The following is a 100,895-nucleotide window of genomic DNA, read 5'->3' on the forward strand; positions in this document are numbered from 1 at the left end:
CCCCCCCCCCCCCCCCCCAACCCCCCCCCCCCCCCCCCCCCCGCGGGGGGGCCCCCCCCCCCCCCCCCCACCCCCCACAACTGCCAGCTACTCGGGGGAGTCCAGGTTGCCTGTGAGGTAGTGCTGGATGTTCGGGGCAACCAAGCGGACCACTTCCTCGCGTGGGGCGGACGCCAGCGGCTGTAGCCGGATCACGTATCGCGCCAGCATGAGGCCCACCACTTGGGTAGCCACCAGGTTTCCGCGCAGCCGCACTTCGGCGGCGGAGCCCGGCAAGCCCCCCATGATCCGTGGCAGGACCGCCCTGCTGACCACTTCCTTCATGAGCGCCGTCTTGGCCTTGGAGCCGATGGTTCCACGGGCGAAGGCCACCATGGCGTGCTGTGCCGGGCCTTCCCAGAGCTCCAGGACGGTGCGGACAATGACTTCAGCCCTCACCTGGGGGTCAGCGTTTTCGACGTCGGACAGGACCGCCGCGGGGTCTGCCGGCAATTCGACACTTGCTGCGAACAGCTCGTCTTTGCCCTTGAAGAAGTGGTGCACCATGGCCGGATCCACGCCGGATTCGCGGGCTACCTGGCGCAGGCTTGTTCCATCGAACCCCTGCTCCGCGAAAAGCCCCCGGGCGGCAGCCAGTATGGCTTCCCTGGAGTGATCTTCCTGACTGCGTCGGCCGCGTCGTAGCTGCGGGAGGCTCATCGCGTTTGTCGCCGCAGGGTCAGCGACGCCAGGACCAATACGCCTACCACGATCGCAGCCATCACCGAGGCGTCCTGCCACATCGCCGACGTCGCCTCGGAATTGCCTGCGATCTCCTTCAGGGCGTCCACCGAGAAAGTCAGCGGCAGGACGCCCGAGATGCCGTCCAGGACCTCATTCATGTGCTCCCGCGCAACAAAGAGTCCGCACAGCAGGATCTGCGGAACAACCACTACCGGCATAAACTGCACGGCTTGGAACTCCGTCCGCGCGAACGCCGAACACAACAGGCCCAGGGCGACACCCAATACCGCGTTGATGACGGCGATCAGCACCACCAGGCCAGGGCTTCCCTTGATATCCAAGTCAAAGATCCAGTACGCCACCGCTGTGGCCACCAGGGACTGCAGGGCCGCCATGATGGAGAAGGCCAAGGCGTATCCGAACAACAGATCGGCTTTGTGGATAGGAGTGGTGAGTAACCGCTCCAAGGTCCCGGACGTGCGTTCCCGCAGCATGGTGATGGACGTCACCAGGAACATCACAACGAAGGGAAAGATCGCCAGCATCATCAGGCCCACACGGTCGAACGTGCGCGGTACCCCGGGCGGCAGGGTTTCGTTCTCATAGAGGAAGTAGACGGCCGTCAGCAGGAGGGCGGGAACAACGAGGATCATTGCCACGCTTCGGTGGTCGTGACGCAGCTGGCCCAGGACCCGGGCGGTCGTAGCCAGCGTCATCCGGAGGTTCATGATGCCACCTGGTTTTCGTGCCGGCCACGGTCCGCAGCCCGGATGATGGTCAGGAACGCCCGCTCGAGGTCCACGCTCTGGCCGCGTTCGGCAAGTTCGGCCGGCGTGAGCTGGGCGAGCAGAAGTCCTTGCCTGAGCAACAGCAAGGTGGAGCAATGGGACGCTTCCTCCATGACGTGGCTGGAGACCAGCAGGGTTGTTCCGGCTGCGGCCATGGCGGCGAACCGCTCCCACAGTTCGGCCCGAAGGACGGGATCCAGCCCCACCGTGGGCTCGTCCAGGACGAGGACTCTCGGGTGGGCCACCAGTGCGCAGGCCAACGACACCCGGCTGAACTGTCCACCTGAAAGATCGGCCGCCTTTTGCCGGGCAAGATCCCGAAGCCCGACGGCGGCAATCGCCTCGGCGGCGTCTGCCGCCGTCGCGCTGTGCATGGCGCCAAAATAGCGGACGTTCGCTTCGACGCTGAGGTCTCCATAGACGCTGGCGCCCTGGGTGACATATCCGACGTCGTGCCTGAGGGGGGCGCTGCCTGCGGCCTGTCCCAGCACGGTGATGGATCCGCGGGTGATCCGCTGGACTCCGACGATGGCGCGCATGAGCGTGGTCTTGCCGCTTCCCGAGGGGCCAAGCAGTCCTGCTACCTGCCCCGGCGCTACTGTGAAATCGAGGCCGCGGAGGACTCTGTTGCGGCCCAAGGAAACATGGAGATCCGTTGCTGCGATGGCAACGGCAGCAGCGGAGGGAGCGGCAGGTTGGGGAGTGCGCGACATGATGGCCTCACGAGCATCCGAAAATTCATCAAGTGATGAAATAACGGTAGAACTGCCGCCGATGAGTGGTCAAGGACTTTCTTCTCCATCGAAAGTACAAAAATCCTTGAAAACGTGTCGTCAATCACATAGGTTCATCCCTAACCGTGTCGTTGGGGCGCGGGTGATTATTGAGGGGAATCGTGACAATGGCAGTTGGCGTTGATCTTTCCAAGGCACTTGACAAGGCGTACGAGGACAAGACCCTGAAGGAAATTCTGGATGCATCTCCGGCCGCGTTGGCAGGTGTTACGGATGCCACGGCAAAGGCCTTGAAGGATTCCCTGGGTATCGACACCATCCGCGAGCTCGGCAGCAATAAGTTCTTCGCAGTCGCAGGCGTACTCGTCGCCCTGGAGGGCAAGACCAAGTAGTCCACGGCTAAGCCCGCGGCCGGCCGGCCGTTGAGCCACGCCATCGCAGGATGACCAGCCCACAGCGGCCAGGGGCTTCCGCTCGCGACGGCGTGGCTCTTCCGTGTGCGGGGCAATGAGGCTCCTAAGGCCGTCCGTTCAAGGCGCGAGGCCGTCAGCCGGTAGATTAGTACGCAGTTGTTTTGCCACATCTGCCAAAGAAACGGATACGTACCCGTGGTCCTTCGCCTTTCCCAGTTATTCCTGCGCACCCTGCGTGAAGATCCCGTCGACGCCGAGGTCGCCAGTCACAAGCTTCTGGTCCGCGCCGGCTATATCCGCCGTGCGGCTCCCGGGATCTACACTTGGCTCCCGCTGGGCCTGAGCGTCCTGCGCAAGGTTGAGGAAATCATCCGCCAGGAAATGTCCGCCATCGGAGCCCAGGAAGTCCACTTCCCGGCGTTGCTCCCGCGCGAACCCTACGAGGCCACCAACCGCTGGACCGAGTACGGCGAAGGCCTGTTCCGTCTCCAGGACCGTAAGGGCGCCGACTACCTCCTTGCCCCCACGCACGAAGAAATGTTCACACTGCTGGTGAAGGACCTGTACTCCTCGTACAAGGACCTGCCGCTGAGCCTGTACCAGATCCAGAACAAGTACCGTGATGAAGCACGTCCCCGCGCCGGGCTCCTCCGCGGCCGGGAATTCATCATGAAGGATTCCTACTCCTTTGACGTTGACGACGCCGGTTTGGACGCCAGTTACGCCGCCCACCGTGCCGCGTACCTGAAGATCTTCGAGCGCCTGGGCCTGGAAGTCATTCCGGTTGCCGCCACCGCCGGTGCCATGGGTGGTTCCAAGAGCGAGGAATTCCTGTTCCCCACCGAGATCGGCGAGGACACCTTCGTTCGCTCGGCCGGTGGTTACTACGCCAACGTGGAAGCCGTCACCACGGTTGTTCCGGCGGACATCGACTTCACGAACGCTCCGGCAGCCGAAGTCCTTGATACGCCGAACACGCCGACCATCGATACCCTGGTCGCGGCAGCCAACCAGCTGGCTCCGCGCAGCGAGGCCGACGGCGGCGCATGGACTGCCGCCGATACCCTCAAGAACGTGGTCCTTGCCGTGACGCTGCCCACCGGTGAGCGCCAGATCGTCGTCATCGGCGTACCGGGCGACCGGGCCGTGGACCTCAAGCGCGTGGAAGCCAACATCGGTTCCCACCTGCCGATCGCCGGTGAGATCGGCCTCGAGGCCGCCAACGAAGAGGACCTCAAGAAACTCCCATGGCTGGTCAAGGGCTACATCGGCCCTGGCCTGTCGCTGGACCAGCCTGTGCTGGGTCTTGAGGGGTCCTCCAAGGTGCTGTTCCTCGTGGATCCCCGCGTGGTTTCCGGCACCCGCTGGGTCACCGGCGCCAACGCTGAAGGCAAGCACGTCTTCGGCCTGGTGGCCGGCCGCGACTTCACCTGGGACGGCGTCATCGAAAGCACCGAAGTGCGCGCGGGCGATCCTGCGCCGGATGGCTCGGGACCCTTGGAAACCGCTCGTGGCATCGAGATGGGCCACATCTTCCAGCTTGGCCGCAAATATGCCGAAGCCCTCGACCTGAAGGTCCTGGACCAGAACGGCAAGCAGGTGGTGGTCACGATGGGTTCCTATGGCGTTGGTGTTACCCGTGCCGTGGCGGCCCTGGCTGAAGCCAACCATGACGAGCGCGGTATCGTGTGGCCGCGCTCGGTTGCTCCGGCAGACGTCCACGTGGTGGCCGTTGGCCGCGGCGACGACATCTTTGATGCTGCCGAGAAGCTCTCCATTGAACTCGAGGCCGCAGGCCTGGAGGTCATCTTCGACGACCGTCCCAAGGTTTCGCCAGGCGTGAAGTTCGGCGATGCCGAGCTCGTAGGCGTTCCCACCATCCTGGCTGTTGGCCGTGGACTCGTGGACGGCGTCGTGGAAATCAAGGACCGCCGCAGCGGTGACGCCGAGAACATCCCGGTGGACAAGGCCGTGGATTACGTGGTCAACGCCGTACGCTCCCGGTGATTTCCGGCTTCGAATCGATCCAGCTCACCACCATCATCCTGATCGTGGTGGCTGGATTCGCAGCCGGTTGGATCGATGCAGTCGTTGGTGGCGGGGGACTGATCCAGCTCCCCGCCCTTCTGCTGGTACCGGGCATCAGCCCTGTCCAAGCGCTGGCGACCAACAAAATGGGGTCCATCTTCGGGACCACCACCAGCGCGGTGACGTACTACCGCCGTGTTGGTCCGGACCTCAAGACCGCGATTCCCATGGCTGTGATTGCTTTGGCCGGAAGCTTCGGCGGCGCCATCCTGGCCGCGTCCTTGCCGGCAAGCGTCTTCAAGCCGATCATCGTGCTGGCGCTGGTCGCCGTCGCAATTTTCACCGCGATGCGTCCCAGTGCAGGTGAGCTGACGGCATTGCGCCACGATGGCCACAAACACTATGTCGTGGCCTGCCTGATCGGCGGCGTCATCGGTTTTTATGACGGCCTGATCGGCCCGGGAACGGGCTCGTTCCTGGTCATTGCCCTGGTTTCGGCCATGGGCTACGCCTTCCTTGAAGCGAGCGCCAAGGCGAAGATCGTGAATATGGCAACCAACGCAGGGGCGCTGATCTTCTTCCTGCCGCACGGCTCGCTCCTCTGGGGCGTAGGCCTGGTCCTGGGCCTCGCCAACATGGCCGGAGGCTATCTGGGTGCCAGGACAGCCGTGGCCAGGGGGAGCAAGTTCGTACGCCTCGTCTTCCTGGTGGTGGTCGCCGCGTTGATCGTCAAACTGGGCGCGGACGTCTGGAACGAGAACTTCGCCTAAGGAACCGCGGCGCAGTCCGGCCCCACACTCCGGGCTGTTCTCCTCAGCTTTCGAGTTCTCCCGGATCCGGAAGATCGTGTGCCCGGGGAAGGTTGTCCAGGGTCCGGCCCGCCATGGTGCTTGCCACCCAGAGGGACCGTGCCAGGTCACCGCCGTGTCCGGGTTTGGCTGCGTACGACAAAGCGTTTTCCACTTCGCGGGCGATGCTCCACTGCTCCGCAATCCCGGGGTCGAGACCGGCTGCGAGGCTGAAGTCATGGCATCGCTCGCGAAGGGCTGCCTCAGGATCTGCCCACGAAAGGTCCGAAAGGCGGTTCCAGAGGATCGGTGCTACGGCAAATTCGGCCTCGCCGATCTGAGGTTGGGGATCAATGGCGAGGTAGCTTCCACGCGCCTGCTGGTCTGTGGTGGTGGCGAGGATGTTCATGAAGTGCAGATCCGTGTGGACCAGCACGTCTTTACCTGAACGGCGGCCTACGGCTCCGCGGGTTTGGCACACCTCGAGGGCCGCCTCCAGCAGCCACCGGGGGAAGGGGCGGTCGAGGCGTTCCCACTCTGCGGGGAGCTCGTCGCTCCAACGCTCCGCAGTCGCGGCGATATGGTCGAAGGCCTGCCATTCACGTCCCTCGCCCGGCTGTATGGAGAGTTCCCGCACGATGCGGCCCCACGAGTCCACGGCCTGGTCCATCGGCACGTCCTGAAGCCCATGGATCGCGTCCAGCCGCTCCAACAGCATGGAGCAGCTGGCGGCGTCGGAAGCCAGGAGCCGGACGGCCCCACGCCCTTCCCAGAGTGCCAGCGCGTGCCGTTCTGCCCGTGCTTCGTCGTGCGGGAAGGCAATCTTCAGGGCGGCCGGCGCGGCACCATGCCGGCGGACGGGCACCACCAACGCGCCGTGGCCGTTCCATGGCTCGGCGCCGGGCGCCAGGTCCACAGAGAGTTCCCAGCGATCCAGGGCACCGGAGATGAGACCCGGCAGGCTGGCCAGCCAGTCCCGGCCCGCTGAGTCACGGTTATACCGGGCGTGCAGGGCGCCCGGAATAGGAATCATCGCGTGAAGGGTCACGCGAACAGCCTAACTCTGCGGGAATGGACGGCCCCTAGAAAACGCCGCTGGCGCCCAAGAGCGTTCCGATGGAGAACGTAGCGGCCAGCGCGAGCGCTCCACCCAGCACCACGCGGACCGCAGCCCGGACACGGGAAGCCCCGCCGATCCAGGCCCCAATTGCTCCTGTGATGGCCAAGGCCACAAGCACCGCAACGAACGTCAGCGGTACGCGCATCTCCGCGGGCGGAAGAAGGATTGCCAGCATCGGGAGCACTGCCCCCAAGGTGAACGCCACAGCGGAGGCCAAAGCGGCATTCCAGGGGCTCACGATGTCGTTTTCGTGAATGTTCAGCTCGGCGGACAGGTGGGCAGCCAAAGCATCGTGCTCGGTCAGTTCTTCGGCGACAGTCCTGGCCGTCTTGGCGCTCAGCCCCTTGGACTCGTAGATCGCGGCGAGCTCGTTAAGTTCGTCTTCGGGTTGCTCGGCGAGTTCCCGGCGTTCCTTCTCGATCAGGGCCTTCTGGGTGTCGCTCTGGCTGCTGACGGAAACGTACTCGCCCAGGGCCATGGAGATTGCACCACCCACCAAACCCGCTGTTCCGGCAGCCAGGATGCTGCCCGTGTTGGTAGTGGCACCCGCCACGCCCACCACGATCGCGGCGACCGACACGATTCCGTCATTGGCGCCCAGCACCCCGGCCCGCAACCAGTTCAGCCGGTGTGCCAAATCGTCCCGGTGCGGTTCATTCTCATGAGTGGTGGCAGTTTCCGTTGAAGCCATGTTCCTAGCCAAGCACCCGGCGACGACGTTGGCCAGCATGGCTAGGCTCGCCTATCCACCCCGCGCCCGTGCGGTCGCTTATCCGCCGGTGGATGCCTGGGCGCGGGAGGAAACAGCGCCTGGAGTGGGCAGGGAAGGCAAGGTATCGGCGTCGAGCTTGAGTCCAGGCAGTGCGGGAAGGGAGGCACCCCAGGCGACGCTCCTGCGGGCCGCCGCCAGAAGGCCGTCCACGGCCCACCCGCGGGTCTCACCGGTGGACAAGGCCACCAAGTCCCCGAAGCCCGGCAAGGACGACGTTTCCAAGGCGGCGAGGGCCGTGGCGGGATCCTGCGCAAACAGCTCCGGAAGCTGATAGCCGGCCGTTGTGGCTGGGACGTCCCCGCAATTGGCACGGGTCAGCGCTTCTGCCTGCCGAAGCAAAAGGACGTGCACTTCCAAACCCCTTGTCGCAGCGGTGCCGGCACTGTTCTCCAGCCTTTTCAGGGCGACCTGGTAGGCGTACACCGCTTCTTGTTGTGAACGGACTGCCGCAGCAAGCGCAGCATCGGTAGTTGCCGACGAGGGCTCCGGTGTGGGGCTGACTGAGGGACAGGATGCCGCGGTTGGCGTCGCCGCCGGAACCGTCGAAGCAAGCGGTGTCTTGCTGTCCGCCGGCGGCTCCACGGGCAACGGTAATTGCCACTGGGCAGCAAGTGTCTCAGCGTGGAGCAGTTGGGCGGTGCCGACGGAGGCCAGCAGGCGGGCAATCCCGCCGTCGGCTTCCCGTGCAGCCGCAAGGCGTTTCCGGCCGCTCAGAGCGAGCTCTTCAACCAGGGAAGCGCGTGTTGCCGGTGCGACTGATGCGGTTTTCGTAGCTGGTGTGGCCTGGAGAGTGGGATGGGTGGCAGCTGCGCCGGTAGCATCTTCCGGAACCATCAGTGCCCGCGCGTGGGTTGTCAGCAATGTCACAAGACCGCCAAGGCCCGGGTTTTTGGCGTCCTTCCCCTCGGCTTCCGCGAGGGCTTGGGCTGCTTCGAGCAAAGCCGCGGCCTCTTTCGCGGCATCAGTGCGGGCAGCTTCGGAGAACGAAACGGGCGGAGGAGTCCCGGAATCGCGCGGAATCAGCACCATCCCGGTGCCAGCCACCAGCAAAGCCACCACGGCAACCAGCAGAACCCTGCCCCATGCTGGTGTTCGTCGTTTTTCGCTTGTTTGCCCGTTCACAACACACCATGGTGTCACGCGGGCAGGCAACTCCGTGCACCATGTTCCCGGGATAATCGTTAGGCTAGTAGTCACAACAACATCTATCGGGAGGCGGCGGGCAACGTGAGTGACTCGGAAGCCACGACTTCAACAGACCGTTCTGAATCGAACTCAACGGCCACCATCCACAACCCGGAAGAGAGCAGGCTCAAGGCGCTGCTCGAACCGGCTGTCCTCGCCAGCAGGCTCTACCTCGAGGATGTTTCCATCCACGTTGCCGGAAAACACCGCACCGTCCACGTCGTCGTGGACCTTCCCCAGGAAGAAACCGGCGGTGTCAGCCTTGACGCCATTGCGGAGGTTTCCCGGGGCCTGTCGGATATTCTGGACAACGATCCCCATGATGACGGACGTCCCTACGACCTCGAGGTTTCCTCGCCGGGAGTGGGACGCCCCCTGACCGAACCCCGTCACTGGCACCGCGCCCGTGGCCGAATGGTGCGGGTCAACGTCATCCAGGGAGACAACCTGCTGGGACGAATCACCTCCGTCGGTGACAACGACGTGACGATCATTCCCGAGCACGAAGTCAAGAAGGGCATGAAGCCCAAGCAGGGCGACCCCATCACTATTCCTTTCGACAGGATCCGCCATGGAAAAGTCGAGATTGAATTCAGCCACCTCCACGAGGCTGCGCTGGAAGACGAGCACAACGGACCTTCCGAGGAGGCCTAATGGATATTGACATGAGCGCACTGAGACTCCTGGAGCGTGAGCGTGAAATCCCGCTGGATCTCCTGATTCCGACCATCGAGCAGGCCTTGTTGGTGGCGTACCACAAGACCCCCGGCGCCTTTGAGAAGGCCCGCGCCGAGCTGGACCGCAAGAGCGGACACGTGACCATCTGGGCCACCGAGATTGACGACGACGGCGAGCCCATCGGCGAGTTCGAAGACACCCCGGCCGGCTTTGGACGCATCGCAGCAAGCACTGCGCGCCAGATCATCCTGCAGCGCCTCCGTGACGTTGAGGACGACAACGTGCTGGGCGAATTCAAGGGCCGTGAGGGTGAGCTCGTTGCCGGAATGATCCAGCAGGGCAACAACCCCCACATGATCCAGGTCAACCTCGGAACCGTGGAAGCCCTGCTTCCCCCGCCCGAACAGGTTCCCGGTGAAAAGTACCTGCACGGAAGCCGCCTGCGTGCCTTCGTCGTGGACGTCCACCGCGGCGCCAAGGGTCCCTCCATCACCCTTTCCCGGTCGCATCCCGGCCTGGTCCGCAAGCTCTTCGAAATGGAAGTTCCGGAGATCGCGGACCACTCCGTTGAGATCGTGGCGCTGGCCCGTGAAGCCGGCCACCGCACCAAGATCGCAGTGAAAGCGAACATCCCGGGCGTCAACGCCAAGGGGGCCTGCATCGGTGAAATGGGCTCCCGCGTCCGCGCGGTCATGACTGAGCTGAACGACGAGAAGATCGACATCGTGGACTTCAGCGAGGACCCGGCAACGTTCATCGCGAACTCGCTGTCGCCGTCGCGGGTGAATTCGGTCACAATCACCGACGAGGCGACCCGGTCGGCCCGCGTGGTCGTGCCGGACTACCAGCTTTCGCTGGCGATCGGCAAAGAAGGCCAGAACGCCCGGCTCGCAGCCAAGCTGACTGGATGGCGGATCGATATCGTTTCGGACGCAGCCCCGGCGAAATCCGAATAGCGGCAGAACCGACGGCTTCGGCCGCCGGTTTCGCGCCGCCCTCCCGGCGCTCCTGGTTTCAGGAGTCAGGGGCCGGGGGGCTAGACTAGATGGAACCGGGCTTACGTCCGGTATCCGCGCGCTTTGGCGTGCCTCAGCTGCATCTGCAGGACCGGGGCCGCCGGCGCCAGTAACGTAAGGCAGGTTGGACACGTCGTGGCTGAACTGCTTGAACACGGCCAGGGGCCTGTTCGCACGTGCATCGGATGCCGGAAGCAAGGCTCCCGGTCCGAGCTTGTCCGGCTGGTCGCCCAAGGCAGCGGTTCATCCGCTGTCCTCGTCGATGTTCGACGCCGGATGGCCGGCAGGGGTGCGTGGCTGCACCCCAACGAAAAGTGCCTGGCATTGGCGATCAAGCGTCGCGCTTTCGGAAGGGCCCTTGCGGGCGCTACCGAAACGGACGCCGTCGAACGCTACCTGATGCCGGGTACGCCACTTGTGGAGGCCCCGGCAGCCGCAGGAAAACCGTCCAAACCTGAAAGCGGGTCAGAAAACTGATGGAAACCCGATGAGTTCCCAGCGATGAGTGCGTAACGATGACAACTTTGTTGCGCTCTGCAATGGGCCTTTCAATCGCGCAAGCGGCGAAGGCCCGCAGTAAGAAGTAGACGGTTCGTGCCTGGCTCGGTGCGGACCGAGACAGGAGAAATGTGGCCAAGGTCCGCGTACATGAGCTCGCCAAAGAGCTCGGTATTACTTCCAAAGATGCAGTAACCAAACTGCAGGAATTGGGCGAATTCGTTCGCTCCGCCTCTTCCACCATTGAGGCCCCCGTCGTGAAGAAGCTTCGCGACGCCTACCCGGGTGCCGGTGCTGCAAAGTCCGCCGCTCCCGCTGCCGCTCCGGCGGCAACCCGTCCAGCAGCAGCATCCCGTCCGGCTGCCCCGGCTCCGGGCCCTGCAGCGCCGAAGGCTCCGGCCCCGGCACCCGCAGCTCCCGCTCCGGCAGCTCCGGCTCCCGCGGCTCCGGCAGCCCCCGCTGCTCCCGCCGCATCCACCCCGGTTTCGGCAAAGCCCGGTGCCCGTCCTGCTCCCAAGGCAGAAACTCCGGCTCCGGCACGCCAAGGCGGCCAGGCTCCCCGTCCGGGCGGTCCCCGTCCCGGCAACAACCCGTTTGCCACGTCGCAGGGCATGCCCCGCGGCCGTGGTGGCGATGGCGATCGTCCGCCGCGTCCGGGCAACAACCCGTTCGCACCGTCGCAGGGCATGCCCCGCGGTGAACGCCGCAATGACGGCGAACGCCCCGGTGGCCCGCGTCCCGCAGCCGGTGCAGGCGGTCCCCGTCCCGCAGCAGGTACCGGTGGACCCCGTCCGGGTGCTCCGCGTCCCGGCGCACCCCGTCCGGGCGCTCCGCGTCCTGCCGGCGGCCCCGGTGGCGGAAACCGTCCGACTCCGGGCATGATGCCCAACCGCACTGAGCGTCCGGCTCCGGGTGGCGCAGGCCGTCCCGGTGGCGCTGGTCGTCCGGGTGGCGGACCGGGTCGTCCCGGTGGCGCTCCAGGTTCGGGCACTGGCGGCGGAGCTCCCGCCGGCGGTGGCTTCGGCAAGGGTGGCCGCGGTCGCGGTGGCACCCAGGGTGCCTTCGGCAAGGGCGGCGCCGGTCGTGGCAAGCAGCGCAAGTCGAAGCGTGCAAAGCGCCAGGAACTGGAGCAGATGAGTGCTCCGTCGCTGGGCGGCGTATCAGTACCCCGCGGTGACGGTGAGACCATCATCCGCCTGCGTCGTGGTTCGTCCATCACGGACTTCGCCGAGAAGATCGACGCGAACCCCGCATCGCTGGTAACCGTGCTGTTCCACCTTGGTGAGATGGCTACGGCTACGCAGTCCCTCGACGAGGACACCTTTGGCTTGCTTGGCGCCGAACTTGGCTACAAGCTCCAGGTTGTTTCGCCGGAAGACGAAGAGCGTGAGCTTCTGGACCAGTTCGACATCAACATCCAGGACGAACTCGACGCCGAAGGCGACGACGTCCTTGAGCCCCGCGCACCGGTTGTCACGGTCATGGGTCACGTTGACCACGGTAAGACCCGTCTGTTGGACGCCATCCGCAACTCCAACGTTGTGGCCGGCGAGCACGGTGGCATCACCCAGCACATCGGTGCCTACCAGATCAGCCACGTCCACGAGGGCACTGCCCGCGACATCACCTTCATTGACACCCCCGGTCACGAGGCCTTCACGGCCATGCGTGCCCGTGGTGCCAAGGTCACCGACATCGCGATCCTGGTTGTTGCAGCCGACGACGGCGTTATGCCGCAGACGGTGGAAGCGCTCAACCACGCACAGGCAGCAAACGTGCCGATCGTCGTCGCGGTGAACAAGATCGACAAGGAAGGCGCCAACCCTGACAAGGTCAAGGGCCAGCTGACCGAGTACGGCTTGGTTCCCGAAGAATACGGTGGCGACACCATGTTCGTTGAGGTCTCCGCACGCCAGAACCTCAACATCGACGAACTGATCGACGCAGTCCTGCTGACGGCCGATGCCGCCCTGGACCTGCGTGCCAACCCGGACAAGGACGCTCGAGGCATTGCCATCGAAGCGAACCTGGACAAGGGCCGCGGTGCTGTTGCTACCGTCCTGGTCCAGTCCGGCACCTTGGCTGTCGGAGACACGATCGTTGCCGGTACGGCCCACGGCCGTGTCCGTGCCATGTTCGACGAGAACGGTGAGGCACTCGATGTCGCACTGCCGTCCCGCCCCGTCCAGGTCCTGGGTCTGTCCAACGTGCCGCGTGCAGGTGACACCTTCCTGGTGACCCCTGACGAGCGTACGGCCCGCCAGATCGCTGAGAAGCGTGAAGCTGCCGACCGCAACGCGGCCCTGGCCAAGCGTCGCAAGCGCATCAGCCTGGAAGACTTCGACCAGGCCGTTGCCGAAGGCAAGATCGACACCCTCAACCTCATCCTCAAGGGTGACGTATCCGGTGCCGTGGAAGCCCTCGAAGACGCCTTGCTCAAGATCGACGTTGGAGACGACGACGTTCAGCTCCGTGTCATCCACCGCGGTGTGGGTGCCATCACGCAGAACGACGTCAACCTGGCAACAGTGGACAACGCCATCATCATCGGCTTCAACGTCAAGCCCGCCGAGCGTGTGGCTGAACTGGCTGACCGTGAAGGCGTGGACATGCGCTTCTACTCCGTCATCTACGCAGCAATCGATGACATTGAGATGGCTCTCAAGGGCATGCTCAAGCCGGAGTACGAAGAAGTCCAGCTCGGTACTGCCGAGGTCCGCGAAGTCTTCCGTTCTTCCAAGTTCGGCAACATCGCAGGTTCGATCGTCCGCTCGGGCATCATCCGCCGTAACTCGAAGGCCCGTGTCACCCGCGACGGCAAGATCATCGGTGACAACCTCACCGTTGAGACGCTCAAGCGCTTCAAGGATGACGCCACTGAAGTCCGTACGGACTTCGAGTGTGGTATCGGTCTTGGTTCCTTCAATGACATCAGCGAAGGCGACATCATCGAGACCTTCGAAATGCGCGAGAAGCCGCGCGTCTAGGTTCCGCATGGAACGGGTCCGTCGGGTAGCCCCGGCGGACCCGTTCCGTTCCCCGTTTCTACTTTCCAGGAGGAAGTCATGGCTGATCCCGCACGCGCTGCCAAGCTGGCACAGCGGATCAAGGTGGTCGTCGCCGAGGCCCTCGGGCGCCGGGTCAAGGATCCGCGCGTCGAGTCCATCACGGTCACCGACGCCCGCGTCACCAACGACCTTCAGCACGCCACCATCTACTACACCGTCTTTGGCGATGAAGTCGCGCACGCTGATGCCGCGCGGGCTTTGGAGAAGGCAAAGGGTGTGCTGCGCCAGGAGGTTGGCCGCAATATCACAGTGAGGCTCACTCCGACCCTCGAATTCGTGGCGGACCAGATCCCGGTCAACGCCTCGAACCTCGAGGAACTGCTGCGTGAAGCCAAGCGTCGCGACGCCGAGGTAGCCGCACTGGCTGCCAGCGCCAAGCACGCCGGCGAAGCAGACCCGTACAAGGGCGACGCCCCGGAGGATATCGACGAGGACGATTTCGACGAAGAGAACACCGACCTCTCCGGCGACAACGAGCTCGACGAAGACGCCAACCGCTAGTACCTCAAGTTTTTGTACATCTCATGCCCCTAAGACTGCGTTTTAGGGGCATGAGCTGTACTCAAACTCGTTAGGATCAGAGCATGTCGGCGCACAGTGCTCACCAGCGTGATGAATACCTGAATCGGGCCATACAGTTGGCCGTACAGAACGTTGCCGACGGCGGCGGACCGTTCGGCGCCGTCGTGGTCACCCCGGACGGGGAGGCCCATGAAGGAGTCAACCGTGTCACGAGGGACCACGATCCCACGGCCCATGCGGAAGTAGTGGCGATCCGCCGGGCCGCAGCAGCGATCGGGAAGTTCGATCTTTCAGGGTCGGTTCTCTACGCCAGCTGCGAGCCTTGTCCGCTCTGCCTGTCGGCTACGCTCTGGGCCAGGATAGGGCGGGTCTACTTCGCCGCTGACAGGCATGGAGCCGCGCGTGCCGGTTTTGACGATGCTGTGTTCTATGAATATTTCAGCGGCTCACGGCCCGAACTTCTCCCCGTCGAACAAACCGTCCTCCTTGCGGCCGAGCAACCCTTCGACGCGTGGCGGAACCACGTGCGGCGCACCTCGTACTAGTACGCGCCGGTACTAGGCCCGGGCTGGAAGGCGATTGACGCCGTCGAGCAGTGCTTCCTGGCCGCCGCAGAGCGCAATCCGGATCCATCCCTCGCCGATGGATCCAAACGCCGTCCCGGGGGCGAACGACACTCCGGAGTCCGCAAGGAATTTGCGCACCCAGGTTCGGACATCCCCGTCGCTGACGTGCGAAACGTCAGCCCATAAGTAGAAGGCGCCCTGCGCGCCAAGGAACGGAATGTTCTTCGACCCGAGCACGGCCGAGGCCGCGTCGCGGTTGCTCCGGTAGTGATCGCGGGCGGTGGCAACGTAGTCCTGCGGGCCCGTCAAGGCAGCCAGGGCTGCGTACTGCGACGGCGACGCAACGCACGACACGATCGATTCCATGACGTTGTTCATCTTCTGCTCCAGACCCGGCGGGCAGACCAACGCCCCGATCCGGAGCCCGGTCAAGCCGTACGTCTTCGAAAGCGTCAGGGACGTGAAGACCCGGGCTTCCCCGGGAACGGCGCTGTCGAAGCGGGCCGGACTGACGTGCGGGACGTCGAAGGTGAAGGCTTCGTAGCATTCATCGGAGATGATCCAGAGATCGTGCTTGACTGCCAACGCCACCAGTTCGCGGGTTGTTTCCTCACTGATGACGGCGCCAAGCGGATTGGATGGCGAGTTCAGCATCAGCACCCTGGTCCGCGGGGTAACCAGCGCTTCGATGTCCTCGATGTGCGGCTGGAAGTCGTTGTGCGGATACAGGGGATACTGCACCGGGACGGCATGCAGGAGGCGGCTTGTCATGGCAAACGTGGGGTACCCGGGGTTGGGGATGAGGATTTCGTCGCCGGGGGAGAGGAGGAGGCTCATGGCGAAATGCAGTCCCTGCTGGGCGCCATCCACAACATAAACCCGTTCCGCGCCGATGTTCACGCCTTGCTGGGCTCGGAACCGGGCAGCGAAGGCTTCACGGAGGGCCGGGAAGCCGGCATTGGGTGTGTAGTTGGTCTCATCCCTGTCCAGGCACGCAATGCCGGCATCCAAGACGTGGCGCGGCAGGGCAAAGCCCGGCTCGCCGATGCTGAGGACGATCGCTCCGGGGGTGGCCCAGGCGGCTTCTGTGATTTCACGGATCTGGTTCACGGGGACGTCGCGGACGTGCGCGGCAAGCTCAGGCATGGGAGCCATCCTAGCCACCCATATACTGGTAAGCGTGCTTTCTGGACTGGTAATCGTTGACAAACCGCAGGGATGGACCAGCCATGATGTGGTTGGCCGGATGCGGCGGCTGGCCGGCACCCGGAAAGTGGGGCATGCCGGGACGCTCGATCCCATGGCCACGGGGGTGCTGGTGCTTGGCATCAACAAAGCCACCCGGCTCCTGACCTACATCGTGGGCACGTCCAAAACCTACACAGCCACCATCAGGCTCGGTGAAACCACCATTACCGATGACGCCGAGGGTGACGTCACCGAGGCCCGCAGCGCTGCCGCCGTCACCGACGACGCCATTGCAGCCGGAGTAGCGGCCCTGACGGGCCCCATCCAGCAGGTGCCCAGCAGCGTCAGCGCCATCAAAGTGAACGGTGAGCGCTCTTACGCCCGGGTCCGCTCGGGGGAAGAGGTCAAACTCGCTGCCCGCCCTGTTACCATCCACCGCTTCGACATCCACGCGGTCACCAGGGTCGACGGCGGCAGGGTAGTCGACGTCGACGTCACCGTGGAATGTTCTTCCGGTACGTACATCAGGGCCTTGGCCCGCGACCTCGGCAACGCCCTGGGAGTCGGCGGACACCTCACGGCCCTGCGTCGTACCCAGGTGGGACCGTACTCGATCGAGCAGGCCAGGACGCTGGAGGAGCTGGCGGAAGAACTCGAGGTCCTCGACATGTCACTGGCCGCACGTGCCCTCATGCCCAACCGGGAACTGAGCGACGACGAAACCACGGAGATCTCATTCGGCCGCCGCATTGCTGCCGGCCCGGGTGCAGGCACCCCGGATGCTGCCACGGCCGAGAAGCCCGCCGCAGCGTTCGCGCCGTCGGGAGAGTTGGTCGCTTTGCTGGCCGATACCGGAACTTTCGCCAAACCGGTCCTGGTCTTTGCCCCGGGAACAGGCGCGGGAACAGGTTCGGGAGCGGGGCAGGCGCAGTAGGCATGGACGGATATTTTTACGCACTCCTGATCGTCGGCCTGGTCTCCACCATCATGTGCCTGGTGGCCGGCTTGATGAAGAAAGCCCCGAACGATCCCACGATCTACTCCGTGCTGGCCGTCGAAGTGGTACTGCTGGTGTACCTGGTGGGCTCGATCGTCCGCGTCGCCATGGGTGAACAGATTGCCGGGGAGCCCTGGGAGTTCTGGGGTTACCTCATCACCGCGCTGATCATCCCGCTGGGCGCCGTTTACTGGGCAATCCTTGAACGAACCCGCTGGAGCAATTTCGTCCTCGCAGCCGTAGGTGTGACGGTACTTGTCATGGGTGCCCGCATGAACCAGATCTGGTACTGACCTTGAAGGAAGAACACAAAGTGACTGGAACCGAGACCAACTCCACCGGCCAGCAGCCGAAGCAAAAAGACACCCGGAACACAGGTCCGGGGCGACTGCTGATCGCGGTGTACGCGGTGTTCGCCCTGTCTGCCACAGCCCGCGCCGGCTACCAGATCGCCACCAAGTTCGCAGAAGCTCCGTTGGCGCACATCCTTTCGGCGTTCGCCGCCGTCGTCTATATCGTGGCGACGGTTTCCCTGGCCAAGCCAGGCCGCACCTGGTTCAAGGTGTCACTGGCGGCCGTGCTCACGGAACTCGTTGGCGTGCTGGTGGTTGGGGCGATCAGCCTCTTCGATCCTGTGGCTTTCCCGCATGACACCGTATGGTCACTGTTTGGCCGGGGATATGGCTTCGTGCCCCTGCTGCTGCCGATCCTTGGGCTCCTTTGGCTCAACAAGCGCCGTCCGTCCTGAGCCGCCGGCCCATGCGGGTAACCTTAGAATGTTCCGGCGCCGGGAGGTTGTCGGGCGGAACGAACATCTGCAGTAAAAGGCGAGGTTGATGGTCCACATCTGGAACGATCCCACCGAGGTCCCCAAGGACTTCGGACCTACCGTTGTCACCATCGGAAATTTTGACGGGGTACATCGGGGCCACCAGCATGTCCTCTCGCAACTGACGGACACCGCAAAGCGGTACAGCATTCCCTCCGTCGCCGTGACCTTCGATCCCCATCCTGCACAGGTACACCGGCCGGATGCAGCGCCTGAACTGATCATGGGCCTCCAGGACAAACTGGAAGCGCTGGGCGATACCGGTGTCGATGCCGTCCTGGTCATGAAGTACACCCTGGACCTTGCTGCGATGTCACCCATCGAATTTGTTCGTGATGTCCTGATCGACGGACTCCATGCGGCGCACGTTGTTGTCGGCCACGATCTGCGGTTCGGTGCCGGGAACGTCGGTGACGTCGTGACCATGCAGGAATTGGGCGAACAGCTGGGCTTCGGCGTGCAGGTGGTCAACGAATACGGCGCAGGCGGTTTTCCGCTGCATCACGACGGCGACGCGGACCGCCGCTGTTCCTCCACCTGGGTACGGGAGGCCTTGTCCGAAGGCGATGTGGTCACTGCCGCCGCCGTGCTGGGCAGGCCCCACAGGATGCGCGGGGAAGTTGTCCACGGCGCTGCCCGCGGCCGCGATCTCGGATTCCCCACAGCAAATCTTTCCCCCGATTCAACCGGCTACATCCCCGCCGACGGCATCTACGCGGGGTGGCTGATCGACCAGTCAGGGACGCGTTGGCCTGCCGCCATTTCCGTCGGTTCCAACCCCACCTTTGATGGCGTCAGCCGTCAGGTCGAAGCGCACGTCATCGACCGCCCGGAGGAAAATGTGGAGGACTTCGACCTTTACGGCCAGACCGTGGCGGTCGAATTCACGCGGCGCTTGCGGGGGATGGTTGCCTACCGCGGACCCGAAGCCCTGGTGGAACAGATGTGCCTTGACGTTGCCCAGGCGCGCGAGTTGCTCGCCCCCAGCTAAGGGTGTTTCGACAACACTACTGACCTGCCGGTAAACTGATGAGTGGATCCGGCCGCAGTCCGTGGCAGCTGGACCTGTTTTTGTGTGCGGCAACGCATGCAAGGCAACCCGTCAGCGAGGCGCTGCATCGGGAAGCACGGCACAACTCTAGGAGTTCACGTGGCACTTGAAGCCGCTGTAAAGCAGTCCATCATCAAGGAATACGCAACCTCTGAAGGCGACACCGGTTCGCCCGAGGTCCAGGTTGCAGTCCTGACCCAGCGGATCAAGGATCTGACTGAGCACATGAAGGAGCACAAGCACGACTTCCACACCCAGCGCGGTCTGCTGGCCATGGTTGGCCGTCGTAAGCGCATGCTTTCCTACCTGAAGAACACTGACATTGCCCGCTACCGTTCGCTCATCGAGCGTCTCGGCCTGCGCCGCTAGTCTGCCTTTAGGGGCGGCCCGCGCCTCTGCAGGACGGGCCGCCTTCTTCACCAACAACTAAAAACAGGAATCAACCGCATCGCGCATTCGCGGTCCTCGGTAGTGATTCCCGGGAGGGCCATCTGTGATGATGGCGCCCGTGGATCTCGATCGATGACCGGGTGTCGTACAGGCCAGGAAAAAAGAAGAGGCCTGGGTTGATGCGGTGGACTTCCGCTAACAGAAACGGAGGTGACTCTCTATGGAGGGTCCCGAAATCCAGTTCTCCGAAGCCATCATCGACAACGGCCGTTTTGGCAAGCGCGTCATTCGCTTTGAAACAGGTCGCCTTGCCAAGCAAGCAGCCGGCGCCTCGATGGTCTACATCGACGAAGACACCGCACTTCTCTCCGCAACCACCGCAGGCAAGCAGCCGCGTGAAGGTTTCGACTTCTTCCCGCTGACCGTGGATGTCGAAGAGCGTATGTACGCTGCCGGCCGCATCCCGGGTTCGTTCTTCCGCCGCGAAGGCCGCCCCTCCACGGAAGCCATCCTTGCTTGCCGCCTGATGGACCGCCCGCTTCGCCCGGCGTTCGTCAAGGGCCTGCGCAACGAGGTCCAGATCGTCGTCACCGTCCTGGCGATCAACCCCGATGAGCTGTACGACGTCGTCGCCATCAACGCGTCCTCGATGTCCACCCAGCTTTCCGGCCTCCCGTTCTCCGGCCCGATCGGCGGCGTCCGCGTTGCCCTCATCGCCGACGAGCAGGGTTCGCAGTGGGTTGCTTTCCCGAAGCACTCCCAGCTCGAAAACGCTGTCTTCAACATGGTTGTCGCCGGCCGCATTGCAGGTGACGACGTCGCCATCATGATGGTTGAAGCCGAAGCCACGGACAACTCCTGGAACCTCATCAAGGAACAGGGCGCAACCGCTCCCACCGAAGAGGTCGTTTCCGAGGGCCTCGAGGCTGCCAAGCCGTTCATCAAGGCACTCTGCGAAGCACAGGCCGACCTGGCAGCCCGCGCTGCCAAGCCCACGGTCGAGTTCCCGGTCTTCCTTGATTACCAGGACGACGTTTACGCCGCTGTTGAAGCCGCTGCCGCTGACAAGCTGGCTGCCGTCTTCCAGATCGCAGACAAGCAGGAGCGCGACAACGCTTCCGACGAGCTCAAGGACGAAGTCCTTGGCGCCCTTGCCGGTGACTTCGAAGGTCGTGAGAAGGAACTGTCCGCAGCATTCCGCTCGGTCACCAAGCACGTCGTGCGCCAGCGAATCCTCAAGGACCAGGTCCGTATCGATGGCCGTGGCCTGACGGACATCCGCCAGCTGACCGCCGAGGTCGAGGTTCTGCCCCGCGTTCACGGCTCTGCCATCTTCGAACGCGGCGAGACCCAGATCATGGGTGTCACCACGCTGAACATGCTCAAGATGGAACAGCAGATCGACTCGTTGTCGCCGGTAACGCGCAAGCGCTACATGCACAACTACAACTTCCCGCCGTACTCCACCGGCGAGACCGGCCGCGTTGGTTCCCCCAAGCGCCGCGAAATCGGCCACGGTGCCCTCGCCGAGCGCGCCCTGGTTCCGGTTCTGCCCAGCCGTGAAGAATTCCCGTACGCCATCCGCCAGGTATCCGAAGCACTCGGGTCCAACGGTTCAACCTCCATGGGTTCGGTCTGCGCTTCGACGCTTTCCATGCTCAACGCCGGTGTTCCGCTGAAGGCAGCCGTCGCCGGTATCGCCATGGGCCTGGTTTCCGACCAGGTCGACGGCCAGACCCGCTACGCAGCCCTGACCGACATCCTTGGAGCCGAAGACGCCTTCGGCGACATGGACTTCAAGGTCGCCGGTACGTCCGAGTTCGTCACGGCCATCCAGCTGGACACCAAGCTGGACGGCATCCCCGCCTCCGTGCTCGCAGCAGCACTGAAGCAGGCCCGCGAAGCCCGCCTCCACATCCTCGAGGTCATCAACGCCGCGATCGACACCCCGGACGAGCTCTCCGAGTTCGCACCGCGCGTCATTGCCGTGAAGATCCCCGTGGACAAGATCGGCGAGGTCATCGGCCCCAAGGGCAAGATGATCAACCAGATCCAGGAAGACACGGGCGCGGACATCTCCATCGAAGATGACGGCACGGTCTACATCGGCGCTACGAACGGTCCGTCTGCAGATGCAGCACGTTCGGCCATCAATGCCATCGCCAACCCGCAGGTACCGGAAATCGGTGAGCGCTACCTGGGTACGGTCGTCAAGACCACCACCTTCGGCGCCTTCGTTTCCCTTACCCCGGGCAAGGACGGCCTGCTGCACATCTCCGAGCTCCGCAAGCTGGCCAACGGCAAGCGCGTGGACAACGTGGATGACGTCGTTTCCGTGGGCCAGAAGGTCCAGGTCGAGATCACCAAGATCGACGACCGCGGAAAGCTCTCCCTCTCGCCGGTTGTTGCCGATGAAGAAGGCGCAAGCGCAGAGGAAGCTCCGGCCGAGGCCGCAGAAGCTTCCGCAGAGTAGTCTGTAAGCAGTACACCCGGCGGGGCCGGTGGGCTTGAAAAAGCGCCACCGGCCCTTCCGGCCTTAACCTGAAAGGCTTTAATGACTGTCGTACCCTTGCCGTTGGAGCAAACACTTCCTGGCGGCGAATTGATCCATGGTGCCGAGGGCGGTTCCGTTGTCCGGCGTTCTGTTCTTCCTGGGGGCGTCCGCGTCCTGACCGAGGCGATGCCGGGCCAGCGATCGGCCACTATTGGATTCTGGGTGGCAGTCGGTTCCCGTGATGAGGCAGAAGGCCAGCACGGATCAACGCACTTCCTTGAGCACCTCCTTTTCAAGGGCACCAAACGCCGCACTGCATTGGAAATTGCCTCAGCGTTTGATGAAGTAGGCGGCGAGTCCAATGCTGCAACGGCAAAGGAAAGCACCTGCTACTTTGCCCGGGTACTGGACACCGATCTGCCCATGGCCATTGATGTCATCGCGGACATGATCACCGGAGCGGTCCTGGACCCTGCGGAGCTGGAGCAGGAACGCGACGTTATCCTCGAGGAAATCGCCATGGACAGCGATGACCCGACGGATGTGGCGCATGAGAAGTTTGTGGCCGCTGTCCTGGGTGACCACCCGTTGGCGCGCCCCATCGGCGGAACGCCCGAAGCCATCAAAGCCGTGGCCCGCGACTCCGTGTGGGAGCACTACCAGCGCTACTACCGGCCCGAAGAACTGGTCATCACCGCTGCAGGGGGACTGGACCACGACGTCGTCTGCAGGCTGGTCCTCGACGCCCTCACCGCCGCCGGCTGGAAGCTTGATTCCGACTCTGCCCCGGTGAACCGGCGGGGGACCGGCAGGGCAGTCATCACAGGGACGTCAGGGCTGCACGTGGTCAAGCGCCCCGTGGAACAGGCAAACATCATCATGGGCTGCCCCACGATCGTTGCCACCGATGACCGGCGCTTTGTCATGAGTGTTCTCAACGCCGTCCTCGGTGGAGGCATGTCCTCACGATTGTTCCAGGAGATCCGCGAAAAGCGCGGCTTGGTCTACTCGACGTACTCGTTCACTGCCGCCTACGCCGACGCCGGGTACTTCGGGATGTATGCCGGTTGCACGCCCTCCAAGGTCCGCCAGGTGGTGGAACTGCTGGGTGTGGAGCTGGACAAGCTGGCTGAGGATGGCATCACGGAGGATGAACTCCGGAAGGCTGTGGGCCAGCTCAGCGGCGGGATTGTTCTGGCGCTTGAGGATACAGGCTCCAGGATGTCCCGGTTGGGCCGGGCAGAGCTGGTGTCCGGCGAATTCCAGGACATCGACGAGACATTGGCCCGCATCCAGGCAGTCACCGTGGAGGAGGTCCGCGACCTTGCCCGCGAACTGGCCGGGGCTCCCCGCACCATCACCGTGGTTGGCCCCTTCGAGGAATCGGAAACCTTCGGTCTCTGACGCGGACCCATCCGGGTCCGAAGTCTCTGGACGCAGCCGGCATCGGCAGGGCAGCATGATCACACAAGGTGATGCTGCCCCCGTGGACTTTGGAGACGAGATGGACCTGCCCGCAACCGCTCATGCCGCGGATATTCTGCGGGATTTCATCGGTCATTGGCGGGGCATTACGGAGATTGCCTCTTCACCCTGGGGGACTGCACGGACGGCTGAGGCCGAAGTGGTGTTCTCCAAGGCCGCCGGCGGCCACGCAGTGGTCCAGAGCTACAGGCACCGTGAGCCCGACGGCACCCATTTTGAAGGGCATGGCATGTTCACGGTCGACCGCGACCACGGAGACACCCTGTGGTACTACGTGGACAGCATGGGCAAGGGCCCGGCTGCTCCCGTGAGGGGAACCTGGAGCGGGGGAGTCCTGACCCTGGACAGGCGCACGGCCGACGGCGTGGCCAGGCACACCTTCCGCGTTGAAGACGGCGTCCTGGTGCACACCGCTGACTTGCGGCTGGAAGGACACAGCGGTTTCAGCCCACTGTTGAAGAGCGTGTTCCGGAAGAGCCCTGAACCGGGAGCTTAGCCTCCGGCGAAAGGCGGAAGCACGTCAATGACGTCTTCCGTGCCCAGCGGCACGGAGTGGTCACGGACGGCCATTTCGTTGCGGAGGAAACTGCTGCGTGCCACTATCCTCGCCAGCGTCGGCGTACCTTCCGGAGGTGCCGGACGTTCGACGGCGAGGGCGGCTTCCAGGAGCCCCTCCAGACTCGTGCCTTCCGGGAGGGCGTGGAGTTCTTCTTCGACGCCTGCTGCCGCACGCGCGGCAGCGAAGTAACGGACCAACAAGTTTTCAGCCTCCGATTGCGCTCATGCTGCGGTCCGGCTGGACGAAGTCCGCTGCGCCGAGACCGGTGTGGTCCATGCCATGGGCCTTGGGCTTGATCCACATGGCGTCCTGCCAACGGCCGGCGAGCTCGGTATCCGTAGCCCCGCTGCGAAGCAGCCCCAGGAGGTCGAACTCTTCACGGGAGAACAGGCAGCTCATGATCTTGCCCTCTGCGGTGATGCGCGTGCGGCGGCAGTCCGAGCAGAACGGCTCGGTGACGGAGGCGATAATGCCAACGGTGCCCAGCACGGGACCGGAGGCATCCCCCGAAGCCGTGTCCCGGCGTCGTACTTCAAACCGCTCTGCTGGTGCGCCGTCCCTTTCACGGGGGTCGTTGGACAGCACGAAGTCCCGGGACAGGAGCTCCCGGATCTCCGCGGCCGTGATCATGTTGCGTCGGGTCCAGCCGTGGTCGGCGTCGAGCGGCATCTGTTCGATGAAGCGGAGTTCGTAGCCGCGGCCCAATGCCCAGGCAAGGAGGTCCGGGGACTCGGTGTCGTTGATGCCACGCATGAGCACGGCGTTGAGCTTGACGGGACCCAGGCCGGCCGCCCACGCGGCGTCCACGCCGGCCAGGACCCTGTCCAGGAACGGACGACGGGTGAGTTTGGTGAATGTCTCCTCATGCAGGGAATCAAGGGAGACGTTGATCCGGTTCAGGCCGGCAGCCTTCAGGGCAGCAGCTTTCTTGTCCAACCCCACACCGTTGGTGGTCATGGAAATGGGAAGATCCGGATGTTCGCTGCGGATGCCGGAAATAATGTCTGTGAGGTCGGCGCGGACCAGGGGTTCGCCGCCGGTGAGGCGAAGTTCCCGCACGCCCAGGGCGGTGACGCCGATGCGGACTATCCTGACGATCTCATCCCGGGTCATGACAGCTTGCTTGGAAAGCCAGTCGAGGCCCTCGGCAGGCATGCAGTACGTGCACCGCAGATTGCATTTGTCGGTCAGGGAAAGACGCATGTCAGTGGCCCGACGACCGTACTGATCCCACAAACCGGCAGGCGTTCCGGCAGGGCGGGGTGGCGGTGTTTGCCCACCGCTTTCCGTGCTGCCTGCGGCACTGCTGGAAGGGGGCATCGGCATGCCCAACTGAACACTCATAAATTCAGGCTACGCCACCGCACCCTGATCAGTGATACCCGTTACAGTCTTCAGTTCTTACGGAATCCGTACGGTTCGCCCGGGAGGGGCGGAATCGGGTGCCGGGCACCCGCAGCAAACTTATGCTGAGAGCGTGACCACAAATACGGCATCGTCAGCGGAGCTCGGAAACCGGCGCATCCTCCTGGTCGAAGACGAAGAGACCATTGCCGCTGTCGTCCGCGACTACCTGGTGAGGGCGGGCTTCCAAGTGGACACTGCGGGCGATGGCTTCACGGCCTTGGAAGTGGCCACGGCCCGCACACCGGACCTGGTCATCCTGGACCGTATGCTGCCGGGACTGGACGGGGTTGAAGTATGCCGGCGGTTACGCCAAACCATGAGCGTGCCGGTCATCATGGTCACGGCCTTGGGAACCGAAGACGACCGGATCCTGGGATTGGAGATGGGAGCTGACGATTACGTCACCAAGCCGTTTTCTCCCCGGGAACTGGTACTGCGCGTCAAGTCGGTACTGCGGCGCAGCATCAAGGACCATACGCCGGAACCAGCGGTCCAATCGGCAGGCCTGGAGCTTGACCCCGCGTCCCGGACTGTCACCATGCTTGGTTCACCGCTGGCTTTGACGGCCCGTGAATTCGACCTCCTGGCCTTCCTGATGCGCAGGCCCAACCAGGTGTTCAGCCGTGAAGAACTCATCAAAGCCGTGTGGGGATGGGACTTCGGAGACCTTTCCACGGTGACGGTCCACGTCCGGCGGCTGCGCGAGAAGATCGAAGCAAATCCCACCAAGCCGGAACTCCTCAAGACCGTGTGGGGCATCGGCTACCGCTTTGACGTTCCCACGGAGGGAAAGGCGGAAGCCGTCCATGGAGGGTAGCGAGCTCTGGACCATCCTTGCGTGGGTACTCTTCTGGGCAGTCCTGATCGGCTCGGCAACGCTGCTCCTGTTGAGGTTGCTTCGGCGGGCCTCGGTACTGGTCCGGATCTGCTTGGTGGTGGTAGCCACCGTGGCTGTGCTGGTGGCCGGGATGGTCAGCGCCTTCAACGCGATGTTCATCTCCGCCAGGGACCTCGAAGTGATGTGGTACATCCTGGCGATGGCATCGGCCGTGGCTGTAGCGCTGTCTTTGGTGCTCGGCGCGGGGGTGTCCAGGAACGCTGCCCGGCTGGTGGAGGCCGCCCGCAGGATAGGCCGTGGCGAAACGCTGGAGACCTCCGGGCCTGGGGGCAGGAGGGCGGCCCCTGCCATGACATCGGAGCTAGCTGCGCTTGAACAGGAACTGGAAGCCAGCAGCAGGAGCCTCGCCGAATCCCGGGAACGGGAAGCCGCCATCGAGACGGCACGGCGCGAACTGGTGTCCTGGATTTCCCATGATCTTCGAACGCCCCTTGCCAGCATGCGTGCCATGACCGAGGCCCTCGAAGACGGCATGGCCTCGGATGTGCAGGGCTATTACCGGAAGATCATCGGGCAGACCGAGCAGATGACTGCCATGGTCAACGACCTCCTGGAGCTTTCCAAGATCCAGGCCGGGACGTTGCATCTGCGCGCTGAAGCGCTGGACCTGTACGACCTCGTCAGCGATGCCCTCTCGGACCTGGCTCCGTTGGCAGCGAAACGGGGCATCAGGCTCGACGGCGGTGGTGACCGTGAGTGCATGGCCGTGGCGGACGGACCCAGCCTGGCCAGGGCCGTGAGGAACATCCTCCTCAATGCGATCATATACAGCCGGCCGGAGACCGACGTCCACGTCAGTGTCGGGCGGGACAACGGAAACGCTGTCATTGCCGTCCAGGACCACTGCGGCGGCATTCCGGAGGAGGACCTTCCGCACCTGTTCGAAACGGGTTGGCAGAAAGACCCCGCCCGGGGCACCCAGGGGTCCCTGCGGGGAAGTTACAGCGGTGCCGGCATCGGGCTCAGCATGGTGGCGGGCATCGTCAAGGCGCACGGGGGATCAGTGACGGTCCGCAACGTCGACGGCGGCTGCCGCTTCGCCCTGAAACTTCCGGCCGGTTCGCTTCCGGAGCCATCGCCCGCTCCGGCTTCGCCAAAGCCCGGGCCGCTGGAAACCACTGAAACAAACGAGGGCCGTGGAGGCACATCATGAGCGCGCCGGCAGTCAAGCAAACGAAAACCGGACGTCCCGCCGGCGGAGCCCGGTTGTGGGCACCTGCCGCCGGACTCGCTGCCGGAGCCGCCGGGATTGCCGCGGGAGAGCTGACGGCAGGATTCCTCAGCCCGCTGGTTTCTCCGGTGACGGCCCTCGGCGGCGCAGTGATAGACGCCGTCCCGCCCGGGGTGAAGGATCTGGCCGTGCAACTTTTCGGAACGGCCGACAAAGTCGTCCTGGTGGCCTCCATCGTGGTGGTCGCAGGATTCCTGGCCGCGCTCGCCGGCATCCTGGAACGCCGGCGGCCCGGACTGGGCCTGGCACTTGCCGGCCTGGCGGGCGTGGCGGGACTTACCGCCGTCGTCACCCGTGCCCAAGCCGGCCCGCAGGCAGCGCTGGCACCGATCGTGGCCGCAGTTGTCACCATGCTGCTCCTGCGGATGCTCGTTCGGAGGCTGGATGCCTGGATTCCGCGCGGGAGCACCGCGGGCGGGGACGCTGCCGGGCGGGCGCCCCTTGCCAGGAGGAGCTTCCTCAACGCCCTGTCCGGAACTGCCCTGGCAGCGACGGTCGGAGGGACCGTCACCGCCATCCTCACCCGGGCCACCGCTGTGGCTGCCGGGTTCAGAAGCTCGCTGGCACTGCCGGCGCCCGCAACGCCGCCGCAAACCGTTCCCGCCGGCGCGTCCTTGAGCGTGCCGGGCATCAGCCCGCTGGTGACGCCGAACGCGGACTTCTACAGGATCGACACGGCCCTGACTGTCCCGGCCATCGATCCTCCGTCGTGGAAGCTGAAAGTCACCGGAATGGTGGAACGCGACATCGAACTGGACTTTGCCGACCTCTTGGCCAAACCCATGACTGAACGCCACATCACCATCGCCTGCGTTTCCAACAACGTTGGTGGCGACCTCATCGGCAACGCGCTGTGGCTGGGGTGGCCGGTGCGCGAACTGCTGGCCATGGCCGGCCCGAAAGCCGGGGCGGACATGGTGCTGTCCACCAGCAACGACGGCTGGACCGCCAGCACGCCTCTGGAGGCGCTCACCGACGACCGTGACGCCTTGCTGGCTGTGGGCATGAACGGCGAGCCGTTGCCTTTGGAACACGGGTTCCCGGTCCGGATGATTGTGCCTGGACTTTACGGGTTCGTCTCAGCCACCAAATGGTTGACCGAACTCAAAGTCACCCGTTTCGCGGACGATACCGCGTACTGGACACCCCGGGGGTGGAGCGACCACGGACCCATCAAAACGCAATCGCGCATTGACGTCCCACGCAGCGAACGGATGGTCCAGCCTGGAAAGGTCCAATTCGGCGGGGTTGCCTGGGCCCAACATCGTGGCATTGAACGCGTCGAATTGCGGGTCAACCGCGGCGCCTGGCAGAAGGCACAACTCGCCGGCGCCATCTCCACCGACACCTGGTACCAGTGGCAGATCGGCATTGACCTCCAGCCTGGCGACTACGAAGTCCAGGTCCGGGCCACTGACGCAAGCGGCCAACCGCAAACCGAAGACAAGGCCCCTGTGGCCCCCGACGGCGCCACGGGTTATCACACCATCACCGTGAAAGTGGCCTGAGGATCTACGCTGGGAACGTCCGGATCGTAGCCGGAAGCCAATGTGCCCCCAGGAGGATATCCGTGCCCAGATCCGTTGCAGCCCACCGCCAGGCAATCGCGGAATTGCTGACAACAGCCGCCGCAAGGAAAGGCACGCACCGGCTTCCGTTGATGGACGCACTCGGAAGGGTGCTCGCCGTCGACCTCCACGCACCCTTGTCCCTCCCGCCCTTCGCCAACTCCCAAATGGACGGCTTTGCCGTTTGTTCAGCAGACATCCCCGACGGCGGTGCGAAGCTCCCCGTAGCGGCGCCCGTTCCGGCTGGTGCCGCGCCGGAAGCCCTGAAGCCGGGCCATGCCGCTCCGATCATGACCGGAGCCATGATGCCGGAGGGAGCGGACGCCGTCGTACCTATTGAGAAAGCGACGCCCGGCACTTTTCCGGCGCCCACGGACGTCGACGCGGAGGTGGAGCTGCCAACGGTCGAGCCCGGGACGTACGTGCGTGATAGCGGCAGCGACATCGGCAAGGGAGCCTTGGCGCTTGCCGCCGGCACGCTGCTGGGCCCAAGCCAGCTGGGGCTGCTGTCAGCGCTCGGCCTTGTCGACGTGGAGATCCGGCAGCCCTGGCGTGTCCTCCTGGTCACGACGGGCGATGAGGTCCTGGAACCGGGAACCGAACTGACAGCCGGGAAGATCTACGACTCCAATGGAACGCTCCTGGAAGCCTCCATGCGGCAAGCCGGCCTCGACGTAGTCCGCACCGGTATCTCGGACGACCAACCCGAGGGCCTGCTCGCAGTCCTGAGGCAGCACCTCGCGGACCCGGACAAACCGGTGGACATGATCGTTTCCACCGGGGGAGTGAGCAAAGGGGCTTACGAAGTCGTACGCATGGCCATGACCGGGCAGCCGGTGGAATTCCTCCACGTCGCCATGCAACCTGGCGGACCACAGGGACTGGGCACTTTCGAAGGAACCCCTTTCATCGGCTTCCCGGGCAATCCCGTCAGTTGCCTGGTCTCCTTCGAAATGTTCCTCCGCCCCGCCCTTTCACAGGTTGCCGGCGCCCCCTCGCCCAGGCCCGCGCTGAGGGCACACCTGGCCGAAGGCCTTACCTCCCCGCAGGGCAAGCATCAGGTGCGCCGTGGAACCGTCGTGGATGGCGTTGTCCGCATGGAAGGTGGTGCAGGCTCCCATCTGGTCCATGCCCTGGCGCGTGCCAATGCCTTGGTGCAGATCCCCGAGGACGTCACGGAACTCGCCGAAGGAGACGAAGTGGAAGTATGGATGTTGTGAACCACACTTTCGAATCCCCGGCAGGCCCCACAGGCCTGACCCACCTGAGGCAGGACGGCACCGCCCAGATGGTGGATGTCTCCGAAAAAGCCGTCACCACCCGCGAAGCCACCGCCACGGCCACGGTCCGCTCCACCCCCGAAGTCCTGGCCCTGCTGGGTGCCGGCGAACTGCCCAAGGGCGATGCGCTCGCAGTTGCACGCGTTGCCGGCATCATGGCTGCAAAGAAAACACCTGAACTGATCCCGCTGTGCCATCCTTTGCCCATTTCCAAGGTCACGGTGGACTTTGAGCTGGGTACGGATTCCGTGGGGATCCTTGCCACGGTCAAGACCCGGGGCGTGACCGGCGTCGAAATGGAAGCGTTGACTGCGGCCTCCGTTGCCGCCCTGAGTGTCTACGACATGATCAAGGCCGTGGACAAACATGCCGTCCTGGACGACATCCGGGTGCTGTCCAAGAGCGGTGGCAAGAGCGGAAGCTGGGACGTCTCCGGGGACTCCAGGCCGGAGGCAAGGGCATGAGCGCATGCGAGCCGAACGCACACGGCCCCCGGAAGGCCGGCGTCGTGATTGCCTCCACCCGGGCCGCCGCCGGAATCTACGCCGATGAGACAGGTCCTATCATTCTCGACTGGCTCAAAGAGCACGGCTTCGACACCTTCCCCACCATGGTGGTCCCGGACGGTGAAGCCGTGGGTGCCGCCCTGAGGGCATTGCTGACCCAGGAACCGGCCGTCATCATCACCAGCGGGGGAACGGGCCTCAGCCCGGACGACCACACACCGGAAATGACGCTTCCACTGCTGGACCGGGAGATACCCGGCATCATGGAGGGCCTCCGCCGCGCAGGCGCCGCCAAGACCCCCATGGCGATGCTGAGCCGTGGCCACGCGGGCGTTGCGGGAAAGACATTCATCATCAACCTGCCGGGATCTCCTAAGGGAGTCATGGACGGACTGGCCGTCCTTGACCCTGTGATCGGGCATCTCTGCGAGCAATTGGAAGGAAGCCATGGGCACTGAAACAGACTTCGAAGTTGTCAGCGCTGTCCTCAGTTCCGAGCCGATCTCGGTGGACCAGGCCATCAGTGCAGTGGAATCGGACACTGCCGGCGCGGTCGTCAGCTTCAGCGGCGTTGTGCGCAACCACGACGGCGGCAAGGCAGTGGACCGGTTGAGCTACAGCGCCCATCCCACAGCGCATCAGGTCATGTCCGAGGTCGTGGCCCGGCTCGTCGCAGAGCACTCGGGCGAGGCTGACCAGCCGGTCCGTATCTGGGCTGCCCACAGGATAGGCACGCTGGAGATTGGTGATCCCGCGCTGGTATGTGCGGTTGCAGCTGCCCACCGTGGACAGGCGTTCGCTGTTTGCTCGGAACTCGTGGACCGGGTCAAGGAGCAGGTCCCCATCTGGAAGGAACAGTTCTTCTCCGACGGCACCGTTGAATGGGTAGGTGCGGGGGAGTAGGAAGCTGTCACGGTTCCTTCCCGGGTCCTGCCCGGCGGTAGGGTTAAAGGCATGACCGAACAACTTGCTGTTGCTGTGCTGGGCGCCAATGGGCGCATGGGAATCGAAGCCGTCAAGGCCATTGAAGCAGCAGGGGACATGACGCTCGTGGCAGCGCTCGGCCGTGGTGATTCGCTGGAGAAACTGCTCGACGCCGGTGCACAGTACGTTGTTGACCTCACCGTTCCGGATATCACCGAAACCAACGTCCGGTTCGCAGTTGAGCACGGAATCCACGCTGTTGTGGGTACCACCGGTTGGAATGCGGACAGACTGGAATCCCTGCGGGCGCTGCTGGAGCAGAAGCCGGACACAGGTGTCCTGATTGCCCCGAATTTTGCCCTGGGCTCAGTGCTGGCGTCCGCTTTCGCGGCCAAGGCTTCCCAGTACTTTGAATCCGTGGAAGTCATCGAACTGCACCACCCCGACAAGGTGGATGCCCCCTCGGGTACGGCGGTACGCACAGCCCAGCTCATCGCCGAAGCCCGGCAGGAGGCAGGAGTGCCGGCGAGCCCGGACGCCACTGAAACCTCGCTGGACGGTGCCCGGGGCTGCGACGTGGACGGAATCCGTGTGCACAGTGTCCGGCTCCGCGGCCTGGTGGCGCACCAGGAAGTACTCTTCGGCGGACCCGGCGAACAGTTGACGCTGCGCCATGACTCCTTCGACCGGGCGTCCTTCATGCCCGGAGTCTTGCTGGGGCTGCGGAAAGTGGCAGCAAATCCCGGCCTGACGGTCGGCTTGGACGGCTACTTGGACCTGGGGCTCTAGGACGTGGGAAATTTCCTGGCAGCCCTGAAGAAGAACCGAACCAAAATCTGGGTAGGTGCCATCACCTTGCTTTTGGTGTTGTACCTGGTGGTCTCGGTTCAGCGGTCCTTCCTGCTTCTCGGTGATCCCAACCTGGTGGCCAAGGGCATCGGAGCGGCTTACTTGGTGCTTCCGGTCATTGGCGCCTGGGCCATGATCCGCGAGCTGCTTTTTGGCGCCCGGACAGAGCAGATGGCCAAGGTGCTCGAAGCCGAGGGTGGACTGCCGGAGGACACCCTGCCCCGGACCCCGGGCGGACGGATCGTTCGCGCCGCTGCCGACGCCGAATTTGAGAAATACCGTGCCGAGGCCGAGGCTGCGCCGGAGGATTGGCGTTCCTGGTTCAGGCTGAGCTGTGCCTACGACGCTTCCGGTGACCGCAAACGTGCGCGCGCATCCATGCGCGACGCCGTGAAGCTGTTCCGCTCTCAGCCCACCGCGGCCGGACGGTAGCTGCCCAGCCTCGATGCCATGTGGGCAGCCCATTCAAGCGGTCCACGCCGCCGGAGCAAGGCGAAACACACGCCGATGCCGATGGCTCCGAGCGCCTGCGTCCAGTACATGCCTTCGGCGGTCCACCCGGCGGGAAGCGGTTGGTTGGTGAAGCCCGAGACGAGCCATACGTGCGCTGAATACAGGCTCAAGGTCATGGCGCCTGGTCCGCTGAGCACCAGCAGGAAATTGACCTTGATGCGTTCGGCGAGCCTGCCAAGCATCAGGAAAATCCCAACGACGCCGGCGGCAACGCCACTGGTGTGCAACAAGTCCAGCGTGGTACCCGCATGGGGTGAGGCCGTAGCCAACCACCACCACGAGTCCACTTGCTGGAGCCCGGTGAGATTGACCTGGAGCATGCTCTCCAGGGGATAGCCCCTGGTGCCGGGAAGCGCCGACAGGGCTGCCCGGCCGCCCCATACCTCCATGGCCAGCACGCCGCATATCTTCGCCGTGCCGGCCACGACGAGTCCGGATGTCAGCAGCATCAGCTGGACGGCCGCCGTCGTTAGTGCCAGCCGCCCGATGACCAGGCCGACAAGAAGGTAGGAGATCCACTGGAACACCGGGTAGTACCCGGTGAAGAACAGATCGGCGAGCAGACGGCCGGGGGTTTCCAGATCTTCCCAGCCGGGGTTGTGCCCCAGTTGCAGCGGCGGGTTCCCGTCAAGCAGCACGGGGCGGACCAGGAACGCGAGAACGGGTGAAACAAGGATCCACCCAGCCGCCCAGAAGCAAAGGGCTTTGAGCCGCAAGCCGAGGAACGGCAGGATGCACAGGAACAGCATCGCGTAGTGGACCAGGATCACTGCGACGTTGACGTCCAGCCCTCCCAACGCAAGTCCGACGACGGCGATCACCACCGCGCGCATTGCCACGCCGGCCCTCGCGGACCAAAGCTCCTTTCCGCTGCGGGGATCCTGCTTTCCGGTGGACAGTGCAAGGCCGATTCCGGCCAGTACCGCGAACAGCGCAGCGGACCGCCCCGAGAACACCAAGCCCACCATTGTTGGCTCCCATTGGGGTGCCGGGCCGAATGTCGGCATCAGGTGCGTGGCCATCATGCCAAGGAGGGCAGCCCCCCTGGCTGCGTCGATGCCGGTCAACCGGGTGGGAGCCGCGCGTTGACCCCGTGTTTTTCGCGGAGGCGCCGTCTCTTGCGAAGTCATGCAGCGATCGTCTCACAGCCGGGTCCCGCGACCGGCGAGTGACGGCTGCCGGGACGTTCCCGGCCCGCGCCCTTGTGTTCGAATATATGTTCGAATAATATGGCGGCATGAATGAAGTTCCAGAGCGGCCGGACGGCATGGGCGGCCCCATGAAAGCGATGAGTCCGGGAGTTGTCGACTTCCTTTTCCGGCAGCTCGTGGCCGGCGAACCTCCCGAAGACACGCAATGGCGCCGCGAGGGTACGGTGCTCGCGGAGCAGGCTCCGGGTGCTGAACTGGCCCGCCGCTTGTTTGAAACGGATGTGGAATCGCTGACGCCCCTGGAACTGTTCGAGTACGTGCGGGCCTCGCAGCGTTTGGTCGCCTGGGCAGAACAACTCAAAGAGCGCGCCGTAGGGCAGTACTGCTCGGGTCAGCGTGCCCGCACACCCGGGGTCGCATAGCCTTCGCGGCAACGCGCATGAGGACCGTCACGCGATACCCATTCTTGTAACGAGGCCGTGACAGGGTAACGTTTTTCCTATGTCTGACGTTCGCGCGCCCATTCCCGCCCTTGGTACCCTGCTGACCGCCATGGTCACCCCGTTCACCGACGACGGCAAGGTGGACTACGACCAAGCCGCGGCACTGGCAGAAAAGCTTGTCCAGGATGGCTGCGATGGACTGGTGGTTACAGGCACCACCGGAGAGACGTCCACCCTCACGGACGACGAAAACCTGGGCATGTTCCGGGCTGTCAAGGAAGCCGTCGGTGGCAAGGCTGCCATTATCGCCGGCACGGGCACCAACGACACTGCCCACTCGGTGCACCTTTCGCAGCGCGCTGCCGAGTTGGGCGTCGATGGTCTCCTGATCGTGACCCCTTACTACAACAAGCCAAGCCAGGCTGGTGTGCGCGCCCACTTCGAGACCATTGCCTCGGCTACCGACTTGCCGGTGATGCTCTATGACATTCCCGGACGGTCCTCCATCGCCATTGCGCCGGAGACCATGATCGAACTGGCCAAGCACCAGAACATTGTGGCCGTCAAGGATGCGAAGGCTGATTTCGCTGCCGCTACCCGCGTCATGGCTGAGACCGACCTTCTTTTCTACTCCGGCGATGACGGCCTGACCCTCCAGTGGATGGCCCTCGGCGCCGTCGGACTGGTCGGCGTCACCACCCACGTGGCTACGCGCCGCTTCCGCGAGCTGATCGACGCCGTCAACAACAACGACCTCGCTACGGCGCGGTCCATCAACTTTGAACTGGAGCCGGTGGTTCGTGGAACCATGACCCGGGTCCAAGGCGCAGTAGCCGCCAAGCAGATTCTCAAGTGGCAGGGAGTCCTGCCCAACTCGGTTGTCCGTTTGCCCCTCGTGGAGCCGGACGCGGCCGAGATCGAAATCATCCGCGGGGATTTGGCGGAAGCCGGAATGGACTTCACCGTCCAGGATGGTTCCGCCGGAAAGTAGCACAATATGACCCAAACCGCCCTTCCCGGACTGGTTACGCCGCCGAAACTGCCGAAAGGCACGCTGCGGATCGTTCCGCTCGGTGGACTGGGGGAGATCGGCCGCAACATGGCGGTCTTCGAGATCGACGGCAAGCTGCTCATAGTCGACTGCGGGGTACTTTTCCCCGAGGAGACGCAGCCCGGCGTTGATCTGATCCTGCCCGATTTCTCCTACATCGAGAACCGGCTGGAGGACGTGGTCGGGGTTGTCCTCACCCACGGCCACGAGGACCACATTGGCGCGGTTCCCTACCTGCTGCGCCTCAAGGCCGACATTCCGCTGATCGGTTCCCAGCTCACCCTTGCGCTGGTGGAAGCGAAGCTGCAGGAGCACCGGATCAAGCCTTACACGCTCACCGTCACGGAGGGCCAGGTGGAGCAGTTCGGTCCCTTTGAGTGTGAATTCGTTGCCGTCAACCACTCCATTCCGGATGCCTTGGCCGTCTTTATCCGTACCGAAGGGGGCAACGTCCTCCATACCGGTGACTTCAAGATGGACCAGTTGCCGTTGGATGGCCGCATCACGGACCTCCGGCACTTTGCCCGCCTCGGTGAGGAAGGAGTCGACCTCTTCATGGCCGACTCCACCAACGCCGACGTGCCTGGCTTCACCACGGCAGAGAAGGAAATCGGACCTACACTGGACCGACTCTTCGGGCAGGCGAAGAAGCGCATCATTGTGGCTTCCTTCTCCTCCCATGTGCACCGTGTCCAGCAGGTACTCGACGCAGCAGCAAAGCACGGACGCAAGGTCGCCTTCGTGGGCCGCTCCATGGTGCGGAACATGGCCATCGCCGCCAAGCTTGGTTACCTGGAGGTTCCTGACGGCATCCTGGTGGACATCAAGAACATCGACAACATGCCGGACGATCGCGTGGTCCTCATGTCCACGGGGTCCCAGGGTGAGCCGATGGCAGCCCTGTCGCGCATGGCCAACGGCGACCACCGGGTGATTGTCGGCAAGGGCGATACCGTCATCCTGGCGTCCAGCCTCATCCCCGGCAACGAGAACGCCGTATTCCGCATCATCAACGGTCTCCTCAAGCTCGGAGCCGACGTCATCCACAAGGGCACGGCCAAGGTCCACGTCTCCGGTCACGCGGCGGCGGGGGAGTTGCTCTATTGCTACAACATCCTTGAGCCGCTCAACGCCATGCCGGTGCACGGTGAAACGCGCCACCTGATCGCCAACGGGAACATTGCCCTGGAATCAGGCGTGCCGTCGGACGGCATCATCCTCAGCGATAACGGCACCGTGATCGACCTCAAGGACCACGTGGCGAACATTGTGGGCCAAGTGGAGGTGGGCTTCGTCTACGTGGATGGTTCGAGCGTTGGCGAAATCACTGACGCAGACCTGAAGGACCGCCGCGTCCTCGGCGACGAAGGCTTCATTTCCGTCATCACGGTCATCAGCCGCACCACTGGCAAAATCGTGTCCGGACCGGAGATCCACGCCCGTGGCGTCGCTGAAGACGACTCGGTCTTCGACGAGATCATCCCGAAGATCAACGCCGCACTCGAAGAGGCTGTGCTGAATCACACAGACCACACGAACCACCAGTTGCAGCAAGTGGTTCGCAGGATCATCGGCACGTGGGTCAACCGCAAGCTTCGCCGCCGTCCTATGATCATCCCGGTGGTCCTGGAGGCCTAGTCCGCCAGCAACATGAATACCCAAGGGGGTCTGAAATCCGCGGATTTCAGACCCCCTTGCGGTACCGTGGCACGTATGGCGACCCGTACTACCTCCGCGCCACGAGGCAGCTCCAGCAATAAATCCGGCGGCACAGGCCGGGGCGGAGCCGCATCGAAAACCAGCTCCGCCAGCAAAAGCGGGCGGGGAAGCACTGCCCGCACCAAGCAAGCAGCCGCCGTCGAGCCCCAGGCTCCGCTTCCGCTTCGCATGCTGTCCGGTGCCTGGCAGGGCATCGGGCACGTGGTGGGTGCCGGCGTGCGCCGGATCGGCCACGATGTCAGCGACCTCGACCCCGCGGACCGCCGGGACGGGGCAGCGCTGTTCAACCTGGTGCTGGGCATCGCGATCGCTACTTTTGCCTGGTGGGGCCTCACCGGTTGGCTCCCGGACATCGTGTACAGCGTGGTCAACGGGACCTTCGGCTGGATGTCCCTGATCCTGCCTTTCATGCTCTTCGTCTGCGCCTTCCGCTTGTTCCGCAAGCCCCAGGATGGCCGCGGAAACAACCGCGTGGGCATCGGATTCATGATCATGACGCTGGCCGGCTCCGGACTTGCCCAGGTCATTGGGGGCCAGCCCACCGTCGCCGATGGCTTCGACGGCCTGCGCCGTGCGGGCGGCATGCTGGGCTTCCTCGCCGCGGCTCCACTTGCCGCCATCCATGTCGCTGTTCCGATCATCATCTACAGTCTCCTGGCCTTTGTTTCCTTGCTGATCGTTACGGCAACCCCCTTCGGTGCCATTCCCGCCCGGATCCGGGGTGCGTACGAACACCTCATGGGCGTGGACCTCATGGACGAGTCCGGCAAGGACGACCACGACCGAAGCTACCTCTACGGCAACGGCTCCTCGTCCGCGCCGCCGAAGAAGAAGAAGCGCATGCGCCTCTTCGGCAAGGATGAAGAACCCGACGCCGGCCTGGAAGGTTACGTCGGTGACGAAGCCTTCGAACACGCAATAGTCGACGACGACGAAACCCCCGCCGCATCCGCACCACGTGTACCGCCGGGTGTCCGGCGCCCCACGCAAGCGGAAATTGCCGTGGAGAAGATCAAGGCCGCCCAAGGCCTCGCGGGCGCAAACCCCGGGATCGACAACCCCACGGAAGCCATTCCCGTCCTGACCCCGGAAATGACGGCTCCCGTGGCGGCCCAGGTGCCGGCTCGGCCCGCAACACCTCCGCCTCCGCCCACGCCGATTCCGCAGCGTACGGAGCAGTTGTCACTGGCCGGTGATGTCACCTATACACTGCCTGCCTCCGACTACCTGACGCCGGGCTCCATTCCGAAGGAGCGTACGGAAGCCAACGACGCCGTCGTCGCCGCGCTGACGGACACTCTCACGCAGTTCAACGTCGACGCCGCGGTGACCGGCTTCAGCCGTGGTCCCACCGTGACCCGCTACGAGATTGAGCTCTCTCCCGGCACCAAGGTGGAACGCGTCACGGCGCTGTCCAAGAACATCTCCTATGCTGTGGCTTCCAGTGATGTCCGCATCCTGAGCCCCATCCCGGGCAAGTCCGCGATCGGTATCGAGATCCCGAACACCGACCGCGAGACGGTGTCCTTGGGTGATGTCCTCCGGAGCCAGAATGCCCGCCGTACCGACCACCCGATGGTCATGGGCGTGGGCAAGGACGTTGAGGGCGGCTACGTCGTGGCCAACCTTGCCAAGATGCCCCATCTCCTGGTCGCCGGTGCTACCGGTGCAGGTAAGTCGAGCTTCGTGAACTCCATGATCACCTCCATCCTCATGCGCGCAACGCCGGATGAAGTCCGCATGGTCATGGTGGACCCCAAGCGTGTGGAACTCACCGCCTACGAGGGCGTCCCGCACCTCATCACGCCTATCATCACCAACCCGAAGAAGGCCGCAGAGGCCCTCCAATGGGTGGTCCGGGAAATGGACGCCCGTTACGACGACCTCGCCAACTACGGCTACAAGCACATTGATGACTTCAACAAGGCCGTCCGTGCGGGGAAGGTCACGCCGCCGGTCGATTCCAAGCGCGTCATCAAGCCCTACCCCTACCTGCTGGTCATCGTGGACGAACTCGCGGACCTCATGATGGTGGCACCACGCGACGTCGAAGACTCGATTGTCCGTATCACCCAGCTGGCCCGTGCCGCCGGTATCCACCTGGTGCTGGCCACCCAGCGTCCATCCGTGGACGTCGTCACGGGCCTCATCAAGGCCAACGTGCCGTCCCGCATGGCGTTCGCCACCTCCTCCGTGACGGATTCCCGCGTGGTCCTGGACCAGCCAGGCGCCGAGAAGCTCATCGGCCAGGGTGACGCTCTGTTCCTGCCCATGGGTGCTTCGAAGGCCATGCGTGTCCAGGGTGCCTGGGTGACCGAGTCCGAGATCCACAAGGTCGTTGAGCACGTCAAGGGTCAGTTGCAGGCCGTCTACCGTGACGACGTCGCAGCCGAGGCTCCCAAGAAGCAGATCGACGACGACATCGGAGACGACCTCGAGGTCCTGCTCCAGGCTACGGAGCTGGTGGTCACCACGCAGTTCGGTTCGACGTCCATGCTGCAGCGCAAGCTGCGCGTCGGCTTCGCCAAGGCCGGACGACTGATGGACCTCTTGGAATCCCGCGGCGTCGTGGGCCCGTCCGAAGGTTCCAAGGCCCGCGATGTCCTGGTCAAGCCCGATGACCTCGCCGCTGTACTTGCTGCGATGAAGGGCCAGGAGTCACCGTCCACCCCTGATGCCCACACGGCCGCCCTGAGTGACAACGCGAACTCGAACATCGCCGTCGGCGGTTATGCAGAGGACCTGGTGCAGGCGGACCTGGACAACCGGACCCAGGCTGTTGAGTACTATGACGGCGCGGACGGCCCGGATGACGACGACGAGGGCGGCGAAGACGCCTGGTCGCTCACAGGACGTTAGCCCCCAAAGCGGCCGCCGCAAAGACGGTAGCCTAGAGGGGTGACTACAGCCGAGGGTGATAACGCGACCTCCAGCAGTTCCGATATCTGGAACCTGCCCAACATCCTCACGATGCTGCGCATCGTCCTGGTGCCGTTCTTCGTCTGGTTCCTGCTGGCCGATAACGGCGGGTACGGGATCTGGCGCTGGGCGGCGGTGGTTGCCTTCGCTGTAGCGATCTACACCGACAAGCTCGACGGCGACATCGCCCGGGCGCGCGGCCTTATTACCAACTTCGGCAAAATCGCGGACCCCATTGCCGACAAGCTGCTCATCGGCTCAGCGTTGGTGCTCCTGTCCATCCTGGGGGAGTTGCCCTCGTGGGTCACCATCCTCATCCTGGTCCGTGAATGGGGCATCACGGCACTGCGCTTCGTTGTGATCCGGTACGGGGTCATGCCCGCTTCCCGTGGCGGCAAGCTCAAGACCGTCGTTCAAACAGTGGCGATCTTCCTGTACATCCTTCCCCTCCAGGCGATCGCCCCATGGCTGGGCGCCGTCGCTTTCCTGGTCATGATGGTTGCCCTCGCCATTACGTTGTGGACCGGCGTCGAATATGTCATCCAGGCCATGCGGCTGCGCGCAGCGGGACGTCGCGCGTGAAGTCCGTGAGCGGTGCGGCAGAAACCGCGGAGACGGTGGTGGGCGCCGCCGTCCGCAGTGGCCTCACGGTGGCTACGGCTGAGTCCTTGACTGCAGGTCTCGTGGCCGCAACGCTCGCCAACACTCCGGGCGCTTCGGCCATGCTGCAAGGCGGTGTGGTCGCTTACCAGAACTCGGTCAAGGCCGGCATCCTGGGCGTGCCGGAGGAGCTTCTTGCGTCGGTCGGCTCCGTTGACGGCGGTGTCGCCGAGGCAATGGCCGACGGCGCACGCCGGGCTTGCGCTGCCGACGTCGGGATTTCGACGACCGGCGTCGCCGGACCGGAGCCGCACGACGGCAAAGATGTCGGCACCGTGTTCATTGGCGTGGCGTCTGCGCTGGGGGTGGCGTCGTTCGAGTACAGCTTCGACGGCGACCGTCAGTCCATCCGCGAACAGGCCTGCGACGCCGCCCTGGCGCGCCTGCTTGCCGCGCTGGGTGACCTTGGTTACCGTTCGTAAAGTAGTCGGGAACAAAAACTCATTGCCAATAGTTGTGTCATTGTGTCGCTTCGGAAGAGCCGGGGCGCCTAGGATGTAAAAACATACCCGGTCCGCCAGCCAGCGAACCGGATCAACGAGGGAGCATGGCGATACAGATGGTAAAGCAGCCCGTATCCGTAAACGGCGTTGTCCGCTGGAAGGATGTGGGCTTGGCTGATCAGGCACAGAGCGAACAGAAGGAGCGCAAAATGGTTGTACTACGCCACGAGATCGGTGATGTACTGCGCGATGTCCGCCAGCGTCAGGGCCGTACCCTTCGCGAGGTTTCGCACAGCGCCCGCGTCTCACTTGGCTACTTGAGCGAAGTGGAACGGGGCCAGAAGGAGGCTTCTTCCGAGCTCCTGTCCTCTATCTGCACAGCCTTGGACGTTCCTTTGTCCCACATGCTTCGCGAAGTCAGCGACCGCGTGGCCGTCGCAGAAGGTGTTGCTGTCCCGGACACCGTCCCGCAGGAATTCTCACAGCGTTATGGCCGCGATCTGGGCCTCTCGGACGACTTCCCCCAGGGAATGCTCTCCGGAGCCCGCTAAACGGTTCCATAAGTAACGAAGAAGGTCCCCAGCCTGAGGCTGGGGACCTTCTTTCTTTAGCGCTGCGGCGTCGCGTCACGCGCCCGGGGGGTTGTCCGCGGAATCGGCTCCTGCTTCCTTGGTTCCCAGATCCCTGAGCGCGCCGTCACCGTAGATGGCATTCAGGCGACCCATGTAGTCGGCCAGGGTCTGGACATCTTCCAAGGGCCACTCACCGAGGCGTTCCCTGAAGACCTGGCGCCGGGCATCCTGGACGAGGTGCATCTTCTCTTCGCCCTTTTCGGTCAGGCGGATGGATTGTGCCCGCCCGTCCTGCGGATCCGCTTCCTTGTAGACGAGGCCGATGCTCTCAAGGAAGGCGATCTGGCGGCTTACCGATGGCTTGCCGACGCCGATGCAAGTGGCCAACTCGGTGAGGCGGATGGGGCCTTCCCTGCGGATGACGGTGAGCAAACCGTAGGCGGCCGGTTCCATGTCCGGATGGACCTGGCGGGACAGTTGGTGGGAGATCGAACGGGCGCGGCGCCAGAGCAGGCTCAGCTGGTGTTCCACCTGCTGGAGGGCGTCGTCGACGTCGTCGCCTGGCACGGCCGGACCTGGCGCGCTCTGGAGAGGATTGCTCATGGCAACCATTCTAGAGTCCACTGCCATGAGAGACTCTATCCGTGAGGGCAAGTGACTTTTGGCGATTGATGGACGATGAATTCGGGGCCGGCTATTCCCGTGTCCTGGCCAACTCGCTGGTACTCGCCGGTGTGGGCGGGCGGACGGCCGTGGAGGCCCTGGCGGCCGGATACCATCCCCGTGAGGTCTGGCTGGCCGTGTGCGAGGTCCAGGACGTACCCCCCGAGCGCAGGCTCGGCAGGGACATCAAGCCCGCCTCGAACTGACTCTGCCGCTGGCAGGAACGCCTCGGCGCCGGGAGACACGCCGCACCATTGTTCGAATATCTGTTCGGATGGGGATATGCTCCTGTGAGAGGAAAATTGATCCCGTAGGACGCATTCAAACAGCATTCGGCAAGCAGGTTATCCACATAGCCGGAGTCGGCACCTAAAAATGTCAGGCCGCCGTAATAGCGTCTGGGATGACAGGAAAGCGGCCTATCGGGCCACTCCACAGCGAGAAAGCATCAGAGGTGTGAACCATGGCGGCAACCCCGGATCGTGAAAAGGCGCTCGAAGCAGCGCTTGCCCAGATCGACAAGCAGTTCGGCAAAGGCTCCATCATGCGTTTGGGTGATGACACCCGTGCGCCCATCGAAGTCATTCCCACCGGTTCCATTGCGCTGGACGTGGCCCTCGGCATCGGCGGCCTGCCCCGCGGCCGCGTCGTGGAAATCTACGGTCCTGAATCGTCGGGTAAGACCACCGTGGCGCTGCACGCCGTAGCCAACGCACAGCGCGCCGGCGGTATCGCCGCGTTCATTGACGCCGAGCACGCGCTGGACCCGGACTACGCCGCGAAGCTGGGTGTGGACACCGACGCCCTCCTCGTTTCCCAGCCGGATACGGGTGAGCAGGCCCTGGAAATCATGGACATGCTGGTGGGCTCCGGTTCGCTGGACATCATCGTCATCGACTCCGTCGCCGCGTTGGTACCCCGTGCCGAAATCGAAGGCGAAATGGGTGACTCCCACGTTGGCCTCCAGGCGCGCCTTATGAGCCAGGCGCTGCGTAAGATCACTGGTCGTTTGAGCCAGACCAAGACCACTGCCATCTTCATCAACCAGCTGCGTGAGAAGATCGGCGTCTTCTTTGGCTCGCCGGAAACCACCACCGGTGGCAAGGCGCTTAAGTTCTACGCTTCGGTCCGCATCGACGTTCGTCGCATCCAGACGCTGAAGGAGGGCGCGGATTCCGTAGGTAACCGCACCAAGGCCAAGATCGTCAAGAACAAGATGGCTCCGCCGTTCAAGATCGCCGAGTTCGACATCATCTATGGTCAGGGCATCTCCCGCGAGGGTGGCATCATCGACATGGGCGTTGAGCACGGCATCATCAAGAAGTCCGGTTCGTGGTTTACCTACGACGGCGACCAGCTCGGCCAGGGCATGGAAAACTCGCGGCGGTTCCTGCGGGACAACCCCGAGTTGGCGCAGGAACTGGAGCGCCTGATCAAGGAAAAGCTTGGCGTTGGCGTCAAGCCGGAGGAAGACTCCCCAAAGCTGAAGGCCGTTGACGGCTAGCACCGGGCCGGACCCGGAGTCTGCCCTGGCTGCAGACTCCGAGCCCGACCCTGAGTCCGTGGCGCGTGCCATCGTCCTGCGACAGTTGACGATGGCGCCACGGAGCCGCCTGCAGTTGTCCCGCAAACTGGCGGAACGCAATGTTCCCAAGGACGTTGCCGAGGCGGTACTGGACCGCTTCGAGGAAGTTCAGCTGATTGATGACGCTGAATTCGCCCGGATGTGGGTGCGGAGCCGTTCACAAAGCAAGAAACTGGCCAAAGGTGCACTTCGTCGCGAACTGGCTGATAAGGGCATCGTCCTCGAGGCCGCCGAGGAAGCACTGTCGCAACTCAGTGACCAGGATGAAGAGTCAGCCGCGAGGGATCTGGTGCAGCGTAAGCTTCGGCCGGGCATGAACCTCTCGGACCGTGCCGAGCGGGACAAGTACACGCGTAGGTTGGCCTCCATGCTGGCGCGCAAGGGCTACGCTCCATCGTTGGCCTTCAGGATCGTCGGTGAGGTGCTGGCAGAAGCCGGTACCCTTGAGTAGTGAGTTTGACCATTCCCTCCCCAACACCTGCCACCGCTGCTTCGACTGAGCCCCGGACGTATCAGGTCCGTACTTTCGGTTGCCAGATGAACGTCCATGATTCCGAGCGCATGGCGGGCCTGCTAGAGGACGCCGGCTACGTTCCTGCAGAGGGCGACGTTGCCGATGTCGTTGTCTTCAACACGTGCGCTGTGCGGGAGAATGCGGATAACAAGCTCTACGGAAACCTTGGGCAATTGCGGCAGGTCAAGGAATCCCATCCCGGCATGCAGATTGCCGTTGGCGGGTGCCTGGCGCAGAAGGACCGCGAGACCATTGTCCGGAAAGCGCCGTGGGTGGATGCTGTCTTCGGCACCCACAATGTGGGCGCCCTGCCGGCCCTCCTCAAGCGGGCCCGGCACAACAACGAGGCCCAACTCGAAATCCTGGAATCCCTGGACGTCTTCCCGTCCACGCTTCCTACCAAGCGTGAGTCTGTGTACTCGGGGTGGGTTTCCATTTCAGTCGGTTGCAACAACACCTGCACGTTTTGCATCGTTCCCTCGCTGCGCGGCAAGGAAAAGGACCGCCGTCCAGGCGAGATCCTCGCGGAAATCCAGGCCCTCGTCGATGACGGCGTTGTCGAAGTGACGTTGCTGGGCCAGAACGTGAACTCGTACGGGGTGGAATTCGGCGATCGCCTGGCTTTCTCCAAGCTCCTCCGTGCCTGCGGTGACATCGAGGGTCTCGAACGCGTGCGGTTTACCAGCCCCCACCCCGCGGCTTTCACCGATGACGTCATCGATGCCATGGCTGAAACCCCCAATGTGATGCCGCAGCTTCATATGCCACTGCAGTCGGGATCGGACAAAGTCCTCAAGGACATGCGTCGTTCCTACCGCTCCAGCCGCTTCCTGGGCATCCTGGACAAAGTGCGTGAGCGGATTCCGCACGCTGCCATCACCACTGACATCATTGTTGGATTCCCGGGTGAAACCGAAGAGGATTTCCAAGCGACCTTGGACGTCGTGGAGAAGTCGCGGTTCTCCTCGGCCTTCACGTTCCAGTACTCCAAGCGTCCGGGAACACCGGCAGCGGACTTGCCTGATCAGCTGCCTAAAGCGGTGGTCCAGGAGCGCTTCGAACGGCTCACTGCCCTGCAGGACCGTATCGCCGCCGAGGAAAACGCCGCGCAGCTTGGCCGGCAGGTAGAGGTCCTGGTGACAGCCCAGGCAGGCAGGAAGGCCGAGGAGACCCATCGGCTTTCCGGGCGGTCCAAGGACCAGCGGCTTGTGCACTTTTCCGTCCCTGACGGTGCCGAAACCCCCCGTCCCGGGGACTTCGTGACGGTGACCATTACGGAAGCAGCCGCTTTCCACTTGGTAGCCGACCCCGCGACAACCAGTGACTACGTCCTGCGGCGTTCCAGGGCCGGAGATGCCTGGGACCGTTCGCAGGCCGACTCCTGCGGTGTTCCCGCACCAGGCACATCCGGCGGCAAGACCGGGGTGTCCTTGGGCATGCCCGCATTGCCGATCCGCCGCGCGTAGCCGCGTCGTCCATTCCATGTCGGATTCCCAGCAGGCCCGGCCTGTCATCGCCGTGGTCGGGCCCACAGGTTCGGGCAAGTCGGATCTGGGCGTCAACATCGCCCTGGCGCTCGGTGGAGAAGTCATCAATGCTGACGCGCTGCAGTTCTACCGGGGCATGGACATCGGCACAGCCAAGATCAGCATGGAAGAGCGGAAAGGCGTTCCGCATCATCTCCTGGACATCATGGATGTCACGCAAGAGGCAAGCGTGGCGGACTTCCAAAGCGAATGCCGCGCAGTCATCGCGGACATCCACTCCAGGGGGAAGCACGCCATTCTGGTGGGCGGATCCGGACTGTACGTGCGCGCGGCCCTGGACATCCTGGAGTTTCCGGGAACGGATCCCGCTCTGCGCCGAAGCCTCGAGGACGAATACGAAGCCAAAGGACTGGCTCCGCTCAGGGCCCGCCTGGAGGAAGTGGACCCGGTCTCGGCAGCCCGTCTTGGCGACGCCCGAAGGGTAATTCGTGCTTTGGAGGTCCACGGACTGACAGGTCGAGCCTTCAGTTCATTCATGCCCCAGAGGGAGTACTATCAACCCGCTGTTCAGATCGGCCTTTCCGTTGACCGCGAAGAACTCAGGGAGCGGCTTGCCCGCCGAGTGCACCGCATGGTCGAGACCGGCCTGGAGAACGAGGTCGCGCGACTCGACACCTTGGGATTGCGCCAGGGCAAAACAGCATCAAGGGCTCTGGGGTACGCCCAGTTCCTCAAAGTCCTGGACGGTGACATGGACGTGCCGGCCGCGGCCGAGGAGACCATCGTCGCCACAAGGCAGTTCGCGCGCCGCCAGCTCACCTGGTTCCGGGCAGACCCACGGATCTCATGGTTGGACTGGAAGGACCCCGGGCTGACATCCCGGGCCGTGTCGGCAATCCTCGCCCAGGGGTAACCTTGGGTGATTTCTGGCCGAACACACGTGGAAGGTAGCCTTGGTTCCATGGATGAAACCGCCTCAGTTCCCACCCGCCAGCCCTCGGCTGCCGGGGCTGCCGAACCCACATCGAGCCTTGCCGGATTGGCGTTCTCAAAAGGGCACGGGACAGGCAACGATTTCGTCCTGATCGCCGATCCCGGCGACGCCCACGAGATCACTCCCGAACAGGTGGCACACTTGTGCGATCGCCACACGGGCATCGGTGGCGACGGACTTATCCGTGCAGTTCCCTCGCGGTTCCTCCCGGAAGGGCGGGCACTCCTGGAAGTGGACCCTGCTGCGGAGTGGTTCATGGACTACCGCAACGGCGACGGTTCGCTGTCCGAAATGTGCGGCAACGGCGTGCGCGTCTTCGTTCACTTCCTCAATGAGCAGGGATTGGTGGACCTTGGTCCCGGCGAAACCCTCACCATCGGCACGCGTGGCGGAGTCAAGAAAGTAGTCCGTACCGTGAACGGCTACGCGGTGGACATGGGCCCTTGGGAGTTCATTTTCCCGGACGAGGCAACCAGCAAGGCCATGGATGCCTTGGTCAGCGCGGACGGCCTGGAAGTGGCACGCCCCGGCCTTTCGGTCAGTATGGGCAACCCGCACACAGTCGTTGCCTTGGCCGAACTCAGCGAGCTTTCAGCAACCCAGCTGTTCAAGGCTCCGGTTGTTGATCCCAAGCCGGTCAACGGCACCAACGTTGAATTCGTTGTTCCGGCCGAACCGTTGGTCGAAGACGGCGTGGGAACCATCACCATGCGCGTGCACGAGCGGGGAGTGGGGGAGACCCAGTCCTGCGGTACGGGAGCCTGCGCAGCAGCGGTTGCAATCCGTCACTGGGCCGGCAGCACGGCGCCCAACGACTGGCACGTCAAGGTTCCCGGCGGCGTCGTCGGTGTGAAGTTCTTCCCCGGCGCCGGTGGCCGTGAGCACGTTGAACTGAGCGGCCCCGCCGTCATAGTGGCTAGCGGGACGCTTTCCTGACCCGAATGATCCTGAAGGACTTCGACGTGCTTTCGCGGGAAACGCTGAAAGACGCGTCCAGTTCAGAAGCCAGCCACCGCTGCAAGGAATCTGAACCCAGGTTCTTCTGAACCACCAGCCATGCGTTTCCTCCCGGCGCCAGCCGCGGCAACCAGGTCAGCAACAACGAGTGGAGTTCATCCTTGCCGATCCGGATGGGCGGATTGGACCAGATGGTGTCGAACTCGACGGCGGGGTCCACCTCATGCGGGAGGCTGGCGGTCACGTTGTCCAGGCCCAGGGCCGCTGCGTTCTCGTTGGTCAGGGTCACGCAGCGTTCGTTGACGTCGACGGCGTACACGCGGGCGTGCGGGGCCATCAAAGCAAGGGTGAGGGCTATCGGACCCCAGCCGCAGCCGATGTCCAGCAGATTGCCTTGGGGAGCGGGCGGTGGAACCTCTGACAGGAGTATTGCCGTTCCCTTGTCCACGCCGTCGGGGCTGAAGATGCCGGATGACGTCTGCAGGTGGCGCGTAGCTCCAGCGAGTTCAACTGTGAGTGGCTTACGGGTGAACGGCCCAGCCGGCTGGGCGGTGAAATAGTGTGCAGACTCCATAATTTGCCAGATTAGTTGGCTATTGGCGCCTTGGGAAACCGCCATGGTCCCAGGTTCGTTTGACACGGCTGATAGTGTTGAGGTCATGTTCTTGATCTTTGAGTAATCGGCCGAACCACGCCTGCTTTCCAGGCGTTACCCGGCACCGCCCGCGACGCAGGTCCGGCTTGGCACCATGCCCGGCCCATGACCTTTCCGCCCGGCAGGTCCCACGGCACATGTCGGCGCCACTTCCTCGTGGCGCCGGACGCTCAGAAGATCAAAGCCCCACCCATGCCTTCACATGACGGTATTCCCGGAACCGGGCCATCGTGCGAACCCTGGTGGGCAGCATAACGACTTCAAGCAGGCCAGGACCTCCCTGCGGATCCACCCGTCAGATCACCGACGCCACGTCCCCGACAGGCCAGTGGCGTTCAGCACACAGGAGGCCACTTTGGCCCAAGCCCGTCAGCCCAGCGCGAAGAGCGCCCCATCGAGCGACAAACAGCACTATTCTGGAATTGCCGAACAGTCTAAGGAGACCATGACCACCCAGAAGCACTCCGGATCCGATTCCGACGCCCAGGACATGAGTCCTGAACAAATCCAGGCCGTCATCGACCGGATTCTTTCCAAGGATGCCCCCGCACAGGCATCCGAAGACAACGACACCAGTGGTGTGTTCGGCAAGGCGCAGGCCATCTCGACCCTGGACCAAGAGCACAGTATCTACGACGGCGACCAGGAAGACCTGGCCGAGCGTCGCGCCTTGCGCCGCACCGCGGGGTTGTCGACTGAACTCGAAGACGTCACAGAGGTCGAATACCGGCAGCTGCGCCTCGAACGCGTTGTGCTGGCTGGCCTATGGACAGAAGGTACCCTGGCCGACGCCGAGAACTCGCTGCGCGAACTGGCGGCCCTTGCCGAGACCGCAGGTTCTGAAGTACTTGATGGCCTGGTCCAACGCCGCTCCAAGCCGGACCCGGGAACGTTCCTTGGATCCGGCAAGGCACAGGAACTCAAGGACATTGTCGCTGCCACAGGCGCGGACACTGTCGTGGTGGACACTGAACTGGCACCGTCACAGCGACGCGGTCTTGAGGACATCGTGAAGGTCAAGGTCGTTGACCGGACCACGCTGATCCTGGATATCTTCGCCCAGCACGCCAAGAGCCGCGAAGGCAAGGCCCAGGTGGAGCTCGCGCAGCTGGAATACCTGCTTCCACGCCTGCGTGGTTGGGGTGACTCCATGTCCCGGCAGGCCGGCGGCCAGGTGGGCGGGGCCGGGGCAGGCATGGGCTCGCGCGGTCCCGGTGAAACCAAGATCGAACTGGACCGCCGCCGAATCCGCACACGCATGGCCAAACTGCGCCGGGAAATCGCCGCGATGAAGCCGGCCCGTGAGACCAAACGTGCCAACCGCCGTCGTAATGCTGTTCCGTCCGTCGCAATTGCCGGGTACACCAACGCCGGTAAGTCGTCGTTGTTGAACCGCCTCACCGACGCAGGTGTCCTTGTGGAGAACGCACTGTTCGCCACTCTGGATCCCACGGTCCGCAAAGCGCAGACTCCTGACGGCATCGGCTACACACTGGCCGACACCGTGGGATTCGTGCGCTCACTGCCGACCCAGCTCGTTGAGGCCTTCCGCTCAACGCTCGAGGAAGTGGCCGATGCGGACCTCATCCTCCATGTCGTGGATGCATCCCACCCGGACCCCGAAGGTCAGATCGCAGCAGTGCGCACTGTCTTCACCGAGGTCGACGCCCGCAAGGTTCCCGAGATCATCGTCCTGAACAAGGTTGATGTGGCCGATCCTTTCGTGGTTGAGCGTCTCAAGCAGAAGGAACCCCGGCACGCAGTGGTTTCCACCCGCACAGGACAGGGAATCGCCGAACTGCTGGAGGACATCAGCCGGTCCATACCGCGCCCGGGGGTGCGGCTTGAAGTGCTCATCCCGTACGACCGCGGCGACATGATCAACAAGCTGCACAATTCCGATTCCGAGATCCTCAGCCTGGAACACGAGGAAAGCGGGACGCGCGTGGTGGCGATGGTCCGTGAAGGTCTGGCAGCTGAGCTGGAGTCATTCGTCAGTAATGGTTGAGAAGGTGGCGGCGGACGCCGTCGAGTCGGTGGGAGAGAAGACCACCCTGGAATTGTTGGACCGGGCTGTCGCCGGAATGGGCGGCCAAAGCCGTGCCGGCCAGCACGAAATGGCCAAGCACGTCACCCGGGCCATTGAGACCGGGGAACATCTGCTGGTCCAAGCGGGAACCGGTACGGGTAAGTCATTGGCGTACCTGATTCCGTTGATCGCCCATTCCATGGACAGCGATAAACCGACGCTCGTGTCCACCGCCACCTTGGCTTTGCAGACCCAGATCGTAGGCAGGGATCTTCCGCGTTTGCTGGAGACCATCAATCCTGCCCTGGACCGTCCGGTCAATGTCGCGCTCGTGAAGGGCAGGGCAAACTACGTCTGCCTGCAAAAGCTCGAGGGCGGCTTCCCGAGTGAGGAGCCCTCCGAAGGACAACTTTTCTCCCTCGGCGAGGACACGAGCGTGCCGCACTTCGCGGCGTCGGTCGGTGGCCCGTCGTCCCAGCTGGGCAAGGAGGTTGTCCGGCTCCGGGAGTGGGCCGAAACGACGGCCACCGGCGACCGGGACGAGCTCATGCCGGGGGTCACGGACCGTGCCTGGCGGCAGGTCTCCGTGACGTCCATGGAGTGCCTTGGGGCCCAGAAATGTCCGGTTGCCGAGGAGTGCTTCAGCGAGCTGGCACGCGCCCGGGCAGCCGAAGCCGACGTCGTGGTCACCAACCACGCCATGTTGGCCGTCAGCGCGTTCGAAGGCCTCGCGGTGCTGCCCGAGTACGACGTCGTGGTGGTGGACGAGGCCCACGAGCTTCAAGACCGGGTCACAGGGGCAGTGTCAGGGCAACTCTCTGTAGCCATGGTGCACGCCGCGGCATCAAGCGCCCGCAAGCACACAGCCATCACCGTTGACGCCCTGAATGCGGCCGCGGATAGGCTTGACATGGCTATTGCGGGAGTACCCAACGGGCTCCTTCCCAGCGGACTCAACGACGAACAACTCGATTGCCTGGACCAGCTGCGCGACGCCACACGGGCGGCCCTGTCCGATTCGAAGACTGATTCCTCCAGTGCCGCGGACGGCGGACGGCAGCTGGCACGTTCGCGGCTGATGCTCATCCTTGAGCTGTGCGAACGGATGCTCGCTGCCAAGGAGAACCGCGAAGTAGTGTGGTTCTCCCGTAACAGCACTTTTGATCCCCAGCAGGGATACTCCCAACCTGACGAGACCGCGCCTGCGCTCATCAACATCGCGCCGCTGAGCGTGGCAGGCAGGTTGCGCGAGGGATTGTTCGCCGGACACACGGTGGTGCTGACCTCGGCCACGCTGGCCATCGGCTCGGCTTTTGAACCCGCGGCCGGAGGCCTCGGCCTGATTGGCGACGGCGCGCCCAGCTGGACAGGAATCGACGTCGGATCTCCTTTTGATTACCCCAAACAGGGGGTGCTGTACGTGGCGAAGCACCTTCCGAAACCCGGTCGGGGCACGTCACCGGAGGCCTTGGACGAATTGGAAGACCTCATCCGGGCATCCGGCGGGGGAGCACTGTGTCTCTTCTCCTCACGGCGGGCCGCCGAGGAAGCTGCGGACGCCATGCGGCTGCGCCTGGACGTGGATATCCTCTGTCAAGGCGAATCGACCATGGCTGCGTTGGTGAAGCAATTTGCCGACGAGCCGGATACTTGCCTCTTCGGAACCATGTCGCTGTGGCAAGGGGTGGACGTACCCGGCGGCTCATGCCGCCTGGTGGTTATTGACCGGATTCCCTTCCCGCGTCCTGACGATCCCCTGATGACCGCCCGTTCCCGTGCCGTGGCACAGTCCGGGGGGAACGGGTTCATGGCTGTTTCCGCCACCCACGCAGCCATCCGGCTCGCGCAGGGTGCAGGGCGCCTGATCCGTTCCACCGGTGACAAGGGCGTAGTGGCAGTCCTTGATTCACGCCTCTCGACAGAACGTTACGGCGGGTTCCTGCGGGCCGCCCTGCCGCCGTTCTGGGCGACCACTGACCGCACCGTGGTTCGTGGTGTCCTGGAGCGCTTGGGATCCGCCAAGAAGGCGTAGAGGACAGTCAGCTCCGGGCCCCTTACGGGTCGGAAAAAGCTAGAGGGACCTCAGCACCGAAACGACCTTGCCCATGATGGTTGCCTGGTCGCCGAGAATGGGTTCGTACTGGGTGTTTTGGGGCAGCAGCCAGGTATGGCCATCGCGCTGTCGGAACGTCTTTACAGTGGCTTCGTCGTCCAGCAAAGCGGCCACGATGTCGCCGTTGATGGCGTCGTTCTGGCGGCGGACAACGACCCAGTCGCCGTCGCAGATCGCGGCATCAATCATGGAGTCGCCAGCGACTTTCAACATGAAGAGCTCACCGTGTCCCACCAGTTGCCTGGGCAGGGGGAGCACGTCCTCAACTGTCTGGTCGGCCAGGATGGGTCCGCCTGCCGCGATGCGGCCAACCAGCGGAACCATGGCGGTGTCGCTTGCGCTGGTGAGTTCTGTCACAGCCAGGCCGCCGGTGCTCCGAAGCGTTGCCGGTGCCTCCACGCCCGGGATGGGGCCGCCGTCCAGGGTCAAGGGCATCAGTACTTCCATTGCGCGGGGACGCTTGGGGTCCCGGCGAAGGTAGCCGAGTTTTTCCAGCTGGGACAACTGGTGGGTAACGCTGGAAAGGCTGGCCAGTCCAACGGTGTCCCCGATTTCGCGCATGCTGGGCGGGTAGCCGTTGTCGTTGACTGACCGCTGGATGGTTTCCAGGATCTTTTTCTGGCGCACGGTCAGGCTCTTGGGAGTCTTGGGAGGCTGTTGGCTCCGCAGGGGTACCCCGCCGCCTGTGGCTTTCGCTGCCATGTTCGCCAATGCCTTTCGTTCCGCCCCGAAACGAACCGGGGATGCAGGGACTGAAAAAATGTCAGACCCTCCTGTTCCACTGAAACAATGCTGTTCCTTCACTCAAACGTAGGGCAGGCACAGGCGTTTATCAAACATTTGTTCTAGCGAGTCTCGACACCGTTCGTTGATAAGTGCTAAAAATGTCATAGCAAGGTTCGAACATGTGTTCTATAAACCTCGCACTGAAACTGGATGTTCGAACGGACTGTTCGAATACCGGCCGCAGTCGGGAGGAGCACACAAAGAATTGGCAGCCTTGCTCCGGAAGCTCCGGAGCATGGCAATAGCTCAGAAGGGCTCAGCTCATGTCCGCAATAACTTCGTTCGCTGATTTCCGCACCACGCAGGCACCCGCCCGCCTGCGCCTGACCCGCCGTGGCCGGGTGGTGTTCTTCTTCATCCCGGCCATGCTGCTGGCGGCTGTTTTGCTCAGCCTTGCCGGGTTCATCACTTCCCCTGCCAAGGCTTCCGATTCCCAGGCCGAGCTGCAGCCGCCGGTTGCAGTCTCTGTGACAGTCCAGCCCGGTCAGTCCCTGTGGGGCATTGCCGGCGCGGCGGCTCCGGAGCGGGACCCGCGTGATGTCATTGCTGAAATCATCCAGTTGAACGACCTCCGCGGCGGGCGCATCCTTCCGGGGCAGCAGCTGTTCGTCCCGGCCCACTAAGGCTGTTAGCCGGTGGCCGGATCCCGCGCCGCGACGTCATAGTTACTCCGCAGTCCCGCCAGCCCCTTAAACTGTTCCAGTGAGTGAGCAGCTTGAGCGACTTGACCGACTACCCCTCCGGACCAACCTGCGTGGACTGAGCCCCTACGGCGCACCGCAGCTTGATGTCCCCGTTTTGCTCAACGTTAACGAAAACACCCATGGCGTCCCCGCCGATGTTCAGGCGGCGATTACTGAGGCCGTGGCAGCAGCCGCCACAGGACTGAACCGCTATCCTGACCGCGAGTTCACCGATCTTCGTGAGGCCCTCGCCGAGTATCTTGGCCACGGCCTTTCAGCAGACAACATCTGGGCCGCCAACGGGTCCAACGAGGTCCTGCAACAGATCCTGCAGGCGTTTGGCGGCCCGGGACGCAAGGCCCTTGGCTTCCCGCCCACCTATTCCATGTACCCGTTGCTGGCCAGCGGAACGGATACCGAATACATCCGGGGAGTCCGCGCCGATGACTACGGGCTGGATGCCCGGTCGGCGGCTGCGCAGGTGCGCGAAACCGGAGCCAACATCGTTTTCCTGTGCTCACCGAACAACCCCACAGGGACGGGCCTGGGCCTGGATGTGGTGGAGGCCGTGTATGAAGCCGGTGAAGCAAGCCAGGCCATCGTGATCGTGGACGAGGCCTACCACGAGTTCGCCCACGACAACACGCCGAGCGCGTTGACGCTCCTGCCCGGCCGTGAGCGCCTGATCGTTTCGCGCACCATGAGCAAGGCATTTGCCCTGGCAGGTGCCCGGCTCGGCTACATGGCGGCGGCCCCTGAAGTTACGGACGCCATCAGGTTGGTCCGCCTGCCGTACCACTTGTCTGCCATCACGCAGGCCACCGCCCTCGCAGCATTGACTCACCGCGAGGCCCTGATGGCCGACGTTGAGGACATCAAGGTCCAGCGCGATCGGATCGTCACCGAACTTCTCCGCATGGGGCTCAAGCCCGCGGCGTCGGACTCGAACTACGTCTTCTTCGGTGGACTCGAGAACCCGCACGAGATCTGGCAAGGGCTGCTCGACGCAGGCGTGCTCATACGTGATGTCGGCATTCCGGGTCACTTGCGGGTTACCGCCGGGACCGAACCGGAAACCACCGCATTCCTTGATGCCCTGGAAGCACTCCTGGAACGCGCAGCGTCACAGCGCGCCTAAACTTGTCAATAGACCCAACCTCCCTCCCTGCATAAGGACGTCCCAATGAGCGAAACCGGCGCCACGCCGTCCGCTGCCCGCACTGCGCGCATGGAGCGCACCACCAGCGAATCTTCCGTATTGGTGGAGATCAACCTGGACGGTTCCGGAATTTCGGACATCAGCACCTCGGTACCGTTCTACGACCACATGCTGACCGCACTGTGCAAGCACTCCCTGATTGACATGACGGTCAAAGCCACAGGTGACACGCACATCGATGCCCACCACACGGTGGAAGACGTCGCCATCACGTTCGGTGAGGTGCTCCGGACGGCCTTGGGCGACAAAGCTGGTATTCGTCGTTTTGGCGAAGCCACGGTGCCTCTGGACGAAGCCCTCGCCCATGCAGTCGTTGATGTTTCCGGACGTCCGTACCTTGTGCACGGTGGTGAACCTGCGGGACAGGAGTACCACCTGATCGGTGGCCACTTCACCGGCTCGTTGACCCGCCATGTTTTCGAGGCAATCACGTTGCACGCCGGAATTTGCCTGCACATGAACGTTCTTGCTGGCCGGGATCCGCACCACATTGTGGAGGCCCAGTTCAAGGCTTTCGCGCGCGCACTGCGTGCCGCCGTAGAGTCCGATCCGCGTGTCGAGGGCATTCCCTCCACCAAGGGGGCACTGTGAGTAGCCAGGTCCTGAAGAACGGCGCAGTGGCTGACGCCACGGCATCCGTTAGGCCTCAGTCGCCGGAGGGCAAGCCGACCGTTACGGTTCTGGACTATGGATCCGGCAACGTCCGGTCCGCCGTCCGCGCGCTTGAGCGGGCAGGTGCCCACGTGGTGCTCAGCGCCAAGCCTGAGGACGTCCTCAACGCCGACGGCCTGGTTGTCCCCGGTGTTGGCGCCTATGAGACCGTGATGAAAGAACTCAAAGCCGTAGACGCCATCCGCATGATTGGACGCCGGGTTGCCGGTGGACGTCCGGTGCTGGCTATCTGCGTGGGCCTCCAGGTTCTTTTCGAGGCCGGCGTTGAGCACGGTACCGAGTCCGAAGGCATGGCCGAATGGCCCGGCAAAGTCGAACTCCTTCCTGCTCCCGTTGTGCCGCACATGGGATGGAACACAGTGGACGTACCTGAGGGTTCCAAGCTGTTCGCCGGTGTGGAGCAGGAGCGTTTCTACTTCGTTCACTCCTACGGTGTGCAGGAGTGGAACTTCGACGTCGTGCAGCCCCGCATGGCGCCCCCCATGGTCACGTGGTCCGAGCACGGCGCACGTTTCATCGCTGCCGTGGAAAACGGCCCGCTGTGCGCCACCCAGTTCCACCCCGAGAAGTCGGGCGACGCCGGGGCCCGCCTCCTGCGTAACTGGGTGGATGGCCTTCGGAAGCCCGCACCGGAAGCTTCCGGAAACGGTGCTGCCTAGATGTGGTCTGTGATCCTCATGGGCCTGGCCGGCCTCCTGGTGGGCGGTGGGATTTCCTTCCACCAGCAAAAGAAGCCCCGCTGGGTCTCTATTTCTTTCTACGTGTTGGCCGGGATGTCCCTGCTGGCTGCGTACCTCCTGACACTTCCCGGTAACTGAACCGCTGGTCCCAAGCCGGCGATCCCTCAACTCCAAGGACACACATGACCACCTCCTCCCAGTCCGTACTGGAACTCCTGCCGGCCGTCGATATCGTCGATGGCCAGGCGGTGCGCCTCCTGCAAGGAGAGGCGGGATCTGAAACCAGCTATGGGACGCCCTTGGAGGCAGCCTTGAACTGGCAGAACGACGGTGCGGAATGGGTCCATATGGTTGACCTCGACGCCGCCTTTGGCCGTGGCGACAACGCCGCTCTCATCAGCGAGGTCGTGTCTCAGCTCGACGTCAAGGTGGAGCTTTCGGGCGGCCTGCGGGATGACGAATCACTCGAACGGGCCCTCGGTTTGGGCGTTGCCCGGGTAAACCTTGGGACAGCAGCGCTGGAAAACCCGGAGTGGACGCGCCGGGCGATCGAACGCTTCGGTGACAAGATCGCCGTCGGGCTTGATGTCCGCGGTACTACGCTGGCCGGACGCGGATGGACCAAGGAAGGCGGGGACCTTTGGGAGGTTCTGGCCCGCCTCGAGGACGCCGGGTGCGCCCGCTACGTAGTCACGGACGTTACCAAGGACGGAACGCTGCAGGGCCCCAACGTGGATCTGCTGCGTCAGATGGTGGAGAAGACCGGCAAGCCCGTAGTGGCTTCCGGCGGTATCTCCAGCTTGGAAGATCTTCGCGTGCTGCGTGAACTCGTGCCGCTGGGTGTCGAGGGTGCGATTGTGGGCAAGGCTCTGTATGCCGGTGCCTTCACCCTGCCCGAAGCCCTGGACGTGGCCGGCCGCCGCTGATGGGCCGCCACTCAGCCCACGAGCCGGAGCTTAACCAGCGGGAGAAGCGCGACCTGCCCGGTCACATCGCGGCGGCCTTGGCAGGCGCCGGGGGAGCCACGGACTCGGCGGGCCAACCCTGGGCAGGTAGAAGCCTCACTGGCGACGACGCCAAAATCCACAACTTCGAAGACGATGATGGAACCGCAGACGCCGGTTACCTTGCGGCTATTGCGGCGCTGATCGACGGAACCGGTGGCGAGGCGGAGGTCGTGGCCTCCCTGGCCATGGCACGTGTCTTTGTCCCGGTGGTTGCCCAATTGGCCGAGGAAGCCGAAGGCGTCGACGGCCTGCATGCAGACAAGCAGGCCGATATGGCATTGGTCACACTGAAGGCCCCCGACGGCCGCACGGCAATGCCGGTGTTCACCTCGGCGGCAGCCTTGGAAGCCTGGCACCCCCAGGCGCGGCCGGTCGCTGTTTACGCAGCACGCGCAGCACTCTCGGCGGTGTCGGAAGGGGCCCAACTCCTGGTTTTGGACCCTGGCTCCCAGTTCGCCTTCGTCGTGCGGCGACCCGCCATGTGGGCGCTCGCGCAGCAGAAGGACTGGACGCCGTCATACCTTGATGATCAACTGGAGACTGCTCTCGTTTCGACGATTTCAGCCTTCACTGCGGTCCGCCGCCTTGAGACGCACCCCGGCGGTGGCGTTGCGTCCCTCACGGCGGACGGCCGCCAGGTCCTCGGAGGCGGTCCGGGCCCGGAACTGCGTGTGGTGCTTTTCCTCGAGGACGGTTTGGACGCCGGGGCCGTGCAGGCGCTTGTCGCGCAACTGAACGATGCGTGGGCACGGATGGATTCCTTTGCCGAGGGTGTTGATTCCATGGAAGTAAAACTGCAGCGTGCAGCACAGGAGCGCGCGCCGCACTAATGGCAGGTCCGGTTCCCCTGGACTGCCCGGGGAAATGAGGATTGAGCCAGTGAACTTCGCTCTCTACAAAGAGATGCTGTCCATACGCCCTGTCCGGCGGCTGCTGGTTGTCGGGATGGTTGCGCGTATCCCGCATTCGGCCGCGGGAGTGCTACTTACCTTGCACATTGTCCTGACGCTTGGCCAGGGATATGCCGCTGCGGGTGCTGCTGCGGCGGTCATGACCATCGGCATTGCCCTGGGCGCACCGTGGCGTGGCCGCAGGGTTGACATGGTGGGGCTGCGTAAAGCTCTGATCCCGTCAGTTGTCTCCGAAACCGTCATCTGGTCGATCGTCCCGCACGTGTCGTACCAATGGCTGTTACCTCTGGTGTTCATCGGAGGCCTGTTCACTCTGCCGATCTTCAGTGTCGTCCGCCAATCGTTGGGCGTCATGGTGGACGGTGAGCAGCGGCGTTCGGCCTTTGCCTTGGATTCCATAGCCACCGAGCTTGTTTTCATGATCGGTCCGGCCGTTGGAGCTGTGGTGGCGACCAGCGGCTACTCGGCTCTTGGCCTGACCGCCGTTGGTATCTCGGTATCTGTGGCTGGACTTTTCCTGATGTGGTTCAACCCGCCCACCAGAAGCGAAGCCGCCTGCACACCGGAGGAATCCGCCGATCGGGAGTCGGCCGATCTTGCGGCAGCGGAGGCGGCCATGGTGGCTTCGGCTCCTGCGCATGTCCAGGAAGCGGCCTCGGAAATGGCGTCTGCAACCTCGCGCACGGCCGGGCTCCGGAGCCGAGTGGCCAGGAATTTCACCTGGTTCACCGTTTCTGTTGCTGCGCTCTTCGCAGTAGCCGCTGGTTCGGGCATGGTGCTCAGCGGCTCGGATGTCAGCATCGTGGGGCTGCTGGAACGTGGCGGCCACCAAAACGAGATCGGTATTGTCTTCTTCTTCTGGTGCGCCGCGTCGGTAGTCGGCGGTCTCATCTACGGTTCGATGAAGCGGTCCATCTCACCCATGCTCCTTCTGCTGGGCATGGCCGCACTGACCATTCCGATGGGATTTGCCCAGGACACCTGGACCCTGGCGTTCCTCTCACTCCTGCCGGGCTTGTTGTGCGCACCGGTGCTGTCGGCTTCCTCCGAGAAGGTTGCGGACCTTGTGGAGGAGGATCGCCGGGGCGAAGCAATGGGCTGGTACGGCTCTGCGCTGACCGCCGGTGTTGCTCTGGGGGCGCCCCTGGCAGGGGTCTTCATCGACACCGTGGGTCCGTCAGGCGGCTTCGCTGCTGTTGGTATCGCCGGCGTCGTGCTGTGCGCCACCGGCCTGGTGCTCATGTCCATCCGACGACGGGCTGCCCGGGTCTGAGTCAACCGGCACCAGACGACGACGGCGGGTCGACCACTGATGGTCGGCCCGCCGTCGATGATTATTCAGGCAGTTGGCGTCAGTTCACCGGTCCGGTGAACTTTTCGCCCGGGCCCTTGCCGGGGGCATCCGGAATGATGGATGCCTCGCGGAACGCGAGTTGCAGGGAGCGCAGGCCGTCGCGCAACGGCCCTGCGTGCTGGGAGCCGATTTCGGGTGCGGCTGCGGAGACCAAGCCGGCGAGTGCGGTGATCAGCTTGCGGGCTTCGTCCAGGTCTTTGAGATCCTCGGCGTTGGGGTCGTCGGCAAGCCCAACCTTGACCGCTGCCGCACTCATGAGGTGCACGGCGCCGGTGGTGATGACTTCCACTGCCGGGACCTCTGCGATGTCACGGATCTGCTGGGAGACTCCGGCGTCGGCCGCGGGGGCGTCTCCGCCGAAGGAATTGCGGGAATTGCTGTCTTCAGTGCTCATACTGGTAAGCTTGTCACAGACCGACTGGAAGTCGTTATTCACCGTGGACATCTACAGTACTGTGGGCATCGACAGTGAACCATCGCAGTCAACGTCCCGCCGTTCGCAATGTGCGCTTGGCGGGTTGTTTCTGTAGAATTGACTTTCAGTTTGCAAGCGGAGTTCTCTCCCACCCGCGTCAGCCGTTTCCCTTCGGGGACAGGATCCCCTTGATGGGACAAGAGGTTGCCGGGTACCTGGTCGGACATTTCAGGGTTGATCCCGGAAGTGCGCGCTTTCCATAGGGGAAGTGGATCCGATCTTCGAGGCCTTCGATTGCGCCAGCAATTGGGGGCCTTCTCTATTTGCCGGTGACACCACCACAACCACAGGAGCTTTAACATTAGCGAGCCAAGAATCAATGAGCGTATCCGCGTCCCCGAGGTGCGGCTGGTCGGCCCTGCCGGCGAACAGGTAGGAATTGTCCGCATCGAGGACGCACTGCGTCTTGCTGCCGAATCCGATCTCGATCTCGTTGAAGTTGCGCCGCAGGCTAAGCCTCCTGTTTGCAAGTTGATGGACTTCGGCAAGTACAAGTACGAAGCCGCCGTCAAGGCCCGCGAAGCCCGCAAGAACCAAACCAATACGGTTCTGAAGGAAATCCGCTTCCGCCTCAAGATCGACAAGCACGACTACGAAACCAAGCGCGGGCACGCTCTGCGCTTCCTCGGAGCCGGTGACAAGGTCAAGGCCATGATCCAGTTCCGTGGTCGTGAGCAGCAGCGGCCTGAAATGGGCATCCGCTTGCTTCAGCGTTTCGCGGAGGATGTAGCCGAGGTTGGCGTCATCGAGTCCAGCCCCCGCATCGATGGCCGCAATATGGTCATGGTGATCGGACCGCTGAAGAACAAGGCCGAAGCGAAGGCTGAAGCCCGTCGTGCCAGCCAGCGTGCAGAAGCCAAGGCCCAGAATGAGGCCAAGGCCGCAGGACGCGTTGACACCACGGGGGAGCAGGCGCCGCTGACGCAGAGCCTCGCCGATCTTCTGCCCGAAGGCTTCAAGGTTTCCGAAGAGGAAAGCACGCAGGAAGCTCCCGCAGCAACCGAGGCGCCCGCAGCTGAAGAAGCACCGGTTGTCGAGGAAGCTGCAGCTGAAGCTCCGGTTGCCGAAGAGGCACCTGAAGCAGCAGAGGAAGCACCCGTTGCTGAGGAAGCTCCGGCTCCCAAGGCGGCTCCGGCACCTAAGGAAGCTCCGGCTCCCAAGGCGGCTCCGGCACCTAAGGCGGCTCCGGCTCCCAAGGCAGCTCCGGTGGAGGCAGCTCCGAAGCCTGCTGTTCCGGCTGCGGCGCCCAAGCCAGCGGTTCCTTCGGCCCCGAAGCCTGTCGCCAAGCCGGCAGCTCCCAAGCCGGCTGCCCGGCCCGCGGCCCCCAAAGCCACGCCGAAGCCAGCAACACGTAAGACCAATTAGTTCAACGCCGCGGAGGCCCTGGCCTCCACCGGCAAGCAACCAGCACGTCGGCCCTGGTGGCCGGCTGCGCGATAGAATCGCGGACTTGTCCGTGGATACGTAAGGAGATCGGTTCCCATGCCGAAGATGAAGACCCACAGCGGTGCTAAGAAGCGCTTCAAGCTGACCGGTACCGGCAAGCTGAAGCGTCAGCAGGCCAACCGCCGTCACTACCTGGAGCACAAGTCATCCAGGCTGACCCGTCGCCTCGCAGGCGACAAGCTCGTCTTCAAGGGCGATGCCAAGGTCATCAAGAAGATGCTCGGCGTCTAAGTTCCAAGTTCTTTGGTTACTGCCATCCGGCAGGGACCGACTACACCAAAAGCCTTCTCAGGCCGGCCGGGTTTCCGGCAGTAGCAGCTTGGGATAAAGATTTCTGAAGGAGTACGCACGTGGCACGTGTGAAGCGGGCGGTAAACGCCCACAAGAAGCGCCGGGTTGTCCTCGAACGCGCCAAGGGTTACCGCGGTCAGCGTTCGCGCCTGTACCGTAAGGCCAAAGAGCAGCTGCTGCACTCGTTTGTGTACAGCTACGGTGACCGCCGTAAGAAGAAGGGCGACTTCCGTCGCCTCTGGATCCAGCGCATCAACGCTGCATCCCGCGCCAACGGCCTCACCTACAACCGTCTGATCCAGGGCCTCAAGGCCGCTGAGGTCGAGGTTGACCGCCGCATGCTCGCTGAGCTGGCTGTTTCCGACGCCAACGCTTTCGCCGCTCTGGTGAACGTTGCCAAGGCTGCCCTGCCGGCTGACACCTCTGCTCCGGCTGCCAAGGCTGCTCCGAAGGCCAAGGTTGCTCCGGCTGTCGCTACGGCTCCTGCCGTAAAGGCTGTCGTTTCCGAGAAGCCGGCCATCGATGGCGCAGTTGCCGCCGACGGTGACGAGGCTCCGGAAGGCTACGCCATCAAGGGCAACGCCGAATCCAAGAAGTACCACGTTCCGGGTTCCACCTGGTACAACACCACTGCTGCTGAATACTGGTTCTCCACCGTTGAAGCTGCGAAGGCAGCCGGTTTCGAGCCGGCCGGCGGCGAAGCCCGCCAGCAGATCAAGAACTAGTCGCAACTGCCACTAAAGTTCTTTATATGAACGAAACCGGGCGCCCGCAAGACTTTCCGATGACCAACCCCCGAGCAGATCGGGTGAGGGATGTCGCAAAGCTTGCCGGGCGCCCGGCGCGTTTAAAGCGCGGGCGGTTCCTTGCTGAGGGGCCGCAGGCGGTGCGCGAGGCATTGACCCTGCACCGCGACCGGACAACGGCGGGCGGATCCGCCGTCGTACATGAAGTTTTCGCCAGCGAAGCGTGCCTTGATCGCCTCCCCGAGCTTGCCGACCTGGCGCGGGGGACGCTGCTGCGGCTGGCGAGCGATGAAGTACTAGCCGCCATGGCTGACACCGTTAACCCGCAAGGGATCGTAGCGGTCTGCAGTTTCGTGGACGTCAGCCTGGACTCGGTGCTCGACACCGGTCCGCAGCTTCTTGCTGTCATGTGCCAGGTGCGTGACCCCGGCAACGCCGGAACCGTGCTCCGCGCCGCCGATGCCGCTGGAGCAGACGCCGTGGTTCTCACCGGCTCCAGCGTAGACATCTATAACCCTAAAGCGGTGCGGTCCACCGCAGGCTCCCTGTTCCACCTCCCGGTGGTCCTGGGGGCGGACGTCGAGGAACTGGTTGCGCGGTGCCGGGAGCGGGGAATAGGCATCCTGGCCGCTGATGGCTATGGAACCCTCAATCTGGACAAGCTCCAGGATGAGAACGCTGCACGAAGGCTCGGCAACGGTTCCGTGGCCTCGGACTATGCCCTAGAGTCGCCTACAGCGTGGCTCTTCGGCAACGAAGCCCAAGGCTTGTCGGAGGACGAACTTGCACTGGCCGATCACCGTGTTGCCGTGCCCGTATACGGGGCGGCCGAGAGCCTGAACCTGGGTACCGCCGCCACTGTGTGTCTTTACGCCAGCGCACGTTCGCAGCAGGGCGCCCGAGTGGGGAATGCGTAAACAACGCGCCGCCGGGTACGGTATTGCTTGCAAGATCAGACGATGACGACTCTTCTTGGCCCTTTCCATTCTTTCCCAAACCCGAAGAGGTGAAGCTTTCGTGGCTGCTGGTGGTGGTACCAAAGCGATTGTTGCGGCTCTCGCCGCAAATCTAACGATTGCTGTTCTGAAGTTCATTGCATTTTTCCTGACAGCGTCATCGTCCATGCTCGCCGAGGCAATCCACTCAGTTGCCGACTCCGGCAACCAGATCCTGCTGCTGGTGGGCGGGAAGCGGTCCAAACGCGCCGCCAGTCCGGAACATCCGTTCGGCTATGGCCGCGAACGCTACATCTACGCCTTCATCGTGTCCATTGTCCTGTTCAGCGTCGGTGGCCTGTTTGCCCTTTACGAGGCCTGGGAGAAGTTCCAGCACCCGCACGGCATCGAAGGCGGCTTCTGGTGGGTTCCCTTGGCCGTGCTGGTGGGAGCGATCATTGCCGAAAGCTTCTCCTTCCGCACGGCGATCATCGAATCGAACCACATCCGCGGCAAGCAGAGCTGGGTCAAGTTTGTCCGCAATGCCAAGCAGCCCGAGTTGCCGGTCATTCTCTTGGAAGACTTCGGTGCCCTGCTTGGCCTGGTCTTCGCGCTCTTTGGTGTCAGCATGACGCTGGTCACCGGTAATGGCGTCTGGGATGCCCTCGGAACCGCGATGATCGGCCTGCTCCTGGTCGCAATTGCCGTGGTCCTGGCGATGGAAACCAAGTCCCTGCTGCTGGGCGAGTCTGCCACCAAGGAGGACGTCCAGCGTATTGCCGACGCCCTGCAGGCTGACGGGACCCGCATCATCCACCTCAAGACCATGCACCTCGGACCCGAAGAACTGCTGGTCGCCGCCAAGATTTCCATGGGAGCGTCCGAGACGGGCGAGCAGATCGCCCAGGGAATTGACGACGCCGAGCAGCGGATCCGTGCGGCGGTTCCCATCGCCCGGGTCATTTACCTTGAACCCGACATCGAACGGGTCCAGGCCCAGGCTTAGTCCCGACCGTCAGTCCCGTAGAGGCGACTAAAAAGAATGGCCCCGCATTTGCGGAGCCATTCTTTTTTGGGACAGATCGTTTCCCACCAGCCATTCTTCCCTTGGGTCAGGCAGCCAGCGCTTTCCTGCGTTCAAGTGCACCGCTGATGACGGCTACGACCAGTCCAAGGATGGCCAGGACTGCTCCCACCAGGGCCGGGGCTACGTAGCCCCAACCCCACGCGATGACTGTGCCGCCGAGGAAAGCGCCCAAGGCGTTGGCAATGTTCAGGGCTGAGTGGTTCAGCGAGGATGCCAGCGAGGCCGCCCCCGGTGCTGCGTCGAGAAGCCTGGTCTGCAAAGCAGGAGTCAGCATGGAACCGATGCCGCCGACGACGAAAGCCATCACGAACGCGGACCACGCCCAATGGGCGGCAATGGCGTAGACCACCAAGGCGGCGGCAATCCCCGGCATGACCCAATAAATGGTGCCCATGACGGACTTGTCCGCCAGCCGCCCACCGATGATGTTGCCAACCACCATGCCGAGCCCATAGAGGGCAACAACGGCCGGAATGAGGTTCTCCGGGATGCCGGCCACAGACGTCATCGTGTGGGCGATGTAGGTGTAAACGGCGAAGAATCCTCCGAAGCCGATGATCCCGATGAGCAACGCCAGCCATACTTGGAGCCTTTTGAGCGCCCCAAGTTCCCGACGGATGCTGGCATCCGGATGCGCGGCTTCGAAGGGGACGAACTTCCACACCATGGCAACAGTAAGCAGGCCGATGGCGCCCACTATGACAAACAGGAGCCGCCACCCGAAGGTTTGTCCCACCCAGGTGGCCAGCGGAACACCAATGACATTGGAGACCGTGAGTCCGGCCATCACCATTGAAATGGCCCAGCCGCGTTTGGTTGGTGCAACGAGGCCGGCTGCGATGACAGCCGCCACCCCGAAGAAGGCCCCGTGGGGGAGCCCGGAGGCAAACCGCGACAACAGCATCAAGCCGTAGTCAGGGGCGATGAAAGACGTGAGATTCGCCAGTGCCAGGAACAACATGAGGCCCAAGGCCAGGTTCTTCCTGGGTAGTTTGGCCCCCAAGGCGGCAAAGACGGGTGCGCCGATCACGACACCCAAGGCATACGCCGAGATGAGGTTTCCCGCTTCGGGGGTGCTGATGCCGAGTCCCTCTTCGACTTCCTTCAGCAGGCCCATCATGGCGAACTCGGTGGTTCCGATGGCAAATCCGCCCATGGCCAGAGCCAGGATGGCCAGGCCAAGGTGGCGTCGGGATTTTTTGGCGACGACGGGCTGGGACGTGGTGATAGACATAGACCTGCTTCTGGGGGCGTCTTGCGAGCTGGGAAGAATGGAAGAAAATCCGATAACAAGTCTAGTTCGCCGCCGGGGTAGGGGTTTACTTATGTGACTACGCCCATGTGCGCGGTCCGTGGACCTGCCGGCCCCTGAATCGTGCAGCCTCTGAACCGTGCGGCCTCTTGTACGGTCGGGCCCTAGACTGTTGCGGTGACTGCATTGATAAACGTCGTGGGTGCCGCCGTCGTCGACTCTTTGGAGGCCCCCGGCCGTTTGCTGGTTGCCCGTCGCACCGCCCCGCCTCAATTTGCCGGCATGTGGGAGTTCCCGGGTGGCAAGGTTGAATCCGGTGAAGCCCCGGAAGCGGCCCTCCACCGCGAACTCACTGAAGAGTTGGGGATCCAGGTCAAGCTCGGCCGGGAGCTGGAATCGGGCAAGCCGGACGGGTGGACCCTCAATGAACGGGCGTCCATGCGAGTGTGGTTTGCCGAGGTGACCGCTGGGGACCCGCTACCACTTGAAGACCATGACCAGCTTCAGTGGGTTTCGCTTGCCGACCCTGAGGAAGCGCTCGGCCTGGCGTGGATACCTGCGGATCTTCCGATTGTCCGTGCGCTCCTGCAACGGGTCTCGATGCCCGCCGAAGGCGTCCGGCCGGTCTAGAACAGAGTCTGTTGGCCCGGAAGGGGAACGGCAATGCCCGCCGTTTGGGCGTCAGTGGCGGCAGATGAATGCCGGGCGTTCCGATGGCTGAATCCGGAGCTTCCCGTGAAGCCGTATTTCGCCTTGAAGTGAGTGATTCTGCCGGTCAACCATGTGCGGTATTCCTTGGAGGCGTACCAGCCGTTGCCGTAGAGGCGCCGGTACTTGCCCACTAATCCGGGGTGCTGGGCGGCAAGCCAGTCCATGTACCACTCGCGTGTGCCGGGTTTGAGGTAGAGGGCTCCTGCCGATACTCCTGTGGCGCCGGCCTGGGCCAGTCCGGCGAACAGGGAGTCCAAGGCTTCGTCGGAATCCGTGAGCCACGGCAGGATGGGCATCGCCATGACACCGCATCCCAAGCCGGCGTCGCGGAGCCGGGCAATAAGCTTCAAGCGGGCCCTGGGGGAGGGAGTGCCGGGCTCGATGAGTGCGGCGAGGTCCTCGTTGGTCATGGCCAGGGAAATGCCCAGATCCACGGGAACCTGGGTGGCAGCATGCTTGAGCAAGGGGATGTCCCGCGCCAAGAGTGTGCCTTTGGTCAAGATGGAGAACGGCGTGCCCGAATCCGCAAGGGCCCGGATGATCCCGGGCATCAGGGCGTAGCGGCCCTCCGCCCTCTGATACGGGTCCGTGTTGGTGCCCAGGGCAACCTGATGGTGTCCCCAGGACGGCTTGGCGAGTTCTTTGCGGAGCACCTCGGCAGCATTGATCTTGACGACAACCTGGGAGTCGAAGTCCCGGCCCGCATCGAATTCCAGATACGTGTGGCTTTTGCGTGCGAAGCAATAGACACAGGCATGGCTGCACCCGCGGTAGGGGTTGACCGTCCATTCGAACGGCATGTTCGAACCGGTGGGCACCTTGTTGAGCACTGACTTTGCGGTGACCTCATGAAAGGTGACCCCGGAGAATTCGGGTGTGGAGACGGAACGCACAAGCCCGGCCAAGGGCAGCAAGGCATCCATCGCCGGGGCAGGGCGTGGAACGATGCTGCCATCCGCATCCGGTGCCGGTTCACGCGTCGGTGAAAGTGCTTGTGCGTCCCATCTCATGAACTCCATTCGAATGTATGTTCGAACCAATGTCAAGGCCTCCGAATATTCGTATCCCACGGCCGGGCCCCTCGTTGCTAAGGTAGGCCCATGATTCTGCTCACGGGTTTCGAACCGTTCGGCCGGGATACGGTCAATCCCTCCTGGCTTGCCGTCCAGCTCGCCAGGGAGAGCCTCCAGGCAGAGGGGTTCGCCGTGGAGGCCATCGAGTTGCCCTGCGTTTTCGGAGAGTCACTGGAGGTCCTCCACCAGGCCATTTCGCGTCTCACTCCGGAGGTGGTGGTCTGCGTGGGCTTGGCCGGTGGCCGGGACCGGGTATCGCTGGAACGCGTCGCCATCAACTGCGATGATGCCCGGATCCCGGACAACAAGGGCCAGCGCCCCATTGATGAAGAAGTGATCCCCGGAGGACCTGCAGCATACTTCTCCAGCCTGCCGATCAAGGCCGCGCTCAGGAACCTGCAGATCGCGGGGATCAAAGGTGAAATCTCCCAGACAGCCGGTACCTACGTGTGCAACCACGTGTTTTACGGCTTGATGAATGCACTGGCGTCCCGGCCGGGCGTTCGGGGCGGTTTCGTTCACGTTCCCTATCTTCCGGAACAGGTCACGCCGGAAGGGGCAGCTCCATCAATGCCGCTGGAGCTGACGGCCGAGGGGATCGCCGTAGTTGTCCGCACTGCGCTCAACACCCCGGTGGATACCAAACTGCCCGCCGGGGCAATCCACTAGCGAGGGCCATCCACTAGATAAGTTCCCATTCCACCGTGACGCTGGCGGAGATGACAGATTCACCGGCCTCAACCGGCAGGGTCTCTGCGACGTAGGACGCCCGGACCATTCCACCCATGGGAACCGGGCCGCTGTGTACCGGTTGCTGGGAGATGGACACCACGGATCCCAGCCGGGCGGAGGCCAGCGCCGCGTACTGTTCGGCCCGGGCCAAGGCATCCTGCCAGGCGGCTTCCTGGGCTTGTGCCGTGGCGCGGGAGGGGTCGGCCAGTCCTTGCTCCAGGCCGTTGATGCGGATGTCATCGCCGCCGGCCGCGACGGCTGCAGCAATTGCTGCCGGTGCGTCCCCATGCGACCGGATACCGACGTGCAGTGTCGTGGACGCTACGTAAGCCGACACCTTCTGGCCTTGACCTTCAACCCACATCACATCGGCCCGCAGGTTCAGCCCGCTCGTCCGCAGGTCCCCGTCCCCGATACCCGCTGCGCGCAAGCTTGCCGCGACGGCGGCCGCTGACGTGCCGGCGTCGTCGTATGCTTTCGCCGCGGTTTCCCGTCGCGTCTCCACGCCCAAAGTCAGCGTCACCAGGTCCGGAGCAGCCGTTGCGCTCCCTGTACCCGTCACGGTGATGGTTCGCTCCATGGCTAAGCCTCGATTCGATCATGGGCAGGATGGTCCTGCCGGCGGTTGGTGGGTTCGATGTAGCCGCCTGCTTCCAGCCCGGCCTGGCGCTCGAACCAGTTACCCAGTCCCGGATTACCGGTCCGGACCATCGACCAGCAGGCCGCAGCCCCGTAAAGGACCAGGAACGGAAGCCCGAGGCAATACGCATACTGCGTGCTGTGCCGTTCCTCGTGGCCCAGCAGCACAGGGTTGGTTCCGGCAACACCGTACGGAGCCCGGTACACAACCACGTTGCCGACCGTAAAGGCCCCGGCAAGGGGGAGCCTCCACTGGTAACCGGACGCAATCAGCAGGCCGCGCGGCCCGCGCGACAACTTCGACCGTGACGTGACGGCCACCGCCAGTCCGAGCGGAGTGGACAGGTTCAGGACGTTGGCGATCTGCCGGAGGCGTTGCGCGGGAGTCATGAAGCCATGCTAGACCCGCGGCGTGTGGCAGGGCGCGGACGGCAGGGATACGCTGTTCGAGCACTCACTCGTGCAGGGGATGAATGGGGAAAGAAACATGAACGTAAAACGCGCCATAGGCGTGCTCGGTGTGCTGATTGCCGTCATGGTGGCCTTGACCGGATGCGTCAAGCTCAACATGTCAGTCAAGGTCAATAACGAGAAAAGCGTCGACTACGAGGTTGTATACGCGATCCAAAAGTCGGTTCTGGGGGACAAGTCCTTCGACGACTTCATGAAGTCCAATGGCGGCGGCAGCCAGGAGATGGACATTCCTGAGGGTGCCACCGTGGTGGACTACGAAGACGACAAGTACAAGGGCAAGCGGATCACGGCGGTGAACCTTGACCCGGCCAAGCTGGCCGAATCGTCCAGCTCCGAGAACCCTTTTGATCTGAAAAAGGATGGAGACTTCTACGTCATGTCCATGGGAAGTGTTACGGGAGCTGACAGCAGCGATCCCCAGGCATCCGCCATGGCAAAGTCGATGTTCGACGAAGCGTCCGTCAAGTTCACCTTCCCCGGGAAGATCGTTGAAGCCAACGGTGCAGTCGTTGATGGCAACACGGCAACATTCGACATGCTGTCCATCAAGGAGACGGCTGTTCAGGTAAAGGCCGAGGCCAATGCCGGCATCCCGGGGTGGATCATCTGGACCCTCGTTGCCCTGCTGGTGGTTGCTGCGGCGCTGGTGCTGCTGTTCGTGCTGTTACGCAGGAAGTCAGCCCGGCAGTCGCCGGCGCTCGCAGGTGCCCCAGTGTACGGCCAGGACGTGAACGGCCCGGGGCAGCCCGGTTACCCCGCACCGCAGTCACCATCGGGACAGCCCGGGTACCCTGCGCCGCAGCCTGGCCAGCCGGCCCAGTCGCCACAGCAGGACTGGGCCGGTCAGGGCTACACGCCCGGCGCGCAGTCCACGCCGCAGCACGGGAATGGTCACGACGACGGCCAGGTACCTCCGCCGCCGGCCGCACCACCGGCTTCGGGCGCCTAAGCGCCCGGCTGCGTACCGCCGTCGTGATGAAAGGCGGCGGCTGTTTCACATAGCGGGATGCGCTCGGGCGGGTTAAATCCCGCATGTGCGCTTCAACTAGACTGAGGGGTAGTGCCCGCCGTCCGCGGCGAGCACTACCCCTTTGTTTTGCAGGCCTGCATTGCCGGCCGCTCCCAACTCATAGCTAAGAACAGTAGATGACTGACACTTTGCCAGGCGCCGCCATCCCGAATCCGCTGGATGAAGCCGCCATCAACGCCGCCGTCGAGGACGCCATCGCCGCAATTGCGGCCGCGTCTTCCCTTGATGAACTCAAGGCTGTCCGCCTCGCCCACACCGGCGAGAAGTCGCCCCTGAGTCTTGCCAACCGCGAAATCGGTGGCTTGGCCAAGGAACACAAGGCAGCTGCGGGCAAGCTCATGGGCTCCTCGCGTGGCCGGGTCAATCAAGCGCTCGCGGCAAGGACCCAGGTTCTGGAGGCTGAGAATGATGCCCGCATCCTGATCGAGGAAACGGTCGATGTTACAGCGGCCCCGCGCCGTCGCCGCGCCGGTGCCCGCCACCCGCTGTCCACCTTGCAGGACAGGGTGTCGGACATCTTCGTTGGCATGGGTTGGGAGATCGCCGAAGGACCCGAGGTGGAGTCCGAGTGGTTCAACTTCGATGCCCTGAACTTCAAGCCGGACCACCCGGCACGCGAAATGCAGGACACGTTCTTCGTGGAGCCTCCCGAGGCGCACCTGCTCATGCGCACGCACACTTCACCGGTACAGGTTCGTTCCATGCTGGAGCGCGAAGTGCCTATCTATGTCCTGTGCCCGGGCAAAGTGTTCCGGACCGACGAGCTCGACGCGACGCACACACCGGTGTTCCACCAGTTCGAGGGTCTCGCAATCGACAAGAACCTCAGCATGGCTGACCTGCGCGGCACGCTGGAGCATTTCGCACGCCAGATGTTCGGCGACGAAGCCTCCATCCGTCTGCGCCCAAACTACTTCCCGTTCACCGAGCCGTCGGCAGAACTCGACATCTGGCACCCGGGCGCCAAGGGCGGCCCACGCTGGATCGAGTGGGGCGGCTGCGGCATGGTCAACGCCAATGTCCTGCGGGCTGCCGGGATCGATCCGGACATCTATTCAGGTTTTGCTTTCGGTATGGGCATTGAGCGCACGCTCATGTTCCGCAACGAGGTCGGCGACATGCGCGACATGATCGAAGGCGATGTACGTTTCAGCGAGCACTTCGGGATGGAGATCTAACAGTGCGTATCCCACTTTCCTGGTTGCGTGAGTTCGCGCAGGTTCCGGCCGAAGCTACGGCCGAAGATGTCATGGCTGACCTGGTCAAGGTCGGCTTTGAAGAAGAAGATGTCCACCGTCCCACCGATGAGCTGAAGGGCCCTGTGGTTGTTGGGCAGGTGCTGAGCCTGGTCAAGGAACCGCAGACCAACGGCAAGACCATCAACTGGTGCCAGGTCCGGGTTGTCCCAGAGGGCCAGGAGCAGACCCTCACCGGCAAGGGCATCGACCCCTCCGGCGTGCAGGGCATCATTTGCGGCGCCCACAACTTTGTTGAGGGCGACAAGGTTGTTGTTACCTTGCCCGGAGCCGTACTGCCCGGAAACTTCCAGATCTCGGCCCGCAAGACCTATGGCCACCTGTCTGCCGGCATGATCGCATCCGTGCGAGAGCTGGGCATCGGCGATGACCACGATGGCATTTTGGTCCTCTCCCGCATCGGCCTCGACCCCGAGATCGGCACTGACGCCATGGAGCTGCTGGGTCTGTACGACCAGGCAGCCGAAATCAATGTCACTCCGGACCGCGGCTACGCATTCTCCATCCGTGGGGTTGCCCGCGAGTACGCCCACGCCACGGGAACTTCGTTCGTGGATCCGGCGTCCAAGGTCAACGCGCCTGCTTCCCTGCAGGGTGGCTACGGAGTCAAGCTCAACGACGATGCTCCCATTTACGGCAAGCCGGGCTGCGATCGTTTTGTTGCGCGCACGGTCCGGGGCGTGGATGCCTCCCGCCCCACCCCGCCGTGGATGTCCTCACGCCTCCGCCTGGCCGGCGTACGTTCCATCTCGTTGCCCGTGGATATTTCCAACTACGTCATGTTGGAGCTTGGCCAGCCGAACCACTGCTACGACCTCGACAAGCTTTCGGGCGACATCGTTGTCCGCCGCGCGGTCGCGGGGGAGAAGATCACCACGCTCGATGACAAGGAGCGCACACTCGACGCCGAGGACCTGCTGATCACGGATGATTCGGGTGCGATCGGCATCGCAGGCGTGATGGGTGGCGCCTACACCGAGGTTTCCGATTCCACCACGAATATCCTTGTGGAAGCCGCGCACTTCGACGAAGTATCCATTGCCCGCTCACGCCGCCGCCACAAGCTGCCGTCCGAGGCGTCCAAGCGCTTCGAACGCGGTGTGGACTGGCATGTCGCCAACGTCGCCGCCCAGCGCGTGGTGGACCTCCTGGTGGAACTCGCCGGAGGTACCGCGGACGAGACCGGTACCGACGTCGGAACGGCGCCTGACGCCGTCGTGATTGAGCTGCCTGCCGGTTATGCTTCCGCGCGTATCGGCATCGACTTCACCGAAGATCAGATCACCACCTCCCTTGAGGACCTGGGGGCCGTGGTGGAGAAGACCTCCTCCGGTTACCGCGTGACTGCACCAAGCTGGCGCAACGACCTCGAAACCAAGGACGACCTCTCCGAGGAAATCGCCCGTCTTGTGGGCTACGACAACATCCCGGCTACCTTGCCGGTGGCTCCTCCGGGACGCGGATTGAGCCGCACGCAGCAGCAGAAGCGCCGCGTCGTGCAGGCCCTGGCCGATGCCGGGCTGACCGAGGTGCTGTCCTACCCCTTCGTCACGAAGGCAGCCAACGACACCTTCGGAGTGGCGGAGGAAGGCGCTGCCCGTCCGGCGTTGAAGCTCGCCAACCCGATCAGCGAGGAACAGGGGTATCTCCGGACGTCCATCCTGCCGGGCCTGATTGAGGTGGCACGCCGCAACCACTCGCGCGGTTTCCGCGATCTTGCACTCTACGAGGCCGGCTCGGTCTTCCTGCCGGGTGACAAGCTCGGAACGGAGTCCATCCCGCCGTTGGGTGTCAAGCCCTCCGATGAGGTGCTGGATGCACTGTACGACGGCGTCCCTGACCAGCCGCTGCACATCGCCGCGGTCCTGACCGGTCACGATTCTCCGGCTGCCGCCACACACAAGCCGCGTGCCTGGGACTGGGCCGACGCCCTGGACGTGGCCCGGCTGACAGCAGACGTTTTGGGCGTTGAACTGGTTGTCAGCCAAGGCAGCCACCAGGCATTTCATCCCGGGCGCGCGGCGCAGCTCGCACTGCGCAACGGCGACGTGGTTGGATACGCAGGGGAACTCCATCCCAAGCTCCTTGCTGCGCACGACATGCCTGCGCGTTCAGTAGCGGTTGAGGTGGATGTCGATGCCTTGTTCGAAGCTGCCGCCGACGTGATTGTCGCCAAGCACATCTCCGGGTTCCCGGTGGCGACGCAGGACGTTGCCCTGGTAGTTCCCCTGGACGTTCCGGCCGATCAGGTCCTGTCCGCACTCCGTGAGGGTGCAGGTGAGCTCCTTGAGGACGTCTCGTTGTTCGACGTCTACGTGGGCCCGGGCATCGATGACGGTAAGAAGTCGCTCGCCTTCGGCCTGCGGTTCCGCGCAAACGACCGCACGCTGACGGCGGATGAGGCTTCGGAGGCCCGCGCTGCTGCCGTGGCCGTAGCCGCCGACCGCTTTGGAGCTGTCCAGCGCTAGCTCGAATCAAGAAAACCCCGGGGCTGCTGTCCCGGGGTTTTCTTTTTAACGAGATTCAACTCCCAACATCTTGACAGGCTGTTCACATGTGTATGACAGTTTTGTCATACACATGTGAAGCATGTGTATCACATCCCTCGAACGGTTCCACGGGAGCCGTCCTTTGAAAGGTACCCATGAAGAAGCAGAACATTGCTGTGCTTGTCGGGGCTGCAGTTGTGGCTTTGACGTCCTCGCTTGGTGGAGCTGCGGTAGCGTCAGAGCCGACGCCGCAGGCCGCCATTTCCGGGGTGCAGCCTGTGTCGCACACGGTGGACAAGACGCAGACGTCAGGGTCCGCGGCATCTCCGCTGGCCGACAAGTACACTCTGGCGATGCCCTCCAAGGGTGGCGGCGCTTCCACGGACTCAGTCATCGGCGCTGATGGCAGGGTAAGGATCACGAACACCACGGCCGCGCCCAACCGCTCGATCGTGCAGATCGAATTCAACGGAGGCTACATCTGCTCCGGCGCCCTCATTTCGGATGACACCGTGCTGACCGCGGGCCACTGCGTGCACGAAGGTGGCACGGGTTCCACAGCGGATTACTCCTGGGGTGTGAAAGTGGCTCCCGGCCGGAACGGATCAACTGATCCTTACGGTACCTGTGGAGCTACCCAGCTCCTGACGGATCAGCGCTGGATTGATTCGGCCAACACCAATGCCGACTGGGGAGTCATCAAGCTCGACTGCACCATCGGCAACACCACCGGCTGGCTGAACTACACCGGAACGACCACCAGCCTGAACGGAACCACCGCGACGGTCCGGGGCTATCCCGGTGACAAGGCCTTCGGCACCATGTGGTCCATGACCGGTTCCATTGACAGCACCCAGGCCGAGAAGGTCTTTTACAAGATGGACACCTACGGCGGCCAGAGTGGCGCGCCCGTCTACAACAGCTCCAACACCATCGTGGCCATCCACACTAACGGAGGCAGCTCGAACTCAGGCACGCGCATCACGCCCACCCTGGCGAGCTACCTGAACTCGGTGAAGTAGCGCCGGTGGGTTAACTCAGCAACAGTGTTCCCCGCAGCAATCCTGGCTGCGGGGAACACTGTTGTTTGCCCGGTAAACATCACCACCACGCTACAGTTTGCTGGGGACAAAGCCGCGAAAGGGGGGGAGTGATGGACGAGCCTGTACTTGAGTTGCGCAGGCTGGACGAAGTTCCAGCTGCCGAGCGCTTCACACGACTCGGCAAACCCGCCCAGCAACGTGCGCTCCATTTAGCCAACCCCAAGGACCGTGAAGAATTCGTCGCTGGCCGGCTGGCCCTGCTGAATTTTGCCGCCTCGCTTCTCGACGTCGATCCCGTACACCTCGGGCCTGATTATCATTGCCCGCAGTGCGGTCCCGGCCAGGATCACGGCCGCCCCGGCTTCCTTCTCGACGGCGGTCCGGCGCCTCTGCTGCTGAGCGCATCCCGGGCGTCGGGCTGGGTGCTGCTGGCCGGCGTCGTGCATCCAACAGATGGCTCCCGGCTGGGAGTGGATCTGGAAGCGATAGAGGGGGTTGGCTTCGACGGATTCGATGACGTGGCCCTGACCGAAAGCGAGAAGCGTTTCCTGGCGTCCTTCCCGGAACAGGACCAAGCCACGCTGCGGGCCCGACTCTGGGCGCGCAAAGAGGCATGGTTGAAGGTGACAGGCGAGGGCCTGAGGCATAACCCTGCGGAACTGGATGTGCTGAGCCTGCCCGGTCTGCACGACATCACCCACATGCAACTACCTGACGGACTGGTGGCCGCCCTGGCCCGGGGTTAGCGTGCTGCAGGCAGCGGCGGAAGCGCGGCTTCGTAAAGCCAGGGCCGGAGAATTCCAGCAGCATCGATCCCCGGAATGAAGGCGTCTGCAGCTGCGATGAACGATTCCGTGGATACTGACCCGTGCCGGTTCGCGGCGGTCCACTCCTGCAGGAAGCCAAAGAACGCTTCATCCCCGGCAGCCATCCGCAGAGCGTGGACGGCCAGCGCCCCGCGCTTGTAGACACGGTCATCGAACATCAGCTCCGGGCCGGGGTCGCCCACCAGCAGGTCCTGGGGCCCGGCATCGAGCCTCTTCCATGCAGCCGATGCCCGCGCCGCAACAGTCATGGTGCCGGATTCCTCGGACCACAACCATTCGGCGTAGCAGGCAAATCCCTCATGAAGCCAAATGTCCTTCCAGTTGCTGACCGTCAGCGAATTCCCAAACCATTGGTGGGAGAGCTCGTGGGCGATCAGCCGCTGGGAATCCCAGGCATCCTTCATGTGGTTTCGGCCGAAAATGGAGACCGTCTGGGCTTCCAAAGGAATTTCCAGCTCGTCTTCAGTGACCACCGAGGTGTAGTCCGCGAACGGGTACGGGCCGAAGCAGTCCTCGAATGTCCGCATCATGTCCGGTTGGCGACGCAGGCCCTGAAGGGCGTCCCCGGTCATTTCAGGAGTCACGGCAACGTACTGGGGGACCCGGTGGTGTGCGCCGTCCAACTGCAGCGGGACTTTGGCGTAACGGCCTATTTGAACGGTGGCCAGGTAGGTCGCCATCGGCTCAACCTGCTCGTAGACCCACGTTTCCCGGCTGGATTTGCGGGAATGGGACACGAGCCTGCCGTTGCACACCGGGCGGTAGTTCTCGTCAGTGGTCACGGAAATCAGGAAGCTGGACTTGTATCGGGGGTGGTCATTGCAGGGGAACCATGAGGCCGCGCCGTTGGGCTGGCCGGCCACCAGTACGCCGTCGTTCAGTTCTTCCCAACCCACGTCGCCCCACAACCCGCGCCGTGGTTGCGGATTGCCGTCATAGCGGATCTCCAGGGAAAACTGCTGCCCGGTTTTGAGGGCCGAGGCCGGATTGAGGACCAGGTGCTCGGCACGGTGGCTGAATTTCTGCACCTTCTTGCCGTCCATATGCACCTTCGACGCCCGCAAGCCCACCAGGTCCAGGACAACCTGTGTGCTTGCTTCCAAAGCTGTGCACTTCAGGACCGCTCTGCCCATCAGCTTGTTGCTGCCCAGCCTGACATCGAGCTCCAGCTCGTATCGGTCCACCCGGTAGCGCGTGCTTCCGTGGTCCAGGGTGTAGGGGTCGGGACTGGGGGTGCTGATGGGTGCGGTCATTAGCTCCCAATCTACTTGAGACGGGGAGCTTGTGCTGACGGACCCACCCACGGGCTCACCGGGTTACCCATCCAGTACGTCCCTGCGGGGACGGTTTCGCCGCGCATGACCAACGACGCCGGACCAACAGTCCCGCCGTCACCGATACTGGCCGCGGGGAGGATGACGCCGTGCGGCCCCATCGTAGCCCCGTTGCCCAGTGTCACGGTGTCCAGGCTCATGACGCGATCATGGAACAGGTGAGTTTGGACGACGCAACCCCGGTTGACGGTGGAGTTCTCGCCCAAGGTTACGAGGTCGGCTTCGGGCAGCCAATAGCTTTCGCACCACGTGCCGCGGCCAATCTTTGCGCCGAGGCCGCGGAGCCACCACACCAGGGCCGGAGTGCCCGCCGCCGACCTGGCAAACCACGGCGCGCTGACCATTTCGATGAAGGTGTCCACCACCTCGTTGCGCCAAATGAACGAACTCCACAGGGGGTGTTCGCCGGCCCGGATGGTTCCCACCAGAACCCATTTGGCAACAATGGAGCTGAGCGCTGCCACCGCTCCAGCGGCCAGCATCACGATGCCGCACAGCAGGGCAGCAATCCAGTAGCCCCATCCGCGCGCGATCCAGTCCAGGAACACCATGACGGCCACGGCGATGGAAACAGTGAGGATGACGGGCACCAGCCGGCACAGTTCCCACAACGCCCGTGCCAGCTTGAGTTTGAACGGCGGCTTGAAGGTGCGGCTCTGGTCAGCGTCGACGGCGGTGCGGCGCAACCTCACAGGCGGGCTGCCCAGCCACGATGTTCCGGATTTGGCTTTGGCCGGGGTGGCTGACAATACCGCGACGAGGGAATTCTTGGGCACATTGCGTCCGGCAGCGGTCATGCCCGAGTTGCCGAGGAAGGAGCGTTTCCCGATCTTGGCCGGGGCAATCTTCATCCAGCCGCCACCGAGTTCGTAGGAAGCCACCATGGTGTCGTCGGCGAGGAACGCGCCGTCGCCTATGGTGGTCATCCTGGGGACCAGCAGCACCGTCGAGGCTTCCACGTTCTTGCCCACTTTGGCTCCCAGCAAGCGCAACCAGACAGGTGTGAACAGGCTGGCGTAGATGGGGAAGAGAAGGTCCCGTGCCATGTCCAGGAGGCGTTCAGTTGCCCACACCTGCCAGCCGATGCGGCTGCGGACGCGGTAATGCCCCTCTTTGAGTCCCACGCCCAGGAGCCTGGCCATCAAAAGAATCAGAAGGAGGTTACCGAGGAACCACACCAGCGCTGCCAACGGTGCGGACAGGGCGATCCCGGGGAGCGCGGTTTCCAAGGAATCGTGTCCTTGGATGAAGGCGAGGATGACCATGGCACCGGCGAAGGCAGAGATGTAGGGGATCAGGGCGAGCAGGGCCGACGCGCCAGCAAAAGCAAGGAGCCACAGCCGGTCGACCGCCGAACGACGGATCATCGCTTCGGGCCAATCGTGTTTGGCCTTGCCGCGCCGTTCCGCCGGTGAGCCCGCCACCAGGTGGCCGGCCTTGACCTTGCCGAAAACTGCGGAGCCAGGCTCTACGTGGGCCCCGGCGCCGATGCTGGCTCCAGGCATGAGCGTGCTGCGGGAACCCACAACGGCGCCCGCTCCAACATGGACCTGGCCAATGTGGACCGAATCGCCATCCACCCACCAGCCGGACAGGTCCACCTCGGGCTCAATATTGACTCCGCTGCCCAGTGACAGGAGGCCAGTGACGGGCGGAAGCGAGTGAAGGTGCACGTCCCGGCCGATTTTGGCCCCGAGGGCACGCGCATAGTAGGGAACGAATGGGGCGCTGGCCAGCCCGATGGCGCCGGACAGGTCCTGGATCTGTTCGGCCAGCCACAGCCGCAAGTGGGTCTTGCCGGACCTGGGGTAGGTACCGGGCTCGACCCTTCCCAGCAGCAATCGTGCCGCCACCACGGAGATGGCCATGCGTCCCAGTGGGCTGACGAAGATCAGCCAGGACAAGCCGATCCACCACCAGGAAACGACCGGAGCGGCAGAAAAACCGGCGAAGTCAGCCAGCAACTTGTTGGCAGCCATGAGATAGGTCAGCCAACGCATTCCCACCAGGATGTGCAACGGAACGCCCATCAGGACTTGGAAGATCTGCGACTTCAAGGCGGTGGGGCGGACGGTTCGCTCGGCAGCGGGACCCGGGGCGCCGCCGTCGGGAAGTGACTGGCGGGCGGCGTCGATCAGTGCGCCGACGCGCGGTGTCGCGTAAATATCGGCGACGGTAATGGTGGGGTACCTGACGCGAAGGGCGGAGACGAGCTGGGCCGCTGCCAGGGACCCGCCACCGTAGGCGAAGAAATCGGCGTCGAGCGAACTCACGGGACTGCCGAGGACCGCTTCCCATTGCTCCACCACCCAGCGGGCGTCATCGGGCAGGTTCAAGGGGGCGTTGCTCGCCTCCGTAGCGCCGGCGCCGGCCAGGGGCCAGGGGAGCGCATGGCGATCCACCTTGCCGCTGGTCTTGGTGGGCAACGAATCCACCACGGTCAGCAAGGGGATCAACGCAGCCGGAAGGCTTTCGCCAAGCAACCTGCGGGCTTCGTCCATGCTCAGCTCGTAACCGTCAACGGGAGCCAGATAGCCCACCAGTATCTGGTTGCCGGCCGCTGTCGTCTGCACGGCAGCAGCCGCACCGGCGACGCCGGGCAAGGACTGCAGCGCTGCATCGACCTCGCCCAGTTCAATCCTGCGGCCGCCGAGTTTGACCTGTTCATCGGCCCGGCCCATGAAGATCAGGCCCTCGGCTTCGAACCGCACCAAGTCACCCGAGCGGTAGGCCCGGTCCCAGCCCAGCGTGGGCATGGGTGCGTACTTCTCGGCGTCCTTGGCGGGATCGAGGTAGCGCGCAAGGCCGACGCCGCCGATGATGAGTTCGCCGATGTCACCTTCGGCGACCGGAACGCCACTGGAATCGACGACGGCGAGGTCCCACCCGTCCAGCGGAAGCCCGATCCGCACGGGGCCGGGTCCGCCCAAGGGAGCGGCGCACGCAACGACGGTGGCTTCCGTGGGGCCGTAGGTGTTCCAGACTTCGCGACCGTCCACAGCGAGCCGCTCGGCGAGCTCCGGAGGGCAGGCTTCGCCACCGAAAACGAGAAGACGGACGTTTTCCAGTGCCTCGGCCGGCCACAGGGCGGCGAGCGTCGGCACTGTGGACACCACGGTGATGCCGTGGTTGATCAGCCAGGGACCGAGGTCCATTCCGGTGCGAACCAGAGCGCGGGGCGCAGGCACCAGACACGCTCCATGGCGCCAGGCCAGCCACATCTCTTCGCACGAGGCGTCGAAGGCCACCGAGAGGCCGGCAAGCACCCGGTCCTGGGGGCCGATGGGTTCGGCCTGGAGGAAGAGCCTGGCTTCGGCGTCCACGAAGGCGGCGGACGAACGGTGCTTGACGGCCACACCCTTGGGAGTGCCGGTGGATCCCGAAGTGAAGATAATCCAGGAATCATCGTCCAGCCCAGGTCTTGCCGGATTGGAGAGAGGTGCGCGCGAAGCACCGGAAAGCCGGACGTCCAGCCCCGCACCGATGACTGCCGTCACTTTGGCCTCCCCGAACACCAAGCGTGCCCGTTCCTCGGGATCGTCGGCGTCGACGGGCACGTAGGCGGCCCCGGCCATCAGGATGCCGAGGATAGCCACGTAGAGCTCATTGGTTCCGGACGGCATGCGGACACCGATTTTCGCACCAGGGCCCAGACCCGCTGCGTTCAGGGTCCGCGCAAAAGAGCTGACGGCGGCGAGAAGTTCGGTGTAGCTAAGTGACTTGTGGCCGTCGTCCAGCGCTGAGGACTCCGGAAAGGAAGCCGCGGTGGCCTCCAGGATGTCCACGAGGGTACGTTCGGCAGGTGCTGCGGTGCCGCCCGGCAGCTGGGGGCGGTACGTGGTCAGGGCAGGCGTCTGCCCGGCCCCCACGGAATGTTCTGTGCTCACGGGGTCAGCTTTTCGCAGGAAGGTGAACAAAAGATGTCGGTGGCTTCTTGCCCGTCACAGTCCGTTGCTGCGATGTTCGCCGGAACGTCACCGGGAGTTTGGGGCCGGGCGCTGCCCCTACGGGACAAGCCGGTCGTCACAGGACAAGCCGGCCGTCACGGGACCAGCAGGACCTTGCCGGTGGTCCGGCGTCCCTCCAGGTCCCTGTGGGCCTGGGCCGCTTCGGCCAGGGGGTACGTGGCGCCGACCCTGACAGCAAGAGTGCCGTTGGCTGCGGCGTCGAAAATTTCGGCCGAGCGCCACCGGCGTTCCTGGGCATTCTGTACAAAGTGCGCCATGGTGGGCCTGGTGAGTGTCAACGAGCCTGCCGCGTTCAACCGCTGTGGATCAAACGGCGGCACCGGTCCCGAGGCTGCGCCGAACAGCACCATGGCCCCCCGGATCCGCAGGCTTCTCAGAGAGTCATCGAAGGTGTCCTTGCCAACGCCGTCGTAGACGACGTTGACGCCCTCGCCGTCGGTGAGTTCACGGACCTTGTCGGCGAAGCCCTCATAGCGCAGGACGTCATCAGCCCCGGCGAGAGTGGACAGATGGGCCTTCTCGTCGGAGGACACGGTGGTGATGACCCGGGCCCCGCGGGCCTTCAGCAGTTGGGTCAACAGCAGGCCTACTCCGCCGGCTCCGGCGTGCAGAAGCACCGTGTGGCCGGGCTCAACCCGGAAAGAGGAGTTCATCAGGTAGTGGGCCGTTATTCCCTGCAGCGGCAGGGCGGCGGCGGTGTGGTCATCGACGCCGGCAGGAACCGGGAGCGCCCTGGCGGCGTCCACCAGGGCGTACTCCGCGTAGGTCCTGGTTCCTTCGGCCGTGGCAATGCGGTCGCCGATGGCAAACTCTTCAACGCCCTCGCCTACCGCCTCCACGACGCCTGCTGCTTCAGCGCCGGGGGTGAAGGGGTAGTCCACCTTGTAGGTGCCATTGCGCTGGTAGGTCTCGATGAAGTTGACCCCGGCAGCTGCGACTTTGATCAGCAGCTGCCCGGGGCCCGGTGCCGGTACTTCGACGGAAGCGAACTCGAGGACCTCCGGTCCTCCGGGCTGCTGTGCAACGATTGCGTGCGTCATGGTGGCTCCTTACTCCGGGGCGGACCTTCCGGTGCCCGGTTCCAGAACCCATCCTAGGGAGGTTGGGGCCTCCCGTGTCGAACGCCTAGAAGCGTCCGTGCGTCGATGCCACGGGGCAATCGAATCCGCGGCCCGCTGCCAGGCCGACTTCGTTCAGGTACCGGACCACGATGCCGTAGGACTGCATCAGCGTGGTTTCGGTGTAGGAGATCGAATGCTTGGCGCAGAATTCGCGGACGATCTTTGTGGCCTTGTACAAGTGGGGGCGGGCCATGTCCGGGAACAAGTGGTGCTCCACCTGCCGGTTGAGTCCGCCCAGGAGGAAGTCCATGAAGATGCCGCCGGAGATGTTGCGCGAGGTCAGGATCTGACGGTTGAGGAAGTCCACGCGGCTGTCCTTGGGGAGGACGGGCATGCCCTTGTGGTTCGGCGCAAACGAAGCTCCCATGTAGAAGCCGTAGACCATGATCTGGACACCGAGGAAGGCAAAAGCCATCCCGATGGGCAGGAAGGTGAAAGCCAGTACGGGAAGGGCCGTGAGCCTTGCCAGCAGGATGGGTGCCTCTACCCAGCGGTGACGTACGTTCTGCTTGCCGAGCACGAAACGAAGCGAGTCGAACTGAAGGCTCAGGCCAAGCAACGTCAGGAGGGGGAAGAAGAACCACCCCTGCTTCTTGGTGAGGAACGCCAGGCGGCCCTTGCGTTCTGCCGCTGCATCCTCGTAGAAGACCAAGGCGTTGTTCCGGATGTCGGGGTCCTTGGAAATGACGTTGGGGTGGTTGTGGTGGGCGCCGTGTTTCTGTTCCCACCAGGAGTAGCTGATGCCGGCAATGCCTGTGGCCAGGAGGCGGGCTGACCAATCGTTGGCGCGGCGTGAAGCGAAGATCTGCTTATGTCCGGCCTCATGGGCCAGGAAGCTGAGCTGCGTGCAGAGAATACCGACTGCGGCGGCGATGAGGAGTTGGTACCAGGACTCGCCCAAGAGGGCGAAGCCGAGCCAAGTGCCGGCCATGAGCAGTATCAGGGCTACGAAAACCCAGATATAGAAGCCGCTGCGGCGCTCAAGGAGCCCTGCGGACTTGACGGTCTTGAGGAGCTCTGAGTAGCTCTGAACGACGGGATTTGGCTGAATTGCGCGTGCTTTGGGGCGCTCAGCGGTGGACGTGGGTGCCATATATGTGCCCCGTATCGCTAACGGGCAACGCTGCAGCCGACGTTCGGACTGCACGGTCTGGATCACCCTCCACTAAGCATACGCGCAATGTCCTAACAAATGTGACAGCTCACATTGGGCATGCATAAATATCGGACAGCATGAATATTCTTGCTGTATAGTGGAGTTATGACTATTTCTGTTGCCGTCTCCGGTGCCAGCGGCTACGCCGGGGGAGAAGTGCTGCGCTTGCTTGCGGGCCACCCGAACGTCACCATCGGTGCCATTACCGCACACAGCAACGCCGGTTCCAGACTAGGGGAGTTGCAGCCACATCTCCACGGTTTGGCCAGCCGGATACTGGAAGACACCACGGTGGAGAACCTCTCCGGCCACGACGTTGTGTTCCTGGCCCTGCCGCACGGCACCTCTGCCGGGATCGCGGCACAGTTGCCGGAAGGCACTGTAGTCATCGACGCCGGTGCGGACCACCGCTTGCAGGACGCCTCAGCGTGGGAGAAGTTTTACGGCTCCGAACATGCGGGCACCTGGCCGTACGGCCTGCCCGAACTGCCGGGCCAGCGCGAGGTTCTCAAGGGCGCAACCCGGATCGCCGTGCCTGGCTGCTATCCGACGTCGGCCCTGCTGGCCTTGACGCCAGGGTTCGCCAACAATCTCCTCCAGCCGGACGACGTCGTGATTGTTTCCGCCTCAGGCACCTCAGGTGCCGGCAAAGCGGCCAAGGTCAACCTGATCGGCTCGGAGGTCATGGGTTCCATGAGCCCCTACGGCGTGGGTGGCGGTCATCGCCACACGCCTGAGATCGAACAGGGACTGTCCAATGCGGCAGGGGAATCCGTGACAGTGTCGTTCACCCCTACGCTCGCTCCGATGAGCCGCGGCATCCTCACCACTGCTACAGCGAAAGTGCGGCTGCAGGATGGTCGCAGTGTCACTGAAGCCGAGCTTCGCCAGGCGTGGGCGGATGCCTACGACGACGAACCGTTCGTGCACCTGCTGCCCGAGGGCCAGTGGCCAACGACCAAGTCGGTGCAGGGTTCCAACCACGCCGTCATGCAGTTGGCGTTCGATCAGCACACCGGCCGTGTCATCGTCACCTGCGCCATCGACAACCTCACCAAGGGGACAGCCGGCGGAGCCGTGCAGTCCATGAACATTGCCCTCGGCCTGGACGAAACAGCCGGCCTGAACCTGCAGGGAGTTGCACCGTGACCATTACCGCACCCAAGGGATTCCGGGCCGCCGGCATCATAGCCGGCATCAAGGCCTCAGGCAAGCCGGATCTGGCACTCGTCGTCAACGATGGTCCGTCCAAGGCGGCCGCCGCGGTTTTCACCTCCAACCGGGTGGCAGCTGCCCCTGTTCACTGGTCCCGCCAAGTTGTCAGCGATGGCCGCGTGGATGCCGTAGTGCTGAACTCCGGCGGCGCCAACGCCTGCACCGGTCCGCAGGGCTTCCAGAACACCCACGCAACCGCTGAGAAAGTGGCGGCGGTGCTGGGAATCTCAGCTTCCGACGTCGTGGTGTGCTCCACCGGGCTGATCGGCGAGCAGCTGCCCATGGACAAGATCATCCCGGGTGTCGAAGCCGCCGCCAAGGAGCTCTCCGAGGACGGTGGCGCAGCCGCGGCAACCGCCATCATGACCACGGACAGCGTCTCCAAGGAAGCTGTCTTCGCGGGTAAGGATGCAGAAGGCAAGCCGTTCACCGTCGGCGGTATCGCCAAGGGTGCGGGGATGCTGGCTCCAGGCCTGGCCACCATGCTGGTGGTCCTTACCACCGACGCTGAAGTACCGGCGAACGAGCTCGACGTAGTGCTCCGGGACGCCACGCGCGTCACGTTCGACCGTGCAGACTCGGATGGCTGCATGTCCACGAACGACACCGTGGTGCTGCTCGCTTCAGGTGCTTCCGAGGCCCTGCCGTCGGCAGAGCAACTCAGCGAAGCGGTAACCGCCGTCTGCGCTGAGCTTGCCCGCAAGCTGATCGGCGACGCCGAAGGTGCCAGCCACGACATCGCCATCCGCACCTTCAATGCCGCCAGCGAACGTGACGCTGAAACCGTCAGCCGCTCCGTGGCCCGCTCCAACCTCTTCAAAGCGGCAATCTTCGGCAAAGACCCCAACTGGGGCCGCGTGCTGTCCGCCGTAGGAACCACCGACGCTGTGTTCGAAGCGGACCAGCTCAACGTCGCCATGAACGGCATCCAGATCTGCCGCAACGGTGCGATCGGTGATGACCGGAACCTGGTGGACCTCGAACCGCGCGAAGTGCTCGTGGAAATTGATCTCCAGGCCGGCGACGCCGAAGCGACTATTTGGACCAACGACCTCACGCACGACTACGTGCACGAGAACAGCGCCTACTCGAGCTGAGCGGAATGACGATGACTGCGCACACCCGCGAGAAGACTGCACCGGGCTACGTCTCGGCCGAATCAGCACAGGACAAGGCTGGCACGCTGATCGAGGCACTGCCTTGGATCCAGCGTTTCGCCGGCACCACCATGGTGATCAAGTACGGCGGAAACGCCATGGTCAACGATGACCTTCGGCGTGCCTTCGCCGAGGACATCGTGTTCCTCCACCACGTAGGTATCCACCCGGTGGTGGTCCACGGCGGAGGTCCCCAGATCAACTCCATGCTGGGCCGGCTCGGCATCGAGTCCGAGTTCAAAGGCGGCCTGCGCGTCACCACCCCCGAAGCCATGGACGTTGTCCGCATGGTCCTCACGGGCCAGGTAGGACGCGAACTCGTTGGCCTCATCAACTCCCACGGACCGTACGCGGTGGGCATGTCCGGCGAAGACGGTGGCCTGCTGCGCGCCGTCCGGACCGGCACCGTGGTGGACGGCGAGGAAGTAGACCTCGGCCTGGTGGGCGAAGTCGTCGGCGTGGACCCCGCTGGTATCACGGACATCCTCGACGCCGGCCGCATCCCCGTGATTTCTACGGTCGCCCCCGAGATCACTGAGGAAGGCAACGGTTTCCAGACCACAGGCCAGGTCCTCAACGTCAACGCGGACACCGCCGCAGCCGCGGTAGCGTCAGCCTTGGGCGCCACCAAGCTGGTCATCCTCACCGACGTCGAAGGCCTCTACGCCAACTGGCCGGACAAGTCCTCGCTGATCTCCTCCCTGACGGCCTCCGAACTCCGTGAAATGCTGCCCCGCCTCGAGTCCGGAATGATCCCGAAGATGGCCGCGTGCCTGAAGGCCATCGACGAAGGCGTGGAACGCGCACACATCGTCGACGGCCGCCTGCCGCACTCGATGCTGCTGGAAACCTTCACGACGGCGGGCATCGGCACCCAAGTTGTCCCCGACGAGGAAGTGAACGCATGAGCGAAACTGTTGGCCTCAGCCCGACCGGCGATGGACCCCCCGCCCGCTTCGCGGTGCCCGACCACACCCGGGGGTCCATCGCCGGATCGGACGCCAAAGCTTCCGTCATTACTGGAGTGAGTAATGGCGCGGACTGGCTTGCCCGGTACTCGTCGTCGCTCATGGGTGTCTTCGGGACCCCCCAGCGGGTTCTTGTCCGTGGCGCCGGCTGCCTTGTGTGGGACGCCGACGGCAAGGAATACCTGGACCTCCTGGGCGGTATCGCCGTGAACGCGCTGGGCCACGCCCACCCGTTCGTCACCTCGGTGATTTCCAGCCAGTTGGCCACGCTGGGCCATGTCTCCAACTTCTTCACCAGCCCCACCCAGATTGCCCTTGCCGAGAAGCTGCTGTCCCTGAGCAAGGCACCGGCCGGGTCCAAGGTGTTCTTCGCGAACTCCGGCACGGAAGCGAACGAGGCGGCCTTCAAGCTCGCGCGGCGCAACAACGCCGACGGCAAGCGCACCAAGATTATTGCCCTTGCAGGCGCCTTCCACGGCCGCACCATGGGTGCTTTGGCGCTCACTGCCAAAGAGGCCTACCGTGCGCCCTTCGAGCCACTGCCCGGTGGCGTGGTCCACATCCCGTTCAACGACATCGACGCCTTGCGCGCCGCCGTCGACGATTCCACCGCGGCCGTATTCCTGGAACCGATCCAGGGCGAAGCAGGCGTCCGGCCCCTCAGTACCGAATACCTGCGGGCTGCCCGTGAGGCCACCAGTGCCGCGGGCGCGCTGCTGATCCTGGACGAAGTCCAAACAGGCATCGGCCGCACCGGCAAATGGTTGGCAAGCGAAGACGCGGGCATCGTGCCCGACGCCGTGACCCTCGCCAAGGGACTCGGTGGCGGCTTCCCCGTAGGAGCTCTGGTCACGTTCGGCAGTACGACGTCGGCCCTGCTCACGGCCGGGCAGCACGGCACCACTTTCGGCGGAAACCCCGTGGCCACCGCCGCCGCGCTTGCCACGCTTCACGCGATCGAAAGCCAGGGTGTCCTGCAGAATGTGCTCGCTGTTGGAGCGCACCTGCGCGACGGCCTCGCCGCACATGAGGCTGTGACCGAAGTCCGCGGAGAAGGCCTTCTCATCGGCTTTGACGTGGACGCCGACGTAGCACCGGCCATGGTGACAGCGGCCCTGGATGCCGGATTCATCATCAACAGCCCCGGCCCGCGGACCATCCGCCTGGCGCCCCCGCTGATCCTGACCATCGAACAGGCAGACCGGTTCCTGACCGCCCTGCCGGCATTGATCTCCACGGCCAAGGCCACGACTTCCAAGGACAACAAGTGAGCATTTCCACCCGTCACTTCCTCAAAGACACCGACCTGAGCCCGGCTGAGCAGGCCGAGGTTCTGGAACTCGCAGCCCGGATGAAGGCCGCGCCGTACAGCGTGCAGCCCTTCGCCGGGGAAGGCAACGGCCGGAAGACGGTCGCGGTGATCTTCGACAAGACGTCCACCCGGACACGCGTCTCCTTCGCCACGGGCATCGCCGACATGGGTGGCAACGCCTTGATCATCAATCCCGGTGAAGCGCAGATCGGTCACAAGGAATCCGTGGAGGACACCGCGAAGGTCCTGGAGCGCATGGTCTCCACTATTGTCTGGCGCACCGGAGCCCACTCGGGCCTGGTGGCCATGGCGGAAAACTCCAAGGTCCCCGTCATCAACGCCCTGTGCGACGACTACCACCCGTGCCAGCTCCTTGCCGACCTCCTGGCCGTCAAGGAACACAAGGGGGAGCTCGCAGGATTGACCATGGCCTACTTGGGCGATGCTGCGAACAACATGGCCAACTCCTACCTGCTGGCGGGAGTTACCGCGGGAATGCACGTCCGCATCTCCGGTCCCGAAGGTTACCTGCCGGCACCGGAAATCGTGGCGGCCGCGGAAGAGCGCGCCGCTGAAACCGGTGGTTCCGTCCTGATCACCAGCGATGCCGCCGAAGCCCTCAAAGGTGCAGATGTCGTGGCAACGGACACCTGGGTGTCCATGGGCCAGGAAGCGGAGAAGGAAGCTCGCCTGCAACTGTTCCGCGACTACTCCGTGGACGAGGCTGCCATGGCGCAGGCCGCGCCGGACGCCGTCGTCCTCCACTGCCTCCCGGCATACCGCGGTTACGAGATTTCGGCCGGCGTCATTGACGGACCGCAGTCCATCGTCTGGGATGAGGCAGAGAACCGGCTCCACGCCCAGAAGGCCCTCATGGCCTGGCTGATGCACCGCTCCGGGCTTGCGTTCGTTGAGGGCCTTTCTCCCGTCGAAGGCACTGGGGAGAGCACGTTCTAGTGTCCGCCAACCCGTCCGTGCCGGGCGCAAGCCCGGCCACCAAGACCGCCCGGCAGGCCCGCATCACTGCGATCCTGACGGGTGAGTCCGTGCGCTCCCAAGCAGAGCTTGCAGCCCTGCTCGCGGACGACGGCGTGCAGGTCACCCAGGCCACACTGTCCCGCGACCTCGTGGAACTGGGCGCGGTGCGCGTCCGCGGCAAGGATGGAGCATTGGTCTACGCCGTGCCGGGGGAGGGCGGCGACCGCAACGCCAAGAGCGGGGTCACCCAGGAAATTCTCGACGCGCGGCTGACCCGGCTCTGCGGCGAACTCCTGGTAACCGCCGAGGCATCGGGCAACATCGTGGTGCTCCGCACCCCGCCGGGGGCAGCGAACTTCCTGGCACTGGCCGTTGACCACTCCGTGATGCCGTCGGTATTGGGTACGATCGCAGGCGACGATACTTTGCTGCTGGTCGCACGGGATCCCGATGGCGGGGCAGAGCTAGCGGCCAGATTCCTGCGGATGGCCGAGGAAGCCGGCCCCGGCAACTAACTGCTTTACACAGCACTGATTCACACAGCATTTGATTCGAATGAACCAAGCAACAACAAAGGAGCACTCTCGTGACTGAGCGCATTGTTCTGGCCTACTCCGGTGGCCTTGATACGTCCGTAGCCATCGGCTGGATCGGTGAAGCCACCGGTGCCGAGGTCATCGCCGTGGCCGTTGACGTCGGACAGGGTGGCGAGTCCCTGGAGACCATCCGCCAGCGCGCCCTCGGCTGCGGCGCCGTCGAGGCCTACGTCGCGGACGCCCGCGACGAGTTCGCCAACGAGTACGCCATGCCGACGCTGAAGGCCAACGCGCTCTACCAGGGACACTACCCGCTGGTTTCGGCGATCTCCCGTCCGGTCATCGTGAAGCACCTGGTGAAGGCTGCCCGCGAATTCGGCGCCACCACCGTTGCCCACGGCTGCACCGGCAAGGGCAACGACCAGGTCCGCTTCGAAGTCGGCATCCAGACCCTCGGCCCGGACCTGAAGTGCATCGCACCCGTCCGCGACCTCGCACTGACCCGCGACAAGGCCATCGCCTTCGCTGAGGAAAAGGGCCTGCCGATCGAGACCACCAAGAAGAACCCGTACTCGATCGACCAGAACGTCTGGGGACGCGCCGTCGAAACCGGTTACCTTGAGGACATCTGGAACGCTCCCACCAAGGACATCTACGACTACACCGCCACCCCGGAATTCCCGCCGGCACCGGACGAGGTCACCATTTCCTTCCAGGCCGGCGTGCCGGTAGCCATCGACGGCGTCAAGGTCACCCCGCTGCAGGCCATCCAGGAACTCAACCGCCGTGCGGGCGCGCAGGGCGTTGGCCGCATCGACGTCGTCGAGGACCGCCTTGTGGGCATCAAGTCCCGCGAAATCTACGAAGCCCCGGGTGCCATGGCGCTGATCACCGCGCACAAGCACCTCGAGGACATCACCATCGAGCGCGAGCAGGCCCGCTTCAAGGCCACCGTTGGCCAGCGCTGGGCAGAACTCGTGTACGACGGACAGTGGTTCTCCCCGCTCAAGCGCTCCTTGGACGCCTTCATCGAGGACACCCAGAAGTACGTCTCCGGTGACATCCGCATGGTCCTGCACGGCGGCCAGGCAGTCGTCAACGGACGTCGCTCCGAGACCTCGCTTTACGACTTCGACCTCGCCACCTACGACACCGGCGACACCTTCGACCAGTCCATGGCACGCGGCTTCATCGAGCTGTGGGGCATGTCCTCGAAGGTAGCCTCCGGCCGCGACCTCCGCGTCGCAGGCGAGTGACGCCGCAGCAGGGCCCCGGGACGCAGGGGTCCCCGGCGGCCGAGCGTAGCGAGGTAGGGGAGCGTTCAGGGACAAATGAAGGTGCACTGTGGGGCGGTCGGTTCGCCGGCGGCCCCGCGGATGCGCTGGCCGCACTGAGCAAGTCCACCCACTTTGATTGGCGGCTTGCCCGTTACGACATCGCCGGTTCCAAGGCCCACGCCCGCGTGCTGGCCAAGGCCGGACTGTTGGACGACGCCGAGCTCGAAGGCATGCTCGCAGCCCTCACGCAGTTGGACGAAGACGTCGCGAGCGGCGCCTATCTCCCGGCCGAGAGCGACGAGGACGTGCACGGGTCACTGGAACGCGGACTGATTGAGCGTGCCGGGACCCAGTTGGGCGGCAAGCTCCGCGCCGGCCGTTCACGCAACGACCAAGTGGCCACCCTTGGCCGCATGTTCCTGCGGGACCACGCCCGGATCATCGCCCAGGGCGTCCTTGCCACCATCGATGCCCTCGTTGAGCAGGCAAAGGCACACCATGGTGTCGCCATGCCTGGCCGTACCCACTTGCAGCATGCCCAGCCGGTTCTCCTGAGCCACCACCTCCTGGCCCATGCCTGGGCTTTGCTGCGCGATGTGCAGCGGCTCCAGGACTGGGACAAGCGCGCCGGTGTTTCGCCATATGGTTCCGGTGCCTTGGCTGGTTCGTCCCTTGGGCTGGATCCTGAAGCTGTTGCCGCGGACCTCGGTTTCTTCTCGGCCGTGCACAACTCGATCGACGGCACTGCTTCACGTGATGTCTTTGCCGAGTTCGCCTGGGTTTGCTCCATGATTGGCGTTGACCTGTCCCGGATTTCCGAGGAAGTCATTTTCTGGGCCACCAAGGAGTTCTCCTTCGTCACGCTGCATGACTCGTACTCCACGGGGTCCTCGATCATGCCGCAGAAGAAGAACCCGGATGTTGCCGAGCTCGCGCGCGGCAAGGCGGGACGCCTCATCGGCAACCTGACCGGCCTCCTCGCGACGCTCAAGGGCCTGCCGCTCGCGTACAACCGCGATCTGCAGGAAGACAAGGAGCCGGTCTTCGACGCCGCAGACACCCTGGAGCTCTTGCTCCCGGCCGTGTCCGGCATGATCGCCACGCTCACGTTCAACACCGAGCGGATGGAATCACTGGCACCACAGGGCTTTGCGCTGGCGACCGATATCGCCGAATGGCTGGTCCGCCAGGGCGTTCCGTTCCGCGAGGCGCACGAGCTCTCCGGGGCAGCGGTGAAGCAGGCCGAAGGCCGGGGCGTGGAACTGTGGGATCTCACGGACGAAGAGTACGCAGCGATTTCGGAGCACCTGACGCCCGAGGTCCGCTCTGTGCTGAGCACCGAAGGTTCCCTCAACAGCCGCAACTCGCAAGGCGGAACCGCACCGGCCGCCGTCGAACGCCAACTGGCTGCTCTGGAAGCTGAACTGGACGCAGCGCGCTCCTACGCGTTGTAACCCTCGTCCGCCGGGAGCGGGACGGTGCCTGAAGGCGCCGTCCCGCTCTTCGTTTAACTCTGCGTTAGCATGGCGATATGACCCGGATCACCCCAGAGACGCTGCCCGCAGAGCTTCACAAAGCCGCCGGCACCGTCACCCGACTCCTTGCCAAAATGGACGACGCGTCCGTAGCCGAACCCTCGGAGCTTCCCGGTTGGACCCGCGGACACGTCCTTGCCCATATCAGGGGCATTGCCGACGCGATGGCACGCCAGCTCGAATATGCACGCCGTGGAGAAACCATCGAACTGTACGACGGCGGCATGGAGGGACGCACGAAAGCGATTGAACTGGCCGCCGGTCACAGCCTTGCGCAGCACACGGAGTCCGTCACCGCTGCGCTGGATTCCGCCCTCGCCGCATTCGACGCCTTGGGTCCTGACGACTGGCAAGCCCGGATTGCCTATCGGGACGGAACAGTCCTCGACGGCGGCCTGGCGCTGTGGCGCGAACTCACCATCCATGCTGCGGACCTGCGTCTCGGATTCGGACCGGAGACCTGGAGCCGCCCGTTCTGCGAACACCTTGTGGGTTTCCTGGCCGCGCGCGTGCCCGGGAAATACAAGCTGGTCCTGCAGCCTACCGGCCTTCCGCAGCTGAGCATCGGCAGCGGTGGCACGTCGATTGCGATCACCGGCATGCTGACGGACATCGCAGCCTGGTTGGCGGGTCGCGAACCGAGCCTCGGCAGCCTCCGGGCAACTGCGGCCGCCGACGGCGTCGAACTGCCCGAACTTCTGCCCTGGCCGGCCGCCCAACCCGCTGCCCGGTAGTCCACCGACGCTTCCTCACGTTCCGCGTGTTTGGTGCGGTCGCTTGCTCACGTTCCGTGTGTTTGGTGCGGTCGCTTGCTCACGTTCCGCGTGTTTGGTCCGGACGCTTGCTCACGTTTCGCGTGTTTGGTGCGGACGCTTCCTCACGTTCCGCGTGGTTGGTGCGGTCGCTTGCTCACGCCCAGCCGACTCAACAGCGCGACGCCGGCACTAGGCGTGGGTGCCGACGCCGGCTGCCGTGCGGGCGGGACGGACCGCAACGGGCTTTGCCGCTGCCCGCCATAAATGCATGGTGGCGTAGGAGCGCCAAGGGCTGACTTCCCGGAAGTCGGCACTGAGTCCCGCCCCTGACGGCAGGACCTTCAATCCGTTCCGGACCGCAGCATCGTTGGCCAGCAGAATGTCCGGAGCGCCGAGCACGCGCATCGCGACGTATCCCACGGTCCACGGCCCCACCCCGGGCAAGGGGAGCAGCTTGCGTCCAAGGCTTTCGACGTCGTCGCCGTAGTCGAAATCAAGTGTCCCGGTAGCCATGGCCTCCGCAGCTGACACGATGGAGTCGATGCGACGCCGGGGTCCCCGGAGCAGGGCCCGGCCGTGCTCGGCGAGTTCTGCCGCCGTCGGAAACAGTCGATCCAAACCCGGTCCGCCCACCCCGGCGGGGGAGCCGGCGTCCGACAACTGTGTGAGGGCCGTGCGGGCGGCGGCGACGGTGATCTGTTGGCCGATCATCGCCCGGATCAGTAGTTCCTGGGGATCCACCGCGCCGGGAACCCGGATACCGGGAATGGCCGGGATTCTGCCGGACAGACGGGGGTCTATGGCAAGGGCGTCATCGATCGCCTGCGGATCGGCGTCGAGGTCGAACAGTCTCCGGACCCGGCTCAACAGTGCCGGGAGGTCGTGGAGATCCAGGGCGTTGACCGTCAGTTGCAGGGGCTTTCCACGGGATTCAGGGTTGAAGGAGACAGAGAAGGATGCGTTGCCTCGAGGCAGGCGCAGGGTGCGTGCGTAGCTCCGGGTTCCGTCCGCCGAGGTGTCCGCAGACTCGATGCCGGGAACTGCGCGTACTGCCAGGAAGTCGAAGATTCCGGGGTCGAACGGTTCCCTATAGGGCAGGTTCAGTGTCAGCGCCGAGGGCGTGGCCTCCGAAACCCCGTCACCACGGCGCAGGCCGGTCTTCGCCCCGGTGGCGCGTAACGCCGTCGGGGTCATGGCGAACACTTCACCGATGGTGTCGTTGAATTGGCGCACGCTGTTGAACCCGGAAGCGAATGCGACATCTGCCAGAAGCATGTCCGTAGAGACCAATAGGGTCCTGGCCGTCTGTGCTCTGCTTGCCCGTGCAAGGGAGAGCGGGCTCGCGCCCAGTTCATGGCTGAGGATGCGGTTGAGATGGCGGGCTGAGTACCCCAATCGGTGCGCCAGGCCATCGACGCCTTCGCGGGTTATGACGCCGTCGTTGATCAATCGCATGGCGCGGCCGGCGATATCGGATCGGAGGTTCCACGCGGGCGTCCCGGGAACCGCTTCGGGCAGGCATCGCTTGCAGGCCCGGTAGCCGGCCTCGTGCGCTGCCGCCGATGTTTCATAGAACGTGACGTTCTCGGCCTTGGGTGTCCGGGCGGGACAGGATGGCCGGCAATAGATGCCGGTGGACCTGACGGCTGTGAAGAATTGACCGTCGAACCGGGTGTCGCGGGCGTCGATTGCCCGGTAGCGCTGCCAGAAGTCCATGGCTTCATCCTGCCAGCCGTCCCGGGGCGGTGCTAGCGGAAATCGGACATGTCCGTTACGGGGGTTGTTGCTAGGGTCTGGTCATGAGTTCGTCCATGGACAATGGTGTCAGCGACCCGGCGGAAGTGCGTAGCTTCCTTGAGGGCGACCCCCGTGTGATCGCCCCGCTGATCCTTGGCGCTGTACTGACCCACAACTCGGAAGCGGGCCCGGTTTCCGTCCGCCTGACGGAAGTCGAGGCCTATATGGGTCCCAAGGATTCCGAACACCCCGACCCCGGTTCGCACACCTTCGGCGGCCCCACGGCCCGGAACGCGCCCATGTTTGGACCGCCGGGATTTCTCTACGTCTACTTCACCTATGGCATGCACTATTGCGCCAACATCGTTTGCGGACCCGACGGTTCACCCTCGGCTTTGCTCCTGCGGGCGGGAGAAATCGTCGACGGCGAAGGCCTCGCCGCCGTCCGAAGACCGGCCTCGAAAGCACATAAGGACCTGGCCAGCGGACCAGCCAGGCTCGCCTCCGCACTGGGACTGACGACGTCGGACACCGGCCGTGACGCGCTTGCGGATCCCTTCAGCTTGTGGTTGCCTGCGGTTCCGGCGGCGGCAGTGGCCAGCGGTCCCCGCGTTGGAGTGGCGGGACCGGGCGGCACCACCGAATACCCATGGCGTTTCTGGATTGAGGATGACCCGACTGTGTCCAGGTACAAGGCGGCGCGGCCCAGAAAAAGGCCTGCATCCGGGTAACTTTCCCCTCCGGCAGTACGACTTTCCTGTGACGCAGTCCGAGGTATGACTTGTACCCCACGCGTTTACCAAAATCGCTGTAGAATGGTAGGTCTGTCTTTTGCGATAGGGGTTACGGTTCGATGCACGACGCTGATTTGGTCCACGAGCAGGAATACGTTGCCGGGCTTTACGCCCGGCTCGATGAGCTGCGCGCTGAAAAGCGCGCCCAGCTGGCGCAGGTGCGCAAGGCAGGCGCGGTGGGAACCATGCAGAACGTCTCAGAACGTGACGCGTTCGCTGCCCTGTATGAGGACCGCCTTGCCCAGCTCGACGCCGTCGACGACCGTTTGGTCTTCGGCCGCCTCGACCTGGATTCCGGAGAGGCGCAGTACATCGGTCGCATCGGCCTGTCCACGGCCGACCTCCAGCGGCTCATGGTCGACTGGCGTGCGCCCGAAGCCGGCCACTTCTATCAGGCGACCGCGTTCGACCGCCAAGGTGTGCGCCGCCGTCGTCACCTGATCCTTCAGGGACGCGACGTCAAGGCGATCGAAGATGACGTCCTGGACGCGGGGATGCTGGCCGACAACGACTCCCTCCAAGGCGAAGGCGCGCTGCTGGCCGCGCTGAATTCGAAGCGTACGGGCCGGATGTCGGACATCGTGGGCACCATCCAGTCCGAACAGGACAGGATCATCCGTTCCTCCATTTCAGGGGCGCTTGTTGTTCAAGGTGGTCCCGGTACGGGTAAGACCGCTGTTGCCCTGCACCGCGCGGCCTACCTGCTCTACACGCACCGCGACCGGCTCAAGAGCGCCGGCGTCCTGCTGGTGGGACCGTCGTCGTCGTTCATGCACTACATCGAACGTGTTCTCCCGTCCCTCGGTGAGACAGGGGTGGTCATGGCCAGCCTCGGCCGCCTGATGCCCGGCATCAACGCCGTCCCCGAGGAAAACGCCGACGTCGCTGCCCTCAAGGGCAAGCTCGACATGGCCAAGGTGGTGGCCAACGCTGTGGCGAACCGGCAACGGACACCTGCCGAGGACCGCATCCTGGAAGTCGATTCACGGAAGCTGACGCTCACCGTGCGCCAAGTGCGCCGTGCCCGCGAAAAGGCTCGCGCCACCGGCAAGCCCCACAACGAAGCACGCCTGACGTTCGTCAAGATTCTCCTGCGCGAGCTCACCGAGCAGCTGACGGACCTCGTCGAGGAATCGAACATCGGCAACAACGCCGATCGCGCCTACCTTGCCGAGGACGTTCGCTCTGCCAGGGACGTCCGGATCGCGTTGAACTTGTGCTGGATGCCGATGACGCCGGAGAAGCTCATCTCGGAACTCTTCAGCAAGCCCGCCATCCTCGAAGCGTGCACGCCGCACCTGACGCCCGAACAGCGTTCCTTGCTCCAGCGGCCTGTCGACGCGCCTTGGACCGAAGCAGACGTTCCGCTCCTGGATGAGGCCGCCGAACTTCTGGGCGAGCTGGATCCGGCAGCCGGCAGGGGATTGGCCCAGCAGGAAGCTGACCGCGCTCGTGACCTTGCCAATGCCAAGCAGACCCTGGCCAACATGGAAGCCATGGGCGTCGACGTCCTGGTCACGGCCGAAGAGCTCGCGGAGCAAAACCAGGAGCGCGAAGGCCGGTTGACCGCTGCCGAGCGCGCCACGAGCGACAGGTCGTGGGCCTTCGGCCACATCGTAGTTGACGAGGCCCAGGAGCTCTCACCCATGCAGTGGCGCCTGTTGGTGCGCCGCTGCCCGTTGAAGTCCTTCACCATCGTGGGCGACATCGCCCAGACGAGTGCCGCAGCCGGTGCCAATTCGTGGCAGAGCGCATTGGCGCCGTCGTTCGGTGACCGCTGGACGCTGGAGGAACTGACGGTCAACTACCGCACGCCGTCACAGATCGCAGAAGCTGCCGTCCGCATGGCCAACCGGGCCGGGCTGGTGGTCTCAGCCCCGAAGGCGGTGCGCGAGGGCAAGTGGTCACCCATCGTTGACCGCGTTGAGCCGGACGGTATTGTGCAGCGCCTGGTGGACGTCCTGCCGGAGGAAGTGGAAGCGATCGACGGCGGCCTGCTGGCCGTCATTGCCGACGGTCCCTTGCTGCCGCAGGCAACCGCGGCCTTGAAAGAGGTCTACGGGCGCCGTATCGGTGCCGGGGCAGGCAGCTACGAACAGGACATCGTGGTCATCAGCCCCAAGGAAGCGAAGGGGCTGGAATTCGACGGCGTTGTGGTCCTTGAGCCGGCCGCGATGCTCAACCACGAGCACGGCAAGGTAGGCGACCTCTACGTTGCCATGACCCGGGCCACGCAGCGTCTGCGCCTCATCGCGGCCGCGCCGGTGCCTGCCGGTATCGAGCGCTAGGCAAAACCGTCCCCGCAACCCTGCTAACTTAGATCTCGTGTCACACGTAAACAACCTCGAGTCCCAGCACAACGATCCCGCCTTTGCCAACATCTGGCAGGAACTTACTTGGCGCGGCCTAGTCCACGTTTCCACTGATGAAACGGAACTGGAAAAACTGCTCGCCGGGGACCCGATCACGTATTACTGTGGCTTCGATCCCACGGCGCCGTCACTGCACTTGGGCAACCTCGTGCAGTTGCTGCTGATGCGTCGCCTGCAGTTGGCCGGCCACAAACCCCTCGGTTTGGTGGGCGGTTCCACCGGCCTGATCGGCGACCCGCGTCCGACGGCGGAGCGCACCTTGAACACCAAGGACACCGTGGCCGAGTGGGTGGGTTACCTGCAGGGCCAGGTTCGCCGCTTCCTCAGCTTTGAGGGTGACAACGCTGCCCGCATGGTCAACAACCTTGACTGGACTGCGCCCCTGAGTGCCATCGACTTCCTCCGGGAAATCGGCAAGCACTTCCGCGTGGGCACCATGCTCCGCAAGGACGCTGTTGCCTCGCGCCTGAATTCCGACGAGGGCATCAGCTACACCGAGTTCAGCTACCAGATCCTGCAGGGCATGGACTACCTCCAGCTCTTCCGCGACTACAACTGCGTCCTGCAGACCGGCGGTTCGGACCAGTGGGGCAACCTCACCAGCGGAACCGAGCTCATCCGCAAGGTGGAGGGCAAGAGCGTGCACGCCCTGGGTACGCCGTTGATCACCAACTCCGACGGCACCAAGTTCGGCAAGAGCGAAGGCAATGCTGTCTGGCTTGACCCGGACATGTGCAGCCCGTACACCTTCTACCAGTTCTGGCTGAACACGGCGGACGCTGATGTCGTGGATCGCCTCAAGGTGTTCACCTTCCTCTCGCGTGCCGAGATCGAAGCGTTGGGCGAGGCCGTGGCGGAACGCCCGTTTGCCCGCGAAGGCCAGAAGAAGCTTGCCTACGAAGTGACGTCGTTGGTCCACGGAGTCGACGCCACGGAGAAGGTCATCGCTGCCTCCGCTGCCCTTTTCGGCAACGGCGACCTCACGGTTCTGGACGAGCGCACCCTGGAGGCGGCCACTGCGGAACTTCCTTCGGCGACGATCAATGCTGACGGCCTCGGCATCATCGATCTCCTGGTTGCGTCCGGACTTTCCGAGAGCAAGTCGGCTGCCCGTCGGACAGTTGGCGAAGGTGGTGCGTACGTGAACAACACCAAGGTGTCCGATCCCGACGCCGTCATTGCCCAGGACGAACTCCTTCACGGCCGTTACTTGCTGCTCCGCCGGGGCAAGAAGAACCTGGCCACGATCGAGGTCTCGGCCTAGGTTCCTTGGCAACCCAGCTCTGAAAGGGCCGGCGACCGTTATGGTTGCCGGCCCTTTGTGTTTAAGCGCCGGTTGTTCAGTTCCTCAGGCCGGTGGGCTTGTCGCGGAGAGGTGGCCGGCGGGGAGGGGTGGCTGTCGCGGAGGGGGCGGTCATCCTCTGCGCGCTCGGTCGTTCCTCCCTTGGACGCGCGCTGCCGGATAACCGCCCCCTCTTTCCGACGCTCGCTCACATCCCTAGGGCTTGAATCGGACGCTTGCTCGCATCCCTCGGGATTGAATCGGTCGCTTGCTCATATCCCTAGGGTTTGGTTGTGACGCTTGCTCACGTTCCGTGGGTTTGAATCGGACGCTTGCTCACGTTCCGTGGGTTTGGGTCGGTCGCTTGCTCATTTTCTTCGACGCTCTCTCACTTTGGTGGGGGAGCGTTGTTGTTTTGGTGTCGGGTGTCGTCTTTGGGGGTTCGACGGCGGTTGTTGGGTTGGGTGCGTGGGTGTGGGTGGGTTGTGATGGGGTTCACGGTGGTTGTTTTGGTGGGTTTGGGGGTGGTTTGTTGGGTTGGTGGGGTTGTTTGGGTT

96 protein-coding genes are annotated in these 100,895 nt (G+C 63.9%); 73 read left to right on the forward strand and 23 right to left on the reverse strand.

The window, feature by feature from the left end; genetic code table 11:
* Positions 1-87: 87 nt before the first annotated feature.
* The 3 genes from PV760_RS14965 to PV760_RS14975 are packed head-to-tail and all read right to left on the reverse strand — an operon-like array spanning position 88 to position 2,224.
* Positions 88-699, reverse strand: a complete 612-nt coding sequence (locus PV760_RS14965) for a TetR/AcrR family transcriptional regulator (protein WP_039240581.1) — start codon at positions 697-699, stop codon at positions 88-90.
* Positions 696-1,439 (reverse strand): ABC transporter permease, encoded by a 744-nt coding sequence (locus PV760_RS14970; protein WP_055977956.1) that lies wholly within the window; start codon positions 1,437-1,439, stop codon positions 696-698. The genes PV760_RS14965 and PV760_RS14970 overlap by 4 nt, the downstream gene beginning before the upstream one ends.
* A gap of 8 nt (positions 1,440-1,447) precedes the next feature.
* Positions 1,448-2,224, reverse strand: a complete 777-nt coding sequence (locus PV760_RS14975; protein WP_055977953.1) for an ABC transporter ATP-binding protein — start codon at positions 2,222-2,224, stop codon at positions 1,448-1,450.
* A gap of 188 nt (positions 2,225-2,412) precedes the next feature.
* Here PV760_RS14975 and PV760_RS14980 point away from each other — a divergent pair, with 188 nt between their 5' ends.
* From PV760_RS14980 to PV760_RS14990, 3 genes are all read left to right on the forward strand, one after another.
* Positions 2,413-2,637, forward strand: a complete 225-nt coding sequence (locus tag PV760_RS14980) for a hypothetical protein (protein WP_018779033.1) — start codon at positions 2,413-2,415, stop codon at positions 2,635-2,637.
* A 216-nt stretch (positions 2,638-2,853) separates the two neighbouring features.
* Positions 2,854-4,665: a proline--tRNA ligase gene (locus PV760_RS14985; RefSeq protein WP_354628155.1), complete on the forward strand. Its 1,812-nt coding sequence runs from the start codon at positions 2,854-2,856 to the stop codon at positions 4,663-4,665.
* On the forward strand, positions 4,662-5,456 hold the full coding sequence (locus tag PV760_RS14990; RefSeq protein WP_018779035.1) for a sulfite exporter TauE/SafE family protein: 795 nt from the start codon (positions 4,662-4,664) through the stop codon (positions 5,454-5,456). The genes PV760_RS14985 and PV760_RS14990 overlap by 4 nt, the downstream gene beginning before the upstream one ends.
* 43 nt (positions 5,457-5,499) lie before the next feature.
* Here PV760_RS14990 and PV760_RS14995 read toward each other — a convergent pair whose 3' ends face one another.
* The 3 genes from PV760_RS14995 to PV760_RS15005 all read right to left on the reverse strand — a co-directional run bounded on the left by PV760_RS14995 (position 5,500) and on the right by PV760_RS15005 (position 8,488).
* On the reverse strand, positions 5,500-6,507 hold the full coding sequence (locus PV760_RS14995) for an aminoglycoside phosphotransferase family protein (protein WP_502921447.1): 1,008 nt from the start codon (positions 6,505-6,507) through the stop codon (positions 5,500-5,502).
* 49 nt (positions 6,508-6,556) lie between these two features.
* Positions 6,557-7,285 carry a VIT1/CCC1 transporter family protein gene (locus PV760_RS15000; RefSeq protein WP_354628157.1) on the reverse strand — a complete coding sequence of 243 codons (729 nt, stop codon included), beginning with the start codon at positions 7,283-7,285 and terminating at the stop codon, positions 6,557-6,559.
* A 78-nt stretch (positions 7,286-7,363) separates the two neighbouring features.
* A complete protein-coding gene (locus PV760_RS15005) occupies positions 7,364-8,488 on the reverse strand; it encodes a DUF4439 domain-containing protein (RefSeq protein WP_354628158.1) in 1,125 nt (374 codons plus the stop codon).
* A gap of 105 nt (positions 8,489-8,593) precedes the next feature.
* On the opposite strand from PV760_RS15005, the gene rimP reads away from it, so the two are divergent.
* The 6 genes from rimP to PV760_RS15035 all read left to right on the forward strand — a co-directional run bounded on the left by rimP (position 8,594) and on the right by PV760_RS15035 (position 14,878).
* Positions 8,594-9,205: a ribosome maturation factor RimP gene (gene rimP / locus PV760_RS15010; protein WP_018779039.1), complete on the forward strand. Its 612-nt coding sequence runs from the start codon at positions 8,594-8,596 to the stop codon at positions 9,203-9,205.
* Positions 9,205-10,185: a transcription termination factor NusA gene (gene nusA, locus PV760_RS15015; protein WP_018779040.1), complete on the forward strand. Its 981-nt coding sequence runs from the start codon at positions 9,205-9,207 to the stop codon at positions 10,183-10,185. The genes rimP and nusA overlap by 1 nt, the downstream gene beginning before the upstream one ends.
* A gap of 195 nt (positions 10,186-10,380) precedes the next feature.
* On the forward strand, positions 10,381-10,722 hold the full coding sequence (locus tag PV760_RS15020) for a YlxR family protein (protein ID WP_039240583.1): 342 nt from the start codon (positions 10,381-10,383) through the stop codon (positions 10,720-10,722).
* A 152-nt stretch (positions 10,723-10,874) separates the two neighbouring features.
* Positions 10,875-13,730 (forward strand): translation initiation factor IF-2, encoded by a 2,856-nt coding sequence (gene infB / locus PV760_RS15025; protein ID WP_018779042.1) that lies wholly within the window; start codon positions 10,875-10,877, stop codon positions 13,728-13,730.
* 78 nt (positions 13,731-13,808) lie between these two features.
* Positions 13,809-14,312 (forward strand): 30S ribosome-binding factor RbfA, encoded by a 504-nt coding sequence (gene rbfA / locus PV760_RS15030; protein WP_018779043.1) that lies wholly within the window; start codon positions 13,809-13,811, stop codon positions 14,310-14,312.
* An 83-nt stretch (positions 14,313-14,395) separates the two neighbouring features.
* Positions 14,396-14,878, forward strand: a complete 483-nt coding sequence (locus PV760_RS15035; protein WP_055977933.1) for a nucleoside deaminase — start codon at positions 14,396-14,398, stop codon at positions 14,876-14,878.
* 12 nt (positions 14,879-14,890) lie between these two features.
* On the opposite strand, the gene PV760_RS15040 is transcribed toward PV760_RS15035, so the two are convergent.
* A complete protein-coding gene (locus PV760_RS15040) occupies positions 14,891-16,045 on the reverse strand; it encodes a pyridoxal phosphate-dependent aminotransferase (protein WP_197493616.1) in 1,155 nt (384 codons plus the stop codon).
* A 34-nt stretch (positions 16,046-16,079) separates the two neighbouring features.
* On the opposite strand from PV760_RS15040, the gene truB reads away from it, so the two are divergent.
* The 8 genes from truB to PV760_RS15080 all read left to right on the forward strand — a co-directional run bounded on the left by truB (position 16,080) and on the right by PV760_RS15080 (position 23,829).
* Complete coding sequence (gene truB, locus PV760_RS15045; RefSeq protein ID WP_354628159.1) at positions 16,080-17,021, forward strand: tRNA pseudouridine(55) synthase TruB; 942 nt, start codon at positions 16,080-16,082, stop codon at positions 17,019-17,021.
* A gap of 2 nt (positions 17,022-17,023) precedes the next feature.
* Positions 17,024-17,377 (forward strand): hypothetical protein, encoded by a 354-nt coding sequence (locus tag PV760_RS15050; RefSeq protein WP_018779047.1) that lies wholly within the window; start codon positions 17,024-17,026, stop codon positions 17,375-17,377.
* Between the two features lie 20 nt (positions 17,378-17,397).
* On the forward strand, positions 17,398-17,832 hold the full coding sequence (locus PV760_RS15055; protein WP_018779048.1) for a hypothetical protein: 435 nt from the start codon (positions 17,398-17,400) through the stop codon (positions 17,830-17,832).
* Positions 17,833-17,920: 88 nt separating this feature from the next.
* Complete coding sequence (locus tag PV760_RS15060; protein WP_018779049.1) at positions 17,921-18,904, forward strand: bifunctional riboflavin kinase/FAD synthetase; 984 nt, start codon at positions 17,921-17,923, stop codon at positions 18,902-18,904.
* 159 nt (positions 18,905-19,063) lie between these two features.
* Positions 19,064-19,333, forward strand: a complete 270-nt coding sequence (gene rpsO / locus PV760_RS15065) for a 30S ribosomal protein S15 (RefSeq protein WP_039240590.1) — start codon at positions 19,064-19,066, stop codon at positions 19,331-19,333.
* A gap of 241 nt (positions 19,334-19,574) precedes the next feature.
* Positions 19,575-21,827 (forward strand): polyribonucleotide nucleotidyltransferase, encoded by a 2,253-nt coding sequence (locus tag PV760_RS15070; protein ID WP_018779051.1) that lies wholly within the window; start codon positions 19,575-19,577, stop codon positions 21,825-21,827.
* An 81-nt stretch (positions 21,828-21,908) separates the two neighbouring features.
* A complete protein-coding gene (locus tag PV760_RS15075) occupies positions 21,909-23,252 on the forward strand; it encodes a M16 family metallopeptidase (protein WP_354628160.1) in 1,344 nt (447 codons plus the stop codon).
* 100 nt (positions 23,253-23,352) lie between these two features.
* Entirely contained in the window at positions 23,353-23,829 is a 477-nt protein-coding gene (locus tag PV760_RS15080; protein ID WP_354628176.1) for a DUF1579 family protein, read from the forward strand.
* Here PV760_RS15080 and PV760_RS15085 read toward each other — a convergent pair.
* A complete protein-coding gene (locus PV760_RS15085; protein ID WP_354628161.1) occupies positions 23,826-24,092 on the reverse strand; it encodes a MoaD/ThiS family protein in 267 nt (88 codons plus the stop codon). The two genes, PV760_RS15080 and PV760_RS15085, sit on opposite strands and share 4 nt — an antisense overlap.
* Before the next feature lie 4 nt (positions 24,093-24,096).
* Complete coding sequence (gene moaA / locus PV760_RS15090) at positions 24,097-25,236, reverse strand: GTP 3',8-cyclase MoaA (RefSeq protein WP_502921446.1); 1,140 nt, start codon at positions 25,234-25,236, stop codon at positions 24,097-24,099.
* Between the two features lie 133 nt (positions 25,237-25,369).
* Here moaA and PV760_RS15095 point away from each other — a divergent pair, with 133 nt between their 5' ends.
* Genes PV760_RS15095 through PV760_RS15135 form a run of 9 tightly spaced genes read left to right on the forward strand, consistent with a single transcriptional unit; the run spans position 25,370 to position 32,987 of the window.
* The gene (locus PV760_RS15095) at positions 25,370-26,116 is read left to right on the forward strand and encodes a response regulator transcription factor (protein ID WP_079582232.1); all 747 of its coding nucleotides are present in this window, start codon (positions 25,370-25,372) and stop codon (positions 26,114-26,116) included.
* Complete coding sequence (locus tag PV760_RS15100; RefSeq protein WP_354628162.1) at positions 26,106-27,350, forward strand: sensor histidine kinase; 1,245 nt, start codon at positions 26,106-26,108, stop codon at positions 27,348-27,350. The genes PV760_RS15095 and PV760_RS15100 overlap by 11 nt, the downstream gene beginning before the upstream one ends.
* Positions 27,347-28,936 (forward strand): molybdopterin-dependent oxidoreductase, encoded by a 1,590-nt coding sequence (locus PV760_RS15105; RefSeq protein ID WP_354628163.1) that lies wholly within the window; start codon positions 27,347-27,349, stop codon positions 28,934-28,936. The genes PV760_RS15100 and PV760_RS15105 overlap by 4 nt, the downstream gene beginning before the upstream one ends.
* Before the next feature lie 56 nt (positions 28,937-28,992).
* Positions 28,993-30,216, forward strand: a complete 1,224-nt coding sequence (locus tag PV760_RS15110; RefSeq protein ID WP_354628178.1) for a molybdopterin molybdotransferase MoeA — start codon at positions 28,993-28,995, stop codon at positions 30,214-30,216.
* Positions 30,204-30,740: a cyclic pyranopterin monophosphate synthase MoaC gene (gene moaC, locus PV760_RS15115; protein ID WP_354628164.1), complete on the forward strand. Its 537-nt coding sequence runs from the start codon at positions 30,204-30,206 to the stop codon at positions 30,738-30,740. The genes PV760_RS15110 and moaC overlap by 13 nt, the downstream gene beginning before the upstream one ends.
* On the forward strand, positions 30,737-31,240 hold the full coding sequence (locus PV760_RS15120) for a MogA/MoaB family molybdenum cofactor biosynthesis protein (RefSeq protein ID WP_018779061.1): 504 nt from the start codon (positions 30,737-30,739) through the stop codon (positions 31,238-31,240). Before moaC ends, PV760_RS15120 begins: the two co-directional genes overlap by 4 nt.
* Complete coding sequence (locus PV760_RS15125; RefSeq protein WP_018779062.1) at positions 31,230-31,685, forward strand: molybdenum cofactor biosynthesis protein MoaE; 456 nt, start codon at positions 31,230-31,232, stop codon at positions 31,683-31,685. The genes PV760_RS15120 and PV760_RS15125 overlap by 11 nt, the downstream gene beginning before the upstream one ends.
* A 51-nt stretch (positions 31,686-31,736) precedes the next feature.
* A complete protein-coding gene (gene dapB / locus PV760_RS15130; RefSeq protein ID WP_018779063.1) occupies positions 31,737-32,495 on the forward strand; it encodes a 4-hydroxy-tetrahydrodipicolinate reductase in 759 nt (252 codons plus the stop codon).
* Between the two features lie 3 nt (positions 32,496-32,498).
* Positions 32,499-32,987: a hypothetical protein gene (locus PV760_RS15135; protein WP_018779064.1), complete on the forward strand. Its 489-nt coding sequence runs from the start codon at positions 32,499-32,501 to the stop codon at positions 32,985-32,987.
* On the opposite strand, the gene PV760_RS15140 is transcribed toward PV760_RS15135, so the two are convergent.
* Positions 32,963-34,198 (reverse strand): heparan-alpha-glucosaminide N-acetyltransferase domain-containing protein, encoded by a 1,236-nt coding sequence (locus PV760_RS15140; RefSeq protein ID WP_026267341.1) that lies wholly within the window; start codon positions 34,196-34,198, stop codon positions 32,963-32,965. The genes PV760_RS15135 and PV760_RS15140 overlap by 25 nt on opposite strands.
* A gap of 107 nt (positions 34,199-34,305) precedes the next feature.
* Here PV760_RS15140 and PV760_RS15145 point away from each other — a divergent pair, with 107 nt between their 5' ends.
* From PV760_RS15145 to PV760_RS15175, 7 genes are all read left to right on the forward strand, one after another.
* Positions 34,306-34,641, forward strand: a complete 336-nt coding sequence (locus PV760_RS15145) for a hypothetical protein (protein WP_026267342.1) — start codon at positions 34,306-34,308, stop codon at positions 34,639-34,641.
* Positions 34,642-34,720: 79 nt separating this feature from the next.
* Positions 34,721-35,653: a 4-hydroxy-tetrahydrodipicolinate synthase gene (dapA, locus tag PV760_RS15150; RefSeq protein ID WP_018779067.1), complete on the forward strand. Its 933-nt coding sequence runs from the start codon at positions 34,721-34,723 to the stop codon at positions 35,651-35,653.
* 6 nt (positions 35,654-35,659) lie between these two features.
* Positions 35,660-37,351, forward strand: coding sequence for a ribonuclease J (locus PV760_RS15155; RefSeq protein WP_018779068.1), 1,692 nt, complete (start codon positions 35,660-35,662; stop codon positions 37,349-37,351).
* 75 nt (positions 37,352-37,426) lie between these two features.
* Positions 37,427-40,291, forward strand: a complete 2,865-nt coding sequence (locus tag PV760_RS15160; RefSeq protein WP_354628165.1) for an FtsK/SpoIIIE family DNA translocase — start codon at positions 37,427-37,429, stop codon at positions 40,289-40,291.
* A gap of 39 nt (positions 40,292-40,330) precedes the next feature.
* Positions 40,331-40,933, forward strand: a complete 603-nt coding sequence (gene pgsA / locus PV760_RS15165) for a CDP-diacylglycerol--glycerol-3-phosphate 3-phosphatidyltransferase (protein ID WP_354628166.1) — start codon at positions 40,331-40,333, stop codon at positions 40,931-40,933.
* Entirely contained in the window at positions 40,930-41,433 is a 504-nt protein-coding gene (locus PV760_RS15170) for a CinA family protein (protein WP_018779071.1), read from the forward strand. Before pgsA ends, PV760_RS15170 begins: the two co-directional genes overlap by 4 nt.
* Before the next feature lie 137 nt (positions 41,434-41,570).
* Positions 41,571-42,005, forward strand: coding sequence for a helix-turn-helix domain-containing protein (locus PV760_RS15175; protein ID WP_018779072.1), 435 nt, complete (start codon positions 41,571-41,573; stop codon positions 42,003-42,005).
* A 75-nt stretch (positions 42,006-42,080) separates the two neighbouring features.
* On the opposite strand, the gene PV760_RS15180 is transcribed toward PV760_RS15175, so the two are convergent.
* Positions 42,081-42,629: a MarR family winged helix-turn-helix transcriptional regulator gene (locus PV760_RS15180; RefSeq protein WP_051088528.1), complete on the reverse strand. Its 549-nt coding sequence runs from the start codon at positions 42,627-42,629 to the stop codon at positions 42,081-42,083.
* Between the two features lie 41 nt (positions 42,630-42,670).
* Here PV760_RS15180 and PV760_RS15185 point away from each other — a divergent pair, with 41 nt between their 5' ends.
* The 6 genes from PV760_RS15185 to dapF all read left to right on the forward strand — a co-directional run bounded on the left by PV760_RS15185 (position 42,671) and on the right by dapF (position 48,205).
* Complete coding sequence (locus PV760_RS15185) at positions 42,671-42,895, forward strand: DUF3046 domain-containing protein (RefSeq protein WP_026267343.1); 225 nt, start codon at positions 42,671-42,673, stop codon at positions 42,893-42,895.
* A gap of 257 nt (positions 42,896-43,152) precedes the next feature.
* The gene (gene recA, locus PV760_RS15190; protein WP_018779075.1) at positions 43,153-44,193 is read left to right on the forward strand and encodes a recombinase RecA; all 1,041 of its coding nucleotides are present in this window, start codon (positions 43,153-43,155) and stop codon (positions 44,191-44,193) included.
* Positions 44,183-44,725: a regulatory protein RecX gene (locus tag PV760_RS15195; RefSeq protein WP_018779076.1), complete on the forward strand. Its 543-nt coding sequence runs from the start codon at positions 44,183-44,185 to the stop codon at positions 44,723-44,725. The genes recA and PV760_RS15195 overlap by 11 nt, the downstream gene beginning before the upstream one ends.
* Positions 44,725-46,254, forward strand: coding sequence for a tRNA (N6-isopentenyl adenosine(37)-C2)-methylthiotransferase MiaB (gene miaB, locus PV760_RS15200; protein WP_079582226.1), 1,530 nt, complete (start codon positions 44,725-44,727; stop codon positions 46,252-46,254). The genes PV760_RS15195 and miaB overlap by 1 nt, the downstream gene beginning before the upstream one ends.
* 16 nt (positions 46,255-46,270) lie before the next feature.
* Positions 46,271-47,188 (forward strand): tRNA (adenosine(37)-N6)-dimethylallyltransferase MiaA, encoded by a 918-nt coding sequence (miaA, locus tag PV760_RS15205; protein ID WP_018779078.1) that lies wholly within the window; start codon positions 46,271-46,273, stop codon positions 47,186-47,188.
* Positions 47,189-47,236: 48 nt separating this feature from the next.
* A complete protein-coding gene (gene dapF / locus PV760_RS15210; RefSeq protein WP_018779079.1) occupies positions 47,237-48,205 on the forward strand; it encodes a diaminopimelate epimerase in 969 nt (322 codons plus the stop codon).
* On the opposite strand, the gene PV760_RS15215 is transcribed toward dapF, so the two are convergent.
* Positions 48,186-48,800 (reverse strand): class I SAM-dependent methyltransferase, encoded by a 615-nt coding sequence (locus PV760_RS15215; protein WP_018779080.1) that lies wholly within the window; start codon positions 48,798-48,800, stop codon positions 48,186-48,188. The two genes, dapF and PV760_RS15215, sit on opposite strands and share 20 nt — an antisense overlap.
* A 526-nt stretch (positions 48,801-49,326) precedes the next feature.
* Between PV760_RS15215 and hflX the strand changes: the two genes are divergently transcribed.
* A complete protein-coding gene (gene hflX, locus PV760_RS15220) occupies positions 49,327-50,889 on the forward strand; it encodes a GTPase HflX (RefSeq protein WP_018779081.1) in 1,563 nt (520 codons plus the stop codon).
* Positions 50,882-52,942 carry an ATP-dependent DNA helicase gene (locus tag PV760_RS15225; protein ID WP_018779082.1) on the forward strand — a complete coding sequence of 687 codons (2,061 nt, stop codon included), beginning with the start codon at positions 50,882-50,884 and terminating at the stop codon, positions 52,940-52,942. Before hflX ends, PV760_RS15225 begins: the two co-directional genes overlap by 8 nt.
* A 39-nt stretch (positions 52,943-52,981) precedes the next feature.
* Here PV760_RS15225 and lexA read toward each other — a convergent pair whose 3' ends face one another.
* Entirely contained in the window at positions 52,982-53,725 is a 744-nt protein-coding gene (lexA, locus tag PV760_RS15230; RefSeq protein WP_018779083.1) for a transcriptional repressor LexA, read from the reverse strand.
* Between the two features lie 347 nt (positions 53,726-54,072).
* Between lexA and PV760_RS15235 the strand changes: the two genes are divergently transcribed.
* From PV760_RS15235 to PV760_RS15270, 8 genes are all read left to right on the forward strand, one after another.
* Positions 54,073-54,432 carry a LysM peptidoglycan-binding domain-containing protein gene (locus tag PV760_RS15235; RefSeq protein WP_039240619.1) on the forward strand — a complete coding sequence of 120 codons (360 nt, stop codon included), beginning with the start codon at positions 54,073-54,075 and terminating at the stop codon, positions 54,430-54,432.
* Positions 54,433-54,511: 79 nt separating this feature from the next.
* Positions 54,512-55,630 (forward strand): histidinol-phosphate transaminase, encoded by a 1,119-nt coding sequence (locus PV760_RS15240; RefSeq protein WP_079582222.1) that lies wholly within the window; start codon positions 54,512-54,514, stop codon positions 55,628-55,630.
* Positions 55,631-55,675: 45 nt separating this feature from the next.
* Positions 55,676-56,302: an imidazoleglycerol-phosphate dehydratase HisB gene (hisB, locus tag PV760_RS15245; protein ID WP_018779086.1), complete on the forward strand. Its 627-nt coding sequence runs from the start codon at positions 55,676-55,678 to the stop codon at positions 56,300-56,302.
* Positions 56,299-57,042 carry an imidazole glycerol phosphate synthase subunit HisH gene (hisH, locus tag PV760_RS15250; protein ID WP_275778886.1) on the forward strand — a complete coding sequence of 248 codons (744 nt, stop codon included), beginning with the start codon at positions 56,299-56,301 and terminating at the stop codon, positions 57,040-57,042. The genes hisB and hisH overlap by 4 nt, the downstream gene beginning before the upstream one ends.
* Entirely contained in the window at positions 57,043-57,201 is a 159-nt protein-coding gene (locus tag PV760_RS15255; protein ID WP_018779088.1) for a CG2302 family histidine operon protein, read from the forward strand. It begins immediately after the preceding gene.
* 44 nt (positions 57,202-57,245) lie between these two features.
* Complete coding sequence (gene priA, locus PV760_RS15260; protein WP_039240621.1) at positions 57,246-57,989, forward strand: bifunctional 1-(5-phosphoribosyl)-5-((5-phosphoribosylamino)methylideneamino)imidazole-4-carboxamide isomerase/phosphoribosylanthranilate isomerase PriA; 744 nt, start codon at positions 57,246-57,248, stop codon at positions 57,987-57,989.
* Positions 57,989-58,900 carry an SseB family protein gene (locus PV760_RS15265; protein WP_275778889.1) on the forward strand — a complete coding sequence of 304 codons (912 nt, stop codon included), beginning with the start codon at positions 57,989-57,991 and terminating at the stop codon, positions 58,898-58,900. The genes priA and PV760_RS15265 overlap by 1 nt, the downstream gene beginning before the upstream one ends.
* A gap of 49 nt (positions 58,901-58,949) precedes the next feature.
* Positions 58,950-60,254 carry an MFS transporter gene (locus tag PV760_RS15270; protein WP_039240625.1) on the forward strand — a complete coding sequence of 435 codons (1,305 nt, stop codon included), beginning with the start codon at positions 58,950-58,952 and terminating at the stop codon, positions 60,252-60,254.
* 79 nt (positions 60,255-60,333) lie between these two features.
* Here the strand turns inward: PV760_RS15270 and PV760_RS15275 are convergent, their stop codons facing one another.
* Positions 60,334-60,729, reverse strand: coding sequence for a DUF1844 domain-containing protein (locus PV760_RS15275; protein ID WP_026267346.1), 396 nt, complete (start codon positions 60,727-60,729; stop codon positions 60,334-60,336).
* Between the two features lie 423 nt (positions 60,730-61,152).
* Between PV760_RS15275 and infC the strand changes: the two genes are divergently transcribed.
* The 5 genes from infC (at position 61,153) to PV760_RS15300 (ending at position 65,234) form a co-directional block, all read left to right on the forward strand.
* Positions 61,153-62,175: a translation initiation factor IF-3 gene (gene infC, locus PV760_RS15280; RefSeq protein WP_229778600.1), complete on the forward strand. Its 1,023-nt coding sequence runs from the start codon at positions 61,153-61,155 to the stop codon at positions 62,173-62,175.
* A gap of 117 nt (positions 62,176-62,292) precedes the next feature.
* A complete protein-coding gene (gene rpmI / locus PV760_RS15285) occupies positions 62,293-62,487 on the forward strand; it encodes a 50S ribosomal protein L35 (protein ID WP_011774324.1) in 195 nt (64 codons plus the stop codon).
* 119 nt (positions 62,488-62,606) lie between these two features.
* The gene (gene rplT / locus PV760_RS15290) at positions 62,607-63,272 is read left to right on the forward strand and encodes a 50S ribosomal protein L20, sunset domain variant (RefSeq protein WP_018779094.1); all 666 of its coding nucleotides are present in this window, start codon (positions 62,607-62,609) and stop codon (positions 63,270-63,272) included.
* A gap of 26 nt (positions 63,273-63,298) precedes the next feature.
* Entirely contained in the window at positions 63,299-64,210 is a 912-nt protein-coding gene (locus PV760_RS15295; protein WP_354628167.1) for a TrmH family RNA methyltransferase, read from the forward strand.
* Positions 64,211-64,310: 100 nt separating this feature from the next.
* Positions 64,311-65,234, forward strand: coding sequence for a cation diffusion facilitator family transporter (locus PV760_RS15300; RefSeq protein WP_039240632.1), 924 nt, complete (start codon positions 64,311-64,313; stop codon positions 65,232-65,234).
* A gap of 106 nt (positions 65,235-65,340) precedes the next feature.
* Here PV760_RS15300 and PV760_RS15305 read toward each other — a convergent pair whose 3' ends face one another.
* Positions 65,341-66,549 (reverse strand): MFS transporter, encoded by a 1,209-nt coding sequence (locus PV760_RS15305; RefSeq protein WP_018779097.1) that lies wholly within the window; start codon positions 66,547-66,549, stop codon positions 65,341-65,343.
* Positions 66,550-66,744: 195 nt separating this feature from the next.
* Between PV760_RS15305 and PV760_RS15310 the strand changes: the two genes are divergently transcribed.
* A complete protein-coding gene (locus PV760_RS15310; protein ID WP_026267347.1) occupies positions 66,745-67,197 on the forward strand; it encodes a (deoxy)nucleoside triphosphate pyrophosphohydrolase in 453 nt (150 codons plus the stop codon).
* Here PV760_RS15310 and PV760_RS15315 read toward each other — a convergent pair.
* Complete coding sequence (locus PV760_RS15315) at positions 67,194-68,288, reverse strand: Rv2578c family radical SAM protein (RefSeq protein ID WP_018779099.1); 1,095 nt, start codon at positions 68,286-68,288, stop codon at positions 67,194-67,196. The genes PV760_RS15310 and PV760_RS15315 overlap by 4 nt on opposite strands.
* A gap of 90 nt (positions 68,289-68,378) precedes the next feature.
* On the opposite strand from PV760_RS15315, the gene pcp reads away from it, so the two are divergent.
* Positions 68,379-69,020, forward strand: coding sequence for a pyroglutamyl-peptidase I (gene pcp, locus PV760_RS15320; RefSeq protein ID WP_055977893.1), 642 nt, complete (start codon positions 68,379-68,381; stop codon positions 69,018-69,020).
* Positions 69,021-69,033: 13 nt separating this feature from the next.
* On the opposite strand, the gene PV760_RS15325 is transcribed toward pcp, so the two are convergent.
* Complete coding sequence (locus PV760_RS15325; protein ID WP_039240640.1) at positions 69,034-69,663, reverse strand: SIMPL domain-containing protein; 630 nt, start codon at positions 69,661-69,663, stop codon at positions 69,034-69,036.
* A gap of 2 nt (positions 69,664-69,665) precedes the next feature.
* Entirely contained in the window at positions 69,666-70,112 is a 447-nt protein-coding gene (locus tag PV760_RS15330) for a hypothetical protein (RefSeq protein ID WP_018779102.1), read from the reverse strand.
* Positions 70,113-70,209: 97 nt separating this feature from the next.
* On the opposite strand from PV760_RS15330, the gene PV760_RS15335 reads away from it, so the two are divergent.
* The 5 genes from PV760_RS15335 (at position 70,210) to PV760_RS15355 (ending at position 76,760) form a co-directional block, all read left to right on the forward strand.
* Entirely contained in the window at positions 70,210-71,145 is a 936-nt protein-coding gene (locus tag PV760_RS15335; protein ID WP_354628168.1) for an LppM family (lipo)protein, read from the forward strand.
* Positions 71,146-71,342: 197 nt separating this feature from the next.
* Positions 71,343-72,404, forward strand: coding sequence for a phenylalanine--tRNA ligase subunit alpha (gene pheS / locus PV760_RS15340; protein ID WP_039240644.1), 1,062 nt, complete (start codon positions 71,343-71,345; stop codon positions 72,402-72,404).
* Between the two features lie 2 nt (positions 72,405-72,406).
* Complete coding sequence (gene pheT / locus PV760_RS15345; protein ID WP_354628169.1) at positions 72,407-74,950, forward strand: phenylalanine--tRNA ligase subunit beta; 2,544 nt, start codon at positions 72,407-72,409, stop codon at positions 74,948-74,950.
* Positions 74,951-75,126: 176 nt separating this feature from the next.
* The gene (locus PV760_RS15350; protein ID WP_039240648.1) at positions 75,127-75,993 is read left to right on the forward strand and encodes a trypsin-like serine peptidase; all 867 of its coding nucleotides are present in this window, start codon (positions 75,127-75,129) and stop codon (positions 75,991-75,993) included.
* Positions 75,994-76,124: 131 nt separating this feature from the next.
* Positions 76,125-76,760: a 4'-phosphopantetheinyl transferase family protein gene (locus PV760_RS15355; RefSeq protein WP_354628170.1), complete on the forward strand. Its 636-nt coding sequence runs from the start codon at positions 76,125-76,127 to the stop codon at positions 76,758-76,760.
* Here PV760_RS15355 and PV760_RS15360 read toward each other — a convergent pair.
* From PV760_RS15360 to PV760_RS15375, 4 genes are all read right to left on the reverse strand, one after another.
* Positions 76,757-78,094 carry a M1 family metallopeptidase gene (locus tag PV760_RS15360; RefSeq protein ID WP_039240651.1) on the reverse strand — a complete coding sequence of 446 codons (1,338 nt, stop codon included), beginning with the start codon at positions 78,092-78,094 and terminating at the stop codon, positions 76,757-76,759. The two genes, PV760_RS15355 and PV760_RS15360, sit on opposite strands and share 4 nt — an antisense overlap.
* An 11-nt stretch (positions 78,095-78,105) precedes the next feature.
* Positions 78,106-82,062 carry a Pls/PosA family non-ribosomal peptide synthetase gene (locus PV760_RS15365; protein WP_354628171.1) on the reverse strand — a complete coding sequence of 1,319 codons (3,957 nt, stop codon included), beginning with the start codon at positions 82,060-82,062 and terminating at the stop codon, positions 78,106-78,108.
* A gap of 155 nt (positions 82,063-82,217) precedes the next feature.
* Positions 82,218-83,183, reverse strand: a complete 966-nt coding sequence (locus PV760_RS15370; protein WP_354628172.1) for a quinone oxidoreductase family protein — start codon at positions 83,181-83,183, stop codon at positions 82,218-82,220.
* A gap of 85 nt (positions 83,184-83,268) precedes the next feature.
* Positions 83,269-84,357 carry a fatty acid desaturase family protein gene (locus tag PV760_RS15375; RefSeq protein ID WP_018779111.1) on the reverse strand — a complete coding sequence of 363 codons (1,089 nt, stop codon included), beginning with the start codon at positions 84,355-84,357 and terminating at the stop codon, positions 83,269-83,271.
* Between the two features lie 168 nt (positions 84,358-84,525).
* On the opposite strand from PV760_RS15375, the gene argC reads away from it, so the two are divergent.
* The 9 genes from argC to PV760_RS15420 all read left to right on the forward strand — a co-directional run bounded on the left by argC (position 84,526) and on the right by PV760_RS15420 (position 94,132).
* Complete coding sequence (gene argC / locus PV760_RS15380; RefSeq protein WP_055977881.1) at positions 84,526-85,569, forward strand: N-acetyl-gamma-glutamyl-phosphate reductase; 1,044 nt, start codon at positions 84,526-84,528, stop codon at positions 85,567-85,569.
* Positions 85,566-86,732 carry a bifunctional glutamate N-acetyltransferase/amino-acid acetyltransferase ArgJ gene (gene argJ / locus PV760_RS15385; RefSeq protein ID WP_354628173.1) on the forward strand — a complete coding sequence of 389 codons (1,167 nt, stop codon included), beginning with the start codon at positions 85,566-85,568 and terminating at the stop codon, positions 86,730-86,732. Before argC ends, argJ begins: the two co-directional genes overlap by 4 nt.
* Positions 86,733-86,743: 11 nt before the next feature.
* Entirely contained in the window at positions 86,744-87,700 is a 957-nt protein-coding gene (gene argB, locus PV760_RS15390; RefSeq protein WP_018779114.1) for an acetylglutamate kinase, read from the forward strand.
* Complete coding sequence (locus PV760_RS15395; RefSeq protein ID WP_181423352.1) at positions 87,697-89,031, forward strand: acetylornithine transaminase; 1,335 nt, start codon at positions 87,697-87,699, stop codon at positions 89,029-89,031. The genes argB and PV760_RS15395 overlap by 4 nt, the downstream gene beginning before the upstream one ends.
* Positions 89,028-90,029: an ornithine carbamoyltransferase gene (gene argF, locus PV760_RS15400; protein WP_018779116.1), complete on the forward strand. Its 1,002-nt coding sequence runs from the start codon at positions 89,028-89,030 to the stop codon at positions 90,027-90,029. Before PV760_RS15395 ends, argF begins: the two co-directional genes overlap by 4 nt.
* Positions 90,029-90,565: an arginine repressor gene (locus PV760_RS15405; protein ID WP_039240660.1), complete on the forward strand. Its 537-nt coding sequence runs from the start codon at positions 90,029-90,031 to the stop codon at positions 90,563-90,565. The genes argF and PV760_RS15405 overlap by 1 nt, the downstream gene beginning before the upstream one ends.
* A gap of 71 nt (positions 90,566-90,636) precedes the next feature.
* Complete coding sequence (locus PV760_RS15410) at positions 90,637-91,842, forward strand: argininosuccinate synthase (RefSeq protein WP_018779118.1); 1,206 nt, start codon at positions 90,637-90,639, stop codon at positions 91,840-91,842.
* Positions 91,839-93,317 carry an argininosuccinate lyase gene (gene argH / locus PV760_RS15415; protein ID WP_039240662.1) on the forward strand — a complete coding sequence of 493 codons (1,479 nt, stop codon included), beginning with the start codon at positions 91,839-91,841 and terminating at the stop codon, positions 93,315-93,317. The genes PV760_RS15410 and argH overlap by 4 nt, the downstream gene beginning before the upstream one ends.
* A 77-nt stretch (positions 93,318-93,394) precedes the next feature.
* A complete protein-coding gene (locus PV760_RS15420) occupies positions 93,395-94,132 on the forward strand; it encodes a maleylpyruvate isomerase family mycothiol-dependent enzyme (protein ID WP_039240664.1) in 738 nt (245 codons plus the stop codon).
* 210 nt (positions 94,133-94,342) lie between these two features.
* Here PV760_RS15420 and PV760_RS15425 read toward each other — a convergent pair whose 3' ends face one another.
* Positions 94,343-95,869, reverse strand: coding sequence for a DNA-3-methyladenine glycosylase 2 family protein (locus tag PV760_RS15425; protein ID WP_354628174.1), 1,527 nt, complete (start codon positions 95,867-95,869; stop codon positions 94,343-94,345).
* A gap of 95 nt (positions 95,870-95,964) precedes the next feature.
* Here PV760_RS15425 and PV760_RS15430 point away from each other — a divergent pair, with 95 nt between their 5' ends.
* From PV760_RS15430 to tyrS, 3 genes are all read left to right on the forward strand, one after another.
* Entirely contained in the window at positions 95,965-96,621 is a 657-nt protein-coding gene (locus PV760_RS15430; protein WP_354628180.1) for a DNA-3-methyladenine glycosylase, read from the forward strand.
* Positions 96,622-96,743: 122 nt separating this feature from the next.
* Positions 96,744-98,972 (forward strand): ATP-binding domain-containing protein, encoded by a 2,229-nt coding sequence (locus PV760_RS15435; protein WP_275778930.1) that lies wholly within the window; start codon positions 96,744-96,746, stop codon positions 98,970-98,972.
* 37 nt (positions 98,973-99,009) lie between these two features.
* Positions 99,010-100,320, forward strand: a complete 1,311-nt coding sequence (gene tyrS / locus PV760_RS15440) for a tyrosine--tRNA ligase (protein WP_354628175.1) — start codon at positions 99,010-99,012, stop codon at positions 100,318-100,320.
* Positions 100,321-100,895: the final 575 nt, after the last annotated feature.

The sequence above is a fragment of the Paenarthrobacter sp. CC6 genome, from assembly GCF_040560085.1.
Taxonomy (GTDB): domain Bacteria; phylum Actinomycetota; class Actinomycetes; order Actinomycetales; family Micrococcaceae; genus Arthrobacter; species Arthrobacter nicotinovorans.

Bases quoted from the DNA above. Each gene is read 5' to 3' on its own strand.
- PV760_RS15155 (WP_018779068.1), top strand. From the start codon at position 35,660: ATGACCCAAACCGCCCTTCCCGGACTGGTTACGCCGCCGAAACTGCCG.
- moaA (WP_502921446.1), bottom strand. From the start codon at position 25,236: ATGAGTGTTCAGTTGGGCATGCCGATGCCCCCTTCCAGCAGTGCCGCA.
- PV760_RS15265 (WP_275778889.1), top strand. From the start codon at position 57,989: ATGGGCCGCCACTCAGCCCACGAGCCGGAGCTTAACCAGCGGGAGAAG.
- PV760_RS15225 (WP_018779082.1), top strand. From the start codon at position 50,882: ATGGTTGAGAAGGTGGCGGCGGACGCCGTCGAGTCGGTGGGAGAGAAG.
- PV760_RS15425 (WP_354628174.1), bottom strand. From the start codon at position 95,869: ATGGACTTCTGGCAGCGCTACCGGGCAATCGACGCCCGCGACACCCGG.
- PV760_RS15235 (WP_039240619.1), top strand. From the start codon at position 54,073: ATGTCCGCAATAACTTCGTTCGCTGATTTCCGCACCACGCAGGCACCC.
- priA (WP_039240621.1), top strand. From the start codon at position 57,246: ATGACCACCTCCTCCCAGTCCGTACTGGAACTCCTGCCGGCCGTCGAT.
- hflX (WP_018779081.1), top strand. From the start codon at position 49,327: ATGACCACCCAGAAGCACTCCGGATCCGATTCCGACGCCCAGGACATG.
- PV760_RS15355 (WP_354628170.1), top strand. From the start codon at position 76,125: ATGGACGAGCCTGTACTTGAGTTGCGCAGGCTGGACGAAGTTCCAGCT.
- nusA (WP_018779040.1), top strand. From the start codon at position 9,205: ATGGATATTGACATGAGCGCACTGAGACTCCTGGAGCGTGAGCGTGAA.
- rpmI (WP_011774324.1), top strand. From the start codon at position 62,293: ATGCCGAAGATGAAGACCCACAGCGGTGCTAAGAAGCGCTTCAAGCTG.
- dapB (WP_018779063.1), top strand. From the start codon at position 31,737: ATGACCGAACAACTTGCTGTTGCTGTGCTGGGCGCCAATGGGCGCATG.
- argC (WP_055977881.1), top strand. From the start codon at position 84,526: ATGACTATTTCTGTTGCCGTCTCCGGTGCCAGCGGCTACGCCGGGGGA.
- PV760_RS15370 (WP_354628172.1), bottom strand. From the start codon at position 83,183: ATGACGCACGCAATCGTTGCACAGCAGCCCGGAGGACCGGAGGTCCTC.
- PV760_RS15000 (WP_354628157.1), bottom strand. From the start codon at position 7,285: ATGGCTTCAACGGAAACTGCCACCACTCATGAGAATGAACCGCACCGG.
- pheS (WP_039240644.1), top strand. From the start codon at position 71,343: ATGACTGACACTTTGCCAGGCGCCGCCATCCCGAATCCGCTGGATGAA.
- PV760_RS15070 (WP_018779051.1), top strand. From the start codon at position 19,575: ATGGAGGGTCCCGAAATCCAGTTCTCCGAAGCCATCATCGACAACGGC.
- PV760_RS15255 (WP_018779088.1), top strand. From the start codon at position 57,043: ATGTGGTCTGTGATCCTCATGGGCCTGGCCGGCCTCCTGGTGGGCGGT.
- miaA (WP_018779078.1), top strand. From the start codon at position 46,271: ATGTCGGATTCCCAGCAGGCCCGGCCTGTCATCGCCGTGGTCGGGCCC.
- lexA (WP_018779083.1), bottom strand. From the start codon at position 53,725: ATGGCAGCGAAAGCCACAGGCGGCGGGGTACCCCTGCGGAGCCAACAG.
- hisB (WP_018779086.1), top strand. From the start codon at position 55,676: ATGAGCGAAACCGGCGCCACGCCGTCCGCTGCCCGCACTGCGCGCATG.
- PV760_RS15420 (WP_039240664.1), top strand. From the start codon at position 93,395: ATGACCCGGATCACCCCAGAGACGCTGCCCGCAGAGCTTCACAAAGCC.
- PV760_RS15075 (WP_354628160.1), top strand. From the start codon at position 21,909: ATGACTGTCGTACCCTTGCCGTTGGAGCAAACACTTCCTGGCGGCGAA.
- PV760_RS15120 (WP_018779061.1), top strand. From the start codon at position 30,737: ATGAGCGCATGCGAGCCGAACGCACACGGCCCCCGGAAGGCCGGCGTC.
- moaC (WP_354628164.1), top strand. From the start codon at position 30,204: ATGGATGTTGTGAACCACACTTTCGAATCCCCGGCAGGCCCCACAGGC.
- PV760_RS15375 (WP_018779111.1), bottom strand. From the start codon at position 84,357: ATGGCACCCACGTCCACCGCTGAGCGCCCCAAAGCACGCGCAATTCAG.
- PV760_RS15125 (WP_018779062.1), top strand. From the start codon at position 31,230: ATGGGCACTGAAACAGACTTCGAAGTTGTCAGCGCTGTCCTCAGTTCC.
- PV760_RS15360 (WP_039240651.1), bottom strand. From the start codon at position 78,094: ATGACCGCACCCATCAGCACCCCCAGTCCCGACCCCTACACCCTGGAC.
- PV760_RS14980 (WP_018779033.1), top strand. From the start codon at position 2,413: ATGGCAGTTGGCGTTGATCTTTCCAAGGCACTTGACAAGGCGTACGAG.
- PV760_RS14965 (WP_039240581.1), bottom strand. From the start codon at position 699: ATGAGCCTCCCGCAGCTACGACGCGGCCGACGCAGTCAGGAAGATCAC.
- PV760_RS15330 (WP_018779102.1), bottom strand. From the start codon at position 70,112: ATGACTCCCGCGCAACGCCTCCGGCAGATCGCCAACGTCCTGAACCTG.
- PV760_RS15175 (WP_018779072.1), top strand. From the start codon at position 41,571: ATGGTAAAGCAGCCCGTATCCGTAAACGGCGTTGTCCGCTGGAAGGAT.
- PV760_RS15035 (WP_055977933.1), top strand. From the start codon at position 14,396: ATGTCGGCGCACAGTGCTCACCAGCGTGATGAATACCTGAATCGGGCC.
- recA (WP_018779075.1), top strand. From the start codon at position 43,153: ATGGCGGCAACCCCGGATCGTGAAAAGGCGCTCGAAGCAGCGCTTGCC.
- PV760_RS14975 (WP_055977953.1), bottom strand. From the start codon at position 2,224: ATGTCGCGCACTCCCCAACCTGCCGCTCCCTCCGCTGCTGCCGTTGCC.
- PV760_RS15395 (WP_181423352.1), top strand. From the start codon at position 87,697: ATGAGCGAAACTGTTGGCCTCAGCCCGACCGGCGATGGACCCCCCGCC.
- PV760_RS15325 (WP_039240640.1), bottom strand. From the start codon at position 69,663: ATGGAGCGAACCATCACCGTGACGGGTACAGGGAGCGCAACGGCTGCT.
- PV760_RS15050 (WP_018779047.1), top strand. From the start codon at position 17,024: ATGGACGGATATTTTTACGCACTCCTGATCGTCGGCCTGGTCTCCACC.
- PV760_RS15275 (WP_026267346.1), bottom strand. From the start codon at position 60,729: ATGAGCACTGAAGACAGCAATTCCCGCAATTCCTTCGGCGGAGACGCC.
- PV760_RS14970 (WP_055977956.1), bottom strand. From the start codon at position 1,439: ATGACGCTGGCTACGACCGCCCGGGTCCTGGGCCAGCTGCGTCACGAC.
- PV760_RS15215 (WP_018779080.1), bottom strand. From the start codon at position 48,800: ATGGAGTCTGCACACTATTTCACCGCCCAGCCGGCTGGGCCGTTCACC.
- PV760_RS15295 (WP_354628167.1), top strand. From the start codon at position 63,299: ATGAACGAAACCGGGCGCCCGCAAGACTTTCCGATGACCAACCCCCGA.
- PV760_RS15180 (WP_051088528.1), bottom strand. From the start codon at position 42,629: ATGAGCAATCCTCTCCAGAGCGCGCCAGGTCCGGCCGTGCCAGGCGAC.
- PV760_RS15435 (WP_275778930.1), top strand. From the start codon at position 96,744: ATGCACGACGCTGATTTGGTCCACGAGCAGGAATACGTTGCCGGGCTT.
- PV760_RS15100 (WP_354628162.1), top strand. From the start codon at position 26,106: ATGGAGGGTAGCGAGCTCTGGACCATCCTTGCGTGGGTACTCTTCTGG.
- PV760_RS15335 (WP_354628168.1), top strand. From the start codon at position 70,210: ATGAACGTAAAACGCGCCATAGGCGTGCTCGGTGTGCTGATTGCCGTC.
- PV760_RS15160 (WP_354628165.1), top strand. From the start codon at position 37,427: ATGGCGACCCGTACTACCTCCGCGCCACGAGGCAGCTCCAGCAATAAA.
- PV760_RS15060 (WP_018779049.1), top strand. From the start codon at position 17,921: ATGGTCCACATCTGGAACGATCCCACCGAGGTCCCCAAGGACTTCGGA.
- rbfA (WP_018779043.1), top strand. From the start codon at position 13,809: ATGGCTGATCCCGCACGCGCTGCCAAGCTGGCACAGCGGATCAAGGTG.
- PV760_RS15140 (WP_026267341.1), bottom strand. From the start codon at position 34,198: ATGACTTCGCAAGAGACGGCGCCTCCGCGAAAAACACGGGGTCAACGC.
- PV760_RS15315 (WP_018779099.1), bottom strand. From the start codon at position 68,288: ATGAGATGGGACGCACAAGCACTTTCACCGACGCGTGAACCGGCACCG.
- PV760_RS15305 (WP_018779097.1), bottom strand. From the start codon at position 66,549: ATGTCTATCACCACGTCCCAGCCCGTCGTCGCCAAAAAATCCCGACGC.
- PV760_RS15350 (WP_039240648.1), top strand. From the start codon at position 75,127: ATGAAGAAGCAGAACATTGCTGTGCTTGTCGGGGCTGCAGTTGTGGCT.
- PV760_RS15105 (WP_354628163.1), top strand. From the start codon at position 27,347: ATGAGCGCGCCGGCAGTCAAGCAAACGAAAACCGGACGTCCCGCCGGC.
- PV760_RS15080 (WP_354628176.1), top strand. From the start codon at position 23,353: ATGGACCTGCCCGCAACCGCTCATGCCGCGGATATTCTGCGGGATTTC.
- PV760_RS14995 (WP_502921447.1), bottom strand. From the start codon at position 6,507: ATGATTCCTATTCCGGGCGCCCTGCACGCCCGGTATAACCGTGACTCA.
- PV760_RS15430 (WP_354628180.1), top strand. From the start codon at position 95,965: ATGGACAATGGTGTCAGCGACCCGGCGGAAGTGCGTAGCTTCCTTGAG.
- dapF (WP_018779079.1), top strand. From the start codon at position 47,237: ATGGATGAAACCGCCTCAGTTCCCACCCGCCAGCCCTCGGCTGCCGGG.
- pcp (WP_055977893.1), top strand. From the start codon at position 68,379: ATGATTCTGCTCACGGGTTTCGAACCGTTCGGCCGGGATACGGTCAAT.
- dapA (WP_018779067.1), top strand. From the start codon at position 34,721: ATGTCTGACGTTCGCGCGCCCATTCCCGCCCTTGGTACCCTGCTGACC.
- argB (WP_018779114.1), top strand. From the start codon at position 86,744: ATGACTGCGCACACCCGCGAGAAGACTGCACCGGGCTACGTCTCGGCC.
- PV760_RS15040 (WP_197493616.1), bottom strand. From the start codon at position 16,045: ATGCCTGAGCTTGCCGCGCACGTCCGCGACGTCCCCGTGAACCAGATC.
- PV760_RS15145 (WP_026267342.1), top strand. From the start codon at position 34,306: ATGAATGAAGTTCCAGAGCGGCCGGACGGCATGGGCGGCCCCATGAAA.